Here is an 84,473-nt window from a genome sequence, read left to right as displayed (position 1 = left end):
CATCCGCCATCCATGTCAACTTGATCAAAAAAATAGTAAGTGATTTCAATGATATTCAAAGTTAGTAAAATAATCAAAGACGTCCCCAAAAACGTCTGTTGGGGAAGACCCACTGATATCCTGCTCCCGCCTGGATCGCTTTGGCATCCCTCAGGATCTCAATAGCAGCCCTGCTTATGGGGAGTGTCGTATCCTGACCGCCCTTGGTGTCTTTCAAGGTGATCGTTCCCGTGGCAAAGCTAACGTCATTCCATCGAAGAGAGAAGACTTCCCCGCGCCTGCATCCTGTGTACAAGGCGAATTTTATGACCAGAGCCACCATTTTATTATTCCAGGCGTCCAGCGTATTCAGCAGGCTCTTAATCTCGTCTTTGGTCAGACACTCGGTGACATGGTTCTCGCACTTGGGAGGCGTCGTCCGTTTGGCGGGATTATCCCCGGAGTACAGGTCCATGAGGATCGCCCAGTTATACACCCGCTTGATAAGATTGAGCACATGCTTGATGGTCTGCGGGGCGTATCCGCTTTTCTTCATTGTGGAGATTACCTTGTCCACGTCCAGGGGCGCGACTGAATCCATGGTCTTGCCGTGGACAAACCGGAGGACATGCTTTTCCCATCGCTGTTTATCGTCCATCCAGCTTTTCTTGTTTTCTTCAGCCCACAGGATGTACTTGTCCCAAGCCTCATCTATTCCGATTCTGCTTCTGATTCCCAGCAGCTTCTTTTCCATGGATTGGGTCTTGAGTTTAGCTTCGAGGTTTTTCGCCATGTTGAGGGTGTCTACCAGCTTAGTGACGCGCCTGCCGTCGCTTCCTTTGACGACCACCCGGTATCTCTTTCCTTGGGTGAAGGCCGATCCACATTTAGGGCAGATTTTTGTTTGCAGCGATAGGCTGCTTTTGCAGGTTTTACAGTACAGATTAATTCCCATGTTCGTCTCCAGGGTGTGCATATAGTGTGCACGCAGCGGTTGAAAGGGACGAAAATAGGGCGTCTTCACGGTTCGCCAGAAATGGGCGACATGGGATTCTTGAGGGATGTCATTTTGAGATGCGGGATTAAACTGAAGGTGTTCAGATTGAGGAAATCGAAGAAAACGGGAGAATTTGGGCGAAATAAAAAGGGATACCAAGAAAATCCTTGATATCCCTTCATAATCGGTGTGGCGGGGACGACGAGACTTGAACTCGCGACCTCTGGCTTGACAGGCCAGCGTTCTAACCAAAGCTGAACTACGCCCCCGTGGTAGGCGGAACAGGGCTTGAACCTGTGACCCCCGGCTTGTAAGGCCGGTGCTCTCCCAACTGAGCTACCCGCCCGAGCGTTGAAAGCTCCTAAAACCGGGTTTCCTTGTGTTGCTTTGTTTCAGGTGAAACCCTTCCTAAAGGCGCTCGTTAAGTATCAATTCCGCCTTTGGATGTCAAGCAATTAAACAACCCGGTTACACTTTTTTTTAACTTTTGTTAGAGCCAGCGTTTGCGCGGGTTTATGCGCAAACGCCGGCCCGGAAATTTCACTAGTTTATCTGCATTTCAGGCGGATTTTCCACCCCGTTGGGGACCACGCAGCCCATGGGCAGGTCGGCGTCCTCATTGAACAGGGCTTCGCCTTCCTTGAGCACCAGGGCGTGCTCCAAAACCTGATCCATATGGCCTACGGGCGTGACCTTGACGGCCTTTAAAACGCGGGCCGGGATGTCGGCCAGATCCTTTTCGTTTTCCTCGGGAATGAGGATGGCCTTGATGCCGGCCCGGTGGGCGGCCAGGATTTTCTCCTTAAGCCCGCCGATGGGCAGGATCCTGCCCCGGAGGGTGATTTCCCCGGTCATGGCCAGGTCGCGGCGGACCTTTCTGCCTGTCAGCACGCTCACGATGGAGGTGCACATGGTGATTCCGGCGCTGGGGCCGTCCTTGGGGATGGCGCCTTCCGGGATGTGGATATGGATATCCAGCTTTTTATGGAACTCGGGATCGATGCACAGCCTGGGAGTGCGGGAGCGCACATAGCTGACCGCCGCCCGGGCGGATTCCTTCATGACGTCGCCCAGTTTTCCGGTGACGATGAGTTCGCCCTTGCCGGGCATGGTGACGGTTTCCACGGCCAGGATTTCGCCGCCCACCTGGGTCCAGGCCAGGCCCGTGACCAGGCCGATGCGGTCTTCCAGTTCGATCTGACCGTGGCGGAAGCGTTCGGGCCCCAGGTGCTTGCCGACGCTCTGGGTCGTGACCCGCACCGGGCCTTCGGGCTGATCCTTGACGATGATGCGCGCCACCTTGCGGCAAATCGAGGCGATTTCCCGCTCCAGGTTGCGGACCCCGGCCTCCCGGGTGTATCCGCGAATGATGGTGTACACGGCGTTATCGGAGATCTGCACCATTTCGTCGTTGAGGCCGTTCACCTTCAACTGCTTGGGGATAAGGTAGCCCCGGGCGATATGGAATTTTTCCAGCTCCGTATACCCTGGAATGCGGATGATCTCCATCCTGTCCTGGAGGGGCAGGGGGATGTCCGGCAGGGTGTTGGCCGTGGTGATGAACAGGATGTCGGACAGGTCGTAGTCCACGTCCATGTAATGGTCGTTAAAGGACGAGTTCTGCTCCGGATCCAGGACTTCCAGGAGGGCCGCCGAGGGATCTCCCCGGAAGTCCATGCTCATTTTGTCCACTTCGTCCAGGCAGAACACGGGGTTGTTCACCCCCACCTTTTTAAGGGACTGGATGACCTTGCCGGGCAGGGCGCCGATATAGGTGCGCCTGTGTCCCCGGATTTCCGCTTCGTCCCGCACGCCGCCCAAAGAGAGGCGCACGAACTTCCTGTTGGTGGCCCGGGCCACGGACTTGGCGAGGGAGGTCTTGCCCACGCCGGGGGGGCCCACAAGGCACAGGATGGGGCCGCGGATTTTTTTCACCAGAGCCTGGACGGCCAAATATTCCAGGATGCGCTCCTTGGGTTTTTCCAGGCCGTAGTGGTCCTGATCCAGGATGTTTTCGGCCTCGGTCACGTCGGTGCGGACCTTGGAGCGTTCGTACCAGGGCAGGGCCAGGAACCAGTCGATGTAGTTTCTGACCACGGTGGCTTCGGCGGACATGGGGCTCATGAGTTTGAGCTTTTTGAACTCTTGACGCACCCGGTTGGCGGCTTCCTTGGGCATGCGCTTTTTCTTGATGCGCCTTTCCAATTCGTCCATTTCGCCGGCCTGTTCGTCGTCGGAGCCCATTTCCTTGCGGATGGCCCGCATCTGCTCGTTGAGGTAGTACTGCCTCTGGGTTTTTTCCATCTGGGTTTTGACCCGGCCCTTGATCCGGAACTCCATCTCGTTGATGGCGATTTCGGTCTTCATGAACTGGAGCAGGAGGGTCAGGCGCTCGATGGGCGACACGGCTTCCAGGAGGCTTTGCTTGTCCTCGATTTTAAACTGGAAGTGGGAAGCCACGGTGTCGGCCAGTTGGGACGGATCCGTGATGGCCTTGAGGCTGTTCATCAGGTCTTTGGGAATGTTCTTATTGACCTTGGTGTACGACTTGAACGTTTCCAGGATGGTGCGGACCATGGCTTCCGCCTCGGTCTGCTGCACATCGGGTTCGGCCAAGGGCTCCAGCTCCACCCGGAAGTGGCTTTCGGAGCGGATGAATTCGGTGATTTTCGCCCGGGACTTGCCTTCCACCAGGGCTTTGACCGTGCCGTCGGGCAGGCGCAGCAATTGGAGGACGGTTCCCACGGCGCCCACTCTGTGCAGGTCCTTTTCCTCCGGGTTGTCCACGGAGGCGTTTTTCTGGGTGACCAGGAAAACGCTTTTATCCTTGGCCATGGCTTCGGAAAGGGCGTTTATGGACTGGTCCCGGCCCACGAACAAGGGCACCACCATATGGGGGAACACGACTATGTCCCTCAGGGGCAACAGGGGAAGATTCATGCGGGGAACTCCTTCATCTTCCTGGCTCTTTTTGAGCTTGGATATGCTGAACATAAAGTTTTATTTCCGTCAGTGATATCAGGCTTTCTTTTTACTGGGTTCAAAAAGGAGGATGGGGTCTTCGCCGTGCATGACCACCTCTTCTCCTATGACGCATTCCTTGACGTTTTCCATGGAAGGAATCTCGTACTGGATATCCAGCATGGCCTTTTCCACGATAGCCCGCAGGCCCCTGGCGCCTGATTTACGATCCAGGGCGCCTTTGGCGATGGCGGAAAGGGCGCTGTCCGTGAAGCGAAGTTTGACGCCTTCCATTTCAAAGAGTTTCTGGAACTGCTTGACCAGGGCGTTTTTGGGCTCCGTCAAAATTCTGACCAGGCTCTCTTCGCCCAGTTCGCCCAAGGTGGCGATGACCGGCAAGCGGCCCACGAATTCGGGGATGAGCCCGAACTTCAACAAGTCTTCCGGCCGGGTCTGGATCAGCAAATCGCCGATCTTCATTTCGGTTTTGGTTTGCACCTTGGCGCCGAAGCCCATGACTTTTTCGCCCTGCCTGCGTTGAATCAGCTCGGCCAGGCCGTTGAAGGCGCCGCCGCAGATGAACAGGATGTTGGAGGTGTCCACCTTGACGAAATCCTGCTGCGGGTGCTTGCGTCCGCCCTTGGGAGGAACGCTTGCCGTGGTGCCTTCCACGATTTTCAGCAGGGCCTGCTGGACCCCTTCGCCGGAGACGTCCCGGGTGATGGAGGGGTTGTCGGACTTGCGGGCGATTTTGTCGATTTCGTCGATGTACACAATGCCGCGTTTGGCCCGTTCCACGTCGTAATCGGCGTTTTGGAGCAGGGAGAGGATAATGTTTTCCACATCCTCGCCCACGTAGCCGGCTTCCGTCAAAGCCGTGGCGTCGGCGATGGTGAAGGGCACGTCCAGGAACCTGGCCAGAGTCTGGGCCAGAAGGGTTTTGCCGCTGCCCGTGGGGCCTATGAGCAGGACGTTGCTTTTTTGAATGTCCACGTCCTTGGAGTCAAAGGCGGTGTCAAGGCGTTTGTAATGATTGTAAACCGCAACGGACAACACTTTTTTAGCGTGGTCCTGCTCGATGACGTATTCGTCGAGCATGGCCTTGATTTCTTTGGGGGTGGGGATGTCCTGGAATTCGGAGTCCACGGCCCCTTTTTCGGTTTCCTCGGCAATGATCTCGTTGCACAATTCAATGCATTCATCGCAGATGTATACGGCGGGTCCGGCAATGAGCTTTTTCACCTCATCCTGGTTTTTGCCGCAGAAAGAGCACCGCAGATGATCCGAGGAGTCGCCTTTTTTGCTCATATTTCTCTAATCTCCATAAAGAATTTGCGTAATTTCCAGCCAATTAAAACCGGAAAAGTCTGGTTTTAAGTATAGCCATGCTTTGAGTTCTTGGCAAGCTGGCCGGGAACTATTTTTACAAATTATCATGCAATCCCGGCGCCAATCCCCCCTTTAACGGGGGATTGGCCGGGTTCAATCCTGGAAATAATTATTCTTCGAGGGAATCAAGGTCTTCGCGGTTCAGGATCACGTGGTCGATGAGGCCGTATTCCTTGGCTTCCGCGGGGCTCATGAAATAGTCCCGGTCCGTGTCCTGCTGAACCTGCTCCAAGGGTTTGCCCGTGTGGGAGGCCAGGATTTCGTTCAGGGCCTCTTTCATGCGCAGGATTTCCTGAGCCTGAATGGCGATGTCCGACGCCTGGCCCTGGAACCCGCCCATGGGCTGATGGATCAGAATGCGGGAGTTGGGCAGGGAATAGCGCTTGCCGTGATTGCCCGCCGCCAGAAGCACGGCGCCCATGCTGGCCGCCTGGCCGATGCATACGGTGGTGATTTCCGGCTTGATGTAGGCCATGGTGTCGTAAATGGCCATGCCGGCGGTGACGCTGCCGCCGGGGGAGTTGATGTAAAAATTGATGTCCTTTTCCGGGTCGTCGGACTCCAGAAAAAGGAGCTGGGCGATGATGGAGTTGGCGACCACGTCGTTGACCTCCGTGCCCAGGAAAATGATTCTATCTTTGAGCAGGCGGGAGTATATATCGTAAGTCCTCTCCCCCCGGCTGGTTTGCTCAACAACATAAGGTATATAACTCATGCATCCTCCTTTTAATTAGGCGAACAGGAAAAAAGATAATTTCGATTGAGAAGATAGAAACGAAAAGCGGTTTCGTCAAGCAGGATGGCGGGTCCGGATTCAAGGCCGTGAAGGTCCGGACCCGCCGAATAGGGATGGAGCGGAATTGAATTATTCTTCCGTTTCCTGAAGTTCGAGCTCAACCTCTTTGATTTCATTGAGGTTTTTCACGTACTTCAGGGCTTCCTTCTGCAAGAGGGTCTGCCTGAGCATGTTCATCTGCTCGGCGTCGGAAGCATAATATTTTTTTACGATTTCAAGCGGTTGACGCAGGGATTCCGCCATGCCCTTGAATGCGTTTTCCAATTCCTCTTCGGGAAGCTCGACATTTTCCTGCTCCACGATTTTATCCAGAAGCAAGTACCGGCGCACCTGCTGCTCGGCGGGCTCGCGGTAGCGCTCTTCCATATCTTCCTTGGTGGCTCCGGTGTCTTCAAAGGTCATGTCGCGGTAGGAGAGGGCTCTTTCCGCTTCGGAGACCATGCTGGCCGTTTCGTGCTTGATCAGGGTTTCGGGAACCTCGAATTCCACCCGGCCCAAAAGGGCCTGGAAGACCTGCTCGTCCAGCTCCTGTTCGGAGCGGCGGTCGTAGCCTTGCTGCAGGTGGTCCCGGATGGAGTCCTTCAACTGGTCCAGGGTTTCGTATTCGCCGAGATCCTTGGCGAATTCGTCGTCCAGTTCGGGGAGAATCTGCTTGCGGATTTCCTTGAGCCTGACGTGGAACTTGACCTGTTTGGAGGCCAGTTCCTTATTAAAATAGTCTTCCGGGAAGGAAATCTCGAAATCCTTTTCCTCGTCCCGCTTCATGCCGATGATCTGGGCGTCGAAATCCTTGAGGATGCGGCCGGTTCCCAGCTCCATGGTGAAGTTTTCGGTGAACCGGAGTTCGTCGGGCTGTCCGTCCGGGCAGACGCCTTCATAATCGATGAGCACGAAGTCTTCTTCCTTGGCGGGACGGTCCTCCTCTTCGGTTTCCAGGCTGGACATGTTCTTGCGGATCATGGCGATCTGGTTTTCAATTTCCTGGTCCGTGGCCTTGTACATGTTTTTGCTGAGTTCGATGCCCTTGAGGTCCAGGTCCGTCAGTTCCGGGAAGATTTCCACGGTGGCGTCAAATTTGTAGGGCTCGTCCGGAACGATGGCCGGGGGCTCGATTTCCGGGGGGCCTACGATTTTCAGCTTTGTTTCCATGATGGCTTCGCGGAAGGCGTCGCTGATGATTTCGCCGGCGACGTCGGACTCCACATCGGATTTGTACAGGCGCTCCAGCACGGAGCGGGGGGCTTTACCGGGCCTGAAGCCCTTGACTTTGGCCTGTTTTTTCAGCTCGGCGTAAGCGGAGTCCAGGGCTTTTTTCACGTCTTCAGCAGGCGCCTCTATATGGAGGACCTTTTTGACTGAACTCAGGTCTTCGACTGTTACTTGCATAATGATCCTTTCCTTGGGCCGATTTCCATCCATCGGCCGCGGCCTTTAAACCAAAAAAATAAATTGCCGCCCAGGGGGCCGGCAAGATCCTGATTGCAAACATGGTGCGAGAAGGGAGACTCGAACTCCCACTCTGTTTCCAGAACTGGATCCTAAGTCCAGCGCGTCTACCAGTTCCGCCACTCTCGCACGGGCCGCCGGGCAAAGCTTGACTTGGACCGGCTGTCGCGTTTAGTTATAGCTGCCTGTCCGCCCGGACCCGTGCGCGGGTTCTTTAGGGCGCGGCGTAATCAGAAAATGTTAATATCATTCGGGACAGGGTGTCAAGTCCAAACAGGCAGGAGACAAACCTCCCGTCCCGCCTAAACGCCCGCCCACTACGGGCGGCGGGCTTCAGGAGATTTTGCTCCGTGAAAAGTTTCGCCTGTTTTTCCGCGCCGAACCAGCGGCCGGAGCCTTTCTCAACCGGAAAGAGCCCCTCCCGGGCCGCCAATTTTATGGCAACGGGCTGTTTTTTTGTCAAAAAAATGCGCCTTGGGTCAACCCTTTTTTTTGTTTCGGCGCTTTTTCTGCTTTTCGGGGCGTTTTCCGCCCATGCAGAGCGTCTTCCCGTGGCGGTTCTGGACCCGGGCCACGGAGGCCTGAACCCCGGCGCCCATCTGGGCGACGGCGTCAATGAGGGACAGGCCGCTCTATCCTTGGCGAAAAAAATCAAGGGGATTCTGGATTCCCGGGGAGAGGTGCAAACCGTCCTCACCAGGGACGGGGACTACAACCTGCCCCTCCACGAGCGGGCCGGAGCCGCCGCCCACAATCAGGCCCGGGTTTTTATCAGCCTCCATGCGGGCCAGGACTGGAGCCGGGGCGGCGAGCCCAGAATTCTGGTCGCCTATTATCAGGCCCGATCTCCGGAATTCGCCGGAACGGAGGGAGATGCGGCGGTCCAAGCCTCCCTGGAGGCTCGGCCTTGGGAGTCCGCGGCGCAATCCCAAAACGCCGGCAGCCGCAGGTTGTCCGATGTTTTGAAAAATAATCTGCAAAACAACACGCCCCCCGACCGGGTGCGCGCGGGCGGCTATCCTCTGGCCGTCCTGGCCGGGGCGGACGCTCCGGCCGTGTTGGTGGAATTGACCAATATGGGCGTCAATTCCCGCGTTCGGGAGGAAATCCTGAACAACGCGGCCCAGGACATAGCCCGGGCGATTCAACAGTTTTTACAGTAGGTTAAAGTGAGTTTTTCTTTTTCGCCCTGGTATTATGTCTCTCCGCTACACCGGCCGGATACGACTCTGTCCTGAAAACCCGTTATTGAGTTTTTGAGAGACGTCCCCAAAAAGTTCGTTGAGTTTTTGAGAGACGTCCCCAAAAAGTTCGTCCCCAAAAAGTTGAGAGACGTCCCCAAAAAGTTCGTCCCCAAAAAGTTGAGACGTCCCCCAAAACTTACTCACGCATTCTCATAGACGCGGACCCATTGTATTCCAGCACCCGCGCCTATGCCTTTCGTCCCTCTTACTCTTTCACAAACACCAGGGTCAGGTATTGGGTGAAGGCGTCGGGCGGCGTGAAGTAGGGGTTGACCTTTTTGGCCTGGGGCGTGATGGTTCCGTGAAAATATTCGTACATGCCGCCTTCATTGGAATTGACCACGTTGACGTTGGTCTGATTGTTCAGGAGCGAACGCCGGGCGGAGATGAGCTTCATGCCCGCGGCGATTCCGGCGTCGTTGTAGTCGTAAGGGGTCAGGTGGCTGCGGGCGAAATAGATGCAGGTTTCCGCGGCCTGGGCTTCGCCCGGCCTTACCTCTTTATAATACCGGATCAAATCCTCCCGGGTCAGGCGGCAGTGGAGCCAGGGGGCGTCCATGGGAAGCTGCATGGAGCCGCCGCACACCTCGTGCCAATAATCCACAATGACGAAAAACACGCCGTCCGGGTTCAAGAGGGATTGAACCTTTTTTAACAAGGGGCGTTCGTCAAAATATTCGATGCACATGATGCCGGTGATGAGGTCGAATTTCTCGCCGCCCGGAGGGTCCCAGGTCATGAAGTCGTCCACCACGTATTTGTCCAGGCCGTGGGGCCGGGACGGATCGAAAATCGTGGAAAGCATGGGCAGGGGATACCAGTTGCCCAGCTGTCCGTTTAAAAAGTCCATGATATTGGCCAGTTCCTGCTGCTTGCCTTTGTCCCGGGATTGGTAGGTGCGGTTCATTTCCTCCAGGTATTCGAAGGTGTTTTCGTCGGTGAACTCCGTGTCGCGATGCAGGATGTCAATGCCCCAGGCCTCATCGCACATGCCGGCGGCCTTTAAAAGCCTGGGCTGGATGCCCGGGCCCGTGCCGATATCCAGGGCCATGGGGAATTTGTCCCGGCCCAAAAAGCATTCGTTCAGGATTTCCCGGAAATAGTTGAACACAACGACCTTGTTGACAAAAAAGCCGTAGCCCTTGGGATAGGCGTCCGGGGTGCCGTCAAAACATTTGTCGGCGAATTCCTGGAGGCTTTGGATGCCGTAAGGCCAGGATTTTTTGCGTTCGTACCAGCCGGGGATGAGATCGATCCTTGTTCCGTCCGAGGTGATGAAATGGTCCTTTTGCATAGCGGTTCTCCTTGTTTAATCCGCAGGTTATGGATGTTGTTGCACAGAGGCGCATCCCATGCGGATTGTTGCTGCGATTAAGTATAGAACTGGCTGGAATGCTATGCAATTTCCGCGCCGGGGCGGGCTCTGGATTTTTCCACTATTGGCTTGCCCAAATCAAAAAACCATGGTAATCAGACGCTTCAATTCAGAACGGGGCGTGGCGCAATCTGGTAGCGCGCCTGCTTTGGGAGCAGGAAGTTGGAGGTTCAAATCCTCTCGCCCCGACCAGATTTTTCTTCAGTTCCATTAAGCGTTTTTTTTGTTGCAAAAGAGGCAATCATGCAATTTTGTAAACAGAGATCGCTCACATTCCTTTTGCACATTTTTTTGTTGGAAGCATTGTTAATTACAGGCGTTTGCGCCAACGCCGTTCCGGCGGAGCAAGTCCCTTTTTCCTCCGCCCAAAGCTCCGGCGGCGTTTGGAGCATGGAGGATCCTGAGGACAAACCGTCCGCCATCACCTCCACGACCACGACGACCACTTCCTCAACAACAACGACCACCCGGCCGACCACCACCACCACGACGACAACCACGACGACCACCTGGGCCACTACGACGACCACCACAACGACAAGTACAACCACCACCAGTTCCACCACCTCAACAACCCTGCCTCCCTGTTACACCCAGGAGGATATTGATCAGGCTGTGAGCGATGCCCTTCAACAATGGGATGTGGGCGGGGACGGCAAAAAGGGCTTGGCGGAGGCGATTGATGCGCTTCAAACCCTTGTGAATCCATAATTTTTGACGGGGGGGATGGCTTTTTGTCGCTCGAAAAAAATCCTATTTGGGATACATCTGCATGACGGTGAGCAGGTAGTCGCTGATTTCCTTGGAATAAGTCAGGTGGGTGAGGGCCAAAAGGCAGGCCAGGGCGATTAGCGTCAGGGCCAGGGCTTTGGTCTGTTTTTCCACGAAGAATGCGGCTGTGTAATGAAACACCGCGCCCGCAAACAGGCACAGATACGGGACGGCCGGGGCCCGATACCGGGAGTTGACCACAAAGATCAGCCCGGAAACCAGATACACGCCCACAACTCCGTATAATAGGGCGAACCGCCGTTTTTCCCGCAGGCACAGGGCCATGCCCAAGAGCCCCAGGGAGGCGATAAGCCCGTATCGCAAAAAAGGATAGCGCAAGGATTCCATATACCGGTAATGGTTGGCCTGGATGTGGTGAATCTCAAAGTTGTGGAAAAACAGGGCCAGCTTGCGGCCTTCCAACTTGACGTGCTTCCGCGGATGCTCTTTGAAATCCCTGAGGGTGATTTTAGTCCAGAACCTGGCGGCCTGGGACGGCGACAGGTCCCGCCCCGCAAGCTGCGAGGCTTTTTTGCGAAAGGCCACGTGGGCGTAATCCACGGGCAGATCGCCGGGGGCGGGCTTGTCCTGGCCCGGCAGATATTGGGGGATGAAAACCGTGGTGGCGCCGGCGTTGCCGTGGAAGAACACCTTGCCGTAATCCGCCGTGACCAGCACGAAGTCGTTGAACTTGACATAATTGCGGACGGTCACGGGCGCGATGATGATTAAGGCCGCCGCCAGGAAAACAAGGGGGTACAGATTGGCCTGCTTGAATTGTCTGACCTTTCGCAAGGCGAAATGAATCCACACGCAGGCAAACACGACGAATAACAAAAAGTTGGGCTTGGCCAGCACGGACAGCCCGGACAAAATCCCGGCCGCAGCAATGAATCGGATCGAGGCCTGTTCCCATTCCATGGACCGGACCAGACAATACACGGCCAGCCCGTTCAGCAGGGCCACGAATACGTACGGCTCCAGGGTGGACTCCAAAATCATGCCGCCGCCGTACATGGCGTATATGAGTCCGGCGGCGAATCCCACCTGCCGGGTGAACAGGCGCAGGCCCAGGCCGTAAATTATTATGGGGATGAAGGCGCCCAGGATGAGCTGGATCAGGGGCATGTACTTCAAGGCTCCGGGCGCGGCTTTACAGACGCCCCAGAGCAGGGTCAGGTATAGGGGGCTAACGTCGAGAAGGCGCTCGCCAAGGTCGGCCCCGCGGGCCGCCTCCCACGCCAGGACCGTATATTTGGCGAAAGCTTCGGCGTCGCACAGGGCGGTGTAAAAGGTGATGCGCAGGCACAGGGCGATGAGAAAGAGCAGCAGGCCCCATCTTAAATTTCCAGGGAGGGCTTCTTCGGCCGCCGCCGCTTGGCCTCCGGCGTCCAGGACCAGCTTCATGTTTTTGGGGTGTTTGTTGTTCAGGCCGGGCATATGACTCCGCTTTACGCTGGCTTCTTGTTAAATTTCAATCATCAAATCGGACGCCAAAATAAAAATGTATGCCTTACCGGCGCTTCATCGGTTGGATAACATCGGCGCCATTCATGGAATGCCGTTGCTCCATGAGGGGCGGTTGATAATCCGTTTTTGCATGGAAGACGCTCCCGGGCCGGGTTTGCCTGCGGGCGATTTTTGCATTTCAAGGTTGCCAATGGCGCGACTAATTATGTACTAACCGCTTAGGGCCGAAAACGCAAGCCCCCGTACGCATGCATCGCGGGCGGGGCTGAAAACCGGAAGGCGGATTATGGAATTTTGGATATTGGGAGCAGGCAAGTTCGGGCGGATCGCCCTGGAAAGGCTTCGGAAAAAGCATCCTGACGCCTTAATAAAGGTCGTGGACAGCGACGCAAAGGCTTTGGCCGGCCTGGGCCTCGGCGCGGAAACCCTGGTCGCGCCCGGGGCGGATTTTTTGTTGCAGGAGTTGAGTCCGGACAATCAGCCGGACTGGATCGTCCCGGCCATTCCCGTGCACATGGCCTTTGACTGGCTTTTGGCCCGTCTGCAAACGAAAAAACCGGCCCGCCAGGCGCCGGTTCCCCGGGAGATTGCGGACAAAGCCCCCAATCCCATGTGGGGCGAGAACGGAACCCTGTATGTGAGCCAGGCGGACTTTCTGTGCCCGGACAATTGCCCGGAGCCCAAGGATCGCTGCTTCAAAACCGGCCTGCCCAGAGACAACCTGTTCGACATGCTGGCGCGCATGGACGTCCCCGGAAGCATACAGGTAGTCATTCGGAGTCATCAATTGACTCCGGGCGTGGGCGGAATTAAGCCAGACGACCTTTTTAATGCGGAAAAACAGGCTTTTGCATCCGATCTTCCCGTGCATTTTTCCACGGCCTGCCGGTGCCACGGGGTGATAAACCGCCTGGAATTTGCATAAATCAAAGATTGTTTTTTTGCAAAATCCGGGATTGAATGCTTGATTTATCGCCTTTGGCATATTAATAATCAAATATTGACTAGTGCATCAAGGGGGGAGGGGGCCAAATTGACTAGGATTCGTCCACGCCCCTAATTTCCTCTGTTTTTCAGAAAGCAAAACCATTTTCCGGCAAGGATCTGCAGCCCATGATTCAAAAAAAGCGCTCTGTTCTCATAACAGGGGTATGCACCCCCTGGGGCGGGAAACTTGCGCGTCTGTTGGAAAACGACCCTGATTTCAACATCATTCTGGGGCTTGATTACAAAAAACCGGAATTCCCCTTGCGGAAGACCGAGTTTTTCCAGGTGGATCTGCACAATCCCCTGATCGCGGAGTTGATCAAAACCTCGGAAGTGGATACGGTCTGCCACTTGCAGTTCATGGACGCCTATTCCCATTCCGAGGAGATTTTCGACCTGAACGTCATGGGCGCCCAAAGCCTGCTGGCGGCCTGCGCGGCCGGAGAGGTTCCCCGGGTGTTGTTCATGAGCGACACCAAGGTGTACGGCGGGTCCTCCCGCAATCCCTGCTTTTTGGAGGAAACCGCCGACTTTAAGGGCCAGTACCGTCATCCTTACGTGCGGGACCGGTGGGAGGTGGAAAAGCTCCTGGCCAAGTTTTCCCGGGAATATCCTGAAATCAAGACCACCATCCTGCGTTTCGCCAATATTCTGGGGCCGGACGTGGACACGCCCATGCGGCGGTATTTGGAGGCGCCGGCCGTGCCCATGGTTTTCGGGTTTGACCCCATGTTCCAGTTCACCCACGAGGAGGACGTGGTCTCGGCTTTGTATCACGCCCTGAAAAGCGACGCCCACGGCGCGTTTAACGTGGCCGGCCAGGGCGCCATGCCCATCGGCCAGGTTTTGCGGGTGGGCAGGCGGGTTCCGGTTCCTTTTGGGGCGCCTTTTTTGCGTTTGTCCAATTTTTTCGTACAAAAGACTCCGGTTGCGGATTATATCCCCATTGAGACGGATTTTTTGAAATACACCTTTGTGGGCGATACTACGCGCATGAAGGAGGTGTTGGGATTCAAGCCTAAATACACATCCAAGCAAACGGTTATTGACTTTTTCGAGCATCTTAGGATACTCGGTTACGTTCCCAAGAGGGGGGAAATTGAGACGGCCCCGGAAGCTCACGAGCAACTGCAGGAATACATCAATTCCATGCGGCGCATTAACGAAGCCATCCAAGGATTGCAATGAGTCCTCAAGATCCGCCAAATAATCCGTCCTCCCAGGACGGCCAATGCTGGTCCCTGACCGCCAAGGGTGAGCGGTGCAAGAACCCGGCTCTGCCGGGGCAACGCTATTGCCAGGCCCATTTTCCCAAAGCCGGGGCCGAGTCCGGCGGCGCCCAGGGGGCCGAGCCGGATAAAATGGATCGCCTGGCCTTTTTGATGGAGCAGATTCTGGCGGAAATGATCGCGGCCCGCCAGGGCATGGACAAGGCCGCGCAAAGCGCTTCCGGCGCCGGGGACACGGAGCTTCTCACCAAGATTCTGGCCGAACTGGTGCAGATGCGCTTGAAAGACGAGCAGGAGCGCCAAAAAGAGCCGGCCGTCGACTTTCCGGCGCTTTTTGAAAAGCTGACCCATTTTCTGGAAGAAAAAATGACCGTCATCGCCCGGAGGATCGACGGGGATTACGAAGTGGACAAATGGGGCCGCGACCTGGAACTGGTCGAAGAAATGAGGCCTTTTTTTCAGTTTATGTACGAAAAATACTGGCGGGTGACCACCACCGGCCTGGAAAACGTTCCGGCCGAGGGCAAGGCCCTTTTGGTGGCCAATCATTCCGGGGTTCTGCCCTGGGACGGCGCCATGGTCATCACCGCCGTGGCGACCGAGCATCCCCACCCCCGGCTGGTGCGGGCTTTGCACCTTACCCGGGCCACGGAAATCCCGGTCGTCGGGCTGGGCCTTTCCCGCCTGGGACAGGTTCAGGCGCTGCCTGAAAACGCCGAGCGCCTGTTAAAGGAAGACGAGTTGGCGCTGGTCTTCCCCGAGGGCGTCAAAGGCGTGGGCAAGCCCTTCAGCGAACGCTACCGGCTGGCGCGATTCGGCCGCGGCGGCTTTGTGCGCGTGGCTATCCGGGCCGGGGCGCCCATCATCCCCGTGTCCATCGTGGGGGCCGAGGAAATATACCCCAATCTGGCCAACATGAAGATGGTCGCCTCCGCGTTTAATCTGCCGTATTTTCCAGCCACGCCCACTTTTCCGTGGCTGGGCCCTTTGGGCGTCATCCCCCTGCCTACCAAGTGGACCATCCGGTTTCACAAACCCATCCAGGTGACGGACATGAATCACCGTCCGGCCGAAGAGCCTTTGCTGGTGTCCAAGATCACCAACCAGGTGCGCGACACCATTCAAAAGGGCATTTACGATATTCTAAAAAAGCGCAAGGCCGTTTTCTGGTAGGCCTTAAATTGCGTGGCGTTCATTCAGGCGGCCCAGGCAAGATACTGCTTTTGCCTGGGCCGCCCATTAAGACTTTCATATGTATTCCCACGCAAAGCATGGAAACGAGTTAACAAACTGTCACGTTCGCCCTCCATCAATTCTTTTTCGGCAGGGGTTCTGAAAGGTCAGGCGACTGCTTTTCATCAGGCTCGGGTTCGTTCCCTCCCGAGGCATGGTACCGGCCGTAATCTCCCCCAAACACCCATTTGAAAAAACGCTGGATGTCATCCAGAATCACGTACCCGCTGGGCACCAGAAGCAAGGTGATTCCCGTGGCGAACAGCACGCCGAAGCCCAGGCTTACGGCCATGGGGATCAAAAACTGGGCCTGGATGGACTTTTCCAGCAGCATGGGCGTCACCCCCGCAAAGGTGGTGATGGAAGTCAGCATGATGGGCCGGAACCTTCGCGCCCCTGCGGCGACCACTGCTTCATGGGCTGCGGCGCCTTCGTCCCGCAACCGGTTGGCCATGTGGATAAGCACCAGGGAGTCATTCACCACCACGCCCGTCAATCCTACCATGCCGAACCGGCTCATGATGGTGAGGTCAATGCCCATGATCATATGCCCGAACACCCCGCCTATAATGCCGAAGGGGATGGCGCACATGACCACCAACGGCTGGGTGAAAGAGCGGAACGGTATGGCCAATAGAGCGTAAATACCGAGAAGGGCGATTGCAAAGCCCCGGTAAATGTCCTTGAAAGCCTCGCTGCGGTGTCGGCCCCTGCCCTCGACGGTAAAGTTCAGGCCGGGATACTTGGCTTGAAGCTCGGGCATGAACTCTTTTGTAACCGTGTCCCGCACCCGGTTGGGGTTGTTTTGCTCCATATCCACGTCGGCCATAACCTGGATCACCCGCTTACGCTGGGCTCGCGTAATGTAGGAGTAGCCTTCCTCCAGCTTCAATTCCGCAATTCGGGAAAACGGAATCAATTCACCCTGGGGCGTGATGATGCGCATATCCTCCAGGTTGCTCAGGTCGCGCCTTTCATCTTCGGGATACCGGACCATGACTTTGACCTCGTCCTGGCCCCGAAGCAGGCGCAGGGCCTCGGCCCCGTAAAAGGCGTGGCGCACCTGCCTTGCCAGATCGTACAGGGTGATTCCCAGGCTTCTGGCTTCTGGCTTCAATTTGATCTGCATTTCCTTTTTGCCGGGCAGAAAGCTGTCTTCTATGCCGTACACGCCGGGGTAGGTTTCCAGCTCCTTCATCAAATCTTCGGCGGCGGCCGAAAGCTGCTCGTTATCGCTGGAGGAAAGGTGAAACTCCACGGCCTTGCCCGAAGAATGCAGGGCGCTGGAATAGGTGATGGACTCCGCGTCCGGGACGATGCCCACGGCCTCGGACCAAAGATTGGTCAAATCCGCCGTGGATATGCCGTCCTCCCGTTCTTCCGCAGAGATGATGGTGATCCAAAGCTGGCCCATGTGCCCGCCGGTGTCGGGCTTGCCGTCTCCCAGATGGGCGCCCAGCAGGCCGATGGTATGCTCCAGCAAAGGCTTGGCGCCTTCCGGCCGGGTTTTATCCTTTTCGGCGATAACCTGACGGGCTTTTTCCTCCATCAAAGCCATGACCTCCAGGGTGCGCTCCTTGGGCGTGCCGCTGGGCATGGTGATCATGCAGGACATGGTGTCGCCTTCCACATCCGGGCTGAATGTTTCGCGCACGTATTCCGCCTTGATCACGCCGAAGGTCAGAAAAATGACGAAGATTCCCAACGCCACGTTTGCGTAACGCCAGGTTACGCAAAAATCCACCAGCCAGGAGTATGGCTTGTTGATGATCCATGACAAGACGTCCCGCCAAATCGTCAAAGGCCGGAACGCCGTTCTAAAAAACCTTTTGACGGGGCTTTGCTTTTTCCCTGACGGATTGGCGGGGTCCACGCTTTTGATTTTGCTTTTGCCCATGGCCAAATGGGAGGGCAGGATCAGCAGGGATTCAATCAGCGAGGCGGCCAGCACCAGGCACACCACGATGGGCAGGTTGCGCAGCAGCCGCCCCATGCGCCCGGAGCCCGTCAACAAAGGCAGAAACGCCACGATGGTGGTGAGCACGGAAAACACCACGGGCCGCCCCACTTCCAGGGCGCCCTCAATGGCGGCCTTGAGCCTGGGCATGCCCTGCTCCTGCTTGTGATAAATGCTTTCCCCGACAACAATGGCGTCGTCCACTACGATTCCCAAAACCATGATGAATCCGAACAGGGAAATCATGTTGATGGACACGTCAAAGTAGGGCAAAAATATAAAGGCTGCAGCAAAGGAGATGGGGATGCCCAAGGTCACCCAAAAAGCCAGCCTGACGTTCAGGAATATTCCCAGCAGCACAATGACCAACACCAGGCCGATGGCCATGTTTCGCACCAACAGGGAGATGCGGCTTTTCAAAATGGTGGAGGAGTCATTGTAAACCCGCAGCTTCACCCCGGCGGGAAGGTTTTGTGACGCGCTTTCCACGTACTCCCGCACCTGGCTGGCTACGGTCAGGGCGTTCTGGTCCGCCACCCGGTACACCTTAACCAGGGCAGCAGGCTCGCCCTCGAAAAAGGCCCGGTAATCCACGTCCTCGAAACCGTCTTTTAAATCCGCAATCTGCCCCAGGGTGACTTTGGTTCCGTCCGGGTTGGTGAGAACCGCGATGTCCGCATAGTCTTCCGCGTAGTAGCGCCGGCCCTTGGTGCGGATGAGAATCTCGCCGCCTTTGGCTTTGACCGAACCCGCCGGAAGATCCAGGCTGGCGTTGTTGATCAGGGTCGCCACCTGCCCCAGGGTGAGGCGGTGTCTGCGCAGTGCGTCCTCGGAGATTTCCACATGGATCTGGGTTTCCCGCACGCCGGAAAGCTCGGTCAAGGTTACGTCGGGCAGGGCCGTGATAGCATCCTTGGTGCGTTCGGCAATCTGCTTGAGGGTGGCTTCCGGAACGTCCCCGTACACAGCCACATTGACCACTTCCCGCGATCGGGTCATCTCCGCCACAATGGGCTGGTCCGCTTCATCCGGCAAGGTGGTGATGCGGTCCACGGCGGACTTGATCTCGTCCGTCAGCTTGCCCACGTCCCAGCCTTTCATGACCTCCACGGTCACCCGGCCGCTGCCTTCCCGGGCCGAGGAGTCGATGCGCTCAATGCCGGCAAGGCCTGCAATGGCCTCTTCGATTCGGGTGATGATGGCCTCTTCCACCTCCTCGGGCGAGGCGCCGGAGTAGGAGCATGAAATGCGAATGCGGTCCAGGGAGGTTTCGGGAAAGACCTCCATTTTGATATTGAGGGCCGTAAACACCCCTGCAAGAATGAAAAAAATCATCAGCAGGTTGGGCGCCACATGATTTTCGGCAAACCACTTGACCATGCCTTTCATGACTGGCCGCCCTCCGTCTGATTGCTTGGTATGGGAATGACCGCGCCGCCCTTGTTCTGCCCTTCATGCAGCCGGATTTTCATGCCGTCCGTTGGCGCTTTCATGGGGGAGGTTACCACCAGATCGCCGCTGTTCAAGCCTTGAGTCACCCAGACGCCCTGCTCGGAAATCCTGCTGACTTCCACCTGTTGAAAATGCATGGCGCCTTCCGGGGTTGCTATCCAGACGGTATCGCCCTCCCGCAGGGCTGAGCGGGGAATATTGACGGCATCCGGCAAGATATTGCCCTGGATGTCCACATGCACGAACAGGCCGGGAACCAATGGCGGGGTCGTGGCGTAGGGATCGTCAACCCTCACAACCACCCGCACGGTCCGGGTGGTTTCGTCCATCTCGCCTTCGGACCGGTCCACCCGCCCCTGCCAGACCATGTCGCGGCCGGCCACCCGGGCTTGAATCTCGGCCAAAGAGCCTTCGCCGCCCTTTTGGGTGAAGCCGGGGACGTTAAACCAGCGCAGCTCCTCGTCCGCCAGAGGCACGGAAATCTGCACCGCCTCGATGGAATGGAGCACCGCCAGCACCTGTCCGGGGGAGACGTATTGGCCTGCATCCACGGACTTCTGGCTGACCCTGCCGTCAAAGGGCACGGAGATTTCGGTTCTTTTCAATTGAAGCAGGGCCTTTTTCAAATCCGCCTTGTCCGCCTCCAGGCTGGCCCGGGCTGCCGCCAACTGGGGCTCCTTGACCACCAAAGGCGGCGGCGAGGCGCCTTTATCCCCGTCATTAGCGTGGAGAAGCTCCCATTCCCGGCGGGCCGCCAGGGCTTCCTGCTCCAAAAGCTGCAAGGCGCTTTCCGAGTTTTTTATCTGAGCTTCCGCCAGGGTGACGGCCAGGCGATAATCCTCTTGATCCAAACGGACGAGGGTCTGGCCCTTTTGAAAAGCCCCGCCGTCCACCAGGGAGGGGGAGATCCAGACCACCTTGCCGCCAACCTGGGGAACCAGTTGAATTTCCCGCCAGGGCTTGACCGTGCCCTGCCCCTGCACGTGGATGACGGCGTCTTCCTTCTCGGCCCTGATTACTCGCACCATGGGGATTGGCAGGGCGGGCTTGATCCGCTTTTGCTCAGGCTTGCTGTTGACTATCCAGTGGTAGCCGCGCCAGCCTCCGAATAATAAAAGGCCGACAAGCAGCACTTGCACCGCTAATCTTAGATAATTAGTCTTTGGGGTTGTACTCATTCCTGTTTGGACTCGCTTCCCTTTGGATTCTTTTCGGACGCAGGCCAACCTCCGCCCAAAGCCCGGTATAGGGTTACACGATTAAGATAAATGGCGAGCTCGGAGTTCACCAGGGTTTGCTGGGCCGAATACAAGGCCTGCTGGGCGTCCAACACGTCCAGATAGGTGGACAAACCCTGCTCGTACCGGCTTTGCGCCGTTTCCCTGGTTGCGGCGGATTCTTCCACCAGTTTCAATAGAAGCTCGCGATATTCCCGTTGCTCCGTCTGGGCCGCCAAGGCGCTTTCCACTTCGGCGAATGCGTTCAGCACGGTTTTGGCGTAAGCGGCCTCCTGCTGGGCGAATCGCGCCCGCGCCGCCTCTTCGGCGGCTTTCAATTCTCCGGCGTCGTAAATGGGCGCCAGCAAGCCGGCGGCCAGATTCCAAAATCGGTTTTCCGGGCTGAACAAATCCTCCAGATCCGGGCTGGAAGTTCCCAAGGCGCCCGTCAGGCTGATGCTTGGAAACCTGGCCGCTCTCGCAACGCCTATGCGGGCGCTGGCGGCCTGAAGCCCGGCCTCGGCCTGGCGCAAGTCCGGCCTGCGCAAAAGCAGGTCCGAAGGAATGCCCGGCGGAACCGGAGGCAGGGCCTTGTAATAGTCTTCCGGGATTTCCCGGGTGAACTCCAGGTTGGGGTATTTTCCCGCCAGGACGGCCAAGGCCGCGGCCCTGGCCTTCATGTCCGTCCGCAAGGGAGGCAACAGCGATTCCGCCTGCGCCAGCAGCCGGCGAGCCTGCCTCAGGTCCAAAACCGAGGCGATGCCGCCTTCGTACCTTCTTCGGATAAAGGAAAGGTTGCGTTTGAAATCCTCGATGCTCTGCTGGGTGACGGCAATAAGGCGGCGCAGGTTTTCGATTTCCAGATAAGCGCTCACCGTTTCCGCGGCTATGGTCTGAGCCACAGTCCGGGCGTTTTCCTCCACGGCCAGAAGATCCGCCCGGGCCGCCTCATTGGACCGGGCTATCCTGCCCCACAGGTCCAACTCATAGCTGGCCGCCGCCGTCAGATCCAGGCTGGTGGAGTGTACGTCCCTCTGACGCGTTACATAGGAAATGCCCTGAGAAGTGAGGACCGGCGTGGACGTGGTGGAAGTCCCCTCCGACCAGGAACCCTCGCCGGACAGGCTAAGCGAAGGAAAAAGCCCGGCCCGGGCCTGGGCCAAAACGGCCCGGTACTCCAAAACCCTGGCAGCCGCGGCCCGGATGTCCGGATTGTTCGCCAGGGCCTCCTCCACCAGGGCGTCCAATTCGGGGTTGTTGAAACCGGTCCACCAGGAATCGGGATGAGAGGCTTTTTCCGATTTTTCGAGACTTAATGACTCTTGGTTGACATATGAGCCGGGCGCGGCGGCAGCGCCAGATCCTGATTGATAATCCGGCCCTGCTTTTATGCATCCGCAAAAACAGATGAAAACCAAGGCGAAACACAGGGGCCATGGCAGGCGCATTGAAAGCGTAACGCCTTCAGGCGATCTTTTCAGGAACTGCACAGGTGCAGGCATATTTTTTGGTCCGGGTTTTGCATGTTTTGAGGGTCGTCCCGATACGGGATATTCGTCACGTTCATCTAAAAAAGACCTATAACCGGTATGTCAACAGAAATCCATATTTTGTCTACACGCTCATGTAGAAAACCATAATTGCGCGACCAATGCAATGCGGTTTTAGCGGGCGGCGGGTTGAAAATATGCTGGAAGAGAATGAACTCATCATGCTGGTTCTTGGCCTGGCTATCCTTATCCGGCTTTTGACGACCTATGAGAGGCTCCGCAAGATCCCGCATAACACATCATTATTATTAAGTTTTGTTGCATTCTTTGCGGCGACTGTAGCCACAATATGCGAAGGATACCTGCTTCCCGACCTCTTTAATTTGATGGAGCATCTGCTTTATATGACCAGCGCCGTACTCCTGACATTCTGGTTGTGGAGCTTTTTTAAACATTTCGAGGGAGGCGCAGGATCGCAATGATTGCAATAATTGACGCCTTCTCTCTGGGATTTTGCTGCCTTGCCATGGCCATTCTCATCGGCAAAAGCAAAAACAGCCCTCTCATGCGGGATCAAAAGCTGCTTTTAGGCGGGCTGATCCTGTTCATGGGCGTCTACTATTTTTGCATCTTCGTGAAATGGGCGGGAATAACAGGACGCCTGGAGGCCTTCGAAAACTTTGAAGGCGCTCTCATTCCCATGTGGTGGGCTTTTGTGTTTTACGCCCTTATGAACATGATCGCCACAAATGAGATCAAGGAAAGCGAGAGCAAATACCGGCTGATTGTGGAAAACCAGAGCGAGTTGATTCTTAAAATGGACCCGGACCTGAAAATCCGGTTCGCCAGCCCCTCGTTCTGCCGGATGATTGGAAAGCCCGAAGCGGATGTTTTAGGGCGCCCCTTGCTTTCCATTCTGGACCAAAAAGGGGAGTCTTTTCTTCCCTACGAGGTTTTTAACAAGACCGTCGATCCTTCCCAACCTGCCTATTTTGAAAAAATCGTCAAGACCTCGCAAGGAGAAAGGCTGCTGGCCTGGCATCTCAGCGCCCTCACCCGGGAAGGGGACGGCAAGGACGTTTTCATCGCCGTGGGCCGGGACATCACGGAAAAGAGCCGCACGGAAAAAAAGCTGGCAAGCATGGATCACCGGTACCGCACTCTTATGGAGAACCTGCCCGTGGGAATTTTCCGGGCGTCCATCGAAGGCCAGGGCAGGCTGCTCATGGTCAACAAAGCCGCCGCCGCCATGCTGGGATACGACTCGGAATTGGAATTACTGAAAATTCCTGTTTCGGACATTTTTTCAGACAACGGGCAAAGACGCGAACTCATCAAACGGATTAAAGCCGAAGGCGTTATTGTGGGAGTGGAAGCCGCGCTTAGGAAAAAGGACGGCGCAATTATTTTCGGCTCCGTAACCATGAACATGATCGAAGACGAAAACAACATATACGTAGACGGCATTATCGAGAACGTCACGAACGTCCGGCAGGCTTTAAACGCCCTGAACAGCAGCGAAAGGCTGCATCGCCAGGCCCAGCTGATCGCCAAGGTCGGCCACTGGGAGCAGGACATCACCACCATGACCTATGAATACTCCGAAGGCCTGGCCGATATTCTGAAGATTCCCAAAAACCTGACGCTTGACTTTGATGATGTGAAACGTCTGATCCACCCGGAAGACCTGCAGACCGTTCTCAATGAATTCGGCAAGTCCGTCAAATCCCGCACCGAGTACGACATGACCCACCGCTACGTGCTTTCCGACGGAGAAGTCAAATACGTGCACTCAAAATGCGTCCACGAGTTTGACGCCGATGGAAATCATACAAAATCCATCGGCACGGTCCAGGACGTCACGGAAATCAAAGTCCTGGAGTCTGATAAGCACAACACGGAAAGGCAGCTAAGACAGGCGCAAAAACTGGAAGCCATCGGAACCCTGGCCGGAGGCATCGCCCACGATTTCAACAACATCCTGACGCCCATTCTGGGCTTTTCCCAGATGCTTGCAGAAAACCTGCCCGATGACACGCGAAACCGGGAGAGCGCCCAGGCCATATACGAAGCCGCCCTAAGGGCCTCGGACCTGGTGGGCCATATTCTGACCTTCAGCAGGCAGGCCGACGCCGAGCGAATGCCCGTCCATGTGGCCGCTATTCTAAAGGAAGCCGTCAAATTCGTGCGAGCCTCCATCCCCTCCACGATCAATATTAAGCAGGACATCCAGACCAATTGCCTGCCGGTGTTGGCGGACCCCACCCAGATTCACCAGATCATCATGAACTTGTCCACCAACGCCTATTACGCCATGCAGGAAAAAGGCGGCGAACTGACCATCAGCCTGAAGCAGAAAAGACGCACGGATCTTTTTCCCGACCTGGAGGAATCAGACGCAAACGGCATGTATTATCTCCATTTGAAAGTGCAGGATACGGGACAAGGCATGGACAAGGAAACCATGGACAGGATTTTCGATCCCTACTTCACCACAAAAAAAAGGGGGGAAGGGACCGGCCTGGGCCTGTCAACCGTCATAGGCATCCTCAACCAACTGGGAGGCCGAATTTCCGTGGAAAGCAAAATCGATGCGGGTACGGTTTTCAACGTCTATCTGCCCTGCATGGAAAAGCTGCCGAGCGCTGCAGCAGCTTCGTCCAGCCAGCCCGCAAAAGGAAACGGGCAGGAAGTTCTGGTGGTGGACGATGAGGGCACGGTCGCCAACATGCTGAGCCAAATGCTCAAAAACCTGGATTACGTTCCCACTGCCGTGAGCGACAGCCTCACCGCCCTGGAATTGATTCAAGCCGCCCCCCAAAAATTCGCCCTGGTGATTTCCGACCTCACCATGCCCAACCTGACTGGCGTGGAACTTGCCAAGAAGGCGGCGGAACTCAACCCGGACCTGCCGTTCATCCTAAGTTCCGGCCTGGGAGACGGAATTTCAGGAAAAGCCTCTGAGTCTCCCAACATCAAGGATATCCTCCATAAGCCCATAACCCGCAGCGCCCTGGGCCGGGTGGTCAACGCCGTCCTGAATCCCGAAAACTAGGAAACGCAAAGCCGTCTTTCATGCTGGATTTGACGGGCGGGAGAAGTTGTTTCATCTCCCTTGAAAATATTCGGTTTCCGTCAAGGAAGAAAAAAGATCTTGACACTCAGCCGCCAATTCCTTTATTAAGCCCAAAGACGGACAATTACGTCCTGAAAGGAAAAATACTTTGAAGAACGCAATCTACAATTCCTTTACTTTGAACAACTGCTGGTGGTGGCAGGTCTGGATGAGGTGCGCCCGCGTACTTGGCCGGAGCTGACGACAGCTGACATAAAAAGCCAAAAGGATCGTGGGAGCACAGCCCACGGTCCTTTTTTTATTTTGTACTTCCGAAAAAGGCCGTGGGAATCATCCTGCGGCCTTTTTTCGTTGCACTATTTTCTCCGCCAAAGGGCGGAAACAAAAAACACAACATTCGGGAGACAAAAACATGCTGCTGGTCATGAAACAAAACGCAACCCAGGACCAAATTGACGATGTAATCGAACGCATTGAGGCCGCCGGATTTACCGCCAGGCCCATCCCCGGCGGACACAGGACGGCCATCGGCATTCTTCATAACAAAGGCGCCGTGGATCCCGCCAGATTTCAGGGCCTGCCGGGCGTGAAAGAGCTTATACCGGTAACCCGCCCGTACAAGCTGGTGAGCCGGGAAACCAAGCCGGAAAACACGGTGGTCCGCATGGGCGGCGTGGCCATCGGCGAGGGAAGGCCCGTGCTCATGGCCGGCCCCTGCGCCGTGGAAAGCCTGGAGCAGTGCATGGCCATCGGCAAAAGCGTCAAGGAGTCCGGCGCGGAAATGTTCCGGGGCGGCGCCTTCAAACCCCGCACCTCTCCCTATTCCTTCCAGGGCCTTGGCGAGGAAGGCCTCAAGATTCTGGCAGCGGTCCGCGAGGAAACCGGCCTGAAGATCGTCACTGAGGTCATGGATAACGAAACCTTCGACCTGGTGGAGGAATACTCCGACATGGTCCAGATCGGCACCCGGAACATGCAGAACTTCGCCCTGCTTCGCCGGGCCGGTTTGGCGAAAAAACCGGTTATGCTCAAGCGCGGCATGTCCGCCACCATCGAGGAATGGTTGATGGCTGCGGAATACATCATGGAGCGGGGCAACGATCAGATCGTCCTGTGCGAACGCGGCATCAGGACCTTCGCCATGCACAGCCGCAACACCCTGGACCTTTCCGCCATCACCGTCGTCCGCAAGGAAAGCCACCTGCCGGTGATCACGGACCCCAGCCATGCAGGCGGCCACCGTTGCCAGGTGGGGCCTTTGGCCAGGGCTTCGGCGGCCATGGGCGTGGACGGCATGATGATCGAAGTGCACAACGATCCGGCGGCGGCCCTGAGCGACGGCGGCCAGTCTTTGTATCCCCACCAGTTCAGCAAGCTGGCTCAGCAGATTTTTGACATTCACGACCTTGTCCGCACCCAGGGCGAAATATAGTTCTTCACAGGAGAAAAAGAGGCCAACGCCATGAAACTTAGATGCTATCCGAAAAAAGATGAATTCCTGCAACTGGCGCAAAAGGGCAACGTCATTCCCGTGTGCATGGAAATCCTGGCTGACACCGAAACCCCGGTTTCCGTCTTGCTGAAAAAAGCGGACGCCAACCCGGCCTTTTTGCTGGAGAGCGTGGAAGGCGGCGAGCGTTGGGGCCGGTACAGCTTTTTGGGAACTTCGGCCCACGCCCATGTAAAGGTTTTCGCCCAGGATGTGGAGGTGAGCGGCCACAAGTCCTCCCAGCGCATTCCCCATCAGGGAGATCCGTTGTCCGTGCTGCGGGACATCATGAAGGTTTTCAACCCGGTCAACCTGCCCGACCTGCCCAGGTTCTGGGGCGGCATGGTGGGATACCTGGCTTACGAGATGGTCTCGTTTTTCGAGCGCATCCCGCACGACACGCCTGCGGACAAGCCTTTGGCCCATTTTATGATCACGGACGAATTGTACGTGTTTGACAACGTGAAGCACACCCTGACCATGGTGGCCCACGTGTTCCTGGAAAACGGCGAAGACCCGGCCGAGGAGTTCGACAAGGCCATGGCCCGGCTGGAAAGCATGGTCGATTCCTTGTCTGCGCCCACGCCCGTCCAGCCCGAGACCGTAGACGGCGGCAGCCTGGAGGGCAGGTACGACCCTGCCGATTACATGAACGCAGTGGTCAAGACCAAGGAATACATCAAGGCCGGCGACATCATCCAGGCGGTCATTTCCCAGCCCTATGTGTGCTCCGCGCCGGTGGACGCGGCCAGCCTGTACCGGGCGCAGCGTTACATCAATCCGTCTCCTTATATGTTTTTCTTCAACCTGGACAAGGTTTCCCTCATCGGTTCCTCTCCCGAGACCATGGTGAGGCTGGAAAACGGCGTGGCCACGCTTCGGCCCATCGCCGGAACCCGTCCCAGGGGCAAGAGCCAGCAGGAAGACCGGCAGCTTGCCGACGACCTGTTAAAGGACGAGAAGGAGCGCGCCGAGCATTTGATGCTGGTGGATTTGGGCCGGAACGACCTTGGCCGTGTGGCCCAGGTGGGCACGGTCCAGGTGACGGATTTGATGGTGGTGGAGCGGTATTCCCATGTCATGCACCTGGTTTCCAACATCACCTGCGATCTGCTGCCCGAATGCGACGGGTTTGACCTTTTGAAGGCCAGCTTTCCGGCGGGAACCTTGTCCGGCGCTCCCAAGGTAAGGGCCATGGAGATTATTGCAGAGCTGGAAAAAGAGCCCCGGGGGCCTTACGGCGGGGCCGTGGGATACATTTCCTTCTCCGGCAACATGGACCTTGCCATTACCATCCGCACGGCCATGGTGGAGGACGGACTCCTGACCGTGCGCGCAGGTGCGGGCATTGTGGCGGATTCGGACCCCGCGACCGAGCACCAGGAAACCCTGAACAAATCCAAAGCCCTGGAAAGGGCCATCAGCCTGATCCGCAAACCGGCGGGCGAAGGCATTGAATAGCCCTGAGGAGGCCAACCATGATAATCATGATAGATAACTATGATTCCTTTACATACAACCTGGTCCAATATTTGAAAATGATGGGGGCCGAGGTGGAAGTATACCGGAACGACGCTGCGGAGGTGGACGGGCTGATGGAAAAGAGCCCCAAGGGCGTGGTCATCTCCCCAGGGCCCGGCAGGCCGGAGAGCGCCGGGGTATCCCTGGATCTTATCAAGGCGTGCGCAGGCAAAATTCCTTTGCTGGGCGTTTGCCTGGGGCATCAGTCCATCGGTCACGCCTTCGGCGCCACTGTGGGGCCTGCCAAGCGCCTGATGCACGGCAAAACTTCCCAGGTGACGGCCGACGGCAAGGGCGTGTTTGAGGGCATCAAATCGGCCTTTGCGGCCATGCGGTATCATTCTTTGGCGATTATGGAGGACACCCTTCCGGATTGCCTGGAAATCACGGCCCGTTCCGACGACGAGGAAATCATGGGCGTGCGGCATAAGGAATTCGACCTGGAAGGCATTCAGTTCCATCCCGAGTCCATCATGACCCCTATGGGCAAGAAGATGCTCAGGAACTTTTTGGTCAAAACCGGTGAGATTACAAACTAAATTGAATATATAGGAGGAGGGAGTACATGTTTACGGAATTGTTGAAGAAAATAGTCAGCGGACAGGATCTTGCGGAAGACGAAATGACCAGTATGATGGACTCCATCATGAGCGGGGAAGTGGAAGTTCCCGCCATTGCAGCCTTTATGGCGGCTTTGGCGACCAAGGGGGAGACCTTCACCGAACTGGCCGGCGCGGCCCGGTCCATGCGCAGGAAGGCCACGCGCATTCAGGTTTCCTCCAACACGGTGGTGGACACCTGCGGAACCGGCGGCGACGGCGCCAGCACATTCAACATCTCCACCACCAGCGCCTTTGTCGTGGCCGGGTGCGGCGTAACCGTGGCCAAGCACGGCAACCGGTCGGTTTCCAGCAAGTGCGGCAGCGCGGACGTTTTGGAAGCCCTGGGCGTTAAGCTGGACACCCATCCGGAGGTTGTGGAGCAGGCCATCGAGGAAATCGGCATCGGCTTTTTGTTTGCGCCCATGTATCACAGCGCCATGCGCTTTGCCATGCCCGCCCGCCAGGCTGTGGGCATCCGCTCCATATTCAACATGCTCGGCCCCTTGACCAACCCGGCCGGCGCCAACTGCCAGCTTTTGGGCGTGTATGATCCCAAGCTGACCGAAATGTTCGCCGAAGCCCTCAAGCTCCTGGGCGCGCGCAAGGCTTATGTGGTGCACGGCCATGACGGCCTGGACGAAATTTCCATTTGCGCCCCCACCCGGGTGTCGGAGCTTGCCGACGGCATGGTGCGCACCTTTGACATCCTGCCCGAACAACTGAACATAGAGACCTGCGACATCTCCGAACTGGCCGGCGGCGACGCCCAGGAAAACGCCGGCATTACCAAATCCATCCTGGAAGGAACACCCGGACCCAAACAGGACGTGGCGGCCGTGAACGCGGGCGCGGCTTTGGTCGCTGCGGGCGTGGCTGATGATTTTAAAGACGGCATGGCCAAGGCCAGGGAGGCCATCAAGTCGGGCGCGGCTCTGGGCAAGCTGGAAGCGCTGGTGAAGTTCACCCAGGAAAACGGTTAGGAGTGGGATAATGGGAGACAAACCTGATATCCTGAAAGTCATCCTGGAGCATAAAAAGCGGGAGGTGGAGGCCTGCCGGGCCAGGATTTCGGAAGAGGATCTGGCGGAAATGGCCAAGGCGGACCGGCAACGGCGGAATTTCATGCAAAGCCTGTCCCAGCCCGGCCCTTTTGGCGCCAACATCATCGCGGAAGTCAAAAGAGCCTCGCCCTCCAAGGGAATCATCCGGGAGGGGCTGGATCCGGCGCTTCAGGCCGCAGCCTACGAAAAAGGCGGCGCGGCGGCCATGTCGGTCCTGACTGATGAAAAATTTTTCCAGGGATCGCCCGACGACCTCAAGGCGGCCCGGGCCGCGTGCTCTTTGCCCGTCATCCGCAAGGACTTCATTGTGTCCATGTACCAGATTTACGAGGCGGCGGTCATGGGCGCGGACGCCATTCTGCTCATCACCCGGACCTTGACGGTGGATTTCATGCAACGGGCTTTGGCCTTGTGTACAGAATTGGGTCTGGACGCTCTCGTGGAGGTTCATTCGGAGGAGGAGCTGGATCAGGCCGGAGCAGCGGGCGCCAAGCTGGTGGGCGTGAATAACCGGGACCTCAAGACTTTTGTGACGGACATACAAACCACCATCCGGCTGCGCAAACGCATGACGGCGGATCAGGTCGCCGTGTGCGAAAGCGGGATCAAGGATCGGGCCGACATTCAAAGAGTGACGGATGCAGGGGTCTTCAATTTTCTGATCGGCGAAACCCTGGTGCGCAGCGACGATCCGGCGGCGACCATCAGAGAGCTTACGGGGGCGGCGTGAACGTGCAAATAAAAATATGCGGGCTTACCGATCCGGACCATGCGGCGGAGTGCTTTGAACTTGGCGCCGACGCTATCGGCCTGGTCTTTTATCCCCCCAGCCCCCGGTTCGTGATTGACGACCTGGCTTTGGAAATCTGCCAGGCTTTGCCGAAAAAAGCGCCCAAGGTGGGGGTGTTCGTCAACGATACCTACGAGTTCATCATGAACAAGGCCGAAAAATGCGGCATCACCATGGCTCAGTTGCACGGGCATGAGTCCCAGGAACTGGCTGATCGGCTGGAAAAGGCCGGAATCGGGGTGATTAAGGCCTTTTTCGCCAACAGATCGCCTGATTTCAAGGCCATGACCGAATATTCCGCCAAGGCCTGCCTGGTGGAATGCGCCGGGGAAAAGCTCCCCGGAGGAAACGCCAAAGCCTGGGCGTGGCGCACGGCCAGGGGAATCAGCGAGCGCATGCCCCTGGCCCTGGCCGGCGGCCTGGATCCGGAGAACGTTTCCCAGGCCATATTGGACGCCATGCCCGACGCATTGGACGTGAGTTCCGGCGTGGAAGCCTCGCCGGGCGTCAAGGACATGGACAAGGTAAAACGATTTATACAAAACGCGACCCAAACCGGGATCGATTATCAACCGAGAAAGGTATTCTCATGAATATTTTGAATACGCCCGACGAAAGAGGCCACTTTGGCGCGTTCGGCGGCAGGTACATCGCCGAAACCCTTATGCCCGCCATCCTGGAGCTTACCGAGGCTTACGCCAAGGCCCAACAGAACCAGGAGTTCCAGGACGATCTGCAAGCCCTTTTTACCAATTACGTGGGCAGGCCCACGCCTTTGTTTTTCGCCCGGGGACTGACCGCCAAGATAGGCGGCGCCAAGATTTACTTGAAGCGGGAAGACCTGGCCCACACGGGTGCCCATAAAATCAACAACACCATGGGGCAGGCGCTTTTGGCCCACCACATGAGCAAAACCAAGGTCATCGCCGAAACCGGGGCAGGCCAGCACGGGGTCGCCACGGCCACGGCGGCGGCTTATTTCGGTATGGAATGCAAGGTGTTCATGGGCGTGGAGGACATCTCCCGCCAGGAGCCCAACGTCAAACGCATGGAGCTTTTGGGCGCGGAAGTGGTTCCGGTTTCTTCGGGCGCCGGCACTCTAAAGGACGCCATGAACGAAGCCATGCGCTATTGGGTCGGCGCCGTGGAAGACACCTTTTACGTCATCGGCTCCGTGGCCGGGCCTCATCCGTATCCGGCCATGGTGCGGGACTTCCAGCGGGTAATCGGCGACGAAGCCAAGCGCCAGATCATGGAAGCCGAAGGCAGGCTGCCCGACACGCTGGTTGCGTGCGTGGGCGGCGGCAGCAACGCCATGGGCCTGTTCTACTCCTTCGTAGGGGACAAGGACGTGGAAATGGTGGGCGTGGAAGCGGCCGGGATCGGCATTGAGTCGGGCAAGCATTCGGCCTCCCTGGGCGCGGGAGAGATCGGCGTGCTGCACGGCTCCAAATCTTACGTCCTCCAGACCCGGGACGGCCAGATTCAGGAAGCGCACTCGGTTTCCGCGGGGCTGGACTATCCCGGCGTCGGCCCTGAGCATGCGTTGCTGAAGGAAGAGGGCAGGGCGCGCTATGTCTCCATCAAGGACGACGAAGCCCTGAACGCCTTCCACACCCTGTCCCGGGCCGAGGGCATTTTGCCTGCGTTGGAAAGCTCCCACGCCGTGGCCTGGGCCATGAAAGAGGCCGCACGCAGGCCAAAAGACGACGTGATTTTGGTCAATCTTTCGGGCAGGGGCGACAAGGATCTGGAAACCGTACTCAAACACATGGAAAGAAAAGGGGCTTAATCATGAGCTGCATCAAGGATAGCTTTGAAGCGTTAAAGGCAAAGAACGAAAAGGCTTTGGTGGGCTTTGTGACGGCCGGGGATCCGGATTTCGGCAAGTCCGTGGAAATCGTCAAAGCCATGTGCGAAGGCGGCATGGACGTGCTGGAGCTCGGCATCCCCTTTTCCGACCCCACGGCGGACGGGCCTGTGATCCAACGCTCCTCGCAAAGGGCCTTATCCTCGGGCATGAGCCTGCCCAAGGTTTTGGAAATGGTGAAGATCGTCCGGGGATTTACGCAGATACCCATTGTCCTGTTCGGATATTACAACCCGATTTTTGCTTACGGCGGCAAGCGCTTTTACGAAGACGCCCTGGCAGTTGGCGCGGACGGCGTGCTGATTGTGGATCTGCCGCCGGAGGAGTCCGCGGAGCTGACTTCTTTATGGGACGGAGACGATTTTGACTTCATAAGGCTGGTTGCGCCCACCACCGGGCAGGACCGCATGAAGCAGATTGCGGACGAGGCGTCCGGGTTCATCTATCTGGTTTCCATGACCGGCGTTACGGGCAGCCAGGGGCTGAACAGTTCCAAGGTTGCGGACGTGATTGCGCCCTTGAAGGCGGTGACGGATTTGCCGGTTTGCGTGGGCTTCGGCATTTCCACGCCGGATCACGTGAAGGCGGTGGCCGCGGTGTCCGACGGCGTGGTTGTGGGTTCGGCCTTTGAAAGGTTGATTGAGGAGAACCTGGAAAACCGGGGCCTGCATTCGATGGTTAAGGAATACACCGAATCGCTCAAAGCGGCGACCAAGGGATAGGGACGCTGTTTATTTCATGGAAGAAGATAAAATGGTCAGAGAACTGAAAATATCAGGCAAGACCGGAAACTCGCGCATCATGGTGGGGGAGGCCCTGAAAAACCTGGGCCTCCACCTGCCCAAGGGCAGGACCGTCATCATTACGGACTCCACGGTCAACGATCTTTACGGAAACCTGTTTCCCGCCTGCCCGGTTTTGGAAATCGGAGAAGGGGAGGGGAACAAGACCCTGGACGCCGTGGCGCAGCTCATGGGCGAGCTGATGGACCTGGGCCTGGACCGGTCCTGCTTTATCGCGGGAATCGGCGGCGGCATTGTGTGCGACGTCGCGGGATTCGTAGCCTCCACCTATTTGCGCGGTGTGGACTTCGGGTTTTGCCCCACCACGCTCCTGGCCCAGGTGGACGCCAGCGTGGGCGGCAAAAACGGGGTAAACTATAAAGGATATAAAAACATGGTGGGCGTGTTCAACCAGCCATCTTTTGTGCTGTGCGATCCCCAGGTTTTAAAAAGCCTGCCCCAGGACGAGTTGACCAACGGGTTCGCGGAAATCGTCAAGCACGGCGCCATCCGGGACGAGTCCCACTTTACCTTTTTGGAGGATAACAAGGCCAAGGCCCTTTCTTTGGACCCGGAGTTCATGGCACACCTGATTTACGACTCCATCGCCATCAAGGCGGACGTGGTCAATCAGGACGAAAAGGAAACCGGGATTCGGAAAATATTGAACTTCGGCCATACCTTCGGCCACGCCCTGGAAAAAACCGCGGGCGTTTCCCACGGCAAGGCCGTAAGCGCGGGCATGGTCATGGCCTGCACCTTGTCCATGGATCGGGGACTGCTCAAGGCATCGGACAGCGAACGCATTAAAAAGCTGCTCAAAGACCTTGGCCTTCCCCTGCAAATCGACGTGGATCCCGCCAAAGCCCTGGACGCTTTGGCCAAAGACAAGAAAAAGCTGGGCGACGCCATCCAGTTTGTGTTGCTGAAGGCTCTGGGCGAGGCCGTGGTGGAAACGATTTCCATCCAGGATCTTGAGAAAAATTTGGGGTGAGCTTGCGAAACCCAACAATGAGCGCCTTGGGCGTTGTTTTATGGAGCGGGCTTCAAGGGGCGAACAGGATAATTTTTGTTTTGCATTATTGTAAGAGGCTTAATTTCAGGCTGTTATAGTATGCATTCCCACGCAAAGCATGGGAACGAGTTGCAGCTTGCATGGATCGACGCAGGTTGGGTAGAGCTTGCGAAATCAAACAAATTCTGGCTGATATCCTTTCTTGTTGTATAACAAAAGCGCCGTGCAGGCTTTGGAACTGCACGGCGCTTTTGTTATAACGAGGGAATGGGACTCTGCTTTCTAAAAATCCTTGATAACCTAACTATTTCACCTGCTCCTCAACCACCTTTTCGTGCCGTCTTTCGTATATCTTGTGGCGGTGGATTTCCCCTTCAATCAGGTAGATCACCTCTTCCGCAATATTGGTGGAATGGTCGGCGATCCTCTCCAGATGCCGGGAAGCCAGGAGAATATTGATCAATACTCCGGCGTTTTCCGGATGGGTTTTGATGGCCTGCTTGATGATGTCGTAGATGTTACGCTTGATTTCGTCCACTTCATCATCGGCCATGCACACCTTGTAGGCCAGGTCCACGTCGAAGGCCACCAGGGCGTCCAGGCTGTTTTTCAGCATGGCCTGGGTCTTGTGGGACATGGGGCCGAACTCGAAGCCCAGGTCCAGGGGCGGGGCCTTCATGATGGTGATCACCCGTTGGGCGATGTTGACGGCCTGGTCTCCGATGCGCTCCAGATCGTTATTGATTTTGAGCACGCAGGCCAGAAAGCGCAGGTCCACGGCCACGGGTTGGTGGAGAGCGATGATCTTGAGGCACTCCTCCTCCACCTCCACCTCGGCCTCATCGATTTCGATGTCGGACTCGATGACCTTTTTAGCCAGTTCCAGGTCCCGGTTGGTCAAGGCTTTGGTAGCCTGGCGGACCCGTTCCTCCACCATGGCTCCCAGGCTTAAAATGAGCTTTTTGATGTTGTCCAATTCCGTATGAATAGGTCTGCCCATGAAGGGAATCTCCTTTTCAATCAGCCGAAACGGCCGGTAATGTAGTCCGAAGTCTGCTGCTTGCGCGGCTTGGTGAACAGGGTTTCGGTCGCATCGGCCTCAATGAGCTTGCCCATGAAGAAAAAGGCCGTAACGTCGGAAACCCGGGCCGCCTGCTGCATGTTATGGGTTACGATGATGATAGTATAGGTGGTCTTAAGCTGCAAGATCAGTTCTTCGATCTTCTGGGTGGCCACGGGGTCCAGGGCGGAGGCGGGTTCGTCCATGAGCAGGACTTCCGGCTCCACGGCCAGGGCGCGGGCGATGCACAAGCGTTGCTGCTGGCCGCCGGAAAGTCCCAGGGCGGAGTCGTGCAGCCTGTCCTTGACCTCATCCAAGAGGGCGGCGGATTCCAGGCTTTTTTCCACTTGAGAGGCGATGTAAGCCTTGTTTTTAATGCCTTTGACGCGGAGGCCGTAAGCCACGTTTTCGAAGATGGTCTTGGGGAAGGGGTTGGGCTTTTGAAAAACCATGCCCACCCGGCTTCTCAAGTCCACCACGTCCACTTCCGGGCTGTATATGTCCACGTCGTCAATGCGCAGGTTCCCTTGCACGCGGGCGATGGGAATGAGGTCGTTCATCCTGTTGATGCAGCGCAGAAAGGTGCTTTTTCCGCATCCCGAGGGTCCGATGAGGGCCGTCACCTTGTTTTGCTCAAAGTCCAGGTTCACATCGTAAAGCGCCTGGGAGGGTCCGTAAAAGAAGTCCAGGTTTTTTGATGAAACTTTCATGGGTTCGGTCATTTTCAATTCTCTCACGAAAGACGATTTCTAAGACGCGCCCGGTAAATAATGGCGGCAAGGTTCATTCCAAGAACAAGCGCGATCAACACCAGGGCGGAGCCGTACTGCAGGGGCCTGGTGGCTTCGATTTCCGTTCCCGCCGTGGCCAGCACATAGATGTGGTACGGAAGGGTCATGACTTCGCTGAAAGGGGACGAAGGCAGATGGGGCGCAAAGAACACGGCGGCCGTGAACATGACGGGCGCCAGTTCCCCTGCGGCGCGGCTCAGGCCCAGGATGCCGCCCGTCAGGATGCCCGGAAGGGCGGCGGGCAGCACAACCCGGTAGATGGTCTGCCACTTGGTGGCGCCAAGGCCCAGGGAGGCCTCCCGGTAGGTGTCGGGCACGGATTTCAGGGCTTCTTCCGAAGCGCCGATGATGACCGGCAAGGACATGGCGGCCAGGGTCAGGGCGCCTGCCAGCAGGCTGACTCCCATCTCCAGGTAGATGACGAAAAAAGCCAGGCCGAAGAGTCCGAAGACAACGGAAGGCACGCCGGCCAGGTTGTTGATGCCCAGGCGGATAACCCTGAGAACCTTGCCGGGGCGGGCGTACTCGTTCAGGTAAATGGCGGAAGCCACGCCAATGGGAAAAGCCACGATCATGGCGCCTATGCCCAGGCACAGGGTCCCCACGATGCAAGGCAGGATTCCGCCTTTGGTCATGGAATCGTAAGGCGCTGTGGTTAAAAACTCCCAGTTGATGGCGCGCCATCCTCTGGCGAGCATAAACCATAGGATGATGGCCAGAGCGGCGCCGTTGATCAGCGCAGCCGCCCTCAAAAAGTTAAAGACGATGCTTTGATACAACCGCCGCCGGCTTTTAGGCGTTCCCTGAGGCGCGCCATTTTTTCCGAATTGGCCGTTCTGTTGCTTCAGGCTTATGGATTCTGTTTGCAAATTCAACATCATTCCCTTTTCTGACGCCTCCTTACAGCGTAGCGTCGCCGGTTTGCTTATATTTGTGGGCGATCATGTCTGCTATAATGTTGAAGAAAAACGTAAAGATGAAAAGCACCACGCCGGTCGCGAACAGAGCGTGGTAATGATCTCCCCGAAAGGGAGCTTCGGCCATTTCCGCCGCAATGCTCGCGGGCAAGGGCCTGACGGGATCGAACAAGGACTGGGGCAATGCCGCGGCGCCGCCGGCGACCATCAAGACCACCATGGTTTCGCCGATAGCGCGGGACATGCCCAGGATCACGGCCGTGCTGACGCCGGAAATGGAAGCCGGCAAAATCACCCTGACAATGGTTTCCAGCTTGGTGGCGCCCAAACCCAGGGAGGCCTCGCGCAGGGCGTTGGGCACGCTGTAAATGGCGTCTTCCGAGATGCTGCATATGGTGGGGATGGACATAAAAGCCAGCATCAGGGCGGCGTTGAACATGTTTAGCCCCGTGGGGATGTCGAACACTTCCTGTAAAAATGGCGCCACGATGACCATGCCGAAAAAGCCGATGACGACCGACGGCAGGGAGGCGATCAGCTCGACAATGGGTTTTACTATTTCACGCATTTTTGGCTTTGCGATTTCTGCAAGATACAAGGCGCTCATGACTCCCAGGGGGATGGAGATGGTCGCCGACAGGATGGTGACGAAAACAGAGCCTACAATGAGGGGGAAAATTCCAAAATCCGGAGGATCGGACGTGGGATACCAATACATGCCGAAGACAAAATCCTTGACCGACACCAGATCAAATATCGGGACGCCTTCCATGAACAGGAACAACGTAATCAGCCCCAACGTGATGATGCAGGCCAGGGCTATGCCGAAAAACATGTTCTTAATTATTTTTTCTCGTGTGCGGCTGTTTAAAAATGCCATGTTCATCTGAGCCTTTTTTTAAACAAGTCCGGCCCGCGCCAATGTTCGTGCTAAAATGGGGGGCTGCAGCGACGCAATGGGTGGCGCGGGCCAGACTGATTTTCAGTAGTGGTGACTATGTGTGTCCTGACTACATGGCTCCCTTAGTACAGGGGCACATACCCGGCTTCTTCGACCAGCTTCTGGCCCTTTTCCGGGTGCAGCACGAAGTTCAGGAAGTTCACGGTGTCGCCTTCAGGCCAACCCTGGGTGAACATGAACAGGGGACGGCTGATGGGGAAGGAGCCGTTCAGAGTGGTTTCCTTGGAGCCCACAACGCCGTTGGCGGAGACCGCCTTGACTTCGCTGTTCAGGTAGCCAAGTCCAATGTAGCCGATGGCGTACTTGTTGCCGGCCACGGCCTGGGCCACGGCGCCGTTGGAAGCCTGGATCAGAGCGGAGGGCGCCACGCGCTCTTTGTTCATGACTTTGCTTTCCCACACTTCATAGGTGCCGGAGGAGGTGTCGCGGGAGACGACCACGATTTTCAGGTCAGGTCCGCCAACTTCCTTCCAGTTTTTGATATCGCCCTTGTAGATGCCTTTGAGCTGGTCCAGGGAGAGATCCTTCACCGTGTTGCTGGGATGCACGATGGGCACGATGCAGTCGTAAGCCACGCGGAAAGGCACGGGGTAGGAGCCTTTTTCAATGGCCAGCTTGACTTCTTTATCCTTGATGAAGCGGGAAGCGTCGGCAATGTCGGTGGTGCCGTCGATGATGGCCTTGATGCCGTTGCCGGAACCGCCGCCGGAGATGGACAACTCGACATCCGGGTTTTGTTTCATGAAAGCTTCGCCCACTTTCTGAGCGATGGGCAGCACAGTGGTGGAGCCCTTAATTACGAGTTTGCCCGCGAGGGCGGACATGGGTGCAACGCACAGCAGCGCGGCGACCAGAATTGCGACCAGCTTAAACCTTTTCATCTGTGTTCCTCCGTTTGGGTGTTTTTGATGGATGAGTTTACAAGCCAAATAAAGTTTTGGCGTGTCACCGTTCCAAAGCAAGCGAAATATACGGGCCGTTTGTTAAGGTTGTGTTAGGGTTGTATTAGCATTGCATTAATTAAAAAAATGGATATTTATATATAATTTCAATAAGTTGAACTGTATTTTCCTTTGGCGCCTCCGGGCCTTTGTTAGCGGGAAAAAAGTCGGGAGGAAAAACTGGCGCCGCCTGAACCAAACAACCCCGGCGAGGCCGGGGTTTTCCATTCAGCAAACCAAGCTGGGTATGTCGTAAGGTGCAATCAGGGGTTGAGGTGCAGGGTGAAGGCGGCGCCTTGTCCTTTTTCGCTTTTCACGGAAACATGGCCGCCGTGGGCCGCCATGATGTGTTTGACAATGGCCAGGCCCAGTCCTGTTCCTCCCAGATTGCGGCTGCGGGCCTTGTCCACCCGGTAGAACCTTTCAAAAAGGCGGGGGAGGTGTTCTTCCGAAATGCCGGGGCCTTCGTCTTCCACCCAGATGAGGACTTCGCCTCCTTCGGCTTTGGCGCCCACCCGGACCACGCCGTGCTCCTCGCTGAACTTGACGGCGTTATCCAGGAGGTTGACCACGGCCTGTTCGATCATGGTGGGGTCGAAGCTTGCTGTCAGGTCGTCGGGGCATTCCATTTCCACGGTGATGTTTTCGGAAATGGCCCGGGCCTCGCAGACTTGCACGGCGGTTTCCAGGGCTTCCTTGACGCTGGCTTTTTCCAGGGGGAGTTCTCGGCCTCCCGCCTGTTCGATGCGGGAAAGCTCCAGCAGATCCTCCACGATGGCTTTAAGCCTGTCCGTATGGCGCGAAATGATTTCCAGGAAGCGTTTGGCATTTTCCTTATCATCCAGTGCGCCGTCCAGGAGGGTTTCCACGAATCCCTTGATGGCCGTAATGGGGGTTTTGATCTCGTGGGACACGTTAGCCACAAAATCCCGGCGCATGTTTTCCAGTTTGGTCACCTGGGTCATGTCGTTAAGAACCACCAGGGCGCCCATGCGTTGGGCCTGGGCGTCCCTCAGGGTCATGCCCCTGACCTTGAAATACCGCTCATGCTTTCCGGAAAGCACCAGTTCCTCTTCCACGGGGCTTTCGCTTTTGAAGGCCATGAGCACAAAATCATGGAAATCGGTGTTGCGGACCGTTTCCTGGATGGTTTTTCCTGCGGCCGTTTTAGGGTCGCAGGCGAGCATGCGTCCGGCGGCCTGATTCATGCTGATGATGCGCTGCCCGGTGTCCAGGGCGATCACGCCTTCCACCATGCTGGCCAGGACGGCCTCCATTTGATTTTTTTGCCGGGTTATGAAGTCAATGCGGCCTTTTAGGTCTTTGGCCATTTGGTTCATGGCCTTGGAAAGGGATTCGATTTCTTCGGATTTCGCCTCGGGCGGGCTGAAATTGAAATCGCCCCGGGAGATGGATTCGGACCATTTTTTCATCTGTTCAATGGGGCGGGTAATGCGGCGGGCGGCGAGCAAGGCGATGATCGCGGCGAAAAAGGCGATGATAAGCCCGCCTGCTGCGATTTTTCCCCGGATGTCAGACACCGCTTCGTCCAGGGAGTTGACCGAGACGGCCGTCCGGATGATTGCGATTGTATTGCGTCCTTTTTTGGTGGGAACAGCCATGTACATCATTTTTTCATCCAGGGTGCGGCTGAATCGGATGGAGGACGTAGCCTTGCCTGCTGACGCCCCGAGCACTTCCGGGCGGTCCACATGATTGTCCATGTTTTTGGGGTCTTCGTTAGAGTCGCCCACCACTTGGCCCGTTGGCAGTATGACGGTGATCCGGGTTTGGGTGCGCCTGCCCACGCTTTTGCACAGGTTATCAAGGGCTGCAAGATCCAAAGGGTCCAATAGTTGGACTATTTGGGGTTCGACGAACTGAGCTCTGGCCATCAGATCCTGCTCCATGTTGCTCAGGTAGAATTTGCTCATGGCGCTGGAAGCGTACCAGGCCACGGCCACAATGGAGATGAGGATGACAAGCAGATACGTGGGGAATAATTGCAGGAACAGCCGGCGTTTTTTTTCCATGTTGTTATTCTTTCAGGCGGTAGCCTACACCGCGCACGGTTTCGATGAATTTTCCGGAGGCTCCCAGCTTTTTCCGCAAGCCGACGATCTGCACGTCCACGGACCGGTCGGTGACGGCGAAGCCTTCGCCGCGAACGGCGGAAACGATCTGGGAGCGGGTGAAAACCCAGCCGGGCCTTTGCGCCAGGTAATGGAGGATGTCGAATTCAGACATGGTCAGCTTGATTTGCTTTCCATTGACCGCCACCTCTCTGCGTCCGGGATGGATGCTGATTCCGTGCACTTCCCGGGCCTGTATTCCATCGTCAGGCTCCGCGGCGTTTCTGCGCATGACGGCCCGGACCCTGGCAGTGATGACTCTGGGGGAAAAAGGTTTGGTGACATAGTCGTCGGCGCCAAGTTCCAACCCCCTGACCACGTCGGACTCATCTCCCTTGGCGGTGAGCATGATGATAGGGATCGCCGATGTGTTGGGCTTGGATTTCAGAACTCTGGCGACTTCCAGGCCGTCGATTCCCGGCAGCATAAGGTCCAGGAGGACCAGGTCCGGGGAAAAGTTTTTGACGGCTTCCAAGGCCTTTTCGCCGGAATCGGCGCAGAAAATTTTGAAACCTTCCCGTTCCAGGTTGAACTTGAGGAGTTCCAAAATGTCTTCTTCGTCGTCTACAATCAGTATACTTGTTTTTGGCATAGCGTCTCACCTTGAAGTGGTTATAAAAACAGCCTCCGATTTATGTAACGCGAAAGTTAGGCCTTTGTTAGGATTTGATAAAGGTTTGGTTGGGTTTTCCATTGGACCGAAAATAGCAGTTTTCTTGATGGAGATCAAATAATGTGGTAGTCTGTACGGCAAATCATTTATGATATCGATGTGCAGGTTTAGCAAGGCGGGCTCTGAGGGTGGGCCTTTCTTTGAGTTGTTTTTACCTTGGATGCTTTTTAAAATGCGCATGATTGTGCTGCAACAAGGTTTTGTTTAATGTCTCCTTTGTCCATGCCTATTGCGATTGCAGCAGCCCTGACCATGGGCTCGGCCATTTTTCACGCCCTGGTGTACGTCAGGCAAAGTGTGCGAAAGGAATACCTGTACTTCGCCGTTGTGTGCCTTCTGATGGTCCTGTACGACATCATTTCCATCAATGTGTATAATGCGAGCTATCCCGAGCAGGCGACATACTGGCTCAAGCTGCGAATGCTCATTCTCGCCCCCAGCGGTTTGGCCCTGGTCTGGTATCTTCATGCATACACGGGCCACCCGGACAAACGCCCGGTCTATTTTTTCACGGCCTATTTTTCCATTGCTTTTATCATCGGGGTTTTCGCCCCCGGAGGGTTGTTCTGGCTGGAGCAGGCCCCGGTCCTGCAGAAAGTTCATATGCCATGGTTTGGGCCCGTAACCTTTTACGAGTTCTCCTTGAGTTCTTTTGGCGCTTTCCGCTATTTGATTCGGGTGCTTTTTATCGCTTATTTCTGTTGGGTGACCTTGTGGTATACGCGGCATCGCAGCCTGCGCAAGGGGCTGGCCATGGTCGCTTCGTTCATGGTGTTTTTTATAGGCATCGCCAACGATTCCGCGGTCCGGCTCGGCTTGTACGATTTTATTTACATCATCGAGTTTTCGTTTATGGGCGTGGTCATGTTCATGACCTGGCAGCTTGGAAATCAGGTTGCGGAAGCCCTTGTGGTTCGGGATCAGTTGGAGGAAAGCGAAAGGCGCTACAGGCTGTTGGCGGAGAACATCTCGGACAATGTCTGGGTGCTGGATATGGATATGAGGTTCGTGTACTCCAGCCCGTCGGTGAAAGGGCTTTTGGGGTTTGAACCGGCCGAAGTGATAGGGACGTCCGCGTATGGAATCATGACGGAGGAAGGCCTTGGCCTGGTGCAGCAAGAGTTATTGAGCGGCTTTGAGGAGAACCGGCAGTTTCCCGACATCGATGTGAGGCGTAATGTCATCATCCAGTTGATTCGCAAGGACGGTACGCCTATTCATACGGAAATCAAGGCGGGTTTCTTGTATGACGATGATAGGAATCCCGTGGGACTGGTGGGCATTTCCAGGGATGTGGAGGCTCAGATCGTTGCGGAAAAGGCCTTAAGGGAGAGTGAGGAGAAATACAGGAGGGTGTATGAAAACATCCAGGACGTGTATTTCGAGGCCGACCTGGACGGCATCATCCGCGAGGTCAGCCCTTCCATTCGCTATGTAACCCAGTACACCCGGGAGGAGTTGATCGGCAGAAACATCCGCTCCCTGACCGTCAGTCCGGATGAAAGAAACGACCGGCTCGAAGCCATGGTCAGCCATGGAAGGATCAATGATTACGAAGCCGAGTTTATTGACAAGGACGGATCTATTGTGCGGGCTTCCATTACCGCCGCCTTTTTGTTTGACGAAGAGGGGAAGCCCACGGGCACTGCGGGGACGATTCGCAACATTGAAGACAGGAAAAAGGCGGAGGAAGCTCTGCGCGACAGCGAAATCCGGTTTCGCCTGCTGGCGGAGAATTCCACGGACATTATATGGACCATGACTCTGGGCGGAGCTTTTACCTATATAAGCCCCTCAGTGGAAAGGATGAGCGGCTTCACCGTGGACGAGGTCATGAAAATGACCCTGGACCAATACCTCACCCCGGAATCCTGGGCCAAGGTTCAGCGCTCCATTGCGCGAGAGCTGGCTTCCGACCGGGCTTTCAACGGGCACCCGGCGACCCTTGAATTGCAGCAATACACCAAAAGCGGGGACATTATCGATGTGGAGGTCACCTCCAACTGGATATTGAATGACGAGGGGCAGCCTGTTGGAGTTCGAGGCGCCACGCGGGACATCCGGGCGCGAAAAAAAGCGGAAAGGGAAAAAAGCGAACTGGAAGCCCAGTTGCTGCAGGCCAGAAAGATGGAAGCCATCGGCACCCTGGCCGGCGGCATCGCCCATGATTTCAACAATATTTTGCACCCCATCATAGGCTACACCCAGATGCTCATGGAAGAGCATAAAGGCCGGGAGTCCACCACGGAGGTTCTGGACGAAATCCTGCGAGCGGCCGTCAGGGCCAAAGAACTGGTTTCCCAAATCCTCACCTTTGGCAGAAGGTCGTCCGAGGCACCTTCGTTAGTGGATCTGAGCGCCGTGGTAAAGGAGTCGCTCAGCCTGTTAAAAGGCTCCATCCCCTCCACCATTGAGGTTAAAGCGACGCTTCCCGACGCCGGCAGCGGGGTTTTCGGCAATTCCTCCCAGCTTCATCAGATGGTGATGAACCTGTGCACCAACGCCTATCAGGCCATGAAGAACATGGGCGGCGTCATGACCATCAGCCTGGAAAAGGTGAGCTTAAACGGAGACGGCGGCGCTCTCGCTTCCAATCTGCCTGAAGGGCATTATCAAAAGTTGTCCGTCTCCGACACCGGGCCGGGGATGTCCAAGGCGGTGATGGAAAGGATCTTCGAGCCTTATTTCACCACAAAGGACGTGGGGGAGGGGACCGGAATGGGGCTGGCCATGGTGCACAGCATTGTGAAAAGCCACAAAGGGGAGATTTGCGTGCGGAGCCAACGGAACCAGGGCGCCCTGTTTGAGGTGTATCTGCCCGCTGCTCCGGGCGCCAGTGATGAAAAGGCGAAGCCTGAGGCAAAGGAGGCTCCCAAAGGGGAAGAAGAGCGGATTTTAGTCGTGGATGACGAGCCCCAGACTCTCAGGATGACCAAGCGCTCGTTGGAGAAACTCGGGTATTTGGTTCATGCGGAGGAATCCAGCCAGGCCGCATTGGATCTTTTCGCCAACAATCCGGATTCCTTTGATTTAGTCATAACCGACATGATCATGCCCGGCCTTAACGGCGATCTCCTGGCGCAAAAGATCCTGGCCGTCCGGCCTGAAATCCCCGTCATTTTATGCACCGGATGCGCGGATTCAGGCGTTTTTCAGAAGGAAACAGGGCTTGAGGCGGTCAAACTTCTTCAAAAACCCGTGGATCGGCAGGTTCTTGCGCAGACCATTCAAGAGGCGCTTGCGGCGGGACCGGCGTGAGCGAATTTGGAGAGGGTGCTTTTGAAATTCAAGGCAGCTCGCTGTTATCCCAGGTTAAAATCGCCCGGCAGCCGTCAAATCCTTTGATGATTCTTCGTTCCTCAGAATTGGGGTCGTCCATAATCTTAACGTAAATCCAGGCTTCGTGGGATTTTCCAAGACGGCTTCTATCCACCTTCACGCAGGAAGTCTCGATGTTTTGCTCCAGCACTTCGTCAATGTAGTCGGCGGTTTCTTCGTCGATGCCGTCCATGCAGGCGCCGAACCATTTGGACCCGGTAAAATGCTCCCAAAGGAGTTCGTCCTGGTTAAGCAGGCCTTCTCCAATGGGCACAAAAACGCCTTCCTGCTTGGAAAGAAAGCATGCCAGCCCGCCTGTCTGGTTCGAGTAGACCACCCCTGACTTCCAAACGATGATCAATCCGATGCGTTCTCCGATGTCACAAAGCCGCAAGGTGGGCATTGGCGCCTTCTTGGTCATGAATCGCCTCCAATCTATTGATTATTTTATCTAAAATCGCAAATCTTATTCCCGGCGCCCATGATTTGCCGGCGCCAGAAACAGGAGCTGAAAGCCGGGTCCACATGGGGGAGGAATTTTTCAAGGGCGGGGAATGACAAACGGAACATCTTCGGGCTCATACGGGCGTCTTTTGCGGGATACAGGGCTCCGCCCGCCTGCGCGGCGACCTGATCCAATTTATTAAACAATGCCAGGGTTTTAGGGCCCTGGTTGGGAAAATCCAATGCCAGAGTTACGCCCGGCCTGGGAAAGGACAGAAGCCCAGGAGACGTAATGTTTCCGAATCTCTTTAAAACCGCCAGAAAAGATCCTATCCCGGCGGCGGCGATCCTGTCCAGAATTTCCCGCACGCCTTCCCGGCTGCTTTCGGGGGGGATCACGCATTGATATTGGTAAAAGCCTTTTTTGCCGTAGAGCCGGTTCCAGTGTTCAATGGCGTCCAAAGGATAGAAAAAGGTCCGGCATGGGACAATGCGGGATTTTTTTGGGGCCGCCTGCCTGTTGTAGTACAGGCTGTTGAAGGCCCTGAGGCTGAGCTTGTTCACCAGGGAGAAGGGCGGGTCAAACGGCATTTGGATGGTGCGCGGTCCCGCGCTTTTGCCGGGCGTGGCCGGGGAATAGTTTCCCCGGATGAAATGGCCCCTGCCCAGGGATTTGCCCCGGGCCAGGCAATCCACCCAGGCGACGGTGAACTCATGGTTTGCGTCAGACTCCTCGGACAGGTCGAAAAAACCGTCCAGGCCGGAAAATTTGAGGGTTTCCTGATGGATGACCGGGTTTTGGCAGGGGGAAAGCTGGATTTCCGCCCAGGAAATCAGCCCGGTCAGGCCCAGGCCGCCTATGGTCGCCCGGAAAAGGTCCGGGTTTTCCTCTGGAGAGCACAGCAACGTTTCGCCGTTGGAGCGCTTTAGCTCAAAGCAAAGCGCATGGCGCCCGAATGTCCCGGCCTGGTGGTGATTCTTGCCGTGCACGTCGTTGGCGATGCATCCGCCTATGGTGACGAACCGGGTTCCGGGGGTGACGGGCAAAATCCATCCTTTGGGCAGGGCGTGGTCCAGGATTTGGGAAAGCAACACGCCGGCCTGGCATTTGATGACGCCGGTTTTCTCGTCAAAGTCCAGGATTTTGCTCAGGCCCCGGCAATCCAGAAGCGCGCCCTGGGTGTTGAGGCAGGAATCTCCGTAGGAGCGTCCGTTTCCGTACGGCAAATAGGGCGGCGAAGACGCCAGGGCGTCCAGGGAGAAGTTCTCTGCAGGAATGCGCTCCCCGTGTTGCGGGCCGAAGTCCAGGCGGCCCCATGACGGATATTGGCAGGCCGTCATATCCACCCCGCAGCAATGAAAACCGCGCCCACGGCGCAAAGCAGGGCCAGGGAGGCCTTGTTTTTTAAGGCGAAGACAATGGGATCGTCGGACAAGGCGCCTTTTCGGGCCTTGCTCCAAAGCAATCCCAGCCACAGGAGAAGCAGGGCGCATCCGGCCCATAATAAGGAGGGCGAACGGTATAATTCCGCCGCCTTTCGGCTTCCTGCGTAAAAGCACAAAACCGCAATGGAGGCTATGCCGAAGGCGGCGCCCAGGGCGCCCAGGATTTTTTCGTCCCCGACCCCGTAACCCCGGCCCTTGGCCCTGGACCGGTTTCTCCCGGGCAGGGCGGCCGCTTCCACGTAGCGTTTGGCCATGGCCAGGCTGGTGAAGAACAGGACGGAAAAAATCAGCAGCCACAGGGAGATGGGGATACCGGCCGCGGCGCCTCCCGCAACAATCCTCAAGGTATACATGACCGCCAGGACCAGGACGTCCAGAAAGGCGATTTTTTTAATCCACAAGGAGTAATTGAGGCCCAGAACCAAATAAACGATCAAGGTTCCAGCCAAATAGACGGGCATCCACAATGCGCAGCCCATGGCCGCCAATGCCAGCAGGGGGGCGGCGGCCAGCCCGAATTGGGGAGGCAGGGCGCCCGAGGCGAAGGGCCTGTTCTTTTTATGGGGGTGGATTTTGTCGGCTTCCAGGTCCAGGACGTCGTTGATCAGGTACAGGGCCGATGCGCACAGGCTCAGGCAGAGAAATGCCGCCAGCCCGGACGACAGGTGGAGCAGGGAGACCTGATGTCCCGTGAAAACAGGTACAAAGACCAAAAAATTCTTCACCCACTGATGGGGGCGCATGGCCCGAAGCATGTCCATGGCCGGGTTGCGCGCTTCCGTGAACAAGGGCTCCTCCCCCCCGGCGCCCGGACGGAGATGGGAAACCTGAATAGAGGTCGTTTTTTCCGGTTGCATTATTATTAAGAATCTGTTCCAGTGGGTGGTTATTCTTGTCAGATGGCTTGGGGCATGGTAAATGATTTTACTTTTCATTGCAATGCCTGATAGACAATCAAACCAAAGGGACACAATCATGAAGACGTTGGAAAAAGCGTCCTGTCAGGGCTTTTCCGCGGCCGGAACGGCGTGCGGACTCAAGAAAAACGGGAAACCCGACCTGGGTATGATTTTTTGTTCGGTCCCGGCCTCCGTGGCCGGGGTGTTCACCAGGAACAAGGTCCAGGCCGCCCCTGTATTATTGGATAAAAAGAACATCAGCTCCGGCGTGTGCCGCGCTGTAGTTGCAAATAGCGGGTGCGCCAATTGCTGCACCGGCAAACGAGGCGTGGACGACGCCGTGGAAACCACGCGTCTGGCAAGCGGAAATCTGGGCGTGGACGCCGAAGACGTGCTTGTGGCTTCCACGGGCGTGATCGGCAAGATCCTGGACGTGGAAAAAATCCGGAACGCCTTTCCCCGGCTTGTGGACAGCTTGTCCCCGGAGGGCTTCGAGTCTTTCGCCGAGGCAATCATGACCACGGACAACGTTCCCAAGGTTTCGGCGGTGGAGGCGGATTTTGAAGGCCAGACCTTCAACGTGGTGGGCGTGGCCAAAGGCGCGGGCATGATCCGGCCGGACATGGCCACCATGCTGTGCTTTATCTGCACGGACATCCAGGCCAATCCCAACACCCTCAAGCGGGTGCTTCGGCCGGCGGTGGACGCCTCGTTCAACCGCATCACCATCGACGGAGACACCAGCACCAACGACACGGTGCTGCTCATGGCCAGCGGGCTGTCCCAGGTGGCGGCCAACCGGTGCATGGACCTGTTTCAGCAGGCCGTGGACAAGGTCTGCCTGGATCTGGCGCACATGCTGGTCAAGGACGGCGAAGGCGTGAACAAGGTGGTGACCATCGACATCCAGGGCGCGGATTCCGACCAGGACGCCCGGCGGATTGCGGACGTCATCGCCCATTCTCCCTTGGTCAAGACCGCCTTTTTCGGCGAGGACGCCAACTGGGGCAGGCTTTTGGCCGCCGCGGGCCGGGCCGGGGTTCCCTTGGATCCTTACGTGGTGGACATCTTTTTTGACGGCGTGCAGATGGTCAAGGACGGCATGGGCCTGGACATGGAGGCGGAGGCCATGGCCACCGAGGTCATGAAACTGCCCGAGTTCACCGTAAAGATCGACTTGAAAATAGGCAAGGGCCAGGCCAGCGTGCTTACCTGCGACCTGTCTTACGATTACATAAAAATCAACGCGGACTACCGTTCCTGATCCATGGCTTTGGAAAGGCTTCAAAAATATCTGGCCCACGCCGGGGTCTGCTCCCGGCGGCATGCCGAGGAGTTGATCTCCCAGGGCAAGGTGGCCGTCAACGGCGAAATCGTCACCCAGATGGGCGTGAAAATCGACCCGGACCAGGACGAGATTGCGGTCAACGGCAAAAAGGTGGAGCCCAAGGAAAGCCGGACCTATATCATGCTCAACAAACCGGCCGGGTATTTGACGACGTGCAAACAGCCCGGCCGGAAAATCGTCCTGGATCTCATCGACCTGCCCCAGCGCCTGTTCCCCATAGGCCGTTTGGACAACAACTCCACGGGGCTGCTTTTACTCACCGACGACGGCCGGATTCACCACCGCCTTTCCCATCCTTCGTTCGACCACGAAAAAGAATACGAGGTGGAAACCGTCAAGGACGTGCCGGACCAGGCCCTGGACGCCATGCGGCGGGGCATGATGCTGGAAGGCAAAAAAACCCGGCCCGCCAAGGTTAAACGCACGGGCCCCAAGTCCTTCACCATTGTCTTGAAGGAAGGGCGCAACCGGCAGATTCGCAAAATGGTGGAGCTGACCAAGAACAAGGTCAGACGGCTTCACCGGGTGCGCATGTCCACCATCCGTCTGGGCGGCCTGCCCTCGGGCAAATGGCGCCGCCTGAACGCGAAGGAAATCCAGGCCCTGACCAAGGGGTTGGATTGAGGGGCTATCCGTTAAATCTGTTTAAAATCCCGTTTGTCCAGATCGTATTTTTGCATTTTGTTGTAAAGGGAGCGGGTGGTGATGCCGGCGATGTCCGCGGCCGGGCCGATCTTCCCGGCGGTTTCCTCCAAAACCGATTCCAGATACAGCTTTTCCACCCGGCTTAGGGCCTGGTCCGTCACTTCCTTAAGGGTTTTTCCCTTCCAGGACTCGGGGGCTGCATCCTGAACCGCGTGTTCGGTTCTCACATTGCTTTGAAAAATGTGGGGCAGGTCGCGGAGGGTGATTTCCTGGTCCGGACACAGGATGATGGCCCGTTCCAGAACGTTGAACAACTCCCGCACGTTGCCGGGCCAGTCGTAGCGCGTCAGGGCCTCCATGGCCTCCCGGGAGATGCTTTCCACGTCCTTGCCGTGCCGGGCGTGCTGGTTGGTGATGAAATCCCTGGCGAGATGGGCGATATCCTCCCTGCGCTCCTTCAAGGCGGGAATGGTGATGGTGATGACGCTCAGGCGGTAAAAAAGATCCCCGCGGAAAGCCTTGGTCCGCACATCCTCCTCCAGGTCCCGGTTGGTGGCGGCGATCACCCGCACGTCCACCCACATGGCCTTTTCTCCCCCCAGGGGCTTGACCTCGAAATCCTGCAGCACCCTTAAGAGCTTGGCCTGGAGATGGATGGGCATTTCGCCGATTTCGTCCAGGAATATGGTTCCCCGGTGGGCCATTTCAAAGGCGCCCCTGCGGGAGCGCACCGCGCCGGTGAAGGCCCCCTGGATATGGCCGAACAACTCGCTTTCCAGCAATTGCTCGGGCAGGGCGGCCATGTTCACGGTCACAAAAGGCCCCGAGGCCCGGGGGCTTTCAAAGTGGATGGCCCGGGCCAGGCGCTCCTTGCCCACGCCCGTCTCGCCCGTGATGAGCAGCTGGGCGTTGCTGGAAATAACCTGCCTCACCTCCTGGAGCATGGCCTGCATGGACTGGCTGTTGGAGCGGAAATCCTCCAGCCTGGGCCGGTAGTCGGGCCGGGTGGGCGGGGCGGTCCGCACAATGTATTGCAGGCGGGACTCCATGACGCCCTCGATGGCCTGAACAATGCTGCGGGGCGGCAGGCCTGCATGGAGCGCAGCGTCCGCGCCTGCGGCCACCAGCCCGGCCTGGTCTTCGGAGGACTCGTGCATGTGCAGGATGATGGTCGCCGGGTTTTCGGGCAGGTCGTTCAGGGCGGCGATGCTGGTTTCAATAGGGCGGGGCAGCAGGCTTTCGTTGATGACCACTATGTCGGCGCAGCTTCTGATGACCTTTTGCCAGGTGAACCGGCCCGGGCCGTAGGCTTCCAGGTTGATGTCCAGGCTTTCCAGGGATTTTTTCAGCTTGGCCAACAGGCCGGGGTTGTCGATGCACAAGGCGACTTTTAAGAGCATGGCGTTTCCAAATATCCGGGGCCGATGCCGGCCCTTACGCGGTGTAGGGGCGCCCGCTGCGGGCGTCCAAAATAGACGCGAACAAGGGGCGGGGAAAGACGATTTCAAGGGGACGCGATGTCTAAACGGCCTTATATCGGAAATAGTTTTCCGAAGTCAACCAAATTATGGGCGAAACCCAAAGAATTGCCGCGCTATTTCAAGAATAGGAAAGTTGTTTCTTATAACTGCTTAAAAACAAGCAATTCAATTCCTTTTTTAGGGCTTTTTCCCTGGAAATGCTTTGAGCTCCAATTATCCTTTGAGGCGTCTTTTGCATTTCAACCAAAAAACCGACCGGAGATCCTTTTTTATAATCTTTTGATTTTATGATGTTTTAATTTTAAATCGCCTTTGCGGCCGGGTTGGGGTCGGTAATTTAGGAAATCAATTTCTTAAAATGGGAAGGATTGCAAGATTTTTTTCGTCTCTGGCACGCCCCTTGCTCATGGGGCAGGCATTGGGGAACAACGTTGTTTCCACCTTATTCTTAATTTGAGGACACTCACATGATGACGAAAAAGAAAAAGCGCTCCAACGGGGGCAAGGGCCTTGGCGCCCGCGAAGTTTTTCCTGCAGCGGAAATGGATTTCGACGACGAAAGAATGAGCCGCAACCGGCGCTCCTTGAAGTTCTCCAAGGGGCTGCACAAAACAAGGGCGGCGGATGAGGATGCGGATTATGCGGACGATTACACGGAGTATGAAGAGGGCGGATACGCCGACGCTCCGTCCGGGCCTTTTGTGGTGAACTCCCTGATGGAAGGCGAGGCCGTGAAGGAGCAGGTGGAAAACAATGCCTGCTGGGGCCTGGCTTCTGCCGTGGACCTCTATGGTTGCGATCCGGACCTGATCCGGGACGCGGACGCCATCAAGCGCTTTGTGGTGGAGTTGTGCGATCTCATCGAGATGAAGCGTTTCGGCGAGACCCAGGTGGTGCATTTCGGCGAGGACGAAAAGGTGGCCGGTTTCTCCATGGTGCAATTGATCGAAACCTCTTTGATTTCAGCTCATTTCGCCAACGCCAGCAACGCGGTGTATTTGGACGTGTTCAGCTGCAAGGCGTACAACCCGTATTTGGTCCGGCAGTTCGCCGTGAATTATTTCAAAGGCGAGGACAGCAGCCTCCAGGTTTCCATGAGGAGATAGGGAATGACCAAAATATCCCTGATAAACGATCAGGAGGAGATCGCCCGAATGTGGGCGGCCCTCATGCCCGCCCCTGTGAACGTGTTTGACCTGTGGGAGACCCGGATGCATTTTCACAGGGCCTTTCGGCGGCCTGTGATCGGCGTGAAGGCTGAAGGGGCTTTGGGCGAGGCCGAGGGTTTTCTGCCCCTCAGCTGGGTGGAGGAAGCCCGGACCTGGACCGTTTTCCCCGGAGAAACCTGGAAGGGCAAGACCTGGCTGGAAGGCAACGTTTTTCCCGCCAGGGATCGGGGGACTCTGGAGGCCATGCTGGAAGCCGTGCCGGGCGCCGCGCATTTGCGGTATCTGGATCCCATGAAGCAGTCTTTCGGGTATCCGGGGGCGGAGGAGGATGAGGTCGGGTATTTGTTTTTCCCCGGAAGGCATTCCTATAATTTTCAGGAATACCTGAACAGCTTTCCCCGCAAGACCTTGAAGAAGCTCATGGCCGAGACGTCGCGGCTGGAAAGCCGGGGCGTGGAATATCGTTTTGATTGCATGGACGACGCCCAGTTTTTGTTTCGCATGAATATAGAGGCTTTCGGCCCGGAGTCCTATTTTTATGATCCCCGCTTTTTAAAGGGATTTGAGGACCTTCTGGCCTGGCTTCGGGACAAGGGCATGCTGCGGATTACGGCCGCATTGATTGAAGGCAGGACGGCCGCCGTGGACGTGGGCGCGGTGTACAAGGGCTATTACTCGGTTTTGGCGGGCGGCGTGGACCGGGATTTTCCCGGAGTGGCCAAACTCATCAATTTTCATCATTTGGAAAGGGCTTGCGCGGAAAAGCTGGATTGTGTCGACTTCTTGTGCGGGAATTTTAACTGGAAAGAGCGCATGCGCCTCATACCCCGGCCCCTTATGGAGATCCGCCTGCAAGAGCAGCCTGGCGTGGTCTACCCGGCAGTCCGGGAAGCGGAGCTTGCACTCCGTGTCTGATAATGCACGGGTGCTGGTTGTTGGGACGACCCCGGATTATGTGGACAGAATTCGGCGGATCAGGCCCGGCAAGGGCTTGTTTTTAACGGATCCTCAGGTTCGCAAAAATGCGGCCGAACCTCCCCCCATGTCGGACGAGGAGGTTCTTTGCCCTTTGAACCTGGAAGAAGCCCGGAAGGCTCTGGAAAAGCATCTCAAGGCCAGCCGCATGGAGCTTGCGGGAATCGTCTGCTACGACTGCGAATCCCTGGTCTTGGCGGCGGAACTGGCGGAAGAGCTGGACCTGGACTTTCCATCTTCCCGGGCCGTGGCCAATTGCCGGAATAAATTCCAGGCAAAAAGCCTGTGGGCGGCCGCCGGCCTTCCCACGCCGGGCTTCTGCCTGGCGGAAAGTCCGGATCAGGCCCTGGCCTTCATGGCGGAGCATAATCCTCCCTGGGTGGTAAAGCCCGTGGATGGCTCAGGCAGCTCTTTGGTGTTCAAGATGGACTCCAGGGCGGACTGGGCCAAGACCGCGGCCGCGGCGGAGTCGTTTTTCGCCCGGCAAGGCAAGGACCCGCAAGGGGCCTGGCCCATGCTTATGGAGGAAATCGCCCTGGGCCGGGAGTTTAGCGCGGATTTTCTGGTTGTCGGGGGACAGGCCCGGATTCTTCGGCTTACCGCCAAGCATGGGCTGAATTCCGGACATTTCGGAATCACCCAGGCTTATGAGTTGAAAGACGGCCTGTTTTCCCCCAAGGAGACGGCGGCCCTGGAAGGCCTGTTCGCCGAGGCGGCGCGGGCTGCAGGGGTGAAAGCCTGCATCTGCATGGTGGACTTTATACTGAACGAAAACGGTCCATGGCTCCTGGAAATGGCGCCCAGGCCCGGAGGGGACTGCCTGCCCTTGCTGTTGCGAAACGCAGGCGGGCCGGACACCATGGCCCTTGCCATGGATTTTGCGGCCAAAGTTCCTATTCATTGGAAGCAGAAGCCCCTCAAGCCCCACGTGGGAATGCGCATTTTCGCCCCCCATGACGGCGAGTTGGAGCGCCTCGAACCGGGAGGCCTGTTAACGGATAAGCGGGTGCTGTGCTTCGAGCCCCTCAGGCGGGTCGGGGATTCCATCAAACTGCCGCCCCGGGATTACGACTCCTGGATTTTGGCGAATGTCATTTACAGACCGGATGCGGGCAGGGACGTCGCTCTTCAAAACAGGGTTCTGACGAGCTTGGCCGAAATAAGGATAAAACGCCCATGACCTTTGATTTTACGCCATCTCAGGCGGCTTTCCGGGACGCATTATCCCGGGTGGAGGCCATGCTTCGGCATAAGGACGGACGTCTGCCCGGAGCCATGGTCAAGGCCTATGTGGAGCGTTTTTTCAACAAGAAGGAGGTGTTCCTGGATTTGGCTGAGGTCCATCAGGAGCCCCTTTATGTGTTGGATCACGCCAATCTGAAAAAACATGCAGCCATGTTCAAAAACGCGTTTGCGGCGTGTTTTCCGGATTTCGCCTGCTATTACGCCATGAAAAGCAACAATCACCCCGAGGTTTCCCGGATTTTGGTCAATCAGGGATTCGGGCTGGACGTCTCCAGCGGGGTGGAAGTGGAAAGAGCCCTGGCCTTGGGGGCGGAGGACGTCATCTTCAGCGGTCCGGGCAAGACGGACAAGGAGCTTTTCCTTGCCGTGGAGAATTCCGGCAGGGTGAAAGTCCTCATGGACAGCCTGGGCGAGATGGAGCGCCTGAACCGGTTGGCGTTGCAGGCCGGAAAAAAGGTGCGGGTTGGCCTTCGCATTACGCCGCCTTCCAGCCCGTGGAAAAAATTCGGCGTAGCCCTGGCTAATCTGGGAGCAGCCTGGAAAAAGGCTCAGGAATGCCCGGGTTTGGAAATCCAGGGGCTTCAGTTCCATACAAGCTGGAACCTGGATCCGTCCCAGCAGGTCAGGACCATTGCGGCCATCGGCAGGGAAGTCGGGCAATGGTCCCCGGAAATGCTGGGGGCTTTGAAATTTTTGGACATCGGCGGCGGATACTGGCCCCAGGCCGGGGAATGGCAGGTCTATCCGGTCACCCAGGCCGGGCAGGTGATGAAACTGGCGGGCCTGGACGTGGACCGGCCTTTGGAGCATTATTACGCGCCGGCCCAAAGCCTGGAGGTTTTTGCACAATCCCTCTATCAGGCGGTGGAGACCCACATTTTCTCCACGGTTCCCTGCCGCGTATGCATGGAGCCGGGCAGGTGGCTGTGCAACGGCGCCATGCATTTGTTGCTGAATGTGGTGGACAAAAAGGACGGCGGCCTGGTCATCACCGACGCCGGAACCAACGCCGTCGGCTGGGAGCGCTACGAAATGGATTACGCTCCGGTGCTGAACCTGAGCCGGCCGGCTTTGGAGGAAAAGGCCTGCGAGATCATGGGCTCCTTGTGCACGCCCCACGATTTGTGGGGCCTGTCTTACTGGGGGCAAGACATTCAGCCGGGGGACGTGTTGTTGATTCCGGATCAGGGCGCTTACACTTACAGCCTGAAGCAGGATTTTATCAAGGCGCCGCCCCGGGTGATTTCCATGCCTGAAAAGTAAAAATTGCTTACCCTTGCCTTTGGCGCCGGTTAAATCTATCGATCCCGGCGCCGGGCAAGCGACCCTTTTCCTCGTAGAATTTCATGCCGCAGTTTCCTTCTTTGTAGAAATCGTGTATAATAACCGGCGACTATAAACCAATTGGGGGGAGTTTAGGCCTATGGCGCAAAAAAAGCGTTGGGTTCGGTTGCTGGTCGTCGTCATTCTACTTATTTCCGCATACATCGCTGTCAACACGACTCTATTCAAGCCTTCCCTGGGCAGCCGTCTGGCGCGCCTTTCCGTGGTTTATTATCTGGCGCCCCGGTTTACGCCGGACACCCCGGTGGACGTCACCCGGGACGCCGTGGAAAATCTGAGCAAGATGGCGACGCTTCCGTGGGGGACCAGGGTGGAGGAAGCCAGTGTGGCCGGGCTGAAGGCCGAATGGGTCCGGGCGCGGAAAACGCCGGAGAATTCCACAAACGCGCTGCTGTACTTTCACGGCGGGGGATTTTTTTGCGGCTCCGCTTCCACGCATCGTAATCTTGCGGCCGCGCTGTCCAAGGCTTCGGGCATGCCCGTGCTGGTCCCGGAATACCGCTTGGCGCCGGAGTTCAAATATCCCACCGCCAATGTGGATTGCCTGGATTCCTACCTATGGCTTCTGGATCAGGGGTATAAGCCGGAAAACATCGCCCTGGGCGGGGATTCCGCCGGCGGATGCCTTGTCCTCATGACTTTGCTCAGCATCAAGGAAAAAAATCTGCCCATGCCAAAGGCTGCGATTATGATTTCCCCCATGACGGACGCCGTAAATTTTGACGGGGAGTCTTTAAAATCCCGCAGTGAGGCCGATCCTTTGTTTGACGGCGAGGACATAGGCAAGCATATGACGTGGTATTTGGGCCCCAAGGACCAGCGGCCGGAATTGGCCAGTCCCTTGAACATGGATTTAAGCGGCCTGCCGCCTTTGTTCATCCAGGCGGGAGACGACGAGGTCTTGTTGAGCGACTCCACCCGGTTGGCGGATCGAGCGAAAAAGGCCGGGGTCAAGGTAAAGCTGGAAGTGTGGAAAAACATGTGGCACGTGTTTCAATCCTTTGGCGTGATCTGCCCGGAATCAAGGCAGGCGGTAAATCATTTGGGTTTGTTTTTAAAGGACGAGTTAAAGTAGTCACAGATATGGGTTTTGTATGGACATTTTGAATTACACGGCCGAGCACAAGGCCTTTCGGCAAAGGCTGCGGGAGTTCTGCAAAGAAGAAGTCGTCCCCCATGTGGATCAATGGGAAAAGGACGGCGTCACCCCCCGGGAAATCTGGAAAAAGATGGGGGCCGAAGGCTTTTTATGCACCTGGGCGGATAAGAAATACGGCGGCCTGGGAGGGGATTTTCTCTATTCCGTCATCGCCCTGGAAGAACTGGTGCGCACCAATCAATACGGCCTGGACGCCTTTTTGCACAGCGACATTGTAACGCCGTACATCGCCTCTTTCGGCAATGACGCCCAAAGGCAAAAATACCTGCCCGGGTGCGTGTCCGGGGAGTGCATTACGGCCGTGGCCATGTCCGAGCCGGACGCGGGCAGCGATTTGGCCTCCATGACCATGACCGCAGTGGACGACGGGGATCACGTGGTTCTGAACGGAACCAAGACCTTTATCTCCAATGGGCTTTTGTGCGACGTGGCCGTGGTCGCGGCGATCGACCCGGACGAATCCAACCGGCATAGGGCGGTTTCCCTGTTTCTGGTGGACGAAGGAACGCCCGGGTTTGAAAAAGGCCAGGCCATGAAGAAGATGGGCGCCAGCAGCCAGGATACGGCCGAGCTGTTTTTCCGGGATTGCCGCATTCCCCTGTCCAACCGTTTGGGGGAGAAAGGCTCGGGATTTCCCAAGCTCATGGTCAAGCTCCAGCAGGAGCGTTTGCTGGTGGCCCTGAACGCCGTGACCAGGGCGGAATTCGTTCTGGAATGGACCACAAACTACTGCAAGGAAAACAAGTCCGAAGGCAAGCCCCGCTCCAAATTCCAGGCCGTGCAGTTCGCCCTGGTGGAAATGGCGACCGAAGCCAGGCTGGGCCGCATCTTTTTGGATAAGCTCATTGCCGGTCATATGGCCGGAGAGGACGTGAACGCGGAAACCTGCATGGCCAAATATTGGGCCACGGACATGGCCAAACGCACGGCGGACCGGTGCCTGGATCTGGTGGGATTGGATGCCACCGCCGAATCCTGCCCCCTTGCCAGAATGTTCCGGGACATCCGGGTGTTTCCCATCTTCGCAGGAACCAACGAGGTTATGAAAATTGTGGTGAGCCGCAGTTTGGGGTTGTAGTGCGGAAGGCATTTGACGCCAAGCTGCGTTCAAACAGGTAATTATACTCCAAGGCAAGTTCCTAATGACGCTGGATCCCGGCTCGCGGGCCGGTCTTCAAAAGAAGATCGCCCCTTGCCGGGATGACGGGCATTGCCGCCGCAGATGATGGGTAACCCAGGCAAAGCAGTATCTTGCCTGGGCGCGTCAGCGCAGAAGGGGCGGCCCTGTGTAGAAAGTTAAGACCATTCGAGGCGGGCGGCCGAAAAAAGTCTGTCGAGGACTTTTATTTATCGTCGCCAACCATGGGGTTGAATACGTTCACTACAGGAACTCATCCCTTAGCATCTGGCGGATTTCCTCGCCGATTTCCAGGCCGGCGTCCACGAACTCGGGTCCGTATTGCTGGCCGGTGTCGGTCCGGAAGGTCTCCTTGATTTTAATGATGCCCTTGATGCCTTCCTCGTAGCGGTCCAAAAACATGGATACCGAAGACTTGAAAAAGGACACCATATACCACACCGTATCCGTGAAGTTGTCCGGCCCCCAGCGGAATTTGTCGGCGTCGTAAAGGCAGTCCGAGATGGCCTGGCCCATGTCGCTGGCGCACGGGTCCGGCGGATGAAAGGCCTCGTGGTTTCGGATGGCCAGGGAGATGGCGTCGATCTCGTTCTGGGAGAACGGAAAATCCTCCAGGATTTCCGCCGCGGCCAGGGCGCCTGCGTGGGCGTGGCGCTTTTCCTTGCGGGAGATATCGTGCAAAAGCCCGGCCGCCTGCACCAGCAGCAGGCCGCGCTCCCTTTCCATTTCCCGCATGTTTTCTTGGTCCGCGTAAATCAGGAACAAAATGCCAGCGTCGATGGTCACCTTGACGCAATGATCCAGGCCGTGGCCCAGATCGTCGTCCACCACGCTGGCCACGAAATTATGCAATTTGGTCAGGATTGGGCTGTCTTCAAGGGATTTCCGGGAAAGAGTCATTAAATCCGCGTGATCCGAATAAAAAGTCTGTTCCGGATATTTGCTTCCGATTTCCCGGGCGCGCTGCCTTATTCTTGCGTACAGATCGTCCATATCTCTCCGAAGGGGGATGGGTCGCGAGTTTGTGAAAAATAGTACCACTTTCCCGGAAATTGGCAAGCGTTTTCGGATAAGCCCCGCCGATTCCGGGCCGAAAGGGCGAATGGAGCGGGCCTATGGAGTCAGGCCTGAGGCCTTGATTATGGTTTCGGCCGCTTGGGCCGGAAACTGAATATGGACGTTGTGGGAGGCGCCGGGGAACGGGGCCGGGTTTAGTCTTGGAATTATTTCAATGGCTTTTTGCGCCTCCTGGGAGTACCTGGCGTCCTTTTCACCGTAGATATAGGTTATGGGAACGTCAAGTTTCGCCAGGTCCGGCCCGAACCACGGGTGATTTCCCACGCCCAGGACTTTAAGGGCCCGGGCAAGATCCGTCACGTTATTTTTTTGTTTGGAGGCCGTGAGGCCGGGCAGAAGCGGAGAGTCCCATAGGGTGCAAAAAAGGGGCAGGCGATGCCATTTGTCCAGGAATCTGCGGAAATCCCCGGCGGTCTTTATGTTGGCCAGCAGGGCGTCGTCCTTTTGCTTGCGGACTTTTCGTTCTTCAAGGCCGGGAATTCCCAGGCCTGCGGATTCCAGAATCAAACGGCGGACGCGATCGGGCGCCAAAAGGCAGACTTGCTGGGCGATCCGGCCGCCCATGGAATAGCCGTAGAGGAAAAAGGATTTTATCTCTATTTCATCAAGGGATTTTAGGACCAGCCTGCCCGCGTCTTCAAATCTTTTCGGCCAAAGGGACTGGGGCGTTTGGGAAAATAAGGAACGGCCGTGGCCGGGCAGGTCCAGGGTTGTCAGGAAGAAGTGCGGCTTCAGCAAGGGGATCAGGGGCGCAAAGGATTGGCCCCGGCCCATGAATCCGTGAAGCATGACCAGGGGCGGATTTTGCGGGTCGCCGTATGTTTGGGCGTGGAGTTTCATGGTTTTTTCGCCGTGTCCGCCGCGATTTTTTGCAGGGCCTTGCGGTCCCGTTTGACCCCTTTTCGCCCCATGCCGGGGGCCAGGGGCAGGATTTTTTTGGGAATTTTGTAGGACGGCAGGATTTTTTTCAAAGCCGCCTTGATTTGCTCCTGATCCAATTCCTTTTCGGTCATGGCGAAGGCCCAGGGAACCTGGCCGAAAACATCGTCATCCACGGGAACCGCCACGGCTTCCAGAACCAGGCCGGTTTCCGTCAGGGCCTTTTCGATTTCAGCCGGGTTGATGTTCTCGCCGCCCGAGATGAAAACAAGATCCCGCCTGCCTGTGATTTTCAGGTTGCCGTCCGGGTCCCATTCCCCCAAATCCGCAGTGCGGAATTCGCCGTCCATCAGAACATGCTCCGGCTTGCCGTCCACGATGTAATGCTTGAACAGGGTCTCGCCGCCGATGGCAATGGTTCCGTCATCAGCAAGAGAAACTTTTCGGTATGGCAAAACCTTGCCGGCCGTAAAATGCACATGCCGCTGGGATCCGGGCCTCACCGCCGTGACCATGGCGCAGGCCTCGGTGGAGCCGTAGGTGGGCAGGACGGGGATATCGGCGTCCAAGGCCTTTTCAATAAGCGGAGCGGGGCACGGCGCGCCTCCCAGCAAAACGGCCTTGCAGGCTGCCAGGGCCTTTATGGTTTTTGGATCGTCCATGAGCCGTTGCAATTGGGCGGGCACCACGGAAAGGATCGTGGGCCTGCTTTGTAAAACCGCCGGGGCCAGATCTCCCGGATTGTCGTGCATCAGGGCGATTCCGCCGCAGAGCATGGTGCGGATGAAAATCAGCATGCCGCCCACGTGAAATAAAGGCAGGCTCACCAGCCAGGAGTCGTTGTGATCCAGGCCGAAAAATTCCACGGAACCCAGGGCACTGTAATAAAAATTCCCGGCGGTGTGAACCACGCCCTTGGGGGCGCCTGTGCTGCCCGAGGTGAAAATGACGGAGCATTCCCGGTCCAGGGGGATGGCGCTTAAAGGAGGGGGCGCTGCGGGCGCCGGAGCGTGCAGTTCATGGGGCGAAATCACGGGGCATGGCCAAGGCGCGGCATCGCCTGGCGATACCACCACATCCGGTTTGAGGCCCGCCGGAATTTTTCCCAAAGGCCCTTTGGGATCCAGGGCCGCGTAGGTAAAGCCCATGACCCAGGAAGCCAGAAACAGGTAAATATGATCCAGGGAGTTGGGCGCGTGGATGCACAGCAATTGCCCCTGCTTGACGCCCAGGTTTTCGAGGTTGAAGATAACCCGTTGCAGGCCGGCTTTAACCAAATTAAAGCTGAGGGCTTGGGACTTTGAAATCAAGGCGGGGGCGCCGCCATAGGCGTCAAACAAGGCCTTAAGGTTCAGCCGGTTGTGATGGTCGATAAAGGGCAGGGGCATATTCGTTCCTTGATAAAGCCAAGTCAAAATGGGCGGCAATCGCAGCTCCCGCCGCCCCCTTAAGACGCTGGGTCCCCGCTTGCGAGCGATCTCAAAACGCGGATCGCTCTTGCGGGGATGACGATCTTTTGGGGTTAAACAAAGAGCAAAGGGCGCTTGTCGCTCGGTTGCCAGGTTGCGAGAAAGCATCCAAGCTCCTTTGGCTGATGACACCCCAGTCATCCGTCATCCCCATGCAGCCCTGGGGCATGGAGATTGCGGCGGTTTTGTAATCATCATGATTCCAGTGCGGAAACGGGGCCCCAGTGTTTTTCCAGGTCGTTTACAGGAGCGGCCCATGGCATTCCTTTTGTTTAAACAGGGATTTGCATACGGCCATCCACTATATGCATCCTGTGAAAAAACATCTGTTTTGAAAAATACTTCAAGGTATCCAGGCCGTGGGCGGTTTCCGGCGCGTAATGATGCGCCAGCAGCCCCAGCATGGACATCCCCGTTGCGCCATTGAACGAGGAGCTTAGCACGGTTTTGATCCCTTGCTTGTTGAACCGCTCCATGGCCTGGGCCATGCCGTGCACCCCCTGGAACGATCCCGGCTTGAGGATGACCGCGCCCAGGGATTCAGGAAATGGATCATCCGGAATTGCATAAGATTCCAGGGACTCGTCCAAAGCCAGGGGCCAGGGGATTTGGGCGGCCTCAAAAAAGCCGAACTCCGGCCGTAGCGGCTCTTCCACGTACTCAACATTCAGATGCTTTAGGGCCTTGTAATAAGCCTGATATTGGGCCGGATCCAAAGTTCGGTTGGCGTCCAGCCGCAGGGTCAATTTATGGTCGAAAAGGGAGTTCAATTCCAGGATTCGGCGGATTTCCTCCCTGGGATCCATGCGGCCGATTTTTATTTTTACCGTGGAAAATCCCGAGGCCTTGAGTTGTTTTGCCTGAGCCGGAAGCCTGCCGGGATCGGGCGAAGGGACGAACAAGCCGTTGACGGCTATTTTTAACTCATCAGCGGCTGTAATACTCCATAGCCCGGAGCATAAGCCGAGCCAGGCCAGGGCGCTTTCCAGGCCAAAGGCGGAAATAGCGCTAAGTCCCATGATTCCAGGCAAAAGGCCCAACATGGGAGCGGTCAAGGAAAAGGAATTCCAATTCAAGGTCTGGCCTGCAAGGGCTTTCCTGATCGGGCGCAATTCCCCCTGGCACTGGTCCAGGGAAATGGAATCCAGGCCGGGCAGGGGGGCCGCCTCGCCCCAGCCTGTACGGCCTTGGTCGTCGGAAATTGCAACTTGCAGTCCTTCCCGCTTGTCCAATGTCCGCCCTCCCACGCGTATGGGGGCGGCGAACGGAATAGAATAATGAAAAAGCTGCATGTCGCGAAGATTCAAACGGCGACTCCTATGGCGAAAAGCAAAGAGTATACAAAGGCGTATTGGCCTGTGGCGGCCAAAACCAAGTTCATTTTTTTGTCCAAAGGCGCATTGGAAATAGCCCGCCAGTGGTCTTTAAAAAGCTGAGCGGACAAAGGCGCCGCAATCACGATGAGTTTTGCCGGATGCTCTCCCAGGTAGATCAAAGGCATGAGCCACGAAAAAAGAAGCAGGCTCAGGGAGAAAATCCGGGCGCGGCGCTCTCCCAGCATGACGGCCACGGTGCGTTTGCCCGTGCGGGTGTCCGAGGCTATGTCCCGCAGATTGTTCACCGACATGAGCATGGCGGCCAAAAAGCCCGGCCCCATGCCGGCGACGATGACGGTCTTGGAAATCTCCAAGGTTTGAAGATAATAGGTTCCGCCCACGGCAACGGGTCCGAAAAATAGAAAGGCCAGGGCCTCGCCAAGGCCCAGGTAGGACAAAGGCTTGGGGCCGCCGGTATATAAATAGGCGAAGGCAATGGAGGCCAGGCCGATGATGACGATGGGCAATCCTCCGCGCACGGCCAGGGCGACTCCCAGCAGAAAGGCGGCGGCGAAACACGCGATGAACGCGGCCTTGACCTGTCCGGGCGGAATCAGTCCCTGCTGGGTCACCCGGTCCGGTCCCAGGCGGTCTTTGTCATCCACGCCGTGGGCGTAGTCGAAGTAGTCGTTCACCAGGTTTGCGCCGATCTGCATGAAAATGCAGCAGGCCAAGGCGGCCGCGGCGGCCCACCAGCACAGGCCTTGCTCCCAGGCCAGGCCCAGGCCGAGAATGACCGGCGCCGCCCCGGCCGGAAGGGTCCGGGGCCTGATTGCCATGATCCAGTGTTTTGTTTGATCGTTCATAACAAAATTTTTTCTATAATCGTTAATGCAGAGTTGCAGTTTCTTAGATGATTTCAGCGTTGATTTTGCGGGGACGCGATACTTATCTCACGCGCCTGTTTGGCGGTCTTATCTTTTTTGCAGAGATAAGTTCATGTCCCCCAAAATCATTACAATCATGACCGTTAATAATGCCAGGGGAACTTGGAAAAATCCTTGGGCCGTTTTTCCACAAAGGCGTCCCGGCCTTCGGCGGCTTCGTCCGTGCCGTAGGCCAGACGAGTAGCCTCCCCGGCGAACAACTGCTGGCCCACCAGGCCGTCGTCCGGCAGGTTGAACCCGAACTTGAGCATGCGCATGGCCGTGGGCGACTTGGCGTTCATGATTTTCGCCCATTCCAGGGCTACGTCCTCCAGTTCCGCGTGAGGAACCACCTTGTTGACCGCGCCCATTTCAAAGGCTTCCTGTGCAGAGTAGTCCAGGCCCAGGAAAAAGATCTCCCTGGCGCGCTTCTGGCCCACCTGCCTGGCGAGATAAGCCGAGCCGTAGCCCGAGTCAAAGCTGGCCACGTCAGGATCTGTCTGCTTGAACACGGCGTGCTCCTTGGACGCGATGGTCAAATCGCACACCACGTGCAAGCTGTGTCCGCCGCCCGCGGCCCAGCCCGGAACCACGGCCACCACGATCTTGGGCATGAAGCGGATGAGCCTTTGGCATTCCAGGATGTGCAAACGGCCCAAACGGCCGGGGTCGATGCCTTCGGCGCCTTCGTATTTATAGCCGTCCTTGCCGCGAATCCGCTGGTCTCCGCCCGAGCAAAAGGCCCAGCCTCCGTCCTTGGGCGAGGGGCCGTTCCCGGTCAATAGCACCACGCCCACGTCCGTGGTCATGCGGGCGTGATCCAGGGCCGAGAATAACTCGTCCACGGTGCCGGGGCGGAACGCGTTTCTCACCTCGGGGCGGTTGAAGGCAATGCGCACCGTACCCTGATCCTTGGCGCGATGATAGGTAATGTCCTTGAAGCCGAAACCAGGAACCTCGTCCCATAAGTCGGGGTTGAATATTTCGGAAACCACGTTGTCCTCCCTTGTTTTGCTCCCATGCCTTTCGTGGAAGCGTATCTTTTATATTTTTTGGAACTGCGTTATTAAAGGTCATTCATACGGTGTATCAAACGTTCGTATGCGTTCCCACGGGGACCGTGGGAACGCGTTGTTTGCATCAAATCGGGCCGCCGCATCCATTTCTTGAAAGTTTGGAAGCGATCGGCCAACCATAATATTTTGTTGGGTTTCGCAAGCTCAACCCAACCTACGTCGCGTTAAGAAAAGTCGTAGGTTGGGTAGAGTTTGTAAAGCCTTTCCAAGGGCGGTGCGGAACTCATTGTTTAAGCGAGTCCTGAACCCAATTATTTATGCACGAAACCCAACGATTGCGCTATTCTGCCTAATAGAGTCAATTATAAGGCGAATCAAGCGCCCGCAGGCATTCCCACGGGGAACCCAAAAACGGCTTTGCACAGGCTCAAACGTCAAACGTAGATTTGACCCCATGCCCTTTACCTAATGCTCTTCCTGGCGGTGAATACTTCCAGGTCTTTTTCCGGGTCGAGCATGACTTCGATAACCCGGCTGCCGCCCTCACTGAGGGCCTCCTTGTAGGCCTTTTTCAGTTTGTCCGGCGTTTCGGCCTTGGCGTAAGGCAGCGAAAACATGGCCGCGGCGCGGGAAAAATCAAAGCCATGGGGCGTGGTCATCATGGGATCAGCGATCTCTGGGAAATCCCGGATGGGCAGACGCTCGAAAATCCGGCCGCCCCGGTTGTTGACGATGATGAGGATCACGCTTGCCTGGCTTTGACTTACCATGGCCAGGGAGTTGAGGTCGTGCAGCATGGATACGTCGCCGATTACGGCCGTAACCCGTTTACCCGAGCCTTCGGCGAATCCCAGGCTGGTCGCCAAGTTTCCCTCAATCCCGCTCACGCCCCGGTTGGTCACAACCTGCACGCCCTGAGCAGACGCCGGCCAGGCCATGTCAAAAGCCCGGATGGCGTTGGAGTTGCCGGGAAAAAGAGCCTCGTCCCCCGGGATGTTTTGATTGATAATGCCGGCGATCAAGGGAAAGCTGAGCGCGTCCCGGGGCGTTGCGGCTGTCAGATCCGTTCGTACCTGCTCCGCAGCCTGCACCAGGGACTCGGCCGCCTCCGCATCCTGCAAAAGGTTTGTTATGTCGTCCAGGGAATTGAAAAAATCTCCCACGCCCGCCTTGATTTTGATGTTGACCTTAAAGGACGGGTCTCGATGCTCACGCCGGGGGCAAACCTGGATGATGTATTTTGCGCCGCCTTTTAGAATCGCCGCGTAATAATGCTTGGAAACCAGGCCTGAGCCCAATTGCAGAATGACGTCCGGTGCGTAATCGTTCACCAAAGCCAGGGCCTTGGGGTGGTCCAGGGAAAAAATTTCACGATCCCCCACCGCGCCCTTTAAGGAGGAGGCGATGTCGCAAAAGACAGGCCAACCCAGCATGGGCGCCAAGGCCGCGGCGCCTTGCCGGTCATCGTTGTTTTCCAAACGCCCAATGACCAGCAGGCCGCGTTGGGCCTTTTTCAGGATGCTTTCCACGGCGGACAAATCCGGGCAGGAGGCCTGCACCAAGGGATAAAACGCGGCCGGGGCGCCATTTTTAAAATATTGTTCGGCCGCGTCCAGCACGGCTTGGGGAACCGGGCCGGACGGCGCTTCCATGGGAATCAGGGGGTCTCGAAACCGGATGTTGATATGCACCGGCCCGTTTTTTTTCTGGGCGATGTGGCAGATCTTGGCGGCCAAGGCGTCCAGGGGATAGTCCGGATCGGGGCAGGGTAGGTTCAGGCTTTCCAGGCAAAAGGCGCCGTACAGGTTTTCCTGGTAGATGGTCTGGTTTGCGTCGCTGCCGGTGAGTTCCGGCGGGCGGTCCGCGCTTATAACCATCAGGGGCAGCTCGTCGCGAAAGGCCTCGATGACAGCCGGGTGGTAATTGGCCAGAGCCGTGCCCGAGGTGCACGTCAGCACGCCGGGCTTGCCGGTGGCCTTGGCGTATCCCAAAGCGCGGTAGGCGGCGCCCCGTTCGTCCATGCAGGAAAATTTTCGAACCGAGTCATTATAAGCCAGGGCGGAAACCAGGGGGGCGTTTCGATTGCCGGGAGAGACGAAAAAGGCGTCCAGCCCGTTGCGGCGCAGCTCCTCCACCAGCACGGACGACCACAACACGTTCATGTTCCGGCGTAATAGCGCCATTCAGCACTCTCCCTTTTGGGGCGAAAGGCCGGAGGCCCGGGTGATGGTCTGCATTTTGTTTTCGGTCTCCAACCATTCGGAATCCGGGTCCGATTCCTCCACAATGCCCGCCCCGGCGAAAACGTGCAACCGGTTTCCCTCGGCCAGGGCGGATCGGATGCCCACGGCGAACTCGGCGCCTTCTCCGGTCATCCAGCCGATGGGGCCTGCGTACCAGCCGCGGCGGTGGGGCTCCCATTCCAGGATCAGGCTGCGCGCCTCCCGGGCCGGATGGCCCCCCACGGCCGGCGTGGGATGAAAGCAGGCCAGGGTGTCCAAAACATTGTGCCCGTTGCGCAACTCGCCGCAATGCTGGGTGAAAATATGCTGGAGGGCGCCCAATTTAAGGATGGATTCCCGGGGCTCGGTTTGCAGGCCCCTGGCGATTTTGTCCATCTGCTCCTCTACGTACCGGGAGACGATCCTGTGCTCCTCCATCTCCTTGGGGGAGTCCAGCAATTCCTTTTCAAATTCCAGGTCCTCGCCCGCGTCGCGCCCTCGGGGCCGGGTGCCTGCAATGGCGTCCACGCTGATGGACCGGCCTTCCAGCTTGAGCAAACGCTCCGGGGTGCGGCCGAAAAAGGCCTTGTCCGCGGCGATTTTGTAGAAAAAGACGAATGAGTCGTCCTTGACTTCCGCCAAGCGGGCAAGGATGGGCGCGGCGTCCCAGGATTCCCGGGCGGTGAGGATCATTTTACGGGATAAAACCACCTTATTGATGACGCCGCTTTTGATCTTATCCAGGGCGTTCAGGATCATGGCATTCCAGCCCTTGCGGGAGGGAATTTGCTCCCGGGAGCACCACGTTTCTTCTGAGTGCTCCGACTTAGTTCTGGTTGCTTCCAGATCCCGGATTTTATCCTGCAATGCGGCCTTGGCTTCCGCCCCGGTCAAATTCTGATCGCTGAAATGGTTGAAAGCCAGTTCCATGGTTGAGCCGTTTCGGCGCAACTCCACCACGGGGATGGTGAACCGGAGCGGGCCGAAATCCGTCCATTCCAGAGACAGTTTTTGGTCCGGCTCAAAGGCGGTCCCCCCAAAGGCCATGGCCTGGGGATGCCTCGCCCACAGGCTGGAAAGCGCGGCCGCAGCTTTTTCCTGGGAATCGCCGGATATGACCATGGCCTGGCCCAGGCCGGCCGCTTCATAGCCTCCGCTCTTGCCGGAAAAATAGAATTGTTCGGCGGTTTTGAAGCCGGTAAGCCATTGCAGCACGGGCACGGGCTCCGACGCCTGCCAGGAGTATGTCCAACGCGTCAGGCCGGGACCGTTTTCGTCCAGAGCCATGCTCGGCTCCACGGCGCTTTTATCCAACAATGTCATCAAATCGTATGACAGCATGTTACGGCAACCAATATTTTTTCTTCTTCATCCCAAAGGATGAATGATTTCAATGATTCCGCCCCGCCGATCGGCAAAGGCGCAAAAGGCCCCTGCGCCCGCTTTTTCAGACGCCAAGGGCCTTGCATAACCAAACTATAATAATGCTTTTTGCCCTCTTGCGCAAGTGCGGGAAAATCAGGCGCGGCTGGCTTGGGGGTTGCATTGTGAGGTTCGTAGGATTTGCGCCTTGACAAGGGTGTCTTACCTTGTTATTGATGTACCAAGGTAACATAAGGAGGAGGACATATGGCGGAGCCCTTAAAAGTGGAACGCGTGCAAACCGGCATGCGCATAGAAAAGCGCATGCTGAAGGTGTTGAAGGCCCTGGCCGAGTATCTGGACATGTCGCTGGGCGATTTGATCGAGGGAATTGTGCTCCACGCCTTTGAAGGCAAGGCCCCGTTCAGCGAGCAGATGCTGGAGAAAATCGAACAAATGAAACAGGTCTATGATCTGGATTTGACCGCCGCCCACAGCCATAAACTTGTGGAAGAAAACAAATAAGCCTAATTGAGTTAGTCAGGACGGACATTGTGAATAGAAATCTGAGCTTGCTTTTGTTTGGACAGCTGGCCTCCCAGATAGGGGACAAGTTTCACATGCTGGCCGTCGCTTTTTTGGTGCTGCAAACCACCGGTTCTGCGGCGCAGATGGGGCTTGTTCTTTTTTGTTCGATTTTTCCCGGCATGGCCCTGGGCGTCGTCTCCGGAGCATTTGTGGATCGCTTTAACAGGAAGGCGCTTATCATCGGCGCGGACCTTGCCCGGGGCCTTATCGTTGCTGTGCTCTGCGCGGCTTTTTATTTGGAAATTCTATCCTTTCCGTTTCTTTTGGCGGCTCAATGCGCCATATCCGTTTGTACGGCGTTCTTCGATCCTGCCGTTCCGGCGATCATCCCGCAAATCGTCCCGCCCGAAAAGCTCAGCCAGGCCAATTCCCGAACCCAACTGGTCAGCGGGATATCCATGATTGCAGGCCCCGCGCTTGGGGGATTGGCGGTGGCCTGGAACGGATACCTGTTTGTGTTTGTGGTCAATGCTTGCTCCTATCTTTTTTCGGCGGGGATGGAGGCGTTCATCACGCTGCCGCCCCACGACAGGAAAGGGTTAAGCACGGCAGGCGTGTTGGGGGATATTCACGGAGGTTGCAAGTATCTGTTCGGAAAAAGAAGCCTTGTACTGATACTCGGCATGGTGGGGCTGATTCACTTTCTGGTTGGCTCCATTGAGGTCATCATCCCGATTCTTGCGGTTCAAATCGATGGCGCCGGGCCTGAAAACATGGGGCGCCTCCAGGCCGCCTTTGGGGCGGGGACCATTTGCGCGGGGTTGGTTTTGGGGCTGAAGTCCATTGCCGGAAGGGAATCTTCCTTTTTATTCGGCGGGGCGTCCGTGATCGGGCTGCTTCTGATTGGCGTCAGCCTCGCCTTGCATCTGGGCGTCTTGTCCGCCGCCCCTTATTTGTTTTTGTTTGCAGGGGTGGGGTGCTGCGTAATTTGCGCGGCCACGGGGTTTCGCAGCCTGATTCAGCAGAAAACGGAAACCGCCATGATGGGGCGGGTTTTCGGCTTTGCGTCTTCCGTGGGAAACGTTTCCATTCCCCTTGCGGCCCTGGTTTACGGCGTTCTTTTGGAGCGCTACGCGCTTGGCCTGGTTGCGGCGGTTACTGGCGTTGTTTTAACGCCCATATGCATTTTGGGCGGTTTTTTATTTTATCGGGCGCCCTCCAACGTAAATCTTTATAAGACATCTCAATAAAAACGGGGGAAAGCCCTTGTGGACTTTCCCCCGGACCAAGAAGGAAGGGTGTTTCGAGTTATGGCTATTTTACGTTCAGGTGCTCGTACTTGGGAAGCATGCGGTACGCTTTCTTAAGGGCGTCCCGGCGGAAAGGCTCGGCCAGAACTTCTTCGCCGCCCTGGATGACGCCTTCGATGACGCAGGGCTTTTCGGAAGCCACGGCGTCTTTGACCACGTCGCCCACTTCGTCGTAATTTTCCACCCGGTATCCCTTGCCGCCCATGTCTTCGGCCAGTTGGGCGTAGTTGGGGTTGGTCCTCAGGTTGGCGCCGATGAAGCGGTTATCGTAGTAGTCGATCTGGTTTTTCTTTTCAGCGCCCCATTCGTAGTTGTTGGCCACGATGGCGATGATGGGAATATTCTCGCGCACGGCGGTCATGACTTCGGCGATGCCGCTGATGCCGTAGGCGCCGTCGCCCTGGAAGGCGAAGACGGCTTTGTCCGGGCAGCCCAGTTTGGCGCCCATGGCCGCGCCGTAGGCGAAGCCGCAGTTGCCCCAGGACAGCGCGGAGATGTGCTGGCGCGCGCCGTTGAACTTGAAGTAGGAGTTGCACATGGACGAGTTGTTTCCGATGTCCGTGGCCACAATGGATCCCTCGGGCACGGCCCTGGAGAGCTCCCACAGGAAGCGGCGGGGATGCATGAGCTTGTTGGTGGAGCTGGACCATTTTTCCAGTTCGTCGTCCCAGATTTTCTTTTCCTTGGCCACGTCTTCCAGGCGGGCCTTGTCTTCTTCCAGGCCGGGCTTGGCGGCCTTGACCAGGGTGAACACTTCCTTGGCGAATTCGCGGCAGTCAGCCAGGACGGCCAGTTCCACTCTCTTGGAAAGACCCAGCACGGCGGGATTCACGTCCACCTGGATGATCTTGGCGTTTTCCGGCCAGTAGGTCATGTCGTACTGGGGCAGGGTGCCGAAGGGCCCGAGACGGGAGCCCAGGGCCAGGACCACGTCCGCCTTGGCGATGGTGCGCATGGCCGCCTTGGAGCCGCAGTAGCCGATGGGGCCCACGGACAGCTTGTGGGCGGACGGGAAGGTGTCGTTATGCAGATAGGAATTGACGACAGGCGCGGTCAGGTATTCGGCCAGCGCCTTGAGTTCTGCAATGGCGTCCGCCTGGGACACGCCGCCGCCGGCCAGGATCACGGGGTATTTGGCTTCGGCCAGGAGCTTGGCGGCTTCTTCCAGGGACTGCCTGGGGCCGGAGCCGTAAGTGATGTCCGGGGTGGTGTAAATTTCGTCTTCGCACACGCCGTAGAACAGGTCCCGGGGGATGTTCAACTGGGTTGGGCCGTTGTAAGTCTTGGCCATGTAGAAGGCCCGGCGGGAGAGTTCCGCCATGCGCTGGGCGGCGTTTACGCGGACCTGGTACACAGTCTGCTCATGGAACATGGGCATCTGGTCCAGTTCCTGGAATCCTCCGGTTCCGATGCCTAAGGTGCCGGCTTCGGGGGTGATGGCGACCACGGGGGAGTGAGCCCAATAAGCGGCGGTCATGGCGGACACGAAGTTGGCGGCGCCGGGGCCGTTCTGGGCGATGCAGGCCTGGGGCTTGCCGGTCACGCGGGCAAGGCCGTCTGCAGCATGGCAGGCGGCTTGTTCGTGAGCCACGGAGATGAAGCGGATGCCTGCCGTGGGAAAGAGGTCCAGGGCGTCCATGTAAGCGGAGCCCACGATGCCGAAGATGTTTTCCACGCCTTCAGCCACAAGGGTTTCCACTAAAGCCTCGCTGGGGGTCATTTTTACTTTGGCCATTTGTCAATTCCTCCTGTTTTTTTTAAGACTAAACTTGAAGTAAGTTGTTGAACTCTTATTGCATCAAGCGTTTTTTCAGCCGTGTCGGGTCGCTCTGCGGAAATTCTTTCTTTGTCCGCCGCAATATGGGTTGCGTTATCATTCCGGACAACTTTATCGCCGCTTTTGCTTCGCGCGACCCGACCTGCATGTCGGCAGGAACGCTTGTTGAAAAACCGTTGCCTTATGCTGCGTCCGTATGCATTCCCACGCCAAGCATGGGAACGAGTTGTTTGCATCTAATCGGGCCGCTGCATCCATTTTTTGAAAGTTTGGAAGCGATCGGCCAACCATCTTATTTTGTTGGGTTTCGCAAGCTCAACCCAACCTACGTCGCGTTAAGAAAAGTCGTAGGTTGGGTAGAGTTTGTAAAGCCTTTCCAAGGCCCGTTTGGAACTCATTGTGTAAGCGAGTCCGGATTCCATCTCTCTACAAACGAGACCCAACAATTGCGCTGTTCTGCCTAATAGAGTCATTTACAAGGCGAATCATACGCTCGTATGCATTCCCAGGCGAAGTATGGGAACGAGCGGCAAGGAGCGTCTTGCAGCTCTGATGTTGGGTTCGAAGTCCGCAAGCGTTATCGCAAGGATGCTGCGTTTCCGCCGGACTTCTTAACCCAACCTGCGTTTCGTTGGCTGCGCCGCAGGGCTGCCCAACTATAATGTCTTGCCGCCGATTATTTATAAGCGATTCACGGCGGCGGAGCAAAAGCATCAATCATGCTCCAGTTCGTGCTTGACCGAATTGGTCATGATGCGCTCGAACAGGGGCGGGTGCAGCCTGTGGATGATCCACGACAACTTGCCCACCATGGAGAGGACGGCCAGGGGCTTTTGTTTCGCCGTGGCGAAAAAGACTTCCTGGGCGGTTTCCTGGGGCGTGGCGATTTTCCCAACCGTGGATTGGGGGTTCTTCGTCGGCTTGCCGTCAAAATCCAGGGCTGCCTTGTCAATATTCGTTTTGGTGAATCCCGGGCAGACGATGGTCACGTCCACGCCTTTGTCGCTCATCTCGGATCTGAGGGACCCAAACAGGCCGTGCAGCGCGTGCTTGCTGGCCGAGTATCCCGTGCGCCCCAGCAGGGGGGAAACCCCGGCCACGGAGCTGATGACCGTGATGGCGCCTTTATTCTTTATCAGTTGGTCGATGGCCGCCTTGGTGCAGTACAGGGACCCGAAAAAGTTCACGTCCATGACTTTGCGGTACACGGCCGTCCGGGTTTCCTGAAATGCGCTGCGGTGGGTTATGCCCGCGTTGTTGACCAGAACGTCTATGCGGCCCATGTCTTTGACGACGGATTCCATGACCTTCCAGCAGGCGTCTTCGTCCGTGACGTCCAGGACGTATCCTTTGCAGGGGACTCCCGCGTCTTTGAGTTCCTTTTCCAGAAGCTCCACCTGGTCCGGGATCATGTCCGTCGCCGCTATTTGGGCGCCGGCCTTGGCGAATCTCCGGCAAATGGCTTTACCCAGGCCGCCGGCCGCGCCCGTCACCACCACTACTTTGTTTTTGAAGTCTCTCATAGCAACCTTCTTATGCGGTCAGCCTTTCTTGATTTCGGCTTACACGGTGCATGTATCGGCGTCTTCTTCCCCGGGCGGAAGCTTTTGCCGTGCAAAAAACTGGGAGACCACCAACCCGGCTATGATATGCCAGATGCCCCACCACGCCACCACGATGGCCATGCCGCCCAGGCCGCCGAAGAAGTTGAAAACCAGAAGCAGGCCCAGGGCCGAATTCTGGATTCCCACCTCAATGGCGACCGCCCGTTTATCGCGCACCGGCAGCTTGGCCAGGTGTCCGCTTGTGTAACCCAGGGTCAGGGCCAGGGCGTTATGGATAAACACAGCCAGGGCCACCAGGCCCACAACGTTGATGAAGTTCTGCCAGTTGGCCAGCAGGGCGCCCAGGACGATGAGCATGAAGACGCACAAGGAGAAGATCTTGAACGGCTTCCTCACCTTGTTGGCCAGGTTGGGAAACACCTTGGACAAGGTGATGCCGATGGCCATGGGAATGCCCAGGATGACGAAGATTGTCACGAACACATCCGAGGGGCTCAGGTGCACCTCCTGCAAAATCGGCGCGGTATGCGGGTTCAGGGAGCCCCAGATGGAAAGGTTCAGGGGCGTCATGAAGATGGCCGCACAACTGGAAATGGCGGTCATGCTGATGGACACCGCGCAATTGCCCTTTGCCAGGTACGTAATGATGTTGGACAGATTGCCGCCCGGGCATGACGCCACCAGGATCATGCCCATTGCCATGGACGGTATGAGCATGGACTTGGGCAGGATCATGGTGAGGCCGAAGGTGAAGGCCGGAAGCAGTATGAACTGGGCGAACAACCCGATAGCCGGCGCCTTGGGCGAAACCAGAATGCGTTTGAAGTCTTCCAGTTTCAGGTCCAGGGACACGCCCAGCATCATAAGAGCAATGGCCGCGTTGATGCCTAACAGGCTCTTCTGGTTGAAATTCAGATGTATTTGGTCAATAATCGCTGGGTCCATACGCTTCCCCCCTTCTTTCTATTGGGTTTAAGACTCTGTAATAACACTTTATACGGAATACGCCCCCAGGTTCGCCAAAGCGGTGCTGCCTGGGCTGATGGTCGTGGGATCGGTCATGACGTTGATGCAGCAGGTCTTGCCGGTCTTGAAGGCCTCTTCCAGGGCCGGGCGGATGTCTTCGGGCTTTTCAACCAGAAAGCCCACGCCGCCCAGGGGTTCGATCATCTTGTGGTAGTCCACGCGGCCGATCCAGGTGCCGTCTTCAATGGCGTGGCCCAGACGCAGTTCCTGGCTGTGGCGGATCATGCCCCAGCCCAGGTCGTTGGAGATGACCACGACGATGGGCAGGCCCTTGCGGATGGAGGTTTCGAATTCCATGAAGTTAAAGCCCGTGGAGCCGTCGCCGGTGATCAGGCAAACGCGGCTGTCGGGATTGTGGAACTTGGCGGCATTGGCGTAAGGAATGCCCACGCCCAGGCATCCGTACAGGCCGGAGTCCAGGTAGGTTCCGCCCTTGCGCACGGTGCGGGTCATGCCCATCCACACGGAGGTGTCGCCGCCGTCGGCGCATACGATGTCGGATTCCAGGTTCATGAAGTTGTCCACTTCGCGAGCCAGGCGCATGGGATGGATGGGGGCTTCCGGGCTTTCCCACTGGGCGTTGGCTTCCACGCGGCCGTCGATCTGGGCTTGTTCGAGGGTCTTGACCCATCCGGCGTATTTTTCCTGCATGGCGGCGCCATTGCCTTTTTCCTCCACCAGACGGATCATTTCAGCCAGCAGGGGCTTGATGTCGCTGGTTACGGGCAGGTCCACGGTCTTATTGTGGCCCAGTTCCTGGGGCTCGATGTCCACCTGGACGATCTTGCAGGTGGGCGGGAAAACGTCGCCGAAGATGTAATACAGGCTGAAGCGGCTGCCCAGCATGATGAGCAGGTCGGTGCTGAAGCTGGCCATCATGGCGGCGCCCGGGCGGATGGCCAGGGAGCCTTCAAAGCACAGGGGGTGCTCGTCGGAGATGACGCCGCGGCCCTGGGTGGCGGTGAAGACGGGGATGTTGGTCATTTCCACGAATTTTTGCAGCTCTTCGCCGGCGTCGGAATACCATGCGCCGGAGCCTGCAATGATCATGGGGGTGTTGGCCTGCTCGATCATTTCCAGGATGGCCGGGGCCTTGGACAAATCCGCGGGACGGCATTCCACCTGGGTGGCCAGGCGTTTTACCTTGGCGGCTTCGGGCTTGCAGTTCAGCATGTCCACAGGGAGTTCCAGGTACACGGGGCCGGGCCTGCCGGTGGAGGCGATGCGCATGGCCATGTCGATGTACTCGTACACCCTTTCAGGATGATGGCAGACCAGGGCTTTTTTCACCATGGGCTCGATGACCGGCGCCTGGCGCATGTCCTGGAGGTCCAGCTTGTCCACGGACTCGATGCCCACCACGCCGGAGATGAGAACCAGGGGCGTGTTGGAAAGGCGCGCATTGGCGATGGGGGTCAGGGCGTTGGTGAAGCCGGGGCCCGCCGTCACCATGGCCACGCCGGGTTTGCGGGTCATGCGGCCGTAGGCTTCGGCCATGAAGACCGCGGCCTGCTCATGACGGGTGTCCATGAGCTTGATGTCGGTGTTTTCCAGAAACTGGTAGATGGGGGTGATATGACCGCCGCTCAGGGTGAAGATGACTTCCACGCCCAGGTCGACCAGGGCTTCGGCTGCCAGTTGTGCGCCCATTTTGCATTCTGCTTGGCATTCCATGATATTTTACTCCTTTGTAAAAGTTGCTTAATGGAAAAAGGTCAGGGCTTTGTTTAAGCCCGAATGATTATTTACAGTTCCATCAACTGGCCGCCCGTGACGTTGATGGCCTGGCCGGTCAGGTAGGAAGATTCCTTGGAAACCAGATAAACCGCCAGGGAGGCCACTTCCTCAGGCTCGGCGATGTATCCCAGGGGGATGGTCTTGCACATTTCGGCCTTCCGGTCTTCAAAGGTGGTCTGGAACACCTGGGCTTCCAGGTTGAGGCGCCACCTTTGCAGGTCGGTCATGATCTGGCCGGGGCAGATGGCGTTTACGCGCACGCCTTCGCCGCCCAGCTCCTTGGCCATGACCTTGGAAAGCATGATCACCCCCGCCTTGGCCACGGAATAGGCGCCGTTGAAGAGGGCGGGGAACTTGCCGGCCCGGGAGGCCACGTTGACGATGCGGCCCTTGTTTTCACGCAGCAGGGGGGCCAGGGCCTTGGACACCCGGTACACGCCGTGGAGGTTCACGTCGATGGTCCTGAGCCACGCGCCTTCGTCGTAGTCGTGGATCGTGCTGGGCACGCCGAAGGAGGCGCCTGCGTTGTTGAACAAGGCGTCCATCCTGCCGAATTCCGTTTTGACCACTTCCGCCATTTTGTTCACGGATTCGGTGTCGGTGACGTCCATTTCCACGGCGATCACCTTGACGCCGTATTTGGCGGCCAGGCCGGCGGCCGTCTCGTTCATCTCGTCGGTGGTGGGGGGCGCCTGCTCGGATTCGCGGGGGCCGGGGCCGCCCAGATCCGTAATCACCACATCAGCGCCGCAAGCGGCCATTTTTTCCGCAATGGCGTAGCCGATTCCCGTGGTTTTGCCCGCGCCGGTTATCAGGGCGACTTGTCCTTTTAAATCATCGTACATGGTTTCACCTCGTCTAATTGTCGTTCAGGGGCGCCGCCGGTTTGAGCATGGACTCGATCATCCCGACCAGTTGATCCAGGATGGCCTCCCGGTCCAACTCCTCCATGTCCCCTTCTATTTCCAGATATTCCAGCAAACGAATTTGAAAATGCCGCGACACAAAAGAAAGCAGGAGCACGATGTACATGCTGTTGATGAAGAACGCCGTCATGCTGGCGTTGATGTCCGGCCTGACGATTCCCGCTTCCATGCCTTTGCGGATAAGATTTCTAAGATGATTGGCCGTGTAGTGCTCCACCTCCCGGGTGAGGGCCTCGGCGAACCGCTCCATGCCCACGGAGGATACATTCAAATAAAGGAGCACGAATTCCGGGCTTTCCACGGCGAAGGCCGAGCCTTTGCGGAAGATATGATCGATCTGCCTGTAGATGTCCCAGGACTTGTCAATGCCGCCGTACACCGCCGTCCGGGACTGCTCCAAAGCCCGTGCGCAAACATGCACATAAATATCATCCTTGGACTCGAAATAGTTGTACATGGACCCCTTGGCCACCCCGGCTTCCCGGGCGATGAGAGCCACGTCGGTCTTGGTGTAGCCTGTTTGCGCAAAAAGTTCCGCGGCCACCCTGAGGATGCGCTCCCTTTTTTCCAACGGCAGATTATTGAAGGTGGATTTCGGCATATGTTATTGCGGACAATAAAGATATTGAATGACGTCCGCGCACCCTCCCTTTGAATTGTTCGTCCAAAGACCCATGACTGACCGGTCAGTCACACCCTAAATGACCCGTGGGTCAGTTGTCAACCAAAAAATGTTTCCGTTTTGTCATTTTGTTGTTTTTATGTTTGTCGTTTGGGGCAGTATAGGGGCGCTGCTTGCTGCACCATAAGAACGCGCAGAGTGCATTTTATACATAGTTGCTATCATTCAAGTAATTTGATCATTCTTTTTCTGGCATTTAGTCTGCGCCCCGCCGCTACTCCGGAAAGACGCTGGGTCCCCGTTTCCGGAATTGCGTCACGATGATTGCAAAAACAACCGCAATCATCCCGCCGCTTCCCTCCACGGGGATGACGGAGAGCGGCGGCTTTATCAGACAAAGTAGGGGAGAGGCCGTCCCCCGGCATCCTTATAAAAGGGCTGCAAGCGCCCTGTGCACTTTCGTTCACCGCAAAAATCGTCATCCCGGCAAGGACGATCCTGCTTTTTAGGATCGGCCGCAAGCCGGGACCCAGCGTTCTTCTTTATATTTTCGAATGGGGGATCAACGTTTTGAAATTCATTGATTTCAAATAGTTTTGTATGCATTCCCACGCTGGAGCATGGGAACGAGCGTCGAAGATGTGATAGGCTTTCCATCCCTTTGGGGCGGCCCAGGCAACGGCGGTTTGTTGCCTGGGTTCGAAGAACACAAGGTGCGGGCCGAGAAGATCGCGGAAATTTGGGGTGGAAGGCGGGCGAAAGGAGTTGGTTGAAAACTTGATTTTGAGTGGTTTTGGATGCGCTATCCATTCGCCCAGACTCCATGGATTCCAAAGCCCTATGGGATGAACTACATACGCTGCCGCGCCCTGGAAGGGTACTGCTCTGCCAGGGCCGCCCACGGTTTTGGACAGGGCGTCCGTCGGTTGGAAGTGCTTGGTTTCTATCAACTCATTAGGTCGCACCTTCTGCGCTAACGCGCCCCGGCAGGATACAGCTTTGCCTGGCGCCTCTCATCGGGTACGGCTTTTCATTAGTCCTGAGCCGCCTGACTATCCGAGGCCAAGCATGCGCATGAAATGGGATCAAATCCGCGTTTGACGATTGAGCCCGTGCAAGGCGGGTTTTATGCGGCGGATTCGGCGATTTTTTGTTGGGTTTCGCGGGAACAAAAAAGCCAGTATAAAGCGATCCTTCAAGACCCAGGTCCTGGGCTTTCAAAGTGCCTCTTTCACGCTCTACCCAACCTACACTTTTGCATAAAGACAGTACGTTGGGTAGAGCTCCTAAGGCTTTGTCGGGCTGCCCTATTGCATCGTCTATGAGGATGCAACAAAAGGCGGTTTTCCCGATGCGAAACCCAACAAACTCAGTTTATTTGTAGTACTTTACTTTTTCCAGGTTTCCACGCCGTTGACGATGGTTGCGAGGACCTGGACGTCCCGGAGGTTTTCCGGATCGATTTTTAGGGGATTGGCGTCCAGGATGACGAAGTCGGCGTATTTGCCGGGCTCGATGCTGCCGATTTTGTCTTCCATGTGAAGCTGCCAGGCGGAATCGATGGTAAGGGCTTTCAGGCCTTCCAGGACCGTGATTTTCTCCTTGGCGCCGATGACCTGGCCGGACTTGGTTTTCCTTGTGACGGCGGTCTGGAGCAGGCTCAGGGGGTCCTCCGGGTACATGGGCGCATCCGCATGGAGGGAGCAGGTCAGGCCTTCGGCCATGGCGCTGTGGACGGGCAGCATTTTTTCCGCGCGGGCCTCGCCCAGGATGTCGTCCCGAAGGGCTTCTCCATAATAATAGATGTGGTTGATGTGAAAGCTGGGGGCCATGTTCATTTGCTTCATTTCGCCCAGGAGTTCCGGGGGAAGGAGCACGCCGTGTTCGATCCGGTGGCGATGGTCCTGCTTGCCGGTTTCGGCCATGGCCTGCTTGAGCATGTCCAGCACTTCCTTTGTGGATTGATCCCCCTGGGAATGGATGCTTAGCTGCCAGCCTTTGTCGTGCCAGGTTTTGAGGGCGTTGTAGAACTCGTCCTTTGGGATGACGGGCTCGCCCCGGTGGTTGCGGGGCAGTCCCAGGCCGTTTTGGGTCAGGTCGGATTCCAGGTAGGGCTCTTTCAGGTACATGGAGCCTGTGTACGGCGAGCCGTCGTACCACAGCTTGACGCCCACCACCTTAAAGAAGTCGTCCCCGTTTTCCACTTGGTCCGGGATCAGAAAGGGCGTGTCGTGCTTGATGTAGACGAAATGCCGGACCGTGGGTGTTTTGTTGGGGAGCAGGCCGACCAGGTCCAGGGCGCGGTGGAGGTATTTGGGGTGATCCGTGGATAAATATTCGTAGAGCATAAAAGGCTTTTTGTCCTTGGCGAACATGCCCATGGCGGTGATGGAGGTGATGCCCCGGCTCATATACTCCTTGTAGACTTCCACCACGTTTTGTTTGATGTTGAAATGTTTGACAGCCGCATTGCCGAAAGGCGCGATAGCCTGGACCTCGGCGATGAATCCGGTGAGTTTTCCGTTTTCGTCCTTTTCATAATAGCTGCCCACGGCGGGCGCGGGCGTGTCCGGGGTGATTCCCACTTCCTGAAACGCCGGGGAGTTGGCCCAGGCGGAGTGAAGGCTTTGGGCCATGATTAAAACGGGATTGTCCGGCGCCATGGCGTCCAGTTCCTGGATGGTCGGAGCTTTCAGACCATGGACCAGCATGGGGTCGAAGCCTTTGCAGAAAAGCCATTCGCCCTTTTCGGCGTTGGCGACTGCGTCGCGGAGCTTGGCCCAGACTTCATCAGGCGTATTGTTGGTGAAGCCGCTCAGGTCCGTGAAGCTGTATAAGTAGGCGGAAAGATCCGGGTGGGTGTGCACGGCTATGAATCCGGGCATGAGGGTGTTTCCCTGCAAGTCCACAAGCTCGGTATTTGGCTCTTTTTGGGCCAGGACTGTTTCTTGAGAGCCCAGGGCTGCGATCTTGCCGTTTTTCACCAGCACGGCTTCTATGGATTCCGGGCCGTTTTCGCTCATGGTGAGGATGTCGCCGCCGAAATACAGGGTCGAGGCGTTTTTGGCGGAGAAGCAGCCTGCAGAGGACAATATCAGGGCCAGGGCCGTCATGAGCAGCAATGCTTTCAAATACGGGGTGCGGCGGTTCTTGCGGGCGATAGGGGACGGCGCGGTTCCATTACTAGTATGATTCATTGTTTGCTCGCTACAAAAAGGTTTGCATTTCGGATGGAGATTACAAGGCCCATGTGGGACTCACTATACAAGGGATCTAAGAAAGGTGTCAATGCGATTGGGAAGCGTCGGGCTTAGGGAATAGGTTGAAAATTTTTGCAGGTAATTATTAGGAAAAAAAGGAGGGGGAAACAACTTGCGGGCGTTTCACCCCTCCTGCTTGCAAAGCCATGCATGGTTTCTCCGGGGCCCTTCGGGCATTGAGGCCCGAAACCCTCTTGGCGGCCCCGGAGGGAAAGGGTTGTGCTATGAATGAGCCATTTACCTGACAGAACCGTCGTACGCCACTCCGATTTCGGAACCCACAAAGATTCCGTTGATGTCGAAAAACTGGATTTTGCCGACGCAGGTGGGGGTCACGTCAATGTCGTAACCAAACCACTTGACGACCGGGCTGCACCAAGTATTGACTTCAAAATCCAGTTCCGTGGTCGGGGAAACGCGGGTGCCGCAGTTTCCGCCCAAGGACCTGTATCCCTCTTCGGGGATGCGGCCGATGATTTCGCCTGTGCCGCTGTAGAAGTCAATGTAGTAGTTGATTTCATTGTCGCTGCGATTCTGGATATAGAACCAGTTGATTCCAAGGTAGATGCCGGCGGCGCCTCCGTCGGGCGGCATGTAGTAATCCCAGCATGCCGGGCAAAGATGGATTTTACCGCTATCCCAGTGGCCCCATCCGCCGCCGCAATTGCCTGCGGTTGCGGCGCCAGCGCCCAGTACCAGAAACATCACGAACAACAATGCAGCAACTTTCTTCATCGTCATAACTCCTCCTCATGTGGAACGTTAAAATCCTGCCTGGTGAAACACCCGCAAGTTGTCTTGATCAAGCCCGGGTAGGATGAGGGCATGAATTGGGAAATTGAACAGGTTTGGAAAGGTATAATCATGATACTAAACTCTCAAATGAAGGCTGGATTAATGCATAACCGGCATGCAATGACAGCAGCATACCAAGCAGGAGCCGAAACGGCAACTGTATTTTAGTTTTCTAACAAAAAAGGACCCTCAAATTTGAGTTATTGGGATAATTTTTCTTTGAAAAAAAAGGGAATATTCGCTGTTAATGGTATTGCCTAAGAATTCCTCTTTGCAAGGAAGCTCAGCAACTGCCTAATACCAGGGGAAAACCTGACAGGATCAGGAGAATGCTTGTAATAATTTGAAAGGATTTTTCGCTCACCAAAGTATGCAGGCGATCTCCCAGAAAAAAGGCCCCGGGCAGGGCCAGAAACAAAGGAAGGGTGATTTTAAGAGTGTTCAAGTTTATCCGGCCGTTGAAAAGGAATGCTAGCACCAAAAAGGAATTAAAGCTGAACCATACCGTGCACAGGGTGGCCCTGAACTTCGCCTTGTTCAAATGCTCCCCCATGAAGGCGTAGGTGATGAACGGGCCGCCCGTGGTGTAAAAGGCCTGGGCGATTCCAGCCATGATCAAAAGGAGGAAGGAGGCCGGAGGGGACATGGTGAAATCCCCCTCTTTGCCCCGCACATGCACCCAAAGCTGGCGGGAGGCGAACCCCACGACGATCAGTCCCAGGAGCCATTCGGGCGCGGCGTTTTTGAGGATTTCGTACAACAGCAATCCCGCAATCACGCCCATCCCCATAAAGGGATAGACGCGCTTTATGAGGAGCCTGCGATCAACGTGGGCGCGCTCCTTCCAGGCGATGGCGCCTGTGGCCGCCACGGTCAGGGGGATCAGCACGGGGACCAGCCGGTCCACGCCCATGAAGTGGGCGCCCAGGGTGACGGCGATGAGCGAAGCGCCGAACCCGGTGAGGGCCTGGGCTGTATAGGCCAAGAGTACGATGGGCGCCAAAACGGCTATTTCCATGGCCGGACCGGTCATCCTTGGGAGGCTCCCGCATGCTGTTTGTTATGGGCTTTGCGTTTCATGCCTTGCTTCCTTAGCACAAAATCGGAGGCGGCGCCCGTCTCAACAGGGGAGGGCGGGGCAAATGTAAAAGAAATGTCACATTCAAGGTAAAAAGGGGACATCCGCCGGATGTGTGCTATTTTGCGGGGAAAGGCTGAAAAGCCGCACTTTTGACTGGAAAGGCGATTTCATGCATTACACCATGTTCGACACCCCCATATTGCGCACCATTTTTCGTTGGATTTCCGTGGCCGGCCTGTGGGCCTTGGGATGGAAGACCGAAGGCGATCCCCCGGAATCGCCCAAATACGTGCTCATTGCAGCGCCTCACACCTCCAACTGGGACCTTTTGGCAACCCTGTGCATAGCCTTCAAATACCGCATAAAGATATACTGGATGGGCAAGGACTCCTTGTTCCGTTTTCCCATGGGGCCGGTGCTGAAATGGCTGGGCGGCATCCCCGTGGTGCGCAGCCGGTCCACCAACATGGTGGAGCGGGCGGCCGCGGAATTTTCCAAGCACGACCAGCTGGTCCTGGTGATTCCGCCGGAAGGAACCCGGGGCAAGGTGCGTTGGTGGAAAACCGGTTTTTATTACATTGCCCATACCGCCAAGGTTCCCATTGTCATGGGCTTTGTGGATTTCGGCCGCAAGGTTGGAGGGCTTGGGCCTGAATTCATTCCCACGGGGGACATCGACAAGGACATGGAGGAAATCAAAGGTTTTTACAAGAACATCAAGGGCAAGCGGCAGGCTCTTTTTTCCGACCAAAGCGTTTCCTTGCAGAGATCTCAGAAAGAGGAGATCCACTTTAAAAGCGAAGAGGAAAGCGGCGTGAAAAAAGCGGTATAGCCTTTTCCATCTAAAAAAAATTCGAGCCTGCATTTCCTGTATTGGAGGTGCAGGCTTTTTATTGGGGGAGTCTCATGGGATTTGCGGGCTCTTTATGTTTTTTCGGCCAGCAAATCCTCCAACTCCCGGCGGACCTGGTCCCGCTCTTCCTCCAACGCTTCCAGCTCCATGATCTGGCTGACCCGGACCGAGTGGGCCGGCAGGCTGGCCTCCCGCTCCTTGACCTTGGCTTCCAGGTCTTTCAGCTTTTCTTTGAGATCACGAATTTTTTCTTCCATTTCGTAACTCCTGAAAATGCAGATTTCGGTTTCTACAAGGCCGTGATTCCCGCGCGCTTTTGGGGAGAATCCAGCTTTTTATAGCTTTAGGCAGACACGGGGGTCTGCACTACACGGCGTTGAAGATCGTTTCAACCCGGATGCGGTTGCGAGGTTCTCCTCGCGGTATTTGCGCAGTCTCCGC

General features: G+C 56.8%; 68 protein-coding genes and 4 tRNA genes. 30 read left to right on the top strand and 42 right to left on the bottom strand.

Annotated elements, in window-relative coordinates:
- Positions 1 to 73: 73 nt before the first annotated feature.
- The 8 genes from BUE18_RS11450 to BUE18_RS11415 form a co-directional block, all read right to left on the bottom strand.
- Positions 74 to 934, bottom strand: a complete 861-nt coding sequence (locus BUE18_RS11450) for a tyrosine-type recombinase/integrase (RefSeq protein ID WP_073475758.1) — start codon at positions 932 to 934, stop codon at positions 74 to 76.
- Between the two features lie 232 nt (positions 935 to 1,166).
- A tRNA-Asp gene (locus tag BUE18_RS11445) sits at positions 1,167 to 1,245 on the bottom strand.
- Between the two features lies 1 nt (position 1,246).
- A tRNA-Val gene (locus BUE18_RS11440) sits at positions 1,247 to 1,322 on the bottom strand.
- Positions 1,323 to 1,519: 197 nt separating this feature from the next.
- Positions 1,520 to 3,970, bottom strand: a complete 2,451-nt coding sequence (gene lon, locus BUE18_RS11435) for an endopeptidase La (RefSeq protein ID WP_073475757.1) — start codon at positions 3,968 to 3,970, stop codon at positions 1,520 to 1,522.
- Between the two features lie 24 nt (positions 3,971 to 3,994).
- A complete protein-coding gene (clpX, locus tag BUE18_RS11430) occupies positions 3,995 to 5,245 on the bottom strand; it encodes an ATP-dependent Clp protease ATP-binding subunit ClpX (protein ID WP_073475755.1) in 1,251 nt (416 codons plus the stop codon).
- A 190-nt stretch (positions 5,246 to 5,435) separates the two neighbouring features.
- Positions 5,436 to 6,041 (bottom strand): ATP-dependent Clp endopeptidase proteolytic subunit ClpP, encoded by a 606-nt coding sequence (clpP, locus tag BUE18_RS11425; RefSeq protein ID WP_073475753.1) that lies wholly within the window; start codon positions 6,039 to 6,041, stop codon positions 5,436 to 5,438.
- 150 nt (positions 6,042 to 6,191) lie between these two features.
- Positions 6,192 to 7,508, bottom strand: coding sequence for a trigger factor (gene tig, locus BUE18_RS11420; protein WP_073475787.1), 1,317 nt, complete (start codon positions 7,506 to 7,508; stop codon positions 6,192 to 6,194).
- Positions 7,509 to 7,610: 102 nt separating this feature from the next.
- Positions 7,611 to 7,697: transfer RNA gene (locus tag BUE18_RS11415), tRNA-Leu, on the bottom strand.
- A gap of 221 nt (positions 7,698 to 7,918) precedes the next feature.
- Here BUE18_RS11415 and BUE18_RS11410 point away from each other — a divergent pair.
- Positions 7,919 to 8,731 carry an N-acetylmuramoyl-L-alanine amidase gene (locus BUE18_RS11410; RefSeq protein WP_073475751.1) on the top strand — a complete coding sequence of 271 codons (813 nt, stop codon included), beginning with the start codon at positions 7,919 to 7,921 and terminating at the stop codon, positions 8,729 to 8,731.
- Between the two features lie 286 nt (positions 8,732 to 9,017).
- On the opposite strand, the gene BUE18_RS11400 is transcribed toward BUE18_RS11410, so the two are convergent.
- Positions 9,018 to 10,106: a methyltransferase domain-containing protein gene (locus BUE18_RS11400; RefSeq protein ID WP_073475748.1), complete on the bottom strand. Its 1,089-nt coding sequence runs from the start codon at positions 10,104 to 10,106 to the stop codon at positions 9,018 to 9,020.
- 196 nt (positions 10,107 to 10,302) lie between these two features.
- Between BUE18_RS11400 and BUE18_RS11395 the strand changes: the two genes are divergently transcribed.
- Positions 10,303 to 10,379, top strand: a tRNA-Pro gene (locus tag BUE18_RS11395).
- Positions 10,380 to 10,430: 51 nt separating this feature from the next.
- Complete coding sequence (locus tag BUE18_RS28290; RefSeq protein WP_211482801.1) at positions 10,431 to 10,898, top strand: hypothetical protein; 468 nt, start codon at positions 10,431 to 10,433, stop codon at positions 10,896 to 10,898.
- Between the two features lie 42 nt (positions 10,899 to 10,940).
- Here the strand turns inward: BUE18_RS28290 and BUE18_RS11385 are convergent, their stop codons facing one another.
- Complete coding sequence (locus BUE18_RS11385; RefSeq protein WP_073475746.1) at positions 10,941 to 12,398, bottom strand: ArnT family glycosyltransferase; 1,458 nt, start codon at positions 12,396 to 12,398, stop codon at positions 10,941 to 10,943.
- Between the two features lie 316 nt (positions 12,399 to 12,714).
- Here BUE18_RS11385 and BUE18_RS11380 point away from each other — a divergent pair, with 316 nt between their 5' ends.
- The 3 genes from BUE18_RS11380 (at position 12,715) to BUE18_RS11370 (ending at position 15,817) form a co-directional block, all read left to right on the top strand.
- Positions 12,715 to 13,353, top strand: coding sequence for a Rossmann-fold NAD(P)-binding domain-containing protein (locus BUE18_RS11380; protein ID WP_083610955.1), 639 nt, complete (start codon positions 12,715 to 12,717; stop codon positions 13,351 to 13,353).
- Positions 13,354 to 13,541: 188 nt separating this feature from the next.
- Complete coding sequence (locus BUE18_RS11375; protein ID WP_073475743.1) at positions 13,542 to 14,603, top strand: NAD-dependent epimerase/dehydratase family protein; 1,062 nt, start codon at positions 13,542 to 13,544, stop codon at positions 14,601 to 14,603.
- Positions 14,600 to 15,817, top strand: coding sequence for a 1-acyl-sn-glycerol-3-phosphate acyltransferase (locus tag BUE18_RS11370; RefSeq protein ID WP_244549313.1), 1,218 nt, complete (start codon positions 14,600 to 14,602; stop codon positions 15,815 to 15,817). The genes BUE18_RS11375 and BUE18_RS11370 overlap by 4 nt, the downstream gene beginning before the upstream one ends.
- Before the next feature lie 136 nt (positions 15,818 to 15,953).
- On the opposite strand, the gene BUE18_RS11365 is transcribed toward BUE18_RS11370, so the two are convergent.
- From BUE18_RS11365 to BUE18_RS11355, 3 genes are read right to left on the bottom strand one after another with little or no spacing between them, the layout of a single operon-like run.
- Positions 15,954 to 19,223 (bottom strand): efflux RND transporter permease subunit, encoded by a 3,270-nt coding sequence (locus BUE18_RS11365; protein WP_073475741.1) that lies wholly within the window; start codon positions 19,221 to 19,223, stop codon positions 15,954 to 15,956.
- Entirely contained in the window at positions 19,220 to 20,419 is a 1,200-nt protein-coding gene (locus BUE18_RS11360) for an efflux RND transporter periplasmic adaptor subunit (protein ID WP_073475739.1), read from the bottom strand. The genes BUE18_RS11365 and BUE18_RS11360 overlap by 4 nt, the downstream gene beginning before the upstream one ends.
- Positions 20,420 to 20,460: 41 nt before the next feature.
- The gene (locus BUE18_RS11355) at positions 20,461 to 22,005 is read right to left on the bottom strand and encodes an efflux transporter outer membrane subunit (RefSeq protein WP_083610953.1); all 1,545 of its coding nucleotides are present in this window, start codon (positions 22,003 to 22,005) and stop codon (positions 20,461 to 20,463) included.
- 185 nt (positions 22,006 to 22,190) lie between these two features.
- Here BUE18_RS11355 and BUE18_RS11350 point away from each other — a divergent pair, with 185 nt between their 5' ends.
- The 11 genes from BUE18_RS11350 to aroB all read left to right on the top strand — a co-directional run bounded on the left by BUE18_RS11350 (position 22,191) and on the right by aroB (position 34,178).
- A complete protein-coding gene (locus BUE18_RS11350) occupies positions 22,191 to 22,475 on the top strand; it encodes a hypothetical protein (protein WP_073475736.1) in 285 nt (94 codons plus the stop codon).
- Complete coding sequence (locus tag BUE18_RS11345) at positions 22,472 to 25,048, top strand: PAS domain S-box protein (protein ID WP_073475734.1); 2,577 nt, start codon at positions 22,472 to 22,474, stop codon at positions 25,046 to 25,048. The genes BUE18_RS11350 and BUE18_RS11345 overlap by 4 nt, the downstream gene beginning before the upstream one ends.
- Before the next feature lie 433 nt (positions 25,049 to 25,481).
- Positions 25,482 to 26,501, top strand: coding sequence for a 3-deoxy-7-phosphoheptulonate synthase (gene aroF, locus BUE18_RS11340; RefSeq protein WP_073475732.1), 1,020 nt, complete (start codon positions 25,482 to 25,484; stop codon positions 26,499 to 26,501).
- Between the two features lie 30 nt (positions 26,502 to 26,531).
- Positions 26,532 to 28,019 (top strand): anthranilate synthase component I family protein, encoded by a 1,488-nt coding sequence (locus tag BUE18_RS11335; RefSeq protein ID WP_073475730.1) that lies wholly within the window; start codon positions 26,532 to 26,534, stop codon positions 28,017 to 28,019.
- 17 nt (positions 28,020 to 28,036) lie between these two features.
- Positions 28,037 to 28,618, top strand: coding sequence for an anthranilate synthase component II (locus BUE18_RS11330; protein ID WP_073475729.1), 582 nt, complete (start codon positions 28,037 to 28,039; stop codon positions 28,616 to 28,618).
- Positions 28,619 to 28,644: 26 nt separating this feature from the next.
- Complete coding sequence (trpD, locus tag BUE18_RS11325) at positions 28,645 to 29,661, top strand: anthranilate phosphoribosyltransferase (RefSeq protein ID WP_073475727.1); 1,017 nt, start codon at positions 28,645 to 28,647, stop codon at positions 29,659 to 29,661.
- A gap of 10 nt (positions 29,662 to 29,671) precedes the next feature.
- Positions 29,672 to 30,472, top strand: a complete 801-nt coding sequence (trpC, locus tag BUE18_RS11320) for an indole-3-glycerol phosphate synthase TrpC (RefSeq protein WP_073475726.1) — start codon at positions 29,672 to 29,674, stop codon at positions 30,470 to 30,472.
- Positions 30,469 to 31,125 carry a phosphoribosylanthranilate isomerase gene (locus BUE18_RS11315; RefSeq protein WP_073475724.1) on the top strand — a complete coding sequence of 219 codons (657 nt, stop codon included), beginning with the start codon at positions 30,469 to 30,471 and terminating at the stop codon, positions 31,123 to 31,125. The genes trpC and BUE18_RS11315 overlap by 4 nt, the downstream gene beginning before the upstream one ends.
- Entirely contained in the window at positions 31,122 to 32,324 is a 1,203-nt protein-coding gene (gene trpB / locus BUE18_RS11310) for a tryptophan synthase subunit beta (protein ID WP_073475723.1), read from the top strand. Before BUE18_RS11315 ends, trpB begins: the two co-directional genes overlap by 4 nt.
- A 2-nt stretch (positions 32,325 to 32,326) precedes the next feature.
- Complete coding sequence (gene trpA, locus BUE18_RS11305) at positions 32,327 to 33,124, top strand: tryptophan synthase subunit alpha (RefSeq protein WP_073475721.1); 798 nt, start codon at positions 32,327 to 32,329, stop codon at positions 33,122 to 33,124.
- Positions 33,125 to 33,140: 16 nt separating this feature from the next.
- Positions 33,141 to 34,178, top strand: a complete 1,038-nt coding sequence (gene aroB, locus BUE18_RS11300) for a 3-dehydroquinate synthase (RefSeq protein WP_244549312.1) — start codon at positions 33,141 to 33,143, stop codon at positions 34,176 to 34,178.
- Positions 34,179 to 34,503: 325 nt separating this feature from the next.
- Here the strand turns inward: aroB and phoU are convergent, their stop codons facing one another.
- The 7 genes from phoU to BUE18_RS11265 all read right to left on the bottom strand — a co-directional run bounded on the left by phoU (position 34,504) and on the right by BUE18_RS11265 (position 41,593).
- Positions 34,504 to 35,199 carry a phosphate signaling complex protein PhoU gene (gene phoU, locus BUE18_RS11295; protein ID WP_073475719.1) on the bottom strand — a complete coding sequence of 232 codons (696 nt, stop codon included), beginning with the start codon at positions 35,197 to 35,199 and terminating at the stop codon, positions 34,504 to 34,506.
- Between the two features lie 20 nt (positions 35,200 to 35,219).
- Positions 35,220 to 35,969, bottom strand: a complete 750-nt coding sequence (gene pstB / locus BUE18_RS11290) for a phosphate ABC transporter ATP-binding protein PstB (protein WP_425290466.1) — start codon at positions 35,967 to 35,969, stop codon at positions 35,220 to 35,222.
- 23 nt (positions 35,970 to 35,992) lie between these two features.
- Positions 35,993 to 36,931, bottom strand: a complete 939-nt coding sequence (gene pstA / locus BUE18_RS11285; RefSeq protein ID WP_244549311.1) for a phosphate ABC transporter permease PstA — start codon at positions 36,929 to 36,931, stop codon at positions 35,993 to 35,995.
- Between the two features lie 19 nt (positions 36,932 to 36,950).
- A complete protein-coding gene (gene pstC, locus BUE18_RS11280) occupies positions 36,951 to 37,847 on the bottom strand; it encodes a phosphate ABC transporter permease subunit PstC (RefSeq protein WP_073475781.1) in 897 nt (298 codons plus the stop codon).
- A 143-nt stretch (positions 37,848 to 37,990) separates the two neighbouring features.
- Positions 37,991 to 38,809, bottom strand: a complete 819-nt coding sequence (locus BUE18_RS11275; protein WP_073475715.1) for a phosphate ABC transporter substrate-binding protein — start codon at positions 38,807 to 38,809, stop codon at positions 37,991 to 37,993.
- 323 nt (positions 38,810 to 39,132) lie between these two features.
- Positions 39,133 to 40,902, bottom strand: a complete 1,770-nt coding sequence (gene pnpS / locus BUE18_RS11270; protein WP_073475714.1) for a two-component system histidine kinase PnpS — start codon at positions 40,900 to 40,902, stop codon at positions 39,133 to 39,135.
- A gap of 4 nt (positions 40,903 to 40,906) precedes the next feature.
- Complete coding sequence (locus BUE18_RS11265) at positions 40,907 to 41,593, bottom strand: response regulator (RefSeq protein WP_073475712.1); 687 nt, start codon at positions 41,591 to 41,593, stop codon at positions 40,907 to 40,909.
- Between the two features lie 288 nt (positions 41,594 to 41,881).
- Between BUE18_RS11265 and BUE18_RS11255 the strand changes: the two genes are divergently transcribed.
- Positions 41,882 to 44,932, top strand: a complete 3,051-nt coding sequence (locus tag BUE18_RS11255; RefSeq protein WP_083610952.1) for a PAS domain S-box protein — start codon at positions 41,882 to 41,884, stop codon at positions 44,930 to 44,932.
- A 28-nt stretch (positions 44,933 to 44,960) separates the two neighbouring features.
- On the opposite strand, the gene BUE18_RS11250 is transcribed toward BUE18_RS11255, so the two are convergent.
- The 3 genes from BUE18_RS11250 to BUE18_RS11240 are packed head-to-tail and all read right to left on the bottom strand — an operon-like array spanning position 44,961 to position 47,739.
- A complete protein-coding gene (locus BUE18_RS11250; protein ID WP_211482800.1) occupies positions 44,961 to 45,413 on the bottom strand; it encodes a DUF6210 family protein in 453 nt (150 codons plus the stop codon).
- Positions 45,414 to 45,439: 26 nt separating this feature from the next.
- A complete protein-coding gene (locus tag BUE18_RS11245) occupies positions 45,440 to 46,777 on the bottom strand; it encodes an FAD-binding oxidoreductase (protein WP_073475707.1) in 1,338 nt (445 codons plus the stop codon).
- On the bottom strand, positions 46,774 to 47,739 hold the full coding sequence (locus BUE18_RS11240) for a UbiA family prenyltransferase (protein WP_073475705.1): 966 nt from the start codon (positions 47,737 to 47,739) through the stop codon (positions 46,774 to 46,776). Before BUE18_RS11240 ends, BUE18_RS11245 begins: the two co-directional genes overlap by 4 nt.
- Positions 47,740 to 47,857: 118 nt before the next feature.
- Here BUE18_RS11240 and argJ point away from each other — a divergent pair, with 118 nt between their 5' ends.
- Both argJ and BUE18_RS11230 read left to right on the top strand, forming a co-directional pair.
- Positions 47,858 to 49,045 (top strand): bifunctional glutamate N-acetyltransferase/amino-acid acetyltransferase ArgJ, encoded by a 1,188-nt coding sequence (gene argJ, locus BUE18_RS11235; protein WP_073475704.1) that lies wholly within the window; start codon positions 47,858 to 47,860, stop codon positions 49,043 to 49,045.
- A gap of 3 nt (positions 49,046 to 49,048) precedes the next feature.
- Positions 49,049 to 49,753 carry a pseudouridine synthase gene (locus tag BUE18_RS11230; RefSeq protein ID WP_073475702.1) on the top strand — a complete coding sequence of 235 codons (705 nt, stop codon included), beginning with the start codon at positions 49,049 to 49,051 and terminating at the stop codon, positions 49,751 to 49,753.
- An 11-nt stretch (positions 49,754 to 49,764) separates the two neighbouring features.
- On the opposite strand, the gene BUE18_RS11225 is transcribed toward BUE18_RS11230, so the two are convergent.
- Positions 49,765 to 51,174, bottom strand: a complete 1,410-nt coding sequence (locus BUE18_RS11225) for a sigma-54 interaction domain-containing protein (RefSeq protein ID WP_073475700.1) — start codon at positions 51,172 to 51,174, stop codon at positions 49,765 to 49,767.
- A 548-nt stretch (positions 51,175 to 51,722) separates the two neighbouring features.
- Here BUE18_RS11225 and speD point away from each other — a divergent pair.
- The 6 genes from speD (at position 51,723) to BUE18_RS11195 (ending at position 58,225) form a co-directional block, all read left to right on the top strand.
- The gene (gene speD / locus BUE18_RS28450; RefSeq protein WP_083610950.1) at positions 51,723 to 52,361 is read left to right on the top strand and encodes an S-adenosylmethionine decarboxylase; all 639 of its coding nucleotides are present in this window, start codon (positions 51,723 to 51,725) and stop codon (positions 52,359 to 52,361) included.
- A 3-nt stretch (positions 52,362 to 52,364) separates the two neighbouring features.
- Complete coding sequence (locus tag BUE18_RS11215; protein ID WP_073475698.1) at positions 52,365 to 53,339, top strand: GNAT family N-acetyltransferase; 975 nt, start codon at positions 52,365 to 52,367, stop codon at positions 53,337 to 53,339.
- The gene (locus BUE18_RS11210; RefSeq protein ID WP_139264690.1) at positions 53,332 to 54,579 is read left to right on the top strand and encodes an ATP-grasp domain-containing protein; all 1,248 of its coding nucleotides are present in this window, start codon (positions 53,332 to 53,334) and stop codon (positions 54,577 to 54,579) included. Before BUE18_RS11215 ends, BUE18_RS11210 begins: the two co-directional genes overlap by 8 nt.
- Complete coding sequence (locus BUE18_RS11205) at positions 54,576 to 55,907, top strand: diaminopimelate decarboxylase family protein (protein WP_073475695.1); 1,332 nt, start codon at positions 54,576 to 54,578, stop codon at positions 55,905 to 55,907. The genes BUE18_RS11210 and BUE18_RS11205 overlap by 4 nt, the downstream gene beginning before the upstream one ends.
- Before the next feature lie 160 nt (positions 55,908 to 56,067).
- Complete coding sequence (locus tag BUE18_RS11200; RefSeq protein ID WP_083610949.1) at positions 56,068 to 57,063, top strand: alpha/beta hydrolase; 996 nt, start codon at positions 56,068 to 56,070, stop codon at positions 57,061 to 57,063.
- A 19-nt stretch (positions 57,064 to 57,082) separates the two neighbouring features.
- On the top strand, positions 57,083 to 58,225 hold the full coding sequence (locus BUE18_RS11195) for an acyl-CoA dehydrogenase family protein (protein WP_073475693.1): 1,143 nt from the start codon (positions 57,083 to 57,085) through the stop codon (positions 58,223 to 58,225).
- A 303-nt stretch (positions 58,226 to 58,528) separates the two neighbouring features.
- Here the strand turns inward: BUE18_RS11195 and BUE18_RS11190 are convergent, their stop codons facing one another.
- The 8 genes from BUE18_RS11190 to BUE18_RS11155 all read right to left on the bottom strand — a co-directional run bounded on the left by BUE18_RS11190 (position 58,529) and on the right by BUE18_RS11155 (position 68,531).
- Positions 58,529 to 59,278 carry an HD domain-containing protein gene (locus BUE18_RS11190; protein ID WP_073475691.1) on the bottom strand — a complete coding sequence of 250 codons (750 nt, stop codon included), beginning with the start codon at positions 59,276 to 59,278 and terminating at the stop codon, positions 58,529 to 58,531.
- Between the two features lie 120 nt (positions 59,279 to 59,398).
- The gene (locus BUE18_RS11185) at positions 59,399 to 60,202 is read right to left on the bottom strand and encodes an alpha/beta fold hydrolase (RefSeq protein ID WP_073475690.1); all 804 of its coding nucleotides are present in this window, start codon (positions 60,200 to 60,202) and stop codon (positions 59,399 to 59,401) included.
- Positions 60,199 to 61,629 (bottom strand): AMP-binding protein, encoded by a 1,431-nt coding sequence (locus BUE18_RS11180; protein ID WP_073475688.1) that lies wholly within the window; start codon positions 61,627 to 61,629, stop codon positions 60,199 to 60,201. Before BUE18_RS11180 ends, BUE18_RS11185 begins: the two co-directional genes overlap by 4 nt.
- A 353-nt stretch (positions 61,630 to 61,982) precedes the next feature.
- On the bottom strand, positions 61,983 to 63,017 hold the full coding sequence (menC, locus tag BUE18_RS11175; protein ID WP_073475686.1) for an o-succinylbenzoate synthase: 1,035 nt from the start codon (positions 63,015 to 63,017) through the stop codon (positions 61,983 to 61,985).
- Complete coding sequence (locus BUE18_RS11170; protein WP_073475685.1) at positions 63,014 to 63,892, bottom strand: 1,4-dihydroxy-2-naphthoate polyprenyltransferase; 879 nt, start codon at positions 63,890 to 63,892, stop codon at positions 63,014 to 63,016. The genes menC and BUE18_RS11170 overlap by 4 nt, the downstream gene beginning before the upstream one ends.
- Before the next feature lie 164 nt (positions 63,893 to 64,056).
- Positions 64,057 to 64,947 carry a 1,4-dihydroxy-2-naphthoyl-CoA synthase gene (locus tag BUE18_RS11165; RefSeq protein ID WP_073475683.1) on the bottom strand — a complete coding sequence of 297 codons (891 nt, stop codon included), beginning with the start codon at positions 64,945 to 64,947 and terminating at the stop codon, positions 64,057 to 64,059.
- A gap of 482 nt (positions 64,948 to 65,429) precedes the next feature.
- Positions 65,430 to 67,151 carry a 2-succinyl-5-enolpyruvyl-6-hydroxy-3-cyclohexene-1-carboxylic-acid synthase gene (gene menD, locus BUE18_RS11160; RefSeq protein ID WP_073475681.1) on the bottom strand — a complete coding sequence of 574 codons (1,722 nt, stop codon included), beginning with the start codon at positions 67,149 to 67,151 and terminating at the stop codon, positions 65,430 to 65,432.
- Complete coding sequence (locus BUE18_RS11155) at positions 67,152 to 68,531, bottom strand: isochorismate synthase (RefSeq protein ID WP_073475679.1); 1,380 nt, start codon at positions 68,529 to 68,531, stop codon at positions 67,152 to 67,154.
- 288 nt (positions 68,532 to 68,819) lie between these two features.
- On the opposite strand from BUE18_RS11155, the gene BUE18_RS11150 reads away from it, so the two are divergent.
- Both BUE18_RS11150 and BUE18_RS11145 read left to right on the top strand, forming a co-directional pair.
- On the top strand, positions 68,820 to 69,077 hold the full coding sequence (locus tag BUE18_RS11150) for a hypothetical protein (RefSeq protein WP_073475677.1): 258 nt from the start codon (positions 68,820 to 68,822) through the stop codon (positions 69,075 to 69,077).
- 29 nt (positions 69,078 to 69,106) lie between these two features.
- Positions 69,107 to 70,330 (top strand): MFS transporter, encoded by a 1,224-nt coding sequence (locus BUE18_RS11145; protein WP_073475676.1) that lies wholly within the window; start codon positions 69,107 to 69,109, stop codon positions 70,328 to 70,330.
- Positions 70,331 to 70,394: 64 nt separating this feature from the next.
- On the opposite strand, the gene xsc is transcribed toward BUE18_RS11145, so the two are convergent.
- Entirely contained in the window at positions 70,395 to 72,125 is a 1,731-nt protein-coding gene (gene xsc, locus BUE18_RS11140) for a sulfoacetaldehyde acetyltransferase (RefSeq protein WP_073475674.1), read from the bottom strand.
- A 47-nt stretch (positions 72,126 to 72,172) separates the two neighbouring features.
- Between xsc and BUE18_RS27470 the strand changes: the two genes are divergently transcribed.
- Complete coding sequence (locus BUE18_RS27470) at positions 72,173 to 72,631, top strand: hypothetical protein (RefSeq protein WP_139264689.1); 459 nt, start codon at positions 72,173 to 72,175, stop codon at positions 72,629 to 72,631.
- 249 nt (positions 72,632 to 72,880) lie between these two features.
- On the opposite strand, the gene BUE18_RS11135 is transcribed toward BUE18_RS27470, so the two are convergent.
- The 8 genes from BUE18_RS11135 to BUE18_RS11095 all read right to left on the bottom strand — a co-directional run bounded on the left by BUE18_RS11135 (position 72,881) and on the right by BUE18_RS11095 (position 83,116).
- A complete protein-coding gene (locus tag BUE18_RS11135) occupies positions 72,881 to 73,690 on the bottom strand; it encodes an SDR family oxidoreductase (RefSeq protein ID WP_073475673.1) in 810 nt (269 codons plus the stop codon).
- A gap of 39 nt (positions 73,691 to 73,729) precedes the next feature.
- Complete coding sequence (locus BUE18_RS11130; RefSeq protein WP_073475671.1) at positions 73,730 to 74,677, bottom strand: bile acid:sodium symporter family protein; 948 nt, start codon at positions 74,675 to 74,677, stop codon at positions 73,730 to 73,732.
- A gap of 48 nt (positions 74,678 to 74,725) precedes the next feature.
- On the bottom strand, positions 74,726 to 76,432 hold the full coding sequence (locus BUE18_RS11125) for a thiamine pyrophosphate-binding protein (RefSeq protein ID WP_083610947.1): 1,707 nt from the start codon (positions 76,430 to 76,432) through the stop codon (positions 74,726 to 74,728).
- Positions 76,433 to 76,503: 71 nt separating this feature from the next.
- Positions 76,504 to 77,340: an SDR family NAD(P)-dependent oxidoreductase gene (locus BUE18_RS11120; protein WP_073475669.1), complete on the bottom strand. Its 837-nt coding sequence runs from the start codon at positions 77,338 to 77,340 to the stop codon at positions 76,504 to 76,506.
- Positions 77,341 to 77,353: 13 nt separating this feature from the next.
- Complete coding sequence (locus BUE18_RS11115; RefSeq protein ID WP_073475667.1) at positions 77,354 to 78,022, bottom strand: TetR/AcrR family transcriptional regulator; 669 nt, start codon at positions 78,020 to 78,022, stop codon at positions 77,354 to 77,356.
- Between the two features lie 1,409 nt (positions 78,023 to 79,431).
- Positions 79,432 to 81,240 carry an amidohydrolase gene (locus tag BUE18_RS11105; RefSeq protein WP_083610946.1) on the bottom strand — a complete coding sequence of 603 codons (1,809 nt, stop codon included), beginning with the start codon at positions 81,238 to 81,240 and terminating at the stop codon, positions 79,432 to 79,434.
- Positions 81,241 to 81,540: 300 nt separating this feature from the next.
- Positions 81,541 to 82,044: a hypothetical protein gene (locus BUE18_RS11100; protein WP_139264688.1), complete on the bottom strand. Its 504-nt coding sequence runs from the start codon at positions 82,042 to 82,044 to the stop codon at positions 81,541 to 81,543.
- Between the two features lie 337 nt (positions 82,045 to 82,381).
- Positions 82,382 to 83,116, bottom strand: coding sequence for a sulfite exporter TauE/SafE family protein (locus BUE18_RS11095; protein ID WP_170868331.1), 735 nt, complete (start codon positions 83,114 to 83,116; stop codon positions 82,382 to 82,384).
- Between the two features lie 232 nt (positions 83,117 to 83,348).
- Here BUE18_RS11095 and BUE18_RS11090 point away from each other — a divergent pair, with 232 nt between their 5' ends.
- Positions 83,349 to 84,011 carry a lysophospholipid acyltransferase family protein gene (locus BUE18_RS11090; protein ID WP_073475772.1) on the top strand — a complete coding sequence of 221 codons (663 nt, stop codon included), beginning with the start codon at positions 83,349 to 83,351 and terminating at the stop codon, positions 84,009 to 84,011.
- 92 nt (positions 84,012 to 84,103) lie between these two features.
- Here the strand turns inward: BUE18_RS11090 and BUE18_RS11085 are convergent, their stop codons facing one another.
- On the bottom strand, positions 84,104 to 84,289 hold the full coding sequence (locus BUE18_RS11085) for a hypothetical protein (protein ID WP_073475657.1): 186 nt from the start codon (positions 84,287 to 84,289) through the stop codon (positions 84,104 to 84,106).
- Positions 84,290 to 84,473: the final 184 nt, after the last annotated feature.

It is taken from the genome of Desulfatibacillum alkenivorans DSM 16219 (assembly GCF_900142135.1).
Lineage (GTDB): Bacteria > Desulfobacterota > Desulfobacteria > Desulfobacterales > Desulfatibacillaceae > Desulfatibacillum > Desulfatibacillum alkenivorans.
The sequence above is the reverse complement of the archived record's forward strand: the minus strand, read 5'-3'. Positions and strand labels throughout refer to the sequence as shown.

Coding starts and splice junctions, on each gene's coding strand:
- BUE18_RS11095 (WP_170868331.1), bottom strand. CDS start 83,116: ATGGAAATAGCCGTTTTGGCGCCCATCGTACTCTTGGCCTATACAGCC.
- BUE18_RS11355 (WP_083610953.1), bottom strand. CDS start 22,005: ATGCCTGCACCTGTGCAGTTCCTGAAAAGATCGCCTGAAGGCGTTACG.
- clpX (WP_073475755.1), bottom strand. CDS start 5,245: ATGAGCAAAAAAGGCGACTCCTCGGATCATCTGCGGTGCTCTTTCTGC.
- menD (WP_073475681.1), bottom strand. CDS start 67,151: ATGGCGCTATTACGCCGGAACATGAACGTGTTGTGGTCGTCCGTGCTG.
- BUE18_RS11255 (WP_083610952.1), top strand. CDS start 41,882: ATGTCTCCTTTGTCCATGCCTATTGCGATTGCAGCAGCCCTGACCATG.
- BUE18_RS11380 (WP_083610955.1), top strand. CDS start 12,715: ATGGAATTTTGGATATTGGGAGCAGGCAAGTTCGGGCGGATCGCCCTG.
- BUE18_RS11185 (WP_073475690.1), bottom strand. CDS start 60,202: ATGAAACTCCACGCCCAAACATACGGCGACCCGCAAAATCCGCCCCTG.
- BUE18_RS11090 (WP_073475772.1), top strand. CDS start 83,349: ATGCATTACACCATGTTCGACACCCCCATATTGCGCACCATTTTTCGT.
- BUE18_RS11365 (WP_073475741.1), bottom strand. CDS start 19,223: ATGAAAGGCATGGTCAAGTGGTTTGCCGAAAATCATGTGGCGCCCAAC.
- BUE18_RS11200 (WP_083610949.1), top strand. CDS start 56,068: ATGGCGCAAAAAAAGCGTTGGGTTCGGTTGCTGGTCGTCGTCATTCTA.
- BUE18_RS11150 (WP_073475677.1), top strand. CDS start 68,820: ATGGCGGAGCCCTTAAAAGTGGAACGCGTGCAAACCGGCATGCGCATA.
- trpD (WP_073475727.1), top strand. CDS start 28,645: ATGTTTACGGAATTGTTGAAGAAAATAGTCAGCGGACAGGATCTTGCG.
- speD (WP_083610950.1), top strand. CDS start 51,723: ATGATGACGAAAAAGAAAAAGCGCTCCAACGGGGGCAAGGGCCTTGGC.
- BUE18_RS28290 (WP_211482801.1), top strand. CDS start 10,431: ATGCAATTTTGTAAACAGAGATCGCTCACATTCCTTTTGCACATTTTT.
- BUE18_RS11265 (WP_073475712.1), bottom strand. CDS start 41,593: ATGCCAAAAACAAGTATACTGATTGTAGACGACGAAGAAGACATTTTG.
- BUE18_RS11385 (WP_073475746.1), bottom strand. CDS start 12,398: ATGCCCGGCCTGAACAACAAACACCCCAAAAACATGAAGCTGGTCCTG.
- pstA (WP_244549311.1), bottom strand. CDS start 36,931: ATGATGTTGAATTTGCAAACAGAATCCATAAGCCTGAAGCAACAGAAC.
- BUE18_RS11230 (WP_073475702.1), top strand. CDS start 49,049: ATGGCTTTGGAAAGGCTTCAAAAATATCTGGCCCACGCCGGGGTCTGC.
- BUE18_RS11215 (WP_073475698.1), top strand. CDS start 52,365: ATGACCAAAATATCCCTGATAAACGATCAGGAGGAGATCGCCCGAATG.
- BUE18_RS11115 (WP_073475667.1), bottom strand. CDS start 78,022: ATGCCGAAATCCACCTTCAATAATCTGCCGTTGGAAAAAAGGGAGCGC.
- pstB (WP_425290466.1), bottom strand. CDS start 35,969: ATGAAAGTTTCATCAAAAAACCTGGACTTCTTTTACGGACCCTCCCAG.
- tig (WP_073475787.1), bottom strand. CDS start 7,508: ATGCAAGTAACAGTCGAAGACCTGAGTTCAGTCAAAAAGGTCCTCCAT.
- BUE18_RS11345 (WP_073475734.1), top strand. CDS start 22,472: ATGATTGCAATAATTGACGCCTTCTCTCTGGGATTTTGCTGCCTTGCC.
- phoU (WP_073475719.1), bottom strand. CDS start 35,199: ATGGGCAGACCTATTCATACGGAATTGGACAACATCAAAAAGCTCATT.
- BUE18_RS11240 (WP_073475705.1), bottom strand. CDS start 47,739: ATGCAACCGGAAAAAACGACCTCTATTCAGGTTTCCCATCTCCGTCCG.
- BUE18_RS11225 (WP_073475700.1), bottom strand. CDS start 51,174: ATGCTCTTAAAAGTCGCCTTGTGCATCGACAACCCCGGCCTGTTGGCC.
- BUE18_RS11335 (WP_073475730.1), top strand. CDS start 26,532: ATGAAACTTAGATGCTATCCGAAAAAAGATGAATTCCTGCAACTGGCG.
- BUE18_RS11330 (WP_073475729.1), top strand. CDS start 28,037: ATGATAATCATGATAGATAACTATGATTCCTTTACATACAACCTGGTC.
- BUE18_RS11245 (WP_073475707.1), bottom strand. CDS start 46,777: ATGACGGCCTGCCAATATCCGTCATGGGGCCGCCTGGACTTCGGCCCG.
- BUE18_RS11130 (WP_073475671.1), bottom strand. CDS start 74,677: ATGGACCCAGCGATTATTGACCAAATACATCTGAATTTCAACCAGAAG.
- trpA (WP_073475721.1), top strand. CDS start 32,327: ATGAGCTGCATCAAGGATAGCTTTGAAGCGTTAAAGGCAAAGAACGAA.
- BUE18_RS11450 (WP_073475758.1), bottom strand. CDS start 934: ATGGGAATTAATCTGTACTGTAAAACCTGCAAAAGCAGCCTATCGCTG.
- BUE18_RS11170 (WP_073475685.1), bottom strand. CDS start 63,892: ATGAACGATCAAACAAAACACTGGATCATGGCAATCAGGCCCCGGACC.
- lon (WP_073475757.1), bottom strand. CDS start 3,970: ATGTTCAGCATATCCAAGCTCAAAAAGAGCCAGGAAGATGAAGGAGTT.
- BUE18_RS11350 (WP_073475736.1), top strand. CDS start 22,191: ATGCTGGAAGAGAATGAACTCATCATGCTGGTTCTTGGCCTGGCTATC.
- BUE18_RS11250 (WP_211482800.1), bottom strand. CDS start 45,413: ATGACCAAGAAGGCGCCAATGCCCACCTTGCGGCTTTGTGACATCGGA.
- BUE18_RS11135 (WP_073475673.1), bottom strand. CDS start 73,690: ATGAGAGACTTCAAAAACAAAGTAGTGGTGGTGACGGGCGCGGCCGGC.
- trpB (WP_073475723.1), top strand. CDS start 31,122: ATGAATATTTTGAATACGCCCGACGAAAGAGGCCACTTTGGCGCGTTC.
- BUE18_RS11180 (WP_073475688.1), bottom strand. CDS start 61,629: ATGCCCCTGCCCTTTATCGACCATCACAACCGGCTGAACCTTAAGGCC.
- aroB (WP_244549312.1), top strand. CDS start 33,141: ATGGAAGAAGATAAAATGGTCAGAGAACTGAAAATATCAGGCAAGACC.
- BUE18_RS11100 (WP_139264688.1), bottom strand. CDS start 82,044: ATGACGATGAAGAAAGTTGCTGCATTGTTGTTCGTGATGTTTCTGGTA.
- BUE18_RS11190 (WP_073475691.1), bottom strand. CDS start 59,278: ATGGACGATCTGTACGCAAGAATAAGGCAGCGCGCCCGGGAAATCGGA.
- aroF (WP_073475732.1), top strand. CDS start 25,482: ATGCTGCTGGTCATGAAACAAAACGCAACCCAGGACCAAATTGACGAT.
- BUE18_RS11195 (WP_073475693.1), top strand. CDS start 57,083: ATGGACATTTTGAATTACACGGCCGAGCACAAGGCCTTTCGGCAAAGG.
- BUE18_RS11400 (WP_073475748.1), bottom strand. CDS start 10,106: ATGCAAAAGGACCATTTCATCACCTCGGACGGAACAAGGATCGATCTC.
- BUE18_RS11275 (WP_073475715.1), bottom strand. CDS start 38,809: ATGAAAAGGTTTAAGCTGGTCGCAATTCTGGTCGCCGCGCTGCTGTGC.
- BUE18_RS11085 (WP_073475657.1), bottom strand. CDS start 84,289: ATGGAAGAAAAAATTCGTGATCTCAAAGAAAAGCTGAAAGACCTGGAA.
- BUE18_RS11105 (WP_083610946.1), bottom strand. CDS start 81,240: ATGAATCATACTAGTAATGGAACCGCGCCGTCCCCTATCGCCCGCAAG.
- BUE18_RS11205 (WP_073475695.1), top strand. CDS start 54,576: ATGACCTTTGATTTTACGCCATCTCAGGCGGCTTTCCGGGACGCATTA.
- clpP (WP_073475753.1), bottom strand. CDS start 6,041: ATGAGTTATATACCTTATGTTGTTGAGCAAACCAGCCGGGGGGAGAGG.
- xsc (WP_073475674.1), bottom strand. CDS start 72,125: ATGGCCAAAGTAAAAATGACCCCCAGCGAGGCTTTAGTGGAAACCCTT.
- BUE18_RS11375 (WP_073475743.1), top strand. CDS start 13,542: ATGATTCAAAAAAAGCGCTCTGTTCTCATAACAGGGGTATGCACCCCC.
- argJ (WP_073475704.1), top strand. CDS start 47,858: ATGAAGACGTTGGAAAAAGCGTCCTGTCAGGGCTTTTCCGCGGCCGGA.
- pstC (WP_073475781.1), bottom strand. CDS start 37,847: ATGGCATTTTTAAACAGCCGCACACGAGAAAAAATAATTAAGAACATG.
- BUE18_RS11155 (WP_073475679.1), bottom strand. CDS start 68,531: ATGCTGTCATACGATTTGATGACATTGTTGGATAAAAGCGCCGTGGAG.
- trpC (WP_073475726.1), top strand. CDS start 29,672: ATGGGAGACAAACCTGATATCCTGAAAGTCATCCTGGAGCATAAAAAG.
- BUE18_RS11120 (WP_073475669.1), bottom strand. CDS start 77,340: ATGTACGATGATTTAAAAGGACAAGTCGCCCTGATAACCGGCGCGGGC.
- BUE18_RS11125 (WP_083610947.1), bottom strand. CDS start 76,432: ATGGAATGCCAAGCAGAATGCAAAATGGGCGCACAACTGGCAGCCGAA.
- pnpS (WP_073475714.1), bottom strand. CDS start 40,902: ATGGAAAAAAAACGCCGGCTGTTCCTGCAATTATTCCCCACGTATCTG.
- BUE18_RS11370 (WP_244549313.1), top strand. CDS start 14,600: ATGAGTCCTCAAGATCCGCCAAATAATCCGTCCTCCCAGGACGGCCAA.